Here is a 115,343-nt window from a genome sequence, read left to right on the forward strand (position 1 = left end):
AAATATTCAAGAAAATTATGATTTTATTCTCTCTACGGTGGTATTTATGTTTTTAGACCGAGAAGCCGTACCAGCGATTATTGATAATATGCAAAAACACACGAATACGGGTGGTTATAATTTAATTGTTGCGGCGATGTCCACTGAGGAAGTGCCTTGCCCAATTCCTTTCGATTTTACTTTTGGCGAAAACGAATTGAAAAATTATTATCAGGGCTGGGAGTTTGTGGAATATAACGAAAACATAGGAGAATTACACAAAACCGATGAAAACGGCAATCATTATAAAATGAAGTTTGTGACCATGTTGGCGAAAAAAGTTAAATAATCGTTTGTGTCCCCCCCTCAGTCACTACGTGACAGCTCCCCCAGCTTCGTGGGGGAGCGATATTTTGCCTATTACAATAGCGCTAATGTCATTCAGTTCATTCCCTCCCCCGCAAAGTCGGGGGAGCGATATTTTGCCTATTCCGATAGCGCTAATGTCATTCAGCCCATTCCCTCCCCTGCAAAGTCGGGGGGTGGTGCCTGAAAGGCGGAGGGGGAAAAATTCCTACCCCCTCAGTCACTGCGTGACAGCTCCCCCAGCTTCGTGGGGGAGCGAAATGAAGGTTGTTTAGTTGAATTCTCCGGTCACAGCTCCCCCCATAAAGGGGGAGCAAAATGTGGATGTAATATCAGGTTATGCCTTGTGCCCTTTTTACCATCTTTGAAAAAACTTACAATAGGATAATTTCACAAAGAAGCCAGCCCATTTTTATTGAACAACTTTTCGTTCCCCCACGAAGCTGGGGGAGCTGTCACGCAGTGACTGAGGGGGGGGGGGGGAAATATGCAGTGACTGAGGAAAAAAAAAAACAGTAACCAAAGGAAAAACAAACTCGAAAATTAAAATTCGCCCGTTAACTCATACCAAATTTTATCTAACACACTATCTAATTCCCGTTTGATTTCATAATTGGTAAATCGAATAACTCTGAAGCCTTTTGATTTTAAATAAAAAGTTCGTTTCTCATCGTAAACTAATGCTGAAGGCTGGAAATGTTGTTCACCGTCAATTTCAATAATCAATTTGGCTTTATAACAAATAAAATCAACAACATAAGGTGCAATAACTGCCTGTTTTCTAAAATGAAAGCCGGCTAGTTGTTTCTTTCGTAAATGATACCAAAGGATTGATTCTTCTTCCGTGAGATTTTTCCTTAATTTTAGGGCAAATTCTTTTAATTCCATTGTTACTCCGATTTTAAGTTTGGAGTAATCAATGTAAAAAAAGATTGAGTTTATATACAATTCCTTTTAGAAAAATGGAACTCAGATCGCAAACAGTAAATTTACATCACCGAAACCGCTTTGATTTGTGCGTAAACCGATTGGCCGATTTGGAGCTGTAATTCTTCCGCCGCCCATGTGCTGACGCTTGCCCAGATTTCATCTTTACCTAAAGCTATTTTCACATCTACTTGGTTACCTTTCGGCAAAAGTGTAATGATTTTACCGGATAAAATATTGCGGATACTTGTTTTTTCGGGGACGGTTAGCATAATTGATACATCAGTGCTGCGAATACAAATTCTCACGGTTTTACCTTCGTCCCCGTTAAGTAGTTTCACCCATAATTGTTGTTCGCCAAGCAAAAGTGCGGTCATTTTATAGGAAAAATTATGGCTTAAAATCGGTAAAGAAAGCACCGCACTTTTCTGTCCTTGTTCTTGCCAAGGTTCGAATAACGGGCTTTGCCATAAATTTTCCAAGCTATCAAATGCCGCAACCTTTCCTTCATCCAATAGAACAACAAAATCCGCTAAGCGAAATAATTCGTCGAGACTGTGCGTTACGTAAAGAATCGGGATATTAATTTCCTGCGATAGTTTTTCCAGATAAGCAAGCAGTTCTCGTTTGCGGGGCAAATCCAAAGCGGACAGCGGTTCATCCATTAAAAGCATTTCCGGGTTGCTCAATAATGCCCGCCCGATTGCCACCCGCTGTTTTTCGCCGCCGGACAACGTGAGCGGATAACGCGCCAGCAAATGCTCAATACCTAATAACCGTACTATTCGGTTAAATTCCTGTTGGTTAAACCGCTTGATTCCGTAACATAAATTGCCTTTTACGCTGTAATGCGGAAATAAACGGGCGTCTTGAAAAACATAGCCGATATTGCGCTGATTAGGCGCAAGGCAGATGTTATTTGCGGTATCAATTAAAGTGCGGTCATTTAGACGAATATTTCCTTCGTCCGGATGAATCAAGCCGCTTACCAGATTAATTAATGAAGACTTACCGGAACCCGAAATCCCGAAAATACCGGTAATGCCTTGCCCGGGAATAGTTAATCGCGCATTAAGGACAAGCTGCCCCAGGCGTTTTTTTACATTAATTTCTAACATCAATTTGCCCCAATTTTGTTTGTGTACGTTTAGCGAGCCATTCGGATAATAATAAAGAAATTAACGAAATAAATATGGCGACAATACAAAGTCTTGCCGCCGAAGATTCCGCCCCCGGCGTTTCAATAAAGGAATACATGGCAAGCGGAATGGTTTGAGTAACATTAGGGATATTCGATACAAAAGTGATGGTTGAACCGAATTCGCCCAGCGAACGGGCAAAACCGAGAATCACGCCGGCTAATACGCCGGGCAATGCCAAAGGCAAAGTAACGGTAAAGAAAACACGCCATGAAGAGGCGCCAAGAGTACGGGCGGCTTGCTCTAATTTAAAATCGACACTTTCTAACGCCAACCGAATCGAGCGCACGACCAGGGGGAAAGCCACAATCGCCGAAGCTAATGCGGCGCCGTACCAACTGAAGCCAAAACTGAAATCGAACCATTGCAATAAATAGCGTCCGATAATGCCGTTGCGCCCCATGCTTATCAGCAGCAAATAACCGATTACCACAGGCGGCAGCACTAAAGGAAGATGGATAATACCGTTGACCAGCGATTTTCCCCAGAAATTCTTCCGCGCCAGCAACCAGGCGACAAAAATAGCAAAAGGCAAACTACAACAGATCGCAACCACGGCAACTTTAATGCTTAGCCGAATGGCATTAATTTCATTCGGTGAAAATTGAAAATAATTAATTAATGAGCTCAACATAAAAGATATTTTTATAAAATAAGCGGCGTTAAATTTACGCCGCATAATAAAGCCATTATCCGGATAAATCTATTTAGCTGAAAAACCAAATTTCTCAAATACGGTTTTCGCCTTGTCGGATTTCAGATAATTAAAAAATGCTTTGCTTTCCTGATTATCTTTATTTTTGACAATTACCGCAGGATATTCCACCGGCGGGTGAGATTCTGCCGGGAAAATCGCCACCACTTTCACTTTTTGGCTGATTGCCGCATCAGTGGCATACACCACGCCTAGAGGCGATTCGCCCTGTTCCACTAAACGCAAGGCATCACGCACATTTTTAGCCCGGGCTAATTTATTTTCCAGTGCCGCCCATTGATTTAAATAGGTAAACGCAGTTTTTGCATAAATTCCCGCCGGCACGTGATCGGGATCACCAACGGATAAATAGGTTTTATCTAATGCCGTTTGCCATTTGTCGTTAGTGAGATCAACTTTTTCTATTTTGCTTGTTTTGGGAGCAATCATAACTAATTTATTGCCCACTAAATCCACACGTGAATCTTTGACAATTTCATCTTTTTCCGCCAGAAAATCCATCCATTTCTGATCTGCGGAAATAAAAATATCTGCCGGCGCACCTTCCGTAATTTGGCGAGCCAGTACGGAAGACGAGGCAAAAGAAAACACAATGTCTTCATTAGGATTTACTTTTTTATAATCCGAGGCGACTTCTTCCAGAGCGTTGGTCATGGAGGCGGCGGCAAATACCGTAACTTTAGCTTCCGCAAATAAAGAAACGGCGCAACTTAACGTTAAGCCGATAAAGATATTTTTGATTTTAGACATGATTAACTCCTATGTGTTTTCGCTATTTATCCAATTATATAATGAACAAAAAAATAAAAGCTACATTAAAATTTCACTTTCTATTAAAATACCTAAAAAGGTTCAGTCAAACGGAATAAAATACGATGGATAACACAGAAATTCTGCTTACTATAAAATTACACCAACGATTATTTGTTGACCCGAAACGTATCCGTTTATTAAAAGAAATCGCCCATTGCGGCTCCATCAATCAAGCGGCAAAAAACGCCAAAGTAAGCTACAAAAGTGCCTGGGATCATCTGGAAGCCATGAACGCCATTAGCCCGAAGCCATTGCTGGAACGCAATATCGGCGGTAAAAACGGTGGTGGTACACAACTAACCAATTACGCCCGGCGCCTTTTGCAACTCTATGATTTGCTTGAAAAAACACAAGAAAAAGCCTTTCAGATTCTGCAGGATGAAAGCATTCCGTTAAATAATCCGCTTTCCGCCACCGCCCGGTTTTCATTACAAAGCAGCGCCCGTAACCAATTTTTCGGCAAGGTCACAAAGCTTGAACTTAAAAACGGCCACTGCATGGTGTCAATTCAAATTGAAGGATTAAACCGGCCTTTAGTGGCGTCAATTACCGAAAAAAGTGCGGTACGTTTGGGCTTAGTTCCGGGCAAAGAAGTGATGTTGATGATAAAAGCGCCTTGGATCAAAACCCAACTTGAAGAACCCGTCGATAAAGAAAACCAATTTTTAGCCGAAGTTCGATCCGTTTCCGATAAAGGCAGTGAAAAAGAAATTATTTTATCTATCGGCGAAAATCCGGAATTCTGCGCCACCATTGAAAAAACCGTCGATGTCGCTGTTAACCAAAAGCGTTGGTTATATATCGACCCCGAACAAATCGTATTGGCAAGCTTATAATTTTATGAGGAAAGAATGGGAATCTGGACAAAAGACTATACCTTAAGCGAATTAAACCAAATAGGTGAACACTGCTCTGTCGCCCATTTAGCTATTCGGATTTCGGCAATAGAAGAAAATTGGATTGAAGCCACCATGCCGGTAGATCAGCGCACCAAACAGCCTTTCGGCTTATTAAACGGCGGACTTTCCGTGGCATTGGCGGAAACCTTAGGATCTATTGCCGGTAATTTATGTCTGCAAGAAGGGCAAGCCGCAGTAGGCGCCGAAATTAATGCAAGCCATCTGCGCCCCGCTACTTCCGGGCTGGTAACGGCAAGAGCAACGCCGGTAAAATTAGGCAAAACATTGCAGGTATGGCAAATAGATATTCGTAACGAACAAAATAAAGTTTGTTGTACTTCCCGACTTACTCTTTCTGTGATTAATAAAAATGAAAAGTAGCAAAACCGGTATTTTACTGGCTAATTTAGGTACGCCCGATACGCCTTCGCCTAAAGCAATCAGCCGTTATTTAAAAGAATTTCTGAGTGATCCCCGCGTGGTGGATCTGCCCCGCTGGAAATGGCTGCCGTTGCTCAATGGGATTATTTTGCCGATCCGTTCCAGACGTATTGCGAAAAATTATGGTGCGATTTGGACGGAACAAGGCTCGCCCCTATTTGCTATTACGCAAAAGCAAAAGGCATTATTAACCGAATTTTTTCAGCAACGACAGCAAAATGTGATAATCGAGATCGGCATGACTTACGGGAATCCGTCAATGCAATATGCGATAGATAATTTAATTGAGCAAAAAGTAGATAAAATTATCGTTTTGCCGCTATACCCGCAATATAGTAGCACGACAACAGCACCGGTTTTTGATGTGTTTGCTCAAGCTTTAAAACGCCACCGCCATATTGTACCTTTTGAATTTATTCATTCTTATCATTTGGATGAAAATTATATTGAGGCCTTAGTCAAAAGTATAAAAGTGCGGTTAAAAAATGACGAATTTTTGCTTTTTTCTTTCCATGGCATTCCAAAACGTTATGAACAAGAAGGTGATTTTTATCGTCCGCAATGCGAACAAACCGCTCAAGCGGTGGTGCAAAAATTAGGGCTTAAGAAAGAGCAATGGCGGCTTTGTTTTCAATCCCGTTTCGGTTCCGAGCCATGGTTGCAACCTTATACGGATAAATTTTTAGAAACCGCGGCACAGCAAGGCATAACTAAACTTGCGGTAATTTGCCCCGGTTTTTCAGCGGATTGTCTGGAAACCCTTGAGGAAATTAAAGAAGAAAACAAACGGATTTTTCTCGCCCATGGAGGCGAAAGTTATCATTATATTCCGGCACTCAATGATTCGCCGGAACATATTGCCTGTTTGGGGAATTTGCTGTTAAAGCGAATGACAATCTGATAAAAGTGCGGTTAGAATTTAAAAAGTTTTTTCATTTGCCCCCTCAGTCACTACGTGACAGCTCCCCCAGCTTCGTGGGGGAGCGAAATTTTTGCCGTATTTTGATAACGCCAACGCCATTTCAGTCCATTTCCTCCCGCAACGTCGGGGGAGGTGCCTGAAAGGCAGAAGGGGGAATTTCTACCCCTGTAGTGGTAGACTAATTCCGCAGTCCTCAATAAGTGATAAAATAACATCACAAATGAGGAAATATTATGAGAAGAACATTTAGCGCAGAATATAAAGCTGAAGCAGTAAAATTAGTGACTGAACGAGGATATTCAGTTTCTCAAGCTTGCCGAGAGTTAGGTGTGGGTGAAACAGCACTTCGTCGCTGGATAAGTCAAGTTCAAGCGGAGCAACAAGGTTACGTTTTAGCTGGTTCAAAGCCAATTAGCCCAGAACAACAACGAATTCGAGAACTTGAAAATCGTATTAAAGAACTTGAAGAAGATAAGGCCATTTTAAAAAAGGCTACAGCGATTTTAATGTCACTCGAAAACAAAAATACCAAGTCATTACGACGTTAAAATCGCGAGGAATCAACCGGTTATGTGAGCTATTTAGCGTGTCTGAAAGTGCTTACTACGCCCATTTGCGCACAGCCAAAAAGCCAGCGAAACACACAGCTTTAGCCGTTGAAATCAAGGCAATTTTTGATGCAAGCCGAAGTTCAGCAGGCAAACGAACGATTCAATCGCATTTGAAAGAGAAAGGTATTTTTGTGGGGTTGTATTTAATTCGTAAGTTAATGAATAAGCAAGGATTATTTAGTAAGCAACCGCAAAAATGGCGCAATCCTAGTAAAGGAAACAGTCAAGTTTTTGAGAATATACTAAGTCGAGAATTTACGCCTGATAGCCAAACGACCGTGCTATGTGGTGACACGACCTATATAAAAATCAATGGGATATGGTGCTATTTAGCAGTGGTAATTAATTTATTAAATCGTCAAGTCGTCGGTTGGAAGCTAAGTCGCTATCATGATAGTGAGCTGGTTAAAGATGCACTGAATCATGCGATGCTGAATATTGAACGCACGGAGCGAATGTTGTTCCATTCAGACCAAGGTAGTATTTATGGCAGTGAAATCTTTACTGATTCAGTTAAGAAACATGGGCTTACACAAAGTATGAGCCGTCGTGGTAACTGTTGGGACAATGCGCCGGTGGAGCGTTGGTTTCGAAGTTTTAAATATGAATGGATGCTGAAAGGTGGTTATAGTGATTTTGAAAGTGCTGTAAATGATGTGAGAGAATATGTGATGTATTATAATCACATTCGCCCACATAGCTATAATCAAGGTCTATCTCCGATTTTAGCAAAAACAACTTATCGGAGACTGTTAAATTAGTTGACCACTACACCCCTCAGTCACTGCGTGACAGCTCCCCCAGCTTCATGGGGGAGCGATATTTTGCCTATTCCGATAGCGCTAATGCCATTCAGTCCGTTCCCTCCCCCGCAAAGTCGGGGGAGGTGCCTGAAAGGCGGAGGGGGAATTTCTACCCCCTCAGTCACTGCGTGACAGCTCCCCCAGCTTCGTGGGGGAGCGATATTTTGCCTATTCCGATAGCACTAACAGACTTATTCCACATACAACAAAGGAAAATAGCGATGAAATTTGAAACCCAATGTCTACACGCAGGTTACAGCCCTAAAAACGGTGAGCCGCGCGTCCAACCTATTGTGCAAAGTACCACTTATACTTATGACAGCGCCGAATCTATCGGTAAATTATTTGATTTGCAGGAAGCGGGCTTTTTCTATACCCGTTTGGCAAATCCGACTACCAATGCGGCGGAAGAAAAACTTGCCGCATTGGAGGGCGGTGTGGCGGCACTTTGTACCGCATCCGGACAAGCGGCAACTTTTTATGCGCTAATGAATTTAGTTGAATCCGGTGATCACTTCATCTCAACCACAAATATTTACGGCGGAACATATAATCTGTTCGCTCATACTTTCCGTAAAATGGGCGTTGAAGTCACCTTTGTTAATCAAGACGATAACTTGGACGAATTAAGAAAAGCGATTCGTCCGAATACAAAAGCGGTATTCGGCGAAACCATTTCGAACCCGACTTTACGGGTGCTGGATATTGAAAAATTTGCCGCGCTTGCACAGGCGGCAAATGCGCCTTTAATTATTGACAATACTTTTGCCACACCTTATTTCTGTCGCCCTTTTGAATATGGCGCCAATATCGTTGTGCATAGTACGTCGAAATATTTAGACGGTCATGCCGTTGCATTAGGCGGAGCGATTATAGACGGCGGTAATTTTAATTGGGAGCAAGAAAAATTCCGCCAATTCAGCCAACCGGACATCACTTATCACGGCTTGGTTTATACCCGGACTTTCGGCAAAGCGGCGTATGCGGTGAAAGCGCGTGTACAGCTTATGCGCGATCTGGGTGCGACACCGGCTCCGCAAAACAGTTTTTTACTTAATTTAGGCATGGAAACCTTACCGCTGCGTATGAAACAGCACTACGCCAATGCACAAGCGGTAGCGGAATGGTTGGAACGACATCCGATGGTTGAGCGCGTGAATTATCCCGGTTTGGCAAGCTCCAAAGATTATGAGCTCAAACAAAAATATATGCCGAACGGGCTTTGCGGCGTGCTTTCTTTCGAATTGAAAGGCGATAAACAAACGGCGATGAAATGGCTCGACTCATTACAAATTATTTCCCGTGAAGTGCACGTTGCCGATATTCGCAGCTGCGCATTGCACCCGGCAACTTCGACCCACCGCCAATTGAGCGATGAAGAAATGCGAGCCGCCAATATCACCCCGGGATTTATCCGTTTATCAATCGGCATTGAAAATCCGGAAGATTTATTAGCCGATTTACAAAATGCATTTGATCAAATTAAATAACAGAGAGGATATTATGGCAATCAGCAAACAAGACGTACTTGAAGCGTTTAAATTTCGTTCCGCCTGCCGCTACTACGACCCTGCGAAAAAAATCAGCAAAGAAGACATGGACTATATTTTAGAATTAGCCCGCTTGTCGCCAAGTTCCGTCGGTTCCGAACCTTGGAAATTCGTGGTACTGCAAAATCCGGTTATTCGTGAAAAAATCAAACCGGTAACCTGGGGCATTAAACATCCGATGGATGAAATGAGCCATTTAGTGGTTATTCTCGCCAAGAAAAACGCCCGTTACGATTCCGATTTTTCCGTACGTCCTTGGAAAAACGCGGTTTAACGCCGGAGCAAATGGAAGCTACCCTTGCCCGCTATAAATCCTTCCAAACCGATGACATAAAGGTACTCGAAAGTGACCGCGCTTTATTTGATTGGTGCAGCAAACAAACCTATATCGCGTTAGCCAATATGATGACCGGTGCGGCGATGATCGGCATTGATTCCTGCCCGATTGAAGGCTTTAATTATGCGGAAGTAAACCGTATTTTAGCGGAAGAAGGCTTATTTGATGCCGATGAATACGGCGTGTCTTGCATGGTGACATTCGGTTACCGCGCCAAAGAAATTACGAAAAAATATCGTAAACCGGCGGAAGATGTGATTGAGTGGATTGAATAATCTATAAAGTGCGGTGAAAATTTTTAAAATTTTGACCGCACTTTTTTCCGGATCCGATTACAGCAACAATGCCGAACCCCATTTGATAATATCAAAGAAGAATTTGTTGTCTTCCGTGCCTACTTTGTTCGCATTGGATGTTCCGCCCGTAGTATTCGTATCCTCAACCATGGCTGAAATACGCTGACCTTTCACCACCGCCAGATCTTCGCGGGCTTTAATTCTTAAGGTATTGCATTGGGCTGTAGTTAGTTCGTCAAGCTTTGGTAACTCATCACTTTGTTTAAATTTTTTAAACTGATAAGTGGCGTAATCCATAGATTGTTGATCCGCCTCAATAATCTTTACCGCATCACTGCCAATTACATCTTCTAACGGATAGAAAAACACATATTGCGAATAAATATAGGAATCTTCTTTGGCAAAATGCTCTTGCTGAATACGGGTCAGATTCGGATAAATGCAACTTTCCGCCCGCTTGCCTAATGCAACCCATTGTTTTGCATCTTTATCGGATAATTGGTAATCCGCACCGGCAAATTGAGCGGGAATCGGTGCCTGTTCGGCGGCGCAGCCGGCCAACAACAATGCGACACCTGATAAAAAAACTTTATTTAACATATTATTCCTTATTAAAGGGCTGAAAAATCAATAAAGTGCGGTGAAAATTTTTAAAATTTCCACCGCACTTTTTTATAGGCTATTTTAATACGGTTTTTAATGCAGCGCCAATATCCGCAAGACTTTTCACACAAATAACGCCGGCGGACTGAAGAGCGGCGATTTTATCATCGGCAGTACCTTTGCCACCACTGATGATCGCCCCCGCGTGTCCCATGCGTTTACCTTTTGGCGCGGTAATGCCCGCAATATAGCTGACGACCGGTTTGGTCACGTGCGCTTTAATAAATTCCGCCGCTTCTTCTTCGGCTGAACCGCCGATTTCGCCAATCATGACAATCGCTTCGGTTTTCGGGTCTGCCTGATATAATTTTAAAATATCAATAAAATTAGAACCTGGAATCGGATCGCCGCCGATACCTACGCAAGCGGATTGACCAAAACCTTCATCGGTGGTTTGTTTTACCGCTTCGTAGGTCAGCGTACCGGAACGGGATACAATGCCGATACGTCCTTTTTTATGGATGTAACCGGGCATAATGCCGATTTTACATTCATCCGGCACAATAATGCCCGGACAGTTAGGCCCGATCATCACTACACCGCTTTCATCTAATTTTTGTTTCACTTGTAGCATATCCAAAGTCGGGATGCCCTCGGTGATACAAACAATGAGTTTCAAGCCTGCGGCAATAGCTTCTAAAATGGCATCTTTACAAAACGGCGCAGGCACATAAATGACGGTGGCTGTCGCCCCCGTTTGCTCTACCGCTTCTTTAACCGTATTAAATACGGGCAAACCCAAATGGATGCTGCCGCCTTTTCCCGGTGATACGCCACCGACTAATTTTGTACCGTATGCTAAGGCTTGTTCGCTGTGAAAGGTACCTTGTCCGCCGGTGAATCCCTGGCAAATTACTTTTGTTTCTTTATTAATTAAAATCGCCATTTTATTTTCCCTCTGCCGCGTTTACCACTTGTACCGCGGCATCCGTTAAACTGGTTGCGGCGATAATATTCAAACCGCTTTGCGCTAAAATTTCACGGCCTAACGGCGCATTATTTCCCTCTAAACGGACGACTACCGGCACGCTTACGCCGACTTCATTAACCGCCGCCACAATGCCTTCCGCGATAAGATCGCAACGAACAATGCCACCGAAGATATTGACTAAAATGGCTTTAACAGATTGGTCGGAAAGGATTATTTTAAAAGCTTCCGCTACCCGCTCTTTTGTGGTGCCGCCGCCCACATCAAGGAAGTTAGCCGGCTGTCCGCCGTGCAACTTCACAATATCCATGGTGCCCATGGCAAGCCCGGCGCCGTTAACCATACAGCCGATATTACCTTCAAGCGCCACGTAATTTAAATGCCATTGTTCGGCAGCCGCTTCTCTGGCGTCTTCCTGACTCGGATCACGCATTGCGTTCAGTTCCGGCTGGCGGTATAGGGCGTTGCCGTCCACCACGATTTTGGCATCTAAACAATGTAATTGATCATTGTCTAAAATAACCAACGGATTGATTTCCAACAGAGAAAGATCTTTTTCCACAAACATTTTGCCCAGTTGGCAGAAAATTTGTGCAAATTGCTGAATTTGTTTACCCTGTAAGCCAAGTTTGAAAGCAAGTTCGCGACCTTGATAAGGCATGGCGCCGACTAAAGGGTCAATGGGCATTTTATGTAACAAATGCGGTGTTTTTTCCGCCACTTCTTCTATATTCACGCCGCCTTCGGTAGAAACCATAAACACAATGCGCTGCGAACTGCGATCTAATACTGCACCCAAATAGAGTTCTTTTTTCACATTCGCGCAAGCTTCCATATAAATGGCATTAACAGGTTGCCCTTTTGCATCGGTTTGAAAGGTTACCAAGCGTTGACCTAAAAACTTCTCAAAAAACGACCGCACGTCTTCTTCGGATTTTACCAGTTTCACGCCGCCCGCTTTGCCTCGTCCGCCGGCATGAACCTGACATTTTGCCACCCATTGCCCGCCGCCTAATTTTTTAACGGCTTGAATTGCCTCCGCTAGGCTTTGACAGGCATACCCCTCACTTACCGGTAAACCATATTGCGCAAAAATCTGTTTTGCCTGGTATTCGTGTAAATTCATTTAACTTCCTTCTTAAATCATTAGGGTCTGTTTATCTTTTATAAACGGCTGCGACGAAGTTTATTTTTCGTCAAATCAAGGCGAAAAACGTGCCGTTTAGTCATTCTAAACAAACGATTTTCAACGCAGAGTTGGCGAAAAGTAAGCTCGTCCTTTCGGCCTGTACCTAAAATAGCCACATGCGTCGTTGTAAAAATTGTTAATAGGGCAAGTGCTATTCACGGCGTTTTACGCCTAGCCCGTGGCTATTTTAGGCACAACGCAACCGGTTATAAAAGATAAACAGACCCTATTTCATTTTATTCTACACATAAAATAGAAAATTAAAACGTTAGAACTGAATTATCTCGGTGAAATATTTTTATTGTTCAAAAAATAGATTATTTTTTGAAAATTGTCGGGGTTGAAAAGGTTCCAAAAGAAAAAGCTATCTATTATAGATAGCTTTTTCAGCATAAAAGTGCGGTCGATTTTTGCTAAATTTCTAACAATAATCTGGTCGGATCCTCTAAAAGCTCTTTGACCGTAACTAAAAAACCGACGGAATCTTTGCCGTCAATAAGACGGTGGTCGTAAGACAATGCTAAATACATCATCGGGCGAATCGCTACCTGTCCGTCAATAGCCACCGGGCGGTCTTTAATGGCGTGCATACCTAAAATAGCCGCTTGCGGCGGGTTAATGATCGGCGTAGACATTAATGAACCGAATACGCCGCCGTTTGTAATGGTAAAGTTACCGCCGGTTAAATCATCCACCGTTAATTTACCGTCACGGCCTTTTTCCGCCAGCGCTTTAATTTGGCGTTCGATTTCAGCCATGCTCAATTTATCGCAATTACGGATAACCGGCGTAACCAAACCGCGCGGGGTGGAAACGGCGATGCTGATATCAAAATAATTGTGATAAACAATGTCGTCACCATCAATAGATGCATTGATTACCGGATAACGCTTCAATGCTTCCACAACCGCTTTCACATAAAAGGACATAAAACCTAATCGGGTGTCATGCTGCTTTTCAAATTTTTCAGCATATTTTTTGCGTAACTGCATAATAGGTTGCATATCCACTTCGTTGAAAGTGGTTAACATTGCAGTACTGTTTTTCACTTCCAGCAAACGCTCCGCCACCCGTTTACGCAAGCGGGTCATCGGCACGCGTTTTTCCGTGCGAACGGCTGCCGGCGACGAAATTACGGTATTTTCCACCGCACTTTTCGCGGCAACCGATGCGGCTTTTTGTGCGATCACCGCTTCCACATCTTCACGGGTAATGCGACCGCTCACCCCACTGCCTTTAATTTCATTAACATTTAAATCATGCTCGGCAATTAAGCGGCGAGCGGCAGGCCCTAGGGTATCGACAGAGGACGCAACGGCTGAATCCTCAATTTGCGGCGCCACCGTCGGTGTTTCCGCCCGTACGGTTACTTCGCCTACCGGAAGCAATGCCACCTTGCCTAATAATTGTTTGCTTACAACCGTTGCCCCTTCGGGCTCTATGATAGATTCGATAATACCGTCATTTAGCGCCGGTACTTCCAGTACAACTTTATCCGTTTCAATTTCAACCAATACTTCGTCGCGCCGTACTTTATCGCCAACCGCTTTATGCCATTTTACAACGGTTGCATCCGCCACGGATTCCGGTAAATCAGGGGTGATAATATCAAAGTTACTCATTTTATATTCCTTTCATTTATGTATTCGCTAAATCGCCAAAGCTTCCGCTACCAGCGCTTTTTGTTGTTCATTATGTAATGCAAGATAGCCGACGGCAGGCGATGCCGAAGCCGGACGCCCCACATAACGGAGTTTGCCGTCAGCCGGCAGATTCGCCACAAAGTTATGCTGGCTGCAATACCAAGCGCCTTGGTTTAACGGCTCTTCTTGACACCAAACATAATCCTTCACGTGGGAATAGGCGGTTAAAATATCCCGCATTTCTTCATGAGGATAAGGATAAAGCTGTTCAATCCGAATAATCGCTATGTCGGTCTGGTTATTTTTACGGCGTTGTTCCAATAAATCGTAATATACTTTACCCGCACAGAACACGACGCGTTTTACCTGTTTCGGATCTAAATCGTCAATTTCCGGAATCACATTTTGGAATGTGCCGTTAACCAGTTCTTCCGTTGTCGAAACCGCTAACGGATGACGCAACAACGATTTCGGCGAAATCACCACAAGCGGACGGCGCACAGTACGTAGCATTTGGCGACGCAATAAATGGTAAATCTGTGCCGGAGTCGAAGGCACGCAAACCTGCATATTTTGTTGCGCACAAAGTTGCAAATAGCGTTCTAAACGCGCGGAGGAATGCTCCGGACCTTGTCCCTCATAACCGTGAGGCAATAACATAACTAAACCGCACATTCTGCCCCATTTTTGTTCGCCGGAGCTGATAAATTGATCAATTACTACCTGCGCTCCGTTGGCAAAATCACCGAACTGCGCTTCCCAGATAGTTAATGTTTTCGGTGCGGCGGTGGCATAACCGTATTCAAAGGCAAGTACGGCTTCTTCGGAAAGTACGGAATCCCACACTTCAAAATGCCCTTGCCCCTGATGCAAATTCATTAACGGAATATAGGCTTTACGTTCGTTCATATTGTGCAATACGGCTAAACGGTGGAAGAACGTGCCTCGTCCGGAATCTTCACCAGAAATACGAATATGATGTCCGTCATCCAATAAGGTAGCGTAAGCCATAGTTTCCGCCATGCCCCAATCAAAGAGTTTCTCGCCGTTTGCCATTAGTAAACGATCCGCATAGATTTTTTGCACGCGCGGGTGAATCGGATGATTTTCAGGATACTCACAAACTTTGCGTGCCAAATCTTTAAAACGCTGCGGATCAAATTTGCCGTTATACGGCGTCCATTCCTGCGTTAAGAAACTTGTCCAGTCCATTTTTTGCGTATCTAACGGGCGCCATTCGGGTACTACGCAATCGCCGCGATCTAAGCCGTCCCGATAATTATTCATCAGTTCCGTTGCTTTCGATTCGGTAATCACGCCTTCCGCTACAAGGCGATCCGCATAGACTTTGCGCGGAGTCGGATGTTGCTTGATGAGTTTATACATGACAGGTTGGGTGGCTAACGGCTCGTCGGCTTCGTTATGTCCGTGGCGACGATAAGAAACCAAGTCGATAAAAATATCCCGTTTGAATAAAGTACGGTATTCCACCGCCATTCTTGCCGCATAAGCTACGGCTTCCGGATCATCACCGTTTACATGAATCACCGGTGCTTCAATCATTTTCGCAATATCGGTACAGTATTCGGTCGAACGGGTATCGCGGGTATTTGATGTAGTAAACCCGATTTGGTTGTTAATTACGATACGAATAGTACCGCCAACGGTATAACCCCGAGTGGAAGACATATTTAAAGTTTCTTGCACCACCCCTTGACCAATAACCGCCGAATCACCATGTACGGTAATAGGTAAAACTTTTGTGAAGTGATCATCGCCGATGCGTTTTTGTCTGGCGCGAACGGAACCGGAAACGACCGGGCTGACAATTTCCAAATGGGAAGGGTTAAATGCCAACGCTAAATGCACTAAACCGGCGTCGGTCATAAAATCGGAAGAATAGCCTTGATGGTATTTTACATCCCCGGTGCCGTTACCCTGGTGCTTGCCGGCAAATTCATCAAATAATTCCGCCGGCTTTTTACCCAATACGTTCACCAACATATTTAAACGCCCGCGGTGCGCCATACCCATCACGATTTCTTTCACGCCGTTTCTCGCGCCGTGGCGAATAATTTCTTTCATCAACGGGATAAAGGCGTCACTACCTTCAAGAGAAAAACGTTTTGCACCGGGGAATTTAGCGCCGAGATAACGCTCTAAACCGTCCGCCGCCGTTAATTCTTCAAGAAATTTAACTTGTTCGTCTTTGCTGAACAGCGGTTTATTTAATAGATTTTCAACTTTACGCTGCAGCCAGGTTCGCGCTTCTAAATCGTTTACGTGCATAAACTCTAAGCCTATTGTACTGCAATAGGTATTTTTTAAAGCGTAAGCAAGGTCTCTTAAAGTAATTTTATCTCTGTTATAAACATAGTTACCGATGTCGAATACTTCATCAAGATCATTATCGGTAAACCCGAAGAATTTGTAATCTAAAGTCGGCGCGTCCAGCCGTTGCCATAAGTTCAACGGATCTAAATTCGCATGCAAATGACCGCGATTACGATGAGCGTTCACCCATTGCAGAACTTTAACCAATCGTTTGCTTACATTCGGGTCAATAACACTTGCCCCCGATTGAGAATTGGAGTCTCGGGCTAATTGTTGAAAATAACTGCGAATTTGAGAATGAGGCTGCTCGACTGCGGTCGATTTTGGCAAAGAATCGAAAGTTTTACGCCAACTTTCTTCGATACCGGCAGGGTCTCTAAGATAATCTTCATAGAGATCTTCTATATAGGATTGGTTTGCTCCGCCTAATGCGGTAGAAGCAAGCCATTCTTCTAATGGGCTATTCTTTTGCATAAAACACCTGTTTTAACTATTTTTATTCAAGGGTTATAAATATAAAACGCAAACTATTATACATAGAGATTAAACCGGAACGCAGCTTTCTTTTCGGATTCCGTATATACTTTATGAAAATAGAAATTTTCCCTGCATTTGTCTAGCTTTTTTTACAAAAAAATAACATTTATTTCTTTTATTAAAAAAATAACGGCGGATTATTTTATACATACCGTCTGACGGCATAAATTAAAGTAATTTTGCTAGTTCCGAACCAAATTCCGCACGCCAGTCACGCATAAGATCGGGTAATTTATTCGGGTCTTTATGTTTTAGCCATACCCACTTCATCAAACTTTCCAAACTCCGTTTGCCGGCAATTACTTCCGCATTTAAATCCGGCGGTGCAATAATTTTTAGCTTTTGTTGTAAATTTTTCAGACCTTGTTTATAACGCATATCATCAGCTAACCGGCTGATTTCAGGCGGGTAATATTCGGCATCGATGCGTTCGGCGCGCTCCAAAATTTGCAACATTTTTTTACCGTGAATACGAACTTCCTGCGAATTCAAACCTAACTTGAGCATTTCAGAAGTGTGTTTCGGATTATTTTGAGCTAATAACCAGAGATTCTCGCCTCGCACTACAAAATTTAACGCCAGATCCCGTTTAACCGCTTCTTCTTGCCGCCAGCTGGCAAGTAGTTTCAGCCGCATTAATTCTTCCGAATTGAGTTTCCATGCACCGGAAATGCTCAAATAAGCCTTATCTATATTTTTTACAATCCGATGTTTTTCCAATAATAAATTACAGTCAAATTCTACCGCACTTTGCCAACGGGTTTGTTCTAATGCATTCTGCATTTTGCAATACAAAGGCAATAAATACCATACATCAGCCGCTGCATAAGCGAGCTGCTTGTTTGATAACGGACGCGCCAGCCAATCCGTTCGCGACGCACCTTTGTCGATTTCCAGATTAAAATAATGTTTAATCAATGAGGCTAATCCCATAGAATTCTGAAACCCTAAGAAATTTGCCATAATTTGCGTATCTAACATCGGTGTAGGCAGTTGCTGATAATAATGCTGAAAAACCTCAAGATCTTCGTGGCAGGCATGTAATACTTTTAATACTTTAGGATCCGCAAGAAGTTGTTTGAACGGGCTGAAATCCTGAATTTCCTGCGGGTCAATCAAACTCACCTGTTCCCCGTCGTAAAGTTGAATTAATCCTAATTTAGGATAATAACTGCGGATTCGCACAAATTCGGTATCCAGTGCAATGGCCGATTTTGTAGAAGCTCTTGCACAAACGTCCGCTAATGCTTCATCATCGGTGATTAGCATAAAGTGCGGTGGATTTTGGATTTCTTTTATCTGATATGTCATTTTTAAATCTGAAAATAAATAGAAAAATAAAGCACGCCCAAAAGAACGTGCTGCTTGAAGCTTGCCACAAGCTTCCGAAGCTATAGATTATTGCGCATTACGTTTGGCTAATTCTTCATCCCGCAATACCCGGCGAAGAATTTTCCCCACATTGGTTTTCGGTAATTCGTCACGAAATTCAATTTCTTTCGGCACTTTATATCCCGTGAGTAAGTTGCGGCAATGGGCTCGTAATTCGTCACGGGTTAAACTTTCGTCTTTCTTTACTACGAAAATTTTAATCGTTTCGCCCGACACTTCATGAGGCACACCAATAGCCACCACCTCTAACACTTTTGGATTCAACATCACCACATCTTCGATTTCATTCGGATAAACATTAAAGCCGGAAACTAAAATCATATCTTTCTTACGATCCACTATGCGCATGATATAATTTTTATCCATCACCACAATATCACCCGTTGCCATCCAACCGTCTTTTAACACTTCGGCGGTAGCTTCCGGACGCTGCCAATAACCCTGCATAACCTGCTCGCCTTTTACCCAGAGTTCGCCCGGTTCGCCTAATTCCGCCTCATCGCCGTCATCACGCATAATGCGAATATCGGTATTAGGTACCGGCACGCCGATAGAGCCGTCATGTTTGTCGGTAAGAATCGTTGAAGCGGCAATAAGCGGCGAACATTCGGTCATACCATAACCTTCAATAATATTATTGCCGGTTAAGTCATGCCAACGTTGAGCAACGGATTGTTGAACCGCCATTCCGCCACCTACGGAAAGTTTTAATGAAGAAAAATCCACTTCTTTAAAATTCTCGTTATTTAACAAGGCGTTAAATAAGGTATTTACTCCGGTAATTGCCGTAAACGGATATTTTCTCAGCTCTTTTACCATGCCGTCCACATCACGAGGGTTAGTAATGAGTACCGCGGTAATCCCTAATTCCACAAACAACAACGCATTTACCGACAGAGCGAATACGTGATACAAAGGCAGTGGAATAATAGCAATACGTTCTCTTCTGCGATCACCTATAAAGCTTTCCGCAATCCATTTTGCCTGAAAAACATTCGTAATAATATTACCGTGAGAAAGCATTGCGCCTTTTGCGATGCCTGTTGTTCCCCCGGTGTATTGCAAAAAAGCCAACGCATCGCGCGCCAAATCCGGGCGTACGAATTGACGGTGTTTGCCCACACTTAATACTTCACGAAAAGTTACCGCATGGGGCAATTTATATTTTGGTACTAATTTTTTGACATATTTAACGATAAAGTTGACTAAAGTACGCTTACCGAAAGACAACTGATCGCCCATTCGAGTCAAAATAACGTGTTTTACATCGGTGTTAAACACAACTTGCTCTACAGTCGAAGCAAAATTAGATACCACTACAATGGCTTTCGCGCCGCTATCCTGCAATTGGTGTTCTAATTCGCGGGGAGTATAAAGCGGATTAACATTCACCACCACCAAACCAGCTCTCAATACACCGAATAAAGCAATGGGATATTGCAATAAATTCGGCATCATCAACGCTACCCGTTCTCCGCGCGTCAGTTTTAATTCATTTTGCAAATATGCGGCAAAGGCACGGCTGCGTTCTTCTAACTTACGAAAGGTTAATACTTTACCCATATTAATATAGGCGGGACGATCCGGATGTTCCCGAACCGCCTTATCAAACATATCTAAAATACTGTGGTATTCAGACGTATCAATTTCCCTTGGGCTCCCTTCCGGATAATTTTTAAACCATCCCTTTTCCATTTTTTCCTCTAATAATTCTTATTAATATAAACGATACCGTAGTTTTAATTCAGGGCGCCAAAACGGATCCCAGCCCCAATGTCTGAAATGACCAAAACGTCTGAATCGGTAGTCATGCCAATCATCATATTCATAGTAATATTCTTTTGCTAACCGCCATTGTTTATAAGCTGTTACTTTTATAATCGGATATAGATAGTCGGCTTCGTCAATTTTACCCCGCCACTGTTCTTTCAATATACCGGCGACGGTTATATATTGATCTTTTAACGAAGCCGGATCCGCAAAGCCGTCAAGATAAGCGATAAACCGCCCGTCGGTGGCGCTTTCAATGACGGGTTTTGCCGAATAAGTTGTTATCGGTAAGCTTAATATTTCCAGTTTAGTCTGATTTTTTAATGCTTCCGCTGAAATAATCTTGCCGCCCAGCCGCACTTTCCTGCACTGACAGACATAATCCGAATCTTCAATTTGTCGCAGACTTTGAATGGTAAATTCATCGCGTTCCAGCCCTTCCGGTGCGGAAACACAAGCGCTAAGCAACACGATTAACGGAAAAATGAGCCATTTTTTCATTTTATCCTCACTTATGATCTGATAAATCAAAGAGGTAATTACTCCCGACCGGGTAATTTTTTCCAGGTAACTTCATTACGCAGATACACGGGTTCAACATCTACCGCTTTAACATATTGCCGATTATACCAGGCAGGTACCGCAAGGGATAACATATATAAAGCGGAAGGCAATTGAATTGCCGAAATTTTACCAAACGGCGTTTTTGTCAGTGCTTCATAAGCCGCCCAACCGGTTCCCACATTCAACCAGTCACCCTGAGTTCGGTTTGCCTGCAATTGAGCAATAGCCTGTTCGGGGCTGCATACCTGTTCGGCAATCACTTCATTCCATTGCAAAAATTCACCGAATTCCGACCGCACTTTTTCACCTTTAAATTGGGCGAAATAGACTTCGTTCATTCTTGCATCAATGGCGGTAATTACTTGCTCCGCTTGATGCAGCTCATAAGCGGCTTGTGCCATAGCGGCAAGATCCGAAACGGGAATAACGGGCAAATCCGCACCGAGCGCTAATCCTTGAGTGATTCCGGTACCGACCCGCACACCGGTGAAACTGCCGGGGCCGCGCCCGAAAACCAAGGCATCCAGCTGATTTAACCTTAAGCCCGACTGCGCTAAAATTTCATCAACCATAGGCAAAATACGTTTTGTATGGGAACGTTGCGCTACTTCGTCTAAATGGGTTTTCTCCCCATGATGTAATAAAGCCACAGAACAGGCTTCCGTTGAAGTATCTAAGGCTAATAATGTTAAACTCATTGAATTCTCTTATATAATTAAGTTCTATTTTGCTGAATTGATTTCAGGAATTCTACCACTTTATTCAAATCCCTTGTACGTTTTGCATTGGGTAAACTTTTTAAAAATGTTTCACCATAAGGGCGGGTAACCAAGCGGCTGTCACAAATGATCACCGCACCGCTGTCCGTCACATCCCGAATAAGCCGTCCGACCCCTTGTTTCAGGGCAATTACGGCTTCCGGAATCTGAATATCATTAAACGGGTTTCCACCCTGTAACTGGCAATCTTCAACCCGCGCCTTTAATAAAGGCTCATCCGGTGAAGTAAACGGTAATTTATCGATTATCACCAAAGATAAGGCGTCACCGCGCACATCAATGCCCTCCCAAAAACTGGAGGTTGCCACCAATACGGAATGTTCTTCACTCACAAACTGTTCCAACAATTTCGTTTTTGAAGTTTCGCCTTGCAGTAAAATAGACAAACCGCTGTGTTCCCGAAAATATTCGGCAAACCCTTTCATCATAAAATATGAAGTACAAAGCACAAAGCAACGTCCTTTATTTGCTTCAATAACCGGCAGTAACATTTCCGCCAGTTTCGTCATAGTATGATTCTGGTTGCTGCCGGGTAGATAACGCGGCACGCATAATAGGGCCTGTTCAGGATAATTAAAAGGGCTTTGTAAAACTTTTTCATCCGTAGACTGAATACCTAAACGCTGACGAAAATGATTAAAACTTCCGCCGACTTCTAAGGTTGCCGAGGTAAAAATCCAAGCGCTCTCATGATTATTCATTTGCTCGCCGAATTTATCCGATACCGTTAACGGCGTAATATGTAAACCGAATTGACGATTAAATGTCTCGAACCAATAGCAATATCCTGTAACGGAAGTATCCGATAAGCGCACAAGTTGTGCCTTTAAGGCGGAAATTCGTTCAAAAATACTGTCTAAAGTTTGCGAACGGCCAAGCGCTAATTTCACCACTTCCGCCATAAAATCCAGCTTTTCCTGTAGCACCCTAAAGCCTTTTTGCACATCAGGCTTTACCAACCATTCGCGCCAATTACCCCGATTATTTCCTTCGCCAAGCAATAAACGAAAATCCTGTACCATTTTCAGCAAATGGTCCGAAGCAACGCCTAATTGTGGCATATCCTTAATTTCCGTCCGATAAACAATGTTAATGTCTTTGCACAAATCAAATAACTGGCGAGAAGTAATAGATTGCCCGAAATATTGGCTGGCAATGTCGGGCAATTGGTGCGCCTCGTCAAAAATAATCACTTCCGCATTGGGAATAAGCTCGCCGAATCCGTTTTCTTTTACCGCCATATCGGCACAAAAAAGATGGTGATTCACAACCACAAGATCCGCAGCCAACGCTCTTTTTCTGGCGGCAGCGACATAACAATCGCCGTAATTAGGGCAATCCGAACCCAAACAACTTTCTGTGGTGCTTGTCAGTTGCGGTAAAATAGGGCTGTCTTCCGCAAGCTCGACGCATTCCGACAAATCGCCCGTTTTGGTAGCATTGTTCCATTTTCTTACTTTTGATAAATCCACTAATACGGATTTATCGCCAAGCACACCTTGGGCTATTACCTGATCCAAACGCTCAAGGCACAGATAGTTAGCCCGCCCTTTTAACAAGGCTATTTTTCCGGAATAATTTAAGGCTTTTTGAATGGTCGGAAGATCCCGTTTGAATAATTGATCCTGTAGGTTTTTTGAGCCTGTGGAAACGATAGTTTTCTTTTTTGACAATAAAGCCGGCGTTAAATAGGCAAAGGTTTTGCCGGTTCCTGTTCCCGCTTCAACAACTAATACGCCTTTATTTTCAATCGCTTTCCCCACGGCTTCCGCCATTTCCAATTGCTCGGAACGGGGGCGGAAATCCTTAATATTCGAGCTGAGTTGCCCCCGCTCGGAAAAAGCCGCTTTAATTTGATCTATATTAGCCATTGTGTAATTCGATTATCTTTCCCTATAAAATTTGCGCTATATTGTATCAAACCCAATGAACAAAAAGGAAATTTTATGGAATCTAAATTAATTAAACAAATAACGCCGGCTATAAGCTTACATCAATATAATGAAATTCCGGTAATTAAGCTCAACCACGCCGTCGGACAAGCGGAAATCGCCTTGCAAGGCGCACATCTGTTTAGTTGGAAACCCGCCTACTGCCCACAAGATGTACTTTGGTTAAGTGAAATCGAGCCGTTCAAACTCGGTACCGCAATCAGAGGCGGCATTCCTATTTGTTATCCTTGGTTTAATAATGCCGGTACGCCTTCACACGGATTTGCCCGAATCAGTTTATGGCAACTTAGCGATTATGAAGTTTCCGCTGAAAAAGTGCAGTTGGAATTTTCATTATTTTCAGAACAACGGCTGATTATTGCCAAAATACAATTCGTCTTCACCGGAGAATGCGAAATTACCTTTACGAATTACGCGGAAGAAAACGCCCAAGCAGCCTTACATACTTACTTTCGGGTGGGCGATATTCGTCAGCTGGAATTATATAACTTGCCAACCCGCGTTTTTAACTCCTTAACTCAAACGGAAGAAAATGTTCCTTCGCCGAGAACCATCGGCGAATTAGTGGATTGCGTTTATTCCGCCGAACTTGGCGCAACCTTAATTCAGGATAATCAATTAAACCGTAAAATCAATGTAGAACATATTAATGCAAGCGATATTGTGGTTTGGAACCCATGGCATAAGCCGACGGGCGGTATGAGTGAAACGGGTTATCAGACAATGGTTTGCGTAGAAAGCGCGAGAATCAATAAGCGGTTGAATTCAGGTGAACGGTTAGGGGTGAAAATTAGCCTGAGATAAATTGTTGAAGCTTCCCCATATTCCCCTTGCTTTATTAAAGAAGAGGGGAATTTGGTGATCGCACTTTTCCCATTAAATCCAACCTGCTTGAGATAATATTAATAGCATTAATGAAGAAGTTATCATTGAACCGACAGTGGTAATGCCGATAATATTGGCAACCGTCACAGAATTACCGCCCATTGCGCGAACCATTGCATAAGCGGCAGAAGCCACCGGAGTCGTATTCATTAATGCCACCACACCTAAAAGCATACCGTCTAACCCGAAAACCTTGCCGATTAGTATCATGAAAACCGGCGTAACAACTAACCGCCCGAGGCTTCCCATTAGCACAACGTTTGAGGTTTTATTGGAAAATACCGACAAATCAATGGTTGCTCCGGTACAAATCAAGGCTAAGGGTAAAGTCATATTAGCTAAATAATTGCCGGTAGAAAGCAACGGAGCCGGTAATTCCAAAGAGATACTATTTGCAAGTAAGGCGAACAAAATAGCAATAATTAACGGATTTTTAATCACCCCTTTCATAATGCTCACGACACTGACGGAGCCTGTAGAAAGTGAACGGGTTAAGGTAATAACAGCCAATATATTATATAAAAAAATCACCGCCGCCGAATAAATGGACGCCGGCACCGCTGCGCTATCGCCGAATGCGCTGATACAAAAAGCCAAACCTAAAATCCCGCTGTTTCCGCGGTAAATCGCCTGAACAAAGGTGCCGCGCTCCCGTTTTTCGGCAATAAATCTGGCGGCAAACAGTTCGGCTAATAAAAACAAACTGATAGTCCCGATAATACCCACCGACAATACCGCCATTTGCGAAATATAATCCACGTGCTTTCCATACACACTGAAAAATAACAAGACAGGTAAAGTAATATTAAAGACGACTTTTGTTGACTGCTCACAAAAACGATCATCGATCATTTTCTTTTTACGAATCAGCATACCAAGAATAAGCAGCAAAATTGTAGGCAGGGTAACACCGACGGAAAATATCAGCGACGAAAGAAAATCGGTTTTCATATTAGCGGCTCATAAAAACAGAAAATGTATTAGAACTGGCGGATGTGCTAATTATACTACGTAAAAATGAGATTAGCGGAACCCGTATTAAAATTTGCCAAAAAATAACCGCACTTTAAAAAAGCATATAGTTTAACAATATATGCTTTTCATACTTAATCAGCCGGATTATTCCACCATAAAACAGGCAATTCGCGTACCGTCGGAATAATCTTTCAATAAAGGTTGTTCCTGTTTACAACGTTCTGTCGCTAAACGACAACGCGTATGGAAAGCACAACCTTTTGGCGGATTGAGCGGACTTGGCAATTCACCTTCTAATTTGATTCGTTCCGAACGCAATTTTGGCGATAATCTAGGTGTGGCGGAAAGAAGCGCCTGCGTATAAGGATGGCGGGGATTTTTAAAAATCGCCTCAACTCTTCCCTGTTCGACACAACGCCCTAAATACATCACCATAACCTGATCCGCAATATGTTCTACAACGGAAAGATCGTGAGAAATAAACACATAAGACAAGCCCATTTCTTTCTGTAAATCCATCATCAAATTCAGCACTTGAGCGCGCACCGAAACATCTAACGCGGAAACAGGTTCATCGGCAACCACAATATCAGGCTGCAACATTAACCCGCGGGCAATGGCGATACGCTGACGTTGCCCGCCGGAAAACATATGAGGATAACGATGATAAAATTCCGCCCGCAGCCCTACTTTTGCCATAATTTCCAGTACCCGGGCTTTGCGCTGTAGCGCCGTCAAGTCCGTATTAATCACCAGCGGTTCTTCTAAAATAGAACCGATTTTTTTTCGCGGATTCAAAGAACCATAAGGGTTTTGGAACACAATCTGAATCTTTTGACGGCGCAGTTTTTGTGTAGTTTTATCATTTTCCAAAAAGTTTTGACCGTTATAATAAAGCTCGCCGTCAGTGGGCGTTTCGATCATGGTCAACAGGCGCCCTAAGGTGGATTTACCGCAGCCGGACTCGCCTACCACCGCCAAGGTTTGCCCTTTTTCCAAACAAAAAGATACGCCATCTAAGGCTTTAACCAGTTGAGGTTTAGCAAACAGACCTTTTTTGACCGGATAATATTTTTTTAGATTTACGGCCTCAAGCAATGGTGTCGCTTGTTTTATCGATTCAGACATTGCTCGGTTCTCCTTGTGCGTTTAACGGGGTATGGCATTTTACCTTGCCTTCACCCAATTGAATCAAATCCGGTTCAACCCGACGGCAATGTTCCGTTGCGTAAGGGCAACGAGGATTTAATAAACAGCCTTGTGGCCTGTCGTATTTTCCCGGTACGACACCCTGTAAAGACTGCAATCGGGATTTACCTTCGGCAAATTCGGGCAACGAACGCAATAGTGCCTGGGTATAAGGATGTTTCGGCCGTTTGAAAATTTCTTCCGCCCGCCCTTCTTCGACTACCTGTCCGGCATACATCACAATAATACGATGGGCGGCTTCCGCTACTAACGCCAGATCATGAGTGATCAGAATCAATGCCATATTTTCTTGCTTTTGCAAAGTTAACAACAAATCGACGATTTGTGCCTGAATAGTTACGTCCAGTGCCGTTGTCGGTTCGTCGGCAATTAATAATCTAGGTTTACAGGCGATCGCCATGGCAATCATCACCCGTTGCGACATTCCACCGGAAAGTTGGTGCGGATAAACATCTAAACGGGACTCGGGAGCGGGAATACCGACCAATTTTAATAACTCGACGGTTCGTTCTCGACATTCTTTTTTGCTGCCGCCCTGATGTGCCTTCAGCGCTTCCATAATCTGATAACCCACGGTATAACAAGGATTTAGGCTGGTCATAGGATCCTGAAAAATCATCGACACATCGGCACCTACTATTTTTCGTTTTTGTTTTTCATTTAAACTTAACAAATCCACGCCGTCAAAAGATAAAGCTTCTGCGGATACCCGCCCCGGATAATCAATCAACCCCATAATTGCCAGAGAACTGACGGATTTACCGGAACCGGATTCCCCCACAATGCCCAACACTTCGCCCTTATTGACCGAATAACTAATACGATCTACCGCTTTAAAAGGGGCTTTTCCATCACCAAAATGAACGGAAAGTTGGTTTACATTTAATAATGACATTATCCGCTCCTTACTGTTTTAATTTTGGATCAAGAGCGTCGCGCAAACCGTCGCCCATTAAGTTAAACGCTAAAACCAATAATAAAATTGCAACCCCGGGAATAGTCACCAACCAGCTTGCCGCCTGCATAAAACTGCGGGCTTCTGCAAGCATTGTACCTAATTCCGGCGTAGGCGGTTGGGCGCCGATGCCTAAAAAGCCTAATGCCGCCAATTCAAGAATCGCATTGGAAATACCCATAGTCATTTGCACAATTAATGGCGCTAAACAATTTGGCAGAATAACAATAAACATAAGCCGTAAAACGCCGGCTCCCGCAACACGGGAAGCCACTACGTAATCCCGGTTTTTTTCGTTTAATACGGAAGCGCGCGTTAACCGCACATAACTCGGTACGGACACAATAGCGATAGCAATGGCGGCATTAAATAACGAGGGCCCTAAAATAGTTACTAATGCGATGGTTAACAACAAACTTGGAATCGCCATCATAATATCCATCAAACGCATGACGATAACATCTAATAATCCGCCGTAATAGCCCGCCAGCACGCCTAAAATTACACCGAAAATACAGGACAGTATAACAATCAATAAACCGATAAAAACCGATAATCGGGCACCATAAATAATGCGGGAAAGAATATCGCGCCCGATATCGTCCGTGCCTAAGAAATAAGAAAGCGATCCGTTTTCCATCCAGGCGGGCGGCAATAATAATGCATCACGGTGTTGCGCAATAGGATCATAAGGCGAAACAAAAGGCGCACAAACACAGATAAAAAAGACCGCTGCAATAAATGTCAAACCAATAACGGCGCCTTTATTTTGTCTGAAATAATACCAAAACTCTTGCAATGGTGTTTGAGGTGTAGATGAAGTGATTTCAGTAGTCATTAAAATTTCCTAATTATGGCGAATACGCGGGTTCACCACGCCATAAATAACATCAACAAGTAAATTAACGACGATAATAATCGTTGAAATAATCAATACGGAACCCTGTAATACAGGATAATCGCGGGCGTTAATAGCATCAATAATCCATTTGCCGATACCCGGCCATGAGAAAATGTTTTCCGTAAGCACCGCGCCGGACAATAACTGCCCCACAATCAGCCCTACCACCGTAATAACGGGAATCAATGCGTTACGTAACGCATGCACAATCACAATTCTTGTCGTGCTTAAACCTTTGGCTTTAGCGGTGCGGATATAATCCTCTCCTAACACTTCCAGCATGGAGGAACGCGTCATCCGGGTAACTACCGCAAGCGGGATTGTGCCTAACACAACAGCAGGCAGAATTAGGGATTTGATTGCCGCAACAAATGCGCCCGGCTCGCCGGAATTCCAGGTATCAATCAGCATAAAGCCGGTATTGAAATCGATCCAGTATTCATCGGGCAAACGTCCGCCGGCGGGCAATCCCAAGAAATTAGAAACATAGAGAATAAGGATAAGTCCCCACCAAAAAATAGGCATGGAATAACCGGTCAGCGATAACGCCGTCACCGTGTGGGAGATCCAGCTGTCTTTTTTTACCGCGGCAATAACCCCAAGAAAAATCCCGGCAATTAACGACCATAGCAAGGCAAAAAACGCCAGTTCTACAGTAGCGGGGAAAAGAGTGAAGAATTCTTTCAAAACCGGTTCATTATTACGGAATGAACGACCGAAATCTCCTTGTACAACGCCTTTTATATAATTTAGATATTGTTCGGGTAAAGGATCGTTCAACCCCATTTGCTCCATCATTTGCGCATGAACGATAGGATCAACGCCCCGCTCTCCCATACGGATTTCGACAGGATCGCCGGGAATAAAATGAACCAGTGCAAACGTAACCAACGTGATGGCTAAAAAAGTAGGAATAACCATCAAAATACGTTTGAGAATAAACTTAAACATAAAATTTCTCGTTAGGTTGTAATTATGAAAAGTGCGGTGATTTTTTCGTTTCTATGACAATACCCGCACCAAAGATAAGCATATTTTCTTATTAGGGGGTATGGAGGGGTTTGGCAGGAGTTTGCTTTACCTAAGTTTTAAAGCATAAAGACCTTAAATAATGAAAATACCCCGCGAAATTAAATTATCGGGCGCTTCAACCGACAGCGCCGTCAATGTCAATAATTAATAATAAAACAGCAATCGTCGAACAAAACATTAGCATATAAGAACTTGATTGCAAAGTCTCCCCGAGAAGAAAAGAAGCCGAGGATATAGAAAAAAGATTTAAATAATCCCTAAAGCTTTTCTAAATTTGCCAAATGCGCAATTAACCATTTGATCCCCTGCCCCTGGAACGCGATTTGCAAACGGGTGTTATTATCCGAGCCTTCAACATTAATCACCGTTCCCGTGCCGAATTTGCCGTGTTTCACTTTTTGCCCGGTTTTCCAACCGCTGTCGTTTAACGGTGAAATTTTCACAGAACCGACCGCACTTTGATTGTAAGCGCGGGTAACCGTACCCCGCAAACGAACCGCCTGAATACATTCCTGCGGTAATTCATTGATAAAACGGGACGGAATATGACGCTCTTCTTTGCCGTATAATCGGCGACTTTCCGCATAGCAAATAGTCAATTTCTGTTTTGCCCGGGTGATCCCCACATAAGCCAAACGGCGTTCTTCTTCCAAACGCCCCGGTTCTTCTAAAGACATAAAGCTAGGGAATAAGCCTTCTTCTACGCCGACCATAAACACCCGCGGAAATTCCAGACCTTTAGCCGAATGCAAAGTCATCATTTGCACACAGGATTGATGAGGAGATGCCTGCTCTTCACCGGCCTCAAGAGATGCATGCGTTAAAAAGGCGCTTAGATCCGACATATCTTCCGCATCATCAGGTTTGATGAATTCCCGCGTTGCGGAAACCAGTTCTTCCAGGTTTTCAATACGAACCTCACCTTTTTCGCCTTTTTCCTGTTTATACATTTCATATAAACCGGAATGCTTAATGACAAAATCCGTTTGCGCAAATAAAGGCATTTCTTCCGTTTCCTGCGCCAAGGAATTAATTAATTCGCAAAAGCGCAGTAATGCCGTTGCCGAACGTCCCGCCAGTTTATTTTCACCGATAGCTAACTGAGTGGCTTGCCATAAGGTAATTTCCCGCTCGCGGGTAAGATTACGCAACACATCTAAAGTGCGATCGCCAATACCGCGTGTCGGCGTATTGATAACCCGTTCAAAAGCGGCGTCATCCTGCCGATTCGCAATCAAACGCAAATACGCCAACGCATCTTTAATTTCCTGACGCTCGAAGAACCGCATACCGCCATAAATCCGATAAGGAATTTGCGCGCGAATCAAAGCCTCTTCAATCACGCGGGACTGACTGTTACTGCGATATAACACCGCACAATCATTGAGTTCGCCGCCGTCTTCCTGCCAGATTTTAATTTGAGAAGAAACAAACAAAGCTTCATCCAATTCGTTAAATGCGGCATAAATACCGACGGGTTCGCCTTTGTCGCCCTCGGTCCAAAGATCTTTTCCCAAACGGTTACTGTTATTGGAAATAAGCTGGTTTGCCGATTGCAGAATATTGCCCGTAGAACGATAATTTTGTTCTAAACGAATGGTTTTCGCTTTATGGAAATCATCTAAAAAACGCTGAATATTTTCAACTTGCGCACCGCGCCAACCATAAATGGATTGATCGTCATCACCCACAATCATAACATTGCCGGTCTCGCCCGCCAGCAATCGAATCCAGGCATATTGAATTTTGTTGGTATCCTGAAATTCGTCCACTAAAATTTGCTGGAAACGTTGCCGATAACGCTGCAGAATTACCGGTTTTTTGAGGAATAATTCGTAGGCACGCAATAGAATTTCCGCAAAATCCACTAATCCGGCTCGATCGCAGGTATCCTGATAAATGCGATAAATATTAATCCATTCACGCTCTTGTTTATCGTTATTATCATCAATTTGGTGAGGGCGTAATCCGTCATCTTTTTTATTATTGATATACCAACAAGCCTGTTTTGCGGGAAACATTTTTTCATCGTAATTATGTAGTTTAAGCAGGCGTTTCAGTAAACGTAGCTGATCTTCGCTGTCCAGAATTTGGAAATCCTGCGGTAAATTCGCATCCAGATAATGAGCACGCAATAATCGGTGGGCAATACTGTGAAAAGTGCCCACCCACATACCGAACAAACGGCGGGAAGAATGTTGTGAAAGGGTGGATTCAATACGCTGGCGCATTTCCGCCGCCGCTTTATTGGTAAAGGTTACTGCCATGATACTGCCTTCAGAAATTCCTTCAACGGCAATTAACCAAGCGATTCGGTGCGTTAGCACTCTGGTTTTACCGCTGCCGGCACCGGCCAACACAAGATAATTTCCAAGCGGCGCCGCTACAGCTTCACGTTGTTTATCGTTTAATCCGTCGAGTAATTCTGAAATATCCATCAATTTACCGTTTTATCTGTTTATTTTTACAGGGGATTATATTGTCTGTATGGCATTTGTCAATGCAATCCTCCGACCTCATTTACAAATAAAAGGAAACCTTTTATAGTTATCGCCGTTAGTCGGGGTGCTTAAATTAGCTGAGAAAATACCCGTGAACCTGATACAGTTAACACTGGCGTAGGAAACTAATCAATCTATTGAGAACTCTTTCGTTTAAGTGTTGGTTGTTTTGTTTTCACTAGTCAAGGAGCAGATCAATGACAACTTTACTATCATCACATCCTCTCAAAACTTTGATAAAATCGACCGCACTTTTATGCGGATTATCCTTATTTCTTCCCTCCGGCGCACAGGCTGAAGGCAAACTCAATATTTATTGCAGCGTACAAAACACGACCTGCGAAAAAGTCGCGCAAGCTTTTTCAAAAAAATATAATGTGAAAACCCAGTTTGTACGTAACAGTACAGGTACGGTATTAGGCAAAATTAAAACGGAAAAAGATAATCCGCAAGGAGACATTTGGTATGGCGGAACCCTCGAACCGCATTTGCAGGCGGCGGATTTAGGTTTGCTGGAAAAATACCGTTCGCCTAACCAAAAAGATATTTTGCCGATATTTAAAGATCTCACTGAAAAACGTGGCGAATACACTTCCGTTATTTATCTAATGGAACTCAGTATGGGCATAAACAGTAAGAAATTAGCCTCGCTCAATATCGAGCCGCCCAAATGTTTTGCCGATTTGCTCGATCCCCGCTTCAAGAACCAAATTCAATATGCAGATCCCCGTGTATCCGGTACCGGTTATTCTTTCTTAATTGCCTTGGTTTCCCTTTGGGGGGAAGAAAAAGCCTTTGATTTCTTAGCCAAATTAAATAAAAACATTGCGCAATATACTAAAAGCGGGCTGGCGACCAGCAATCTGGCAAGCGGCGAAGTCGCCGTGGACATCAGTTTTTTCCACACTTACGTTCGGGAAAAAGAAAAAGGCGCTCCGGTTGAAGGCGTTTATCCTTGCGAAGGAACCGCTTATACTTTAGGGGCAACCAGCATTATTAAAGGCGCCCGCAATTTAGATAACGCCAAATTATTCACCGATTGGGCATTAACGCCGGAAGCGCAGGAAGTGCATTGGCGCGAAGCGGATTCCTATCAACTGCCGGCAAATATTCATGCGCAATATTATCCGGGCATGCATGTGCCGGCTAATCCTAAGATCATTGATATTGACTTTATCCGTTTCGGTTCCAACGAACAAAGCAAACTACTGATTGAACGCTGGGTGAACGGCATTTTAAGTAACCAGCCGCAATAAACAAAAAAACGGCATTCAAAATCATCGAATGCCGTTTGCTTTTTATACAAAAATCCGGAAATTTTAACCGCACTTTTTAACCGTTTTCGACAAATTGTTCCCTTAATTTATGCAATTGGTCACGAATTGCGGCCGCTTTTTCAAATTCCAAATCCTGCGCAAATTTATACATTTGCTGTTCAAGTTTCTTAATTTGTTGCTGATATTCTTTCGCAGTCATCGGTATTGCATAAGTTGTCGCAGGCTCGGCCGCTTTTTGGCTACGCTGTTTGTTTCTTGATTTATTCGAACCACCCTGACCTATATCCAATAACTCGCCCACTTTTTTATTTAATCCTTGCGGCGTAATGCCGTGTTCCTCATTATATTTCATTTGCTTTTCACGACGGCGGTTAGTTTCGGTGATTGCCTTTTCCATGGAATTGGTAATACGATCCGCATAAAGAATGGCTTTGCCCTTTAAATTACGCGCCGCCCGACCGATAGTTTGAATTAACGAACGTTCGGAACGCAAGAAACCTTCTTTATCCGCGTCAAGAATGGCAACCAGCGACACTTCCGGAATATCCAGTCCTTCCCTTAATAAGTTGATTCCTACCAACACGTCAAATTCGCCTAAACGTAAATCGCGGATAATTTCCACCCGTTCCACGGTGTCGATATCGGAATGCAAATAACGCACTCTTATGCCGTGTTCATCCAAATAATCGGTAAGGTCCTCCGCCATGCGCTTAGTCAATGTAGTTACCAGTACTCGCTCATTGCGATCCGCACGCTGACGGGCTTCGGACAGCAAATCGTCTACCTGAATAGAAACCGGACGGATTTCAATTTCCGGATCAAGCAAGCCCGTCGGGCGTACCACCTGGTCGATAATTTCCGTACCTGATTTTTCCAATTCGTAAGGTCCGGGCGTTGCCGAAACATAAATAGTCTGCGGCGCCAAACGTTCGAATTCTTCAAAACGCAGCGGTCGGTTATCCAATGCGGAAGGCAGACGAAAGCCGTATTCTACCAGCGTTTCTTTACGCGAACGGTCACCGCGGTACATACCGCCGATTTGCGGCACCGTGACATGAGACTCATCAATAACCAGCAAAGCATCGGAAGGCATATAATCAAATAAGGTAGGCGGTGGCTCCCCCTCATTCCGACCGGATAGGTAGCGGGAATAATTTTCGATCCCGGAGCAATAACCCAATTCGTTCATCATTTCTATATCAAACTGAGTACGCTGGGTAATTCGCTGTTCTTCCAATAATTTGTTTTCTTTAATGAAATATTCCCGGCGATCCGCTAGCTCCGATTTGATTTTTTCAATGGCATCTAAAATTTGTTCTCTCGGCGTTACATAATGAGTTTTCGGGTAAACGGTAAATCTCGGCACTGTACCAAAACCGGTACCGGTTAACGGGTCAAATAAGCTTAAGCGCTCAATTTCATCGTCGAATAATTCGATTCGTACCGCCCGCTCATCGGATTCGGCCGGGAAAATATCAATAATTTCACCTCGCACCCGAAAAGTACCGCGCTGAAAAGCCTGATCGTTGCGGGTATATTGCAATTCGGCTAAACGGGCTAAAATTTGACGCTGATCGATAATCGCCCCCGTTTGCAAATGCAGCATCATTTTTAAATAGGAATCCGGATCACCTAAACCATAAATAGCGGAAACGGAAGCCACAACAATAGTGTCACGGCGTTCAAGGAATGATTTTGTAGCGGACAGGCGCATTTGTTCGATTTGATCATTAATGGAAGCGTCTTTTTCGATAAATGTATCGCTACTCGGCACATAAGCCTCAGGCTGGTAATAATCATAATAAGAAACAAAATATTCCACGGCATTTTCCGGAAAGAAAGCTTTCATCTCCGCATAAAGCTGAGCTGCCAAAGTTTTATTCGGAGCAAGTAACATCGCCGGGCGGTTAAGCTTTGCGATCACATTGGCGATGGTAAAGGTTTTTCCCGAACCGGTCACACCGAGCAGGGTTTGATGAGCAAGCCCGTCATTTAAATTTTCCGCCAATATTTCTATAGCTTGAGGCTGATCGCCCGAAGGTTTAAATTCGGAATGCAGAATAAAGGGTTTCGAATTGATTTTATGTGACATAAATAATCTGCCGAGTTAAAGAATTAAGAACCGTAATGACGGGCTTAGTTTAACATAAATTCATCACAAATTCAGGGAGTAAAAATGTAAGTTTTACACAGACTTACATTTGTCAATAAGAAAGCTTCACAAAAATGAAAAATTTTTTAAAAAAATTTGTGGAATTTTCATAACTTATTGATAAATAAGAAAATGATATTTTACAACCAATTTATTGTTAAAATAGTAAAACCCCTGTTTTCATCAGGGTTTAGCCAACTTCTTAAAGAATAACTCACAGAGTTATCCACAGATTTTGTGGATAGAAAATTTTCGCCGGAAATTTTAAAAATTTTTCTAATTGACAGTTGACAATAAGCGGACTTCCCTTTATTATTCGCCACCTACTTAATTCGATACCCCAAGGTTTGTCCATCTTTTATAAACAGACCTTAATGTTACAGAATAATTCCTCCTTAGTTCAGTCGGTAGAACGGCGGACTGTTAATCCGTATGTCGCTGGTTCAAGTCCAGCAGGAGGAGCCAAATTCTCTTTTGGTTACTTTTATTTGTCTCCTTTTATAAAAGTGTAGTGTATCAGCCAAAAGATTTTTTTGCCCGCCCTTTTTGCGGGCTTTTGTTTTTCTAACGTCCCGCTTTTATTTCTTCGCAACCCTATTCAATTTTTATCATTCTATATATAATTCCCGTTCGTTTTATTGATTTAGGATCTCTTATGTATCTTCCTTCTCTTGCCATTATCGGCGGTTTAATTCTGTTAATCTGGTCGGCGGATCGTTTTGTTGACGGAGCCACCGCCACGGCGCGCGCTTTCGGTATGCCTCAACTTTTAATCGGTATCGTTATTATCGGTTTTGGTACTTCCGCGCCGGAAATGATTGTCTCCGCGCTTTCCGCATTAAACGGCAATCCGGGCATTGCGCTGGGAAATGCTTACGGCTCAAATATTACCAATATTGCGTTAATTCTGGGGTTAACCGCCCTCATTTCACCTTTAGCGGTAAATTCACAAGCGTTAAAACAGGAATTGCCAATGCTTATTTTCATTACCGCAATTTCCGCCCTGTTAATCTATGATAACGAAGTTTCCCGATTAGATGCCTTTGTTTTATTATTTATTTTCTTTATTTATATGAGTTGGTCGATCATAAACGGGTTAAAAAACAAAAATGACAGTCTGGCTCGAGAAATTACGGAAGAATTGGCCGAACAGGAAGAGATGAGCTTAAAACAGGCGCTTATGTGGTTACTCGTAGGTCTGGTATTATTAATGACCAGTTCTCAGTTATTAGTTTGGGGAGCCGTTGAATTCGCCCATTATTTCGGTGTCAGCGACTTAGTTATCGGTTTAACTATTGTCGCGGTCGGCACATCATTGCCGGAGCTCGCCTCCTCCTTAGCAGCGGCAAAAAAGGATCAGGTAGATTTAGCCGTCGGCAATATCATCGGTTCTAATTTATTTAACACACTTGCGGTTGTAGGAATTGCCGGTGTGATTTCGCCGATGCAAATAGGGCCTGAAGTCTTTAACCGAGATATGCTGGTAATGTCCGTACTGACAGTCGCCTTATTAATCTTCGGATTAGGTTTCGGCAGAAGCAAAAAAGCGGGGAAAATCAACCGATTTGAAGGTTTATTGTTTTTTTGTCTGTTATATCGTCTACAACCTATACTTATTTCAAACTGCGGTATAAATTTGCGAATTTTTTACCGCACTTTTGATAAAAATTGAGCGACATAAATGTCGCTCAATTTTTTGGGTTATTGCGGCAGAGTATCGGGGAATTCTTCAATTTTTACCGGCAATTCTAACTGGTTACCGGCACGTTCAATCAACACCTTCACCACACTTCCCGGACGGACGTTGCTGATAACCTGCATCATTTGCGCCGGCGAATTCGCTTTTTCACCGTTGAATTCCAAAATAACGTCATTCGGCTGAATACCGGCTTTCGCCGCAGGACCGTTGCTTACCACACTTTTTACTTTAACTCCCGGCTCGGAATCGGAACCGTCGTTAAAGATAATATCGCTTTGCACACCAAAAAAACCGCGGATAACACGACCGTCACGGATAATCTTTTGCAACACGTCATTGGCGATATTCATCGGAATGGCAAAATTTAATCCTTCTGCGACATCCGAAGGATCCTTGCCGAAACTTAATGTGCTGATACCCACTAATTCACCCACTGAGTTAATTAAAGCGCCCCCCGAATTTCCCCGGTTAATCGAAGCATCGGTTTGGATAAAGTTTTGGCGTCCTACCGAATCTCCAATAGCATTGCGACCAGTGGCGCTGATAATACCCTGGGAAACACTTTGTCCCAAGTTGTAAGGATTACCGATAGCCAGCACAACATCGCCCACATGAATCGAACGATCCGGATTTTGCGGAATGGTGGTCAGGTTATCCGCACGAATTTTTAATACTGCGAGATCAGTCAATTTATCCGTACCAATCAATGTGGCTTCAAATAAAGCGCCGTTTTGTAAAGCCACTACAATTTGATCGGCATTTTGAATAACGTGCATATTAGTCAGAATATAGCCGTCTTTCGACATAATCACACCCGATCCCAGATTATTGACTTGAAATTTCTCATCAACACTGGAAGAAGATAATGATTGATTATAAACATTCACCACTGCAGGCGAGGCGGCACGTACCGCATTTTTAAAAGATAAAACCACGTCTTCGCCGGAATAAAACGGTTGTCCGGTTGAAGAAAAACGAGGTAATACCGCTAATATAAAACCCGCACAAGCTAAACCGATAACAGCGGACTGAATAATTTTCTTTAGCATTATTGATTACTTCCTCATGTAAATCATTTTAATATCATCACCCACTTTTTCCATGGATTGGAGCCGCCATAAAGGCGCATCCGCTAATTTAGTTAAATGCGGCAAATGACATAGGCCTTTTGCTTCATCACCCAATAATTTAGGCGCTATATATAACACCAATTCATCCACTAAATTCTGCTCGATTAACGCCCCCGCCAATTTAGCACCCGCTTCTACCCAAACGGAATTAATTTGGCGTTTGCCTAATTCTATCATCAAGGCTTGCAGTAAGCTTTGTTCCTTTTCAGGCGTTAAACAGATAATTTCGCAATTCGCAGGAAAATCCGTAAGATCCCGCGGTTGTATACCCGCCAACCAAACAGGCGAATCTATCTTAAACAGATTAAGCTGAGATGAAATTTGCTGTTTAGAATCAATAATCACACGTACCGGCTGGCGCACCGTTTCTTTTTTATAATCTACTTTTAACTGTTCGGGAAATTGCTCCCAGCGCACATTTAAACTTGGGTTATCAGCCAGCACCGTACCGCTAGCCGATAAAATAGCGGAAGCCTTTGCTCGCTCCTGTTGCACGTCAATGCGTGCCGATTCACCGGTAATCCACTGGCTTTCACCAGTCGATGTGGCGGTTCTGCCGTCAATTGTCATTGCCATTTTCAATTGCACATAGGGTAGCCCAGTTCGCATACGTTTTAAAAAACCGCGATTTAACCGCTCCGCTTGTTCTTGTAATAACCCTACCGCAGTTTCAATCCCCGCCTGTTGTAACATTTTCAGCCCTTGACCGGCAACAGAAGGATTCGGATCTTCCATTGCCGCAATCACTTTAACCACGCCGGCTTCAATTAACCCTTTCGCACACGGCGGCGTACGCCCGAAATGGGAACAAGGCTCAAGAGTTACATAAGCGGTGGCGCCTTTTGCGTTTTTCCCCGCCTCGCGCATAGCCATAACCTCCGCATGAGGTTCGCCCGCTTTAAAATGAAAACCTTTACCGACGATTTCACCCTGTTTCACTAAAACACAACCGACGGACGGATTAGGGGTAGTAGTAAATTGCCCCTTTTCAGCTAATTCAATGGCTAGTTGCATAAATGCGCGATCTTGTTCGGTAAATCCGCTCATGTTTAATCCTTTAACTTTTCAATTTCGTTACTGAACTCGTTAATATTTTCAAAACTTAAATAAACCGAAGCAAAACGAATATACGCCACTTTATCCAGTTTTTTCAGCTCTTCCATTACCAAAGAGCCCACTAATTTACTCGGCACTTCTCGTTCGCCGGTTGCCCGTAACTGATGAGTAATATGACCGATTGCCTTTTCTACGTCATCGGCGCTTACCGGGCGTTTTTCCAGCGCATGCTGGATGCCGCGGCGTAATTTATCTTCATTAAAAGGTTCACGCATACCGTTATTTTTGATAATTTTAGGCACCACTAATTCAGCCGTTTCAAAGGTGGTAAAACGCTCATGACATTTCGTGCATTCACGACGACGACGAACCTGATAGCCATCTGAAACCAAACGGCTGTCAATAACCTTGGTTTCTTCTGTTGAACAAAATGGGCAATGCATAAGCTTTTTCTCCTAAGAGATGAAAATGTTGGCTGATAATAACAAAGTTTAGCCCGCTTTACGATATAAAAGGCTTTGTTTTATTTTTTAATTTCCTCTTTTATTGAATAATAATCTAACAAAATCTCTGTTATGATGGAACTTATCAACAACAGGCATATTTTTGTCCTTTTTAATCCTCTTTAACTTGCCATTATGATTTAACTGTGGCAATTTAAAACATCATTTCATTTTAACGGAGGTATCTATGAAAGTAACCAGTTCCGCCATTAAAAACGGCGCTTTTGAAGATAAATACGGTAAACGGGGCTCACAGTTTACACCGAACGGTATGCCGAGTTATTCCATTCCTTTTGAAATTACAGGGGCGCCGGAAGGCACTAAATCTTTTGCCGTGGTATTAGAAGATAAAGATGCCGTTACCGCCAGCGGATTTGTTTGGATCCATTGGTTAATTGCTAATTTAGAACGCACCTCCGTTTTGGAAAACGAAAGCCAAACGGCGACGGATTTCATTCAGGGTGCCAATTCCTGGTCCAGTGTTTTAGCTAAACTTGATATTACCGAGGCTTCGGCTTACGGCGGCATGGCACCGCCAAACTGCCTGCATCGCTACGAGCTTTTTGTTTATGCTTTAGATACGAAATTAGACTTACAGCCGGGTTTTAAATTTAATGAGTTGCACTTTGCTATGCAGGGACACATTTTAGCAAAAGCGGAAATTATGGGCACTTACGATGTTTAATCAAAAGTGCGGTCAAAAAAATAGTTTTTTTGAACCTTGGCTATGCCGGCATTCCCGAAAAGAAAAACGATCCGTTATACGGATTGCGGATACTTTTCCATGATTTTTATCATAAATTAAGTCTTCTTCTGACCTTATAGGAGAAGACTTTTCATTAATACACAGAGGTACAAAATGAGTACGGATACGCAAGAAAACGAATCAAGTAAAAACCGCCGCAATATGATTATTCTTATTGCAGATATTACGTTATTTTTTATTTTATTAAATGTTCTCCCCTTTGATGAAGCGCCAAGAAAAGGACTTTCCCTGTTAGCTTTTGTTGCTGTTCTTTGGCTCACCGAAGCCTTACACGTTACCATCACCGCTCTTTTTGTTCCTATTTTAACTATCGGCTTGGGATTGTTCTCCACCAAAGAAGCGTTAGTGGCTTTCGCCGACCCTACCATCTTTCTGTTTTTCGGTGGATTTGCCTTAGCCGCTGCGTTACACATTCAAAAAATTGATCGCTTGATCGCCAATAAAATTATGACGATGGCAAAAGGCAATCTGTGTGTCGCCGTCTTATTTTTATTCTTTGCTACCGCTTTTTTATCTATGTGGATGAGCAATACCGCCACTGCCGCCATGATGATTCCGCTCGCCATGGGGATTATGAGTAATATGGACAGAGAAAAAGAGCATAACACTTATGTGTTCGTGCTATTAGGTATTGCTTACAGTGCAAGTATCGGCGGTATGGGAACCTTAGTCGGCAGTCCGCCGAATGCGATTGCCGCCTCACAAGTAAATTTAACTTTTGCAGACTGGGTAAAATACGGCGTACCGGTCATGTTATTGCTGTTCCCGATTGTGATCGGCTTGCTTTACTTTAATTTCAGACCGAAATTTAATCAAACCTTTGATTACCAATTCGAGCAAATCCAATTAACTACTCCGCGAATTATCACCCTGAGTATTTTCGTTCTTGTCGCCTTATTATGGGTTTTAGGATCGGAAATTAACCCCTACATAGCAAGCTTGCTAGGATTAGGCGGTAAAATTGCAAGCTTTGACAGTATCGTCGGCGTTTCTGCCGCATTATTACTTTGTATCTGCCGAGTTGTGAACTGGGAACAAATTCAGCATCACACCGAATGGGGCGTATTATATCTCTTCGGCGGCGGTTTGACCCTAAGCGCCGTATTAACCCATACCGGTGCGAGTAAAATTATGGCGGACGGCATTGTCGCCATTATTGAAGGCAAACATTACTACATTATCTGCTTAATTATTGCCTCCTTTATCGTGTTACTCACGGAATTCACTTCAAATACCGCCAGTGCGGCGTTATTAGTACCGATTTTTATTTCCATTGCCGAATCACTCAATATGTCGCCGCTCGGTTTTGCATTAATTATCGGTTTGGGCGCTTCCTGCGCCTTTATGATGCCGGTGGGGACGCCGCCGAATGCCATTGTGTTCAGTACCGGAATGGTCAAACAGCGCGATATGTTGCGGTCATATAAAATAAACCTAAGCTGTATCATTATCGTTTCGGCTATCGGTTATTTATTCTGGCTGTAAACTTTATTCCGACAATCAAAAGTGCGGTGAAAAATTTAAGATTTTTTTACCGCACTTTTACTTTCATCCAATCGCCGCAAAAACTGCTATAATTCACTTTCAACGATTTAACTCACTTATAACAGGAAAAAATATGGCAAACTCAGTAATTACCGTTATCGGTAAAGACCGTGTCGGTATCGTTTACGACGTATCAAAAATACTTGCGGAAAACCAAATCAATATCGTGAATATCACCCAACAATTAATGGATGATTACTTCACCATGATTATCTTGGTAGACACATCAAAATGTTCCAAATCATTCCCCGAATTAGCGGAATTCTTCACTCAAGAAAGTAAAAACCTTGCCTTAGATATTCGTTTGCAAAACGAAGAAATCTTTAAAGCAATGCACCGGATCTAACGGAGTGAATGATGACAATTCAATCTAGCGAAATTTTAGAAACCATTCGAATGGTGGCGGATCAAAACTTTGACGTGCGAACCATCACCATCGGTATTGATTTACACGACTGTATCACCAACGATATTGCTCAGTTAAATCAAAATATTTACAACAAAATTACCACTATCGGCAAAGATTTAGTGGAAACCGCCAAAATCCTTTCCGCGAAATACGGCGTACCTATTGTAAATCAACGGATTTCCGTCACCCCTATCGCACAAATTGCCGCGGCAACCAAAGCGGATTCTTACGTATCTATTGCACAAACCTTGGATCGTGCAGCGAAAGCGATCGGCGTATCCTTTATCGGCGGCTTTTCCGCGCTGGTACAAAAAGGCATGTCGCCTTCCGACGAAGTGTTAATCCGTTCAATCCCGGAAGCCATGAAAAGCACGGATATCGTATGCAGCTCCATCAATATCGGTTCAACCCGTGCGGGTATCAATATGGATGCGGTAAAACTGGCGGGCGAAACCATTAAACGTACGGCGGACATCACGCCGGAAGGCTTTGGTTGCGCCAAAATCGTGGTGTTCTGCAATGCGGTGGAAGATAATCCGTTTATGGCGGGCGCTTTCCACGGTTCGGGCGAAGCGGATGCGGTAATTAACGTGGGAGTTTCCGGTCCGGGCGTGGTGAAAGAAGCCTTGGCGAATTCCAATGCCACCAGCCTAACCGAAGTGGCGGAAGTGGTGAAAAAAACCGCCTTTAAAATTACCCGTGTGGGCGAATTAATCGGTCAGGAAGCATCAAAAATGCTGAATATTCCATTCGGTATCCTGGATTTATCCCTCGCCCCGACGCCGGCGGTGGGCGATTCGGTGGCGCGAATTCTTGAAACCATGGGCTTAACGGTTTGCGGTACCCACGGTACGACCGCCGCCCTTGCGTTGTTAAACGACGCCGTGAAAAAAGGCGGTATGATGGCATCCAGTGCGGTAGGCGGTTTAAGCGGCGCCTTTATTCCGGTATCGGAAGACGAAGGTATGATCGCCGCAGCGGAAAGCGGTATTTTAACCCTGGATAAACTGGAAGCCATGACGGCGGTTTGTTCCGTCGGTTTGGATATGATTGCGGTGCCCGGCTCGACACCGGCCCATACCATTTCAGGCATTATCGCAGACGAAGCGGCAATCGGTATGATCAACAGCAAAACCACCGCCGTGCGCATTATTCCGGTTAGCGGCAAAAACGTAGGCGAAAGCGTGGAATTCGGCGGATTGCTCGGTTATGCGCCGATTATGCCGGTGAAAGAAGGATCCTGCGAAGTGTTTGTTAACCGCGGCGGACGCATTCCGGCGCCGGTGCAGTCCATGAAAAACTAATCATATAAAAGTGCGGTGAATTTTAATGAAATTTTAAAACTCACCGTTTTTTTGATTATTTTTTAATACCTAAAGGTAATGGATACGATAGATGCTGCTATTAATCCTTCCGCAGTATAATCAAATCCATCTGCCGATCCGCTAAAAAGCTTTTTTGCGGGCTTTGAGTGACAACATCCGTTTCAAGCAAATGTCCGAGCAATAAGGGTGAATCCGGATCATGATATTGCTGCATCGCACGGGCTTTGGCGGGACTTTTATTGGCATAACAATATTTGCAACCGCTGGGACAACTGTCGTAAGCACCAATGTCACGACTTTCCACACAACCGCAATGTGTCGGTCGCCTTTATCTTTATGTTTAAGCTATTTAAAATTCACGCCGTTGGCACGCCCGGCTCAATATCCTTGCCGTAGGCGGTGATGGTGTAATGAAAATAGGTGTTAAAACGATCGGTGATTTTGTGCAAATCCGGCAAAATCGGACGGTAATTCTTTGAACAAAACACCACGCAATCCACCGTTTCAGGCGTCAGTTCATAACGGGTAACTTTATTCGGGAACAGCGGATTACGCGACAGCACATAGCCTTCTTCAAAGCGTTTTAACAGCCATTTACTGTAATAATGGACGGTATCGGTGCGCCCGCCGGTGTTGATAATCATAGAAAACCTTAATTTGTACAAAATACGGATTGCTTTTAAACATCTCTGTAACCTTATTCATTCTCCGCCATACTCAACGGCGATACCGGCAGTAAGATATTCTGTTCGGCAAATTGTTGCTGGAGTTGGGTATCCAACACCGCTTGCACCGAACCTAATTCTTTAGCGCATTGATAGAACTGGCGTTTGTATTTCAGAATTTCCAAATGGCGTTGTAGTTCGGCAATTTGTTGCTCCACTTTGGTGACTTGCGCTTGGAATAATTGCAAACGCTGTTCAATGGTGCTGTCGCCATAATTTAACCACTCCACAAACTGCTTAATTTCTTTAAGCGGCATTCCGGTATTTTTTAGACACATCAATAATTCTAACCACTCTACGTCCGCTTGGGTAAACAGACGGTTGCCATTTTGATCACGCTGAACGGATGGCAATAAACCCTCTTTCTCATAAAAGCGTAACGTATGTGTTGTAATTGCTAATTTTTCGGCTAATTGGCTAATGGTATAAAATTTTTTTTGGCTGTTCATATAAAAACCCTCAAAAAAGACTTGCCTTAGAGTTTACTCTAACTTTTATACTATGCCTACTTTTTACTGTGATAAGGAAAAATTATGAGCAATACAATTAAATCCCGTGCGGCGGTGGCATTTGCACCGAACGAACCACTTAAAATGGTAGAAATTGATGTAGAACGTCCGAAAAAAGGCGAAGTATTAGTAAAAATCACTCATACCGGCGTATGCCATACGGACGCTTTCACTTTATCGGGCGCTGATCCGGAAGGCGTATTCCCTGTGGTTCTTGGTCACGAAGGTGCCGGAGTGGTTGTGGAAGTGGGCGAAGGCGTGACCAGTGTTGCGGTGGGCGATCATGTAATTCCGCTCTATACCGCGGAATGTCGCGAATGTGAATTCTGTAAATCAGGCAAAAGTAACCTGTGTGTATCAGTGCGTGAAACACAGGGTAAAGGCTTAATGCCGGATGGCACAACCCGTTTCTCTTACAACGGCCAACCGATTTTCCACTATATGGGTTGTTCAACCTTCAGTGAATATACTGTAGTAGCGGATGTTTCATTAGCAAAAATCAATCCGCAAGCAAATCCGGAAGAAGTGTGCTTACTGGGTTGCGGTGTAACCACGGGTATCGGTGCGGTACACAATACGGCAAAAGTACAAGAAGGCGATTCTGTTGCGGTATTTGGTTTAGGCGGTATCGGCTTGGCGGTAATCCAAGGGGCGAAACAGGCAAAAGCGGGACGTATTATTGCCATAGACACCAACCCGGCAAAATTTGAGCTGGCGCGGGAATTTGGTGCAACGGAATGTTTAAACCCGAATGATTTCGACAAACCGATCCAACAGGTGATTATCGATATGACCAAATGGGGCGTCGATCATACCTTTGAATGTATCGGTAATGTGAATGTGATGCGCGCAGCCTTGGAATCGGCGCATCGCGGCTGGGGCCAATCAATCATTATCGGTGTGGCAGGTGCGGGACAAGAGATTTCAACCCGTCCGTTCCAATTGGTTACCGGCAGAACCTGGAAAGGTTCGGCATTCGGCGGTGTGAAAGGCAGAACCCAATTACCGGGCATGGTTGAAGATGCGATGAAAGGCATTATTCGTTTACGTCCGTTTGTCACTCACACCATGCCGATTGAACGCATTAACGAAGCTTTTGATTTAATGCATGAAGGTAAATCAATTCGTAGCGTGGTGCACTACTAATGAAACAGTTAGAAAACGTTCGTACTTTCGGTGGCGAGCAACAAGTGTGGCAACATCAGTCTGCCACACTGAATTGCACAATGAACTTTGCCATCTTTTTACCTGAACAGGCAAAAACAGAAAAATTGCCAGTGCTCTACTGGCTTTCCGGTTTAACCTGTACCGAGCAAAATTTTATTACCAAAGCAGGCGCACAACGCTATGCGGCGCAACATAAAGTGATTATTGTCGCACCGGACACCAGCCCGCGCGGCGATGATGTGGCGGACAATGAAAGTTACGACCTCGGCAAAGGCGCAGGTTTTTATCTCAATGCTACTCAACAGCCTTGGGCAAAACATTATCAAATGTATGATTATATTGTGAATGAATTGCCTGTGTTAATCGCGGAACATTTCCCTGTTAATGGTAAACAGGCAATTAGCGGACATTCAATGGGCGGACACGGCGCATTAACCATTGCGCTAAAAAATCCGCAACGCTATAGCAGTGTATCCGCATTTGCCCCAATTGTTGCACCGACTCAGGTACCTTGGGGGCAAAAAGCCTTTCAACACTATTTAGGCGATAATCAAACGCAGTGGACACAATATGATGCGACCGCATTAGTGAATGCGGAAACGCGTTTGCCGATCCGTATCGATCAAGGGGATAAAGACAGTTTCTTAACGGAACAACTGCGTCCGGAACTGTTTTTAGACGCTTGCCGGGCACATCATGTGGCTTGTGAATATTATTTACGCCAAGGCTACGATCACAGCTATTATTTTATTGCGACTTTTATCGGTGAGCATATCGCTTTCCACGCCAAAGCGTTGTATCAAGATCCACGCACGGCATAAGCCGTACGTGGTTACGCATAATTCAGAGGCTTTGCCTCTCTGATTATAACAAAGCCAGACGTAGAGGCGGGTCCTGTGCCCGCCCGTTAAAATCACAGGTATTTCGGGCGGGCACAAGCCCCGCCTCTACCAATATTGAAATAGATATAGTTTTATGGTTATTTCACTCCCCGGCAAACCTGATTCCCGCTCCTTTTCTCGCTTGTTCAAGCACTTCGCTGACCGCCGCCGAAATATCCAGCATTTTTTCCGCTTGGGCAAAGTCTTTACGGTCGATAATTTCCACAAACCGTTCGAATTCAGGGAGCATACGATGCGCATCGCCGAACTCAAAATGTTGCGCTTCGCCTTGATTCGGGGTGTAAGTGAAACGGTTCATCGCATTCGCCGGCATTGGTACGGTGATATTGCCTTTATCGCCTTGAATAGAGAGCATAACCGGTGCGGCGCAGTCTTTTGCGCCGATACAAACCGCTTTAAATTGCGGATAATCCAACAGCAAAATACCGCTGGTATCAATGCCGCGCTGAATATTCGCGGCGTAGGTGCAGCTTTGCGGTTTGCCGAACAGCCCTACCGCAAAATGCACGTTATAAACATTGAGATCCATCAATGCGCCGCCCGATTTTTGCGGGTCAAACACCGGTAACGTTTCGCCCGCTTTGAAACGGTCATAACGGCTGGAATACTGGCTGTAATTCAGACTGACGATTTTAATCTCGCCCAGCTCCGCCACTTTTTCCCGAATCGCAAGATAAGCAGGCAGATAATGTACCGTAACCGCTTCAATTAAAATCACGCCTTGGGTTTGAGCCAGTTGTCTTAATTGATTAAATTCATCCGTATTTGAGGTGATCGGTTTTTCCATAATCACGTTTTTGCCCGCTTCCAGCGCCGGCTTGGCAAAAGAAAAATGAAGATGATTCGGTAGAGCGATATAGATCGTATCCAAATCGGAATTTAACATTGCCTCGTAATCAGCAAAAACCTGCGAAATGCCCTGTTCAGCGGCAAACTGCGCGGTTTTTGCCTGATCCCGCCCCCAAATCGCCAACTGCTCCAGCCGAACCTTGTGCAAAGTTTGCATTAAATCCCGCACAATCATTCCCGTACCGACAATCCCAAGTTTCATCCCCATCTCCTTGCATTATTTAACAATCACTCTGATTCTACCGCTTACCCAAAGGTTTTTGCAAAAATTTTGGTGAAAGTGGGGGCTCTTAGTTATATCTATCAGGCAAAGCAAAATGCTCAAGAAGTCGATGATGATCGAGCAGGCAAACGGTCGGAAACGGAGGGATTTTTACGAAAAATGTGTGAATTGGATTAAGGGGACAGGTGGAATGCCGTCTGAAAAATTTCAGGCGGCATTTTTATAAAATATGCTAGATTCCATTTTGCATTGATTTAATTTCAAATAAGTTGATTGTATCAATTTTATCTGGGTGAATAACAATCTTTAACTGTGCTGGGTACTTAAATCTGGTTTCACTTATTCTAAATGTCCAAAGCATAATTTTTAACAACTCTTCATCAGTAATGTTTTTGTGTTCCTTAATTCTGGTTATTCCTGAACCAAATATAGGAACAGATACACTTCTTTGAGCATAAACCACATTGATTTCATCCCAAAATTTAATTAAAAACTCTAAATATTCTGGCATTGTCAAATATGCTTGATTTTTATTATTAAACTTTGAAAACGCTGTTAATAAATAATCTTCATATACGCATATTGTACCTATTTTGTATCTTCGTTCTTTACCTGCAATACGTTGGGTATTTTCTTCTAAAATATTTTCATCTCTAAAATCATAACCTTGAATATGATTATCTAGCTTTTCTAAATCAGAGCCTATTTGCGTTTCAATAAAAATACCATTTAATGATTTTTTAGAGATAAGTTTATCATCTACTTGTGTATCAAAATATTCATTAAATGCGATAACTTTTAACCCATCTTGTTCAAATAAATCTCCTGTAACTACAGAGATAGTTGTGTTGTCAATTTTTAATTCAATATCTTTTAAATTTGATGCTCTCCACCATAGAACCATATACCAAATTACTAATATAAAAAATAAGATTACCGGATAAATCCATCGTTCTTTTAAAGGTGTATCATCAATAAATAATACAATGCCTCCAAAAATTGCTAACAATATGGATAAATGCCCCCAGAAGTTCTTAACCAAATTAACATCTAAAAAAGATACTTTTCTCTTCATTACCATCACTCCAAATGATAAAAGCACTAACTTAAAAATTTAGTGCTTTTGAAAACTACTTATGGTTTATAAAATAAGATCCTGCTTTACATTTATTCTGAACCGTAAAATATTTTTCGGTTAGTGCGCTTTCAATCAAATTTTTTTTCAATGGAATATGACATGTTGGTACATTTTCCATTAAATCCCGAAATTTCGGTAAATTATCCCATAAATCTTTAATTTCTTGTTTAAGATCACTTTTATCCTTTAGTAAATCAGATGTTTCTGAATAATCGGGATAAATAACAATTACAGGCAGGCCTAGCGTTCCAACGCCATATTCAATTTCTTCCTGTAACGCCCTTGAACTTTTGGTACTTTTACTCAAAAATAAGATAATATTTTTAGATGCTCTTAGTCTTGCGTGCAATCTGGGTTTTAAAGTTTTTTCCCAGTCGCTTCCGTCGCGGACGCTGTAAGTTGCATCATGTGCATTCACAAAAGGAAATGAGGTATCTTTTTCTTTCCAAGCCTTTAATAAGTTGTAATAGCAAAAATCCTTTTTCTGATTTGCCCCTAAATTACTTTCGTTAAATGGTTCAGCAACATAAAAAGCTGAATAATTTTTGGTTCTATTGGTCATAATTAATATCCTCCAATTTAAAGTGGTAAGACCACTCTCTATATAAGGATGCTTTCTATATTATTCAAGGAGATGTAGAAAATTATTTTTGAGTATTCCAACCTCATACAACGGCACATTCACCAACCAATTCTGTTCCTTAAAACCCGCCATAGAAAATCGAATAGCCTTTTCCGGCTGAAACTGCTCCACATAGATTTTCAAACTTTTGGCTTTCAAATTTTCCTCCGCTTTCACTTCAATCGGAATCACGGCATGCTTGCGTTGCAGTACAAAATCCACTTCTGCCGTGCCTGTTTCTGTTTCCTAGTAGAAAGCAAGGGAGCTTGATAGGCAGAAAGCGGCAGGTGTTTTTTTCACGCGCGGTACGCAATACACCAAACCGCTGTCTTTCAACCATTGTATGGCAGTTTATCCAAAAGGATTTTTGCTGCCATTTTAGACAAGCATTACACTTTCCCATTGGAAAATCTATAAATAATCACATTTTTTCTAATATATTATTGGGTGTGTATAACAAGATTCCATTTGCAAAATTTCTGCCGAAACCGACCGCTTGTAAAAACACTTCATTTTTCGACCGCACTTTTATCAGGAAAGAGAATAAAGCTTATTTTATAAGCAGATTGATCCGAAAGGATTCTGCAAGGGGGCTAATTTCTGAAAAAAACACTTGTCTTAGAGTTATCTCTAACCTTTATACTATGCCTAATTTTTATTATTCGGAATAATTTATGAAACTCTCCATTCTCAACTTAGTCCCCGTTCGTGAAGGGCAAAATTATCAACAGGCAATGGCGTCAATGGTGACTCTTGCGCAATATGCGGAGCAAATCGGTATCGAACGTTACTGGATTGCCGAACATCACAACACCAGAAATCTTGCCAGTTCCGCCACCTCTTTACTGATTCAGCATACGCTGGCGCATACCAAAACCTTGCGGGTTGGTTCCGGCGGGGTGATGCTGCCAAATCACAGCCCCTATATTGTGGCGGAACAGTACGGCACGCTGGAAACTCTTTATCCGAACCGCGTAGAGCTTGGCTTAGGGCGCGCACCCGGTACGGATATGCGCACCGCTCACGCTTTACGTCGAGGACAAGGAAATCAGGATTTCCCGACGGAAATTGCCGAATTGCGCGGATACTTTGAAAATACGAATCCGGTATCCGCCTATCCTGCGGCGGGCTTGAAGGTGCCGTTTTATATTCTCGGATCCAGCACCGAAAGCGCTTATTTGGCGGCTGAACTGGGTCTGCCTTATGCGTTCGCCTCGCACTTTGCACCTAGAATGATGGAAATGGCGGTGGACATTTATCGCAAGCAATTCAAACCCTCATCACATTTAGCGGCACCTTATGTGATATTAGGGGTGAACGCGATTGTCGCACAAACCGATGAGCAAGCCCGACAATTAGCCATAACTCAAACCCAATTTTTCTTAAATGTGGTCACCAACGCCCAGCAAAACCTGCAACCGCCGTTGGCTTGTGCCGATGATGTGTGGAAACGGCACCTGAGCGCACAATTCCCGCCGCATTTCGGCCCGGTAGATTTTCAAGAAACCCCGCTGTATAACCAGGAACGCGCCGTGGTCGAACAGATGACCGCCTGTTCTCTGATTGGCAGCCCAGCAAGTGTGACACATCAACTGAATGCTTTACGCGCTCAAGTCCACTTTGATGAAATTATGGCGGTCAGCTATATTTTTGACGAACAGCTACAACAGCAGTCTTATAAGATGTTGAAAGAGATTGTGGATAAGATATAACCGTAAGGACAGGCTTTATGTCTGTCCGTTGTGTGTCCAATTGGGGACAGACATAAAGTCTGTCCTTACGAGGATGGAGAAGATAAGCAGTTGCAAGCGGTGAGTTTTAACAAAAATTTGTAACTCACCCTTTTACTACTTCACCAACCTCAACTCCTCCACCAACGCCTTAAACAACGGCGAATTCTGCCGACGGTTCGGATAGTAAAGGTGGTAGCCGTCGTATTCCATATCCCATTGCTGCAAAATACGAGTTAGTCGTCCCGAGCTAATATCCTCTTCGACCATATCAAGCGGGCACCATAAAATGCCTAAACCGCTACGGGCATAATTTTCCAACACACGCCCGCCGTTGGCGCTGATGGTGCCTTGCGGTTGTACTTTCAGAATACGCCCTTTGGATTTCGGATCGATAAATTCCCAATTCATGACACCGCCATTGGATAAACGATGTAACAGGCATTGATGTTCGGTTAAATCATACGGGGTTTTCGGTGTACCGTTTTTGGCAAGGTATTCAGGGCTTGCCACACAGCACATTTGTAATTTATCGGTTAAGCGCACCGCAATCATATCCTTTGCTACGTCGCTGCCTAAGCGGATACCGGCATCAAAACGCTCGGCGACAATATCGATAAAACGGTTTTCCGCTACCAGTTCAAGGTTCACTTCGGGATATTTCTGCGAAAAGCGGACAAATTTGTCCCCCAACGCATAATAAAAGGCGTGTTCATTGCCGTTAATCCGCAATGTGCCGGTCACTGCATTACGAAACTCGCTTAGCTCATTAAGTTCGTTATCAATATCATCAAACAACGGCGATAAGCGCTGATAGAGTTGTTCGCCCGCTTCGGTGGTGGAAATACTGCGGGTGGTACGGTGAAACAGTTTGATATTCAAGCGTTCTTCAATGCCACGAATGCTATGACTCAACGCTGATTGTGACACGCCCATCTGCGCTCCCGCCTTGGTAAAACTCCCCGTACGCGCCACAACAAGAAAGGCGCGTAGATCATTAAGGTTTTCTTTCATAATCCGGTTTCCTCAGGTTTAGCGAAAATTTAAAAAAACAGACCGCACTTTTAATGACAAGCGGTCCGTTTCATCTAGTTTTTTACAATTTCAGCCAAATCATAACTCACGCTGCGCCCGTCGCTTTCATTGCGTACCAGCACGCCCTTTTCAATCAAGTCGGTTAAATCGCGTAAAGCGGTATCCCGTGAAACTTTGGTCAATGCAGCATATTTTTTGTTCGTAAGTTTGCCTTCAAACTTATTATTCGCCTTAAAATATAAGGCAAATAATGTGCTTATTTGCCGGATTTGTCTAGAAATCATTGAAACAAACTCACAAGCGGTCAAATTTGTAGAGAAATTTGTAAATTACACACAAGGAGGAGCAAATATAAAGTTTGTTCCTATATGTTTATTAACGGAACCCGTAGGGACAGATTTTATATCTGTCCCGCCCGGTTACTGTGCTGACTATTGATTATAAAATCGATCCAATTCCCATTGTAATGGATTATTTTCTATATAATCGGCAATTCGCTCATAGTCTTTATCATCTCGAATAATATGTTCATAAAAACTACGTTGCCATAAAGGCTTATATTCCCGTTTATTTGCATATATAAAATGGCGATATTGCGTAACCGCATTACCTTTAAAGCTTTTTATCACTCGAGATAAAGCAATATCATCTTGATTAAACCAAATAAAATGTAAGTGATTCGGCATAATAACATAATCAAGAATAAGGCTATTGGGATATATATGGAGTAAATTTAATAACTCTATTTTGACAATTTTTCCAATCTCATTTAGTTGCATTTCCCCATTTACGATCTGACCAAATAAAAAAAATCTATTTTTAGCACATATAGTTACAAAATAACAACCATATTGAGAATAATCATAAAACGGTAAGCGTAAATGTGTACGACGGCGGTATTCTGATTTTTTCATTTGTATCCCCTATATGGGACAGATATAAAATCTGTCCCTACGGGAATAATAGGCAGAGAAATTTAACTAGGTCAATGTATGTATAAACAGACATTCTTATTTTACGATCAGCTTCACAAATTTAATTATCTTTATACAAGACAAACATAAAATTTGTCTCTACGCACCTGTTACCCCGTAGGGACAGATTTTATATCTGTCCCTTTTTCATTCACAATCTCAATTAATGAATAAATCTCATAACTACTAGAAACAAAACCCTATTTATCCCTTGCATTCAGCGTCCTATAATATCCGCATTGAAAGCCAATCAACAATAAAGGAACAGCTTATGACAAACATCGAACAACTTATCGAACGCCAAGCATTAAAAGATTTAGTGGATACTTTCTCAAATCTTGCCGATGAAAAAAACGTGGCTGCACAAATGCCGTTATTTACCGAAGATGCTATCGTAAATACCTATATCGGCGGCGAATTGGTATTTGAAATGGCAGGACGTGCGCAGATCGAACAAGTATTTAGCGACTACCTTGCGCCATTCCATGCGGTTTACCACCTGAACGGTCAGCATACGGTGACTTTCCAAGATGAAACCAATGCAACGGCAATCAACTATTGTCAGGTCGCCTTAGTCAGCAAACAAGACGGCAAGGAAATGTTATTAAGTCACTACGTTCGCTACAACGATACTTATACCAAACAAGGCGGTAAATGGTTAATCGCCAAACGTATTGCGAATTTTATGATTAGTGAAAATCGTGAACTTGGCGTAACGGCTTAATTTAGGAGCAATGATGAAAAAATCGTTATTTTTGACCGCACTTTCACTTGCGATACTAACCGGTTGTCAAAATGTCGGCTCGCAAGCCTTACAGATTGAAAAACAAGGCAGTTTCACTGTGGGCGGCAGCTATGTCACCCACAAAGGCACCTTCAAACAGGAAAACTTTATTGCCCCTGAAGGGCAACGGGCCTACGGTGATTTTGCTTATGTGAAATATCAAACCCCGACTAATGCGAAAAAATATCCGTTAGTCTTCCAACACGGCGGCGCACAATCTTCCCGTACTTGGGAAAGCACGGTGGACGGGCGTGAAGGCTTTGATACGCTGTTTTTGCGTAAAGGCTACAGCACCTATTTAGTCGATCAGCCTCGCAGCGGTAAATCCAATCTATCCACCAAAGCGATTACAGCGGACACACCTTGGGCAAGCAATCCAATGTATGCGGATAAAACCTTCTGGATTTTATCGCGCATGGGACATTACGACAGCCATAACCAACCTGTCGCTAATGCGCAATTTCCCGCAGGCGAAGCCGCTTATCAAGCATTCCAACAGGCTTGGACGATTGGTTCAGGCCCCTTGGATAACGATTTAAACGCCGATGTATTAACTCAGTTAGTCGATCAAACCAAAGGGGCGATCTTAGTTACTCACTCTATGGGCGGCACCATCGGCTGGCGTACCGCATTACGCACCGATAACGTGAAAGCGATTGTCGCTTGGGAACCAGGCGGCACACCGTTTATCTTCCCGGAAAACGAAATGCCAAAAATCACCAAAGCCCGTTTTGAAGCCTTAAGCGGCGCCGCAATGGGCGTACCGATGAATGAATTTCTGAAGCTGACCAAAATCCCGATTGTGCTGTATTACGGCGATTATATTCGGGTTGGATCTGACAATGTCGGCGAAGACAAATGGGGAACCGAACTTGCGATGGCAAAACAGTTTGTGGCAACCATCAACAAACACGGCGGCGACGCTACGCTAGTCCATTTACCCGAAATCGGTATTAAAGGAAACTCTCACTTCTTAATGGGCGAGAAAAACAACCAACAGTTAGCCGATTTAATGGCGGATTGGTTGAAACAGAAAGGGTTGGATAAGTAATACAAGCGGTTGGATTTTGCAAAAAATTTGCACCTTAATCAGTCGGATAGTTAGTCCAACTTTTGGGGTGCAGATTAAAATAAACAGCATTTTATCCATCTAGAATAATGAGTTTATCTTTTTAAATAATTTTTCGAAACGTTCAAGTGTCTCTTGGCTAAAATTATCTTTACATAAACCTAACTTACTTGCAGTCATTGAAGGTCTGTAATGGTTGTATCTATTTTTTTGAATAATCTTATTTATTTGCTGAATAATCGGCTTACTCATATCTATCGCTGATCTATCTATATCTGTATACTCAGTAAATGCAGTATTAAAGAAATTTAGATATTCTTCAACAGTAAAAAGATCTTCCAAATCAGCAATATCTCCTACATTTCTAGAGAATTCATTAAAAAAGAGTATGTTTTTTTCTTTTATTATTTTCTGCTCAATAAGGCTATTTAATCTTGCTTTGCCTTTTTGATCTGTAAAGGTATCTAATGCACAAACAATATTTAAATTCTGACCTTTTAATAAAGAAATAAAGGAGGTTACTTTATCTAGCCCACCGACAGGAACTATTGTTATATCATCTTTTATTCCTTGTAATCCTGATTCTTCCAAAATAGAAGACATCATTGTTAAATAAACTAGATCGGATACCCCTTCAACTAATAAATTGTTTTTATTAATGAAAAGATTCTGAGCAATGTCATACCCAAGAGCAGCCTGTAACGGAAAGAGAGTGTCAGAATCTTTTTCTTCAATAGCATTTTTTATGGTTGTTCCATCCTTTGATTCATACACTGTTCGAACTCTTTCTAAACTATTGTGCGGAACCATGAATGGTGAATGTGTTGTATAAATAATTTGATATTCTTCAGATAAATCATCTAAAAATCTCAACAAATCTGCTTGTGCAGCAGCATGAAGATTTAACCCTGGCTCATCTAACAATAAGATATATTGATTTGATTTATCTTCTTGAATTCTACTAAACCACACAATGAAAGAGAAAAACCAATTGAATCCTTTGCTTCGGTTGGATAACGGCAAACTAATATGATGTTTATCACTCCAAACTCGAATATTTAAATATTTTTCAACATTATTAGGATAATTGCGATTTTCTTTACTTTCTATATCGAATTGCACTCTAAGACCTGTATTATTTTTCCAATACTTAAAAATATGTTGAGTAATTTCACTTGATGTTGCTTCAAGTTCTGCTTTGAAATCCTCATAAGAATCAGGGTTCTGTAAATCATCTAAATCGACATCAGCTAATTCTAATAATGCTTTTGCTGTTTTAGCATCTTGAGTAGTGGATTTATTGATAGTTGATAAATCTATTTTTGATGGTAATTCATAATATTCATCAAAATACATAAATTTAGGCATGGCTGGAGAGAGGTGTATTCTCCAAAGATATGCCGCAAGCCAATTATTCCAATCTAAATTTGTAAAATAATTAGCTTTAATATCACTTAATGCTTTAAATAGCTTACCTTCCGCAGATTCTTCTTCAGCTGTTTTATATTCATCAAGTGCATTAAGTATTTCATTTTTACTTGTTAAATTTCTAATAATATTCAAATTTTCAGCATTTAGATTATGCTTATTACCAATAAATTCCAAGAATTTATAAATGTCAGTTTCTGGATGAGAAATACTTTTTAAGTTATCGTATTTGGTAGTAACAGTAAATTCCCACTTGCTAACAACATTACCTCCTATGTGTTTTTCAATTTCATGAATTTCTTTTTGATTAAGTTGGTAAGTGCAAGAAATGGCTTCTCCTATTTCACCAGATTTGTCGTATTTCTTTTTCTCTTTTCTTGGGTAGTCATGAGTTGGATTAAATTTAAAATCATTATCATCAGAAAAGTAGTTTGTTTTTGCTATTGCCTCTAAAATTGCTGTTTTTCCAGATTCATTTTTTCCAACAATAATCGTAATATCATCATCTACGGGAAATGATTGCTGTTGATCGTATGATTTATATTTATGAACAGTAACATTTGTAAGTTTCATGGTTTATCCTTAGTTTTGACAAAAATTCACTATTGAAAGATTTAAAAAATTTTTTAGCTGTCTATATTTTACATATTTTCAAATACACAAAACAATCATATATTAAATTCGAAGTTATCTTAGCCTAGAGTAGGTATACCTTAGATTATCATTGCGCCACGACTTTTATCTAACATAAATATCCTACCCACATCACTCCCCCAACAACCAATCCACCACATACACAATCGGTACGCCGTCAATTTCGGTTTGCTCGTAGTATTTACCTGTAATCAGGATTTTTTTATAGTTGTCTTTGATATGCAATAAATTATCGGTTTCGTGGGTGTTATTCGGCAATTCGTAGGCGACTTGCACATATAAAATCTCATCGGCTTTGCGGGCGATAAAGTCGATTTCTTTACTGTCTAATTTGCCCACATCAACGGTGTAGCCGCGTCTGAGTAACTCAATAAACACAATATTTTCTAAGCGATTTGAGTAGTTTGCTTCTTTTTTGCCGACGGCATGACGTCTTAAACCGTTGTCCGCAATAAAATATTTGGCATTGGTTTTAAGATAACCTTTGCCGCGAATATCGTATTGTTTGGCTTTGTAGAATAAAAAGGCATTTTCTAATAAATCCAAATACTTATTGATGGTATGGTTAGAGGTCGGCACGCGTTCTGAAGTCAAAGTATTGCTGATTTTAGACGGATTAACCAACTGCCCCACATTATCCGCAAGAAATAAAATCACGCTTTTTAAGGTATGCGTATCTTTCACACTTGCCCGATGTGCAATATCATTCAGCACGATAGAGTCAAAAATGCCCGATAAAATCGTTTCTTTGAGCACTTCATCGGCAATCACCACACTGGGGAAACCGCCGTATTTTTCATATTCCGAATAGAGTTTATCTACTAACCGGGAGTGATGTTCGACATTTTTAGACAACAGAAACTCTTTGAAAGAAAGCGGATAGATTTTAATTTCGACATAACGCCCGCTGAGCAAGGTTGCCAATTCGCCGGAAAGCAAATTGGCATTAGAGCCGGTAATCACAATATCGGCATGAAAACTCACCCGAACCGCATTAATGATTTTCTGCCAGCCGTCCACAAATTGGATTTCGTCAATCAGAAAGTAAATTTTCTCCTTGCTGTCAGGCAGAATTTCTTTGATTAACTGATGAAAATCCACCTCATTTTTGACCCATTGGTAATCAAAACTTTCAAAATTCAGGTAAATAATATTTTCGGCAGGCACACCTTGAGATTGCAGATAATCACGATATTGCATGAGCAATACCGACTTGCCCGAACGGCGAACGCCTGTAATCACTTTGATAAAATCGGTATCTTTAAACTGAATAAGTTGCTGAAGATAAGTCTCACGGGAAATCATAAAATCACCAAATTGGAAGTTGAATTCATATTTTGGGTAATTTTAACAAAACTGGAAGTGCATTTCCAATTTCTTTTATTTTTGATGATTTTGGAAGTTTGTTTCCAGTTAATACCGCTTGCAAAAGGCAGTTCTCAGACTGCTGACAAACATAAAAATTTATTTAAGATCCGTAGGGACAGGGTTTATCCCTGTCCATAACATATTGAATTATCAGTGTTATTATAAAGGGTGGGGATAAACCTCACCCCTACGAGAAACTTTGTCAATAATCTATTACGGCGACTTACACCCGCAACGCCTCTACCAACGCCTTAAACAGCGGTGAATTTTGGCGGCGGTTTGGGTAGTAGAGATGATAGCCGTCGTAGCTGATGGCGTATTTGTTTAAAACTTCCACCAACTCGCCGCGTTCAAGTTCTGCTTGTACGCTGTCAATCGGTAGCCACGCCAAGCCTTGCCCGTCTTTAACGGCGCGGGTGATTAAGTGGCTGTTGTTGAAGGTCAGCCGTCCCCGAGGTTGAAAACGGATCGGCTGTTGGGATTTCGGGTTCGGGCGAAATTCCCACTGCATAATGCTGTCGGTGGACTGCAAACGTATCAGCAAGCAGTTGTGTTGTTTTAAATCGTCCACGTTTTTCGGCGTGCCGTGGTCGGCGAGATAGTCGGGGGTGGCGACTACCGCCATTTGCATTTTGTCGGACAGGCGTACTGCAATCATATCCTGCGCCACATCCGCGCCTAAACGAATACCTGCGTCAAACCGCCCTGCCACGATGTCCACAAATTTCGTTTCGCTCACCAGTTCCAATTCTACTTCGGGATATTGGCGGCTGAACGCTATCAGCTTATCCCACAAGACAAAGGCAAAGGCGTGATCGTTGCCGTTAATCCGCAATCTGCCCTTGAGGGTGTTGCGAAATTCGCTTAGGGCATTCACATTGTGCTCTATGCTTTCAAACAGCGGCTGCAAGTGATGAAACAGCTGCTCGCCTGCGTCCGTGGTCGCTATGCTGCGGGTGGTGCGGTTGAATAGTTTGATGTCGAGTTGTTCTTCCAGTTTTCTGATGGAATGGCTGAGCGCCGAGGCGGATACGCCCAGTTGCGCCGCCGCTTTGGTGAAACTGCCTGCCTGCGCAACGGTGAGAAAGGCGCGTAATTCATAGAGATTATCAAGCATAACACAATCCTGATTATTGAATATTATTCAATAGTATATGAAATATTGTGTGTATTATCAAAGTAATTCTGCCATTCTATAATTCATCTCGTAAACAAGACATCGTGGGGTAACCCACTGGAAAAATCCAATCTGACGAGCTAAGGCTCATTCAATCAAAAAGGAAATCAACATGGAAAAATTTATCTTAAACAACGGTGTAGAAATGCCAATGGTTGGCTTTGGTGTATTTCAAGTGAGCGATGAAGAAACCGAACAAGCGGTATTGAAAGCCTTAAAAGCGGGTTATCGTTTACTCGACACCGCAGCGGTGTATGCCAATGAAGGCGGTGTCGGTCGCGCCATTAAAGCCAGTGGTATTCCGCGTGAAGAAATTTTTGTGGTCACCAAATTATGGATTCAACGCCAAAACGGCTACGAAAATACCAAACAAGCCCTTGAACAGTCACTCGAACGTTTAGGCTTGGATTATGTGGATCTCTATTTAATGCACCAACCGTTCGGCGATGTGCATGAAGAATGGCGCGCTATGGAAGATTTATACAAAGCGGGAAAAACACGGGCGATTGGGGTGTGCAACTTCCACGCCGACCGTTTAATGGATTTAATCACCTGCCACGAAATCGTACCGGCGGTAAACCAAATCGAAACGCACCCGTTCTATCAGCGTGAAGCGGAATTAGCCTTCCACCAAGAAAACGGCATTTTGCACCAATCTTGGGGGCCGTTGGCGGAAGGTAAATTCGACATTTTCACCAATCCGGTATTGGTCAAAATCGCAGAAAAACACGGCAAATCCGTGGCACAAGTGATTTTACGCTGGTTAAACCAACGCGGCATTGCGATTATTCCAAAATCGGTGCGTGAAGAAAGAATGGTGGAAAACCGCGACATCTTCGGTTTTGAATTAGACGCCCAAGATTTTGCCGACATCGCAACATTAAACCGCAATGAAATCATCTTCAACCACCGCGATCCGGCAATGATTAAATGGTTGGCGGAGTTCCGTGGGTAATACGACATCTGTAGTGGTAGACTAATTCCGCAGTCCTCAATAAGTGGTAAAATAACATCACAAATGAGGAAATATTATGAGAAGAACATTTAGCGCAGAATATAAAGCTGAAGCAGTAAAATTAGTGACTGAACGAGGATATTCAGTTTCTCAAGCTTGCCGAGAGTTAGGTGTGGGTGAAACAGCACTTCGTCGCTGGATAAGTCAAGTTCAAGCGGAGCAACAAGGTTACGTTTTAGCTGGTTCAAAGCCAATTAGTCCAGAACAACAACGAATTCGAGAACTTGAAAATCGTATTAAAGAACTTGAAGAAGATAAGGCCATTTTAAAAAAGGCTACAGCGATTTTAATGTCACTCGAAAACAAAAATACCAAGTCATTACGACGTTAAAATCGCGAGGAATCAACCGGTTATGTGAGCTATTTAGCGTGTCTGAAAGTGCTTACTACGCCCATTTGCGCACAGCCAAAAAGCCAGCGAAACACACAGCTTTAGCCGTTGAAATCAAGGCAATTTTTGATGCAAGCCGAAGTTCAGCAGGCAAACGAACGATTCAATCGCATTTGAAAGAGAAAGGTATTTTTGTGGGGTTGTATTTAATTCGTAAGTTAATGAATAAGCAAGGATTATTTAGTAAGCAACCGCAAAAATGGCGCAATCCTAGTAAAGGAAACAGTCAAGTTTTTGAGAATATACTAAGTCGAGAATTTACGCCTGATAGCCAAACGACCGTGCTATGTGGTGACACGACCTATATAAAAATCAATGGGATATGGTGCTATTTAGCAGTGGTAATTAATTTATTAAATCGTCAAGTCGTCGGTTGGAAGCTAAGTCGCTATCATGATAGTGAGCTGGTTAAAGATGCACTGAATCATGCGATGCTGAATATTGAACGCACGGAGCGAATGTTGTTCCATTCAGACCAAGGTAGTATTTATGGCAGTGAAATCTTTACTGATTCAGTTAAGAAACATGGGCTTACACAAAGTATGAGCCGTCGTGGTAACTGTTGGGACAATGCGCCGGTGGAGCGTTGGTTTCGAAGTTTTAAATATGAATGGATGCTGAAAGGTGGTTATAGTGATTTTGAAAGTGCTGTAAATGATGTGAGAGAATATGTGATGTATTATAATCACATTCGCCCACATAGCTATAATCAAGGTCTATCTCCGATTTTAGCAAAAACAACTTATCGGAGACTGTTAAATTAGTTGACCACTACAATCACAAGGTGAAACCCTATGAGAAAATTTGTAAAACTTTCCACGTTAACGAGTGTTTTGGTAAATCCGTCTTTTGCAATTGCCCCACTAAAACTTACCCCTTAATTGCTCGATACTTTTGTTTTCCACGTTTAATCAACGGTATAAGAATTTGAGTTCAGGGTAATACGCTTAACACATTCAAAACACAATACCGCCCAAAGTCAAACTTGGGCGGTATGTTTTATAAGTAATAGTATGAAAAACTGAGCTTATGATAACAATACTAACATCTAATATTTCGCAAGTATTTGCGTTATCACTTTTTCTAATCCAACAATTTGACTACTATTTTGACACTGCCAAGCAATAATGCCGTCTGGTCTTACCAATACCGCACCATTTTCTTGAACGCCGAATAATGTGGCAAAAGAATGTTGTTGTGGAAAATCAACTTCTTTAATATCGACTGTTTTAATCCCCAATAATTGTGCTTGCACCAAACATTCATCTGCTGGGCTCAACAACACAAACTCACTGCCCCATAAATCCAGTGATGATAGGGTGTTATTTTGATATGTTAAAAATATATGGGGTGCTCGTGTGCCAGCTTGTCCCGCCCAATCCGCTATTTCAGCGGCAGCAGGCAAGTTTTTTGTATCCGCAACCACCGCTGATGAACGGTTAAGTTGTCCAAACTCTAATGCCTCATTAGAAAACAGCGGTTCAGCTTGAAAATTGTTACCTACCCATTTTTGATAGTCTGGACGGGAAAAGGTTTGTTGATGACGTAACCAAGCAATAGGTTGTCTTTCTTGGCTATAAGTATCCAACAATTTAACATCAGCTTGACCTGATAAGACCCATTTTAATTTCCACGCCAAATTCCAAACATCATCAATACCCGTATTTGCACCAAATCCGCCACGAGTAGGAGGCAACTGATGTGCCGCATCACCAGCTAAAAATATTCGATCTTTACGGTATTCCGTCGCAATCCGTCCTGCCATTTCCCAAGTGCCAGTCGTAATTATTTCAAAAGTAAAATCTTGCCCTAAAGCCTGTTTGATAAACTGCTGTGCTGTCGCTGTATCCGTGGCTTGCCTGCCTGCCACATTAATACCCAGCGGCTGTCGCCGTAATGAGTTAAAAAGCCTTTAAAGTCGTTTTGACGGATTGAGAATTGCTGAAAACCTGATTTTAAAAATTCATCCGCTTGAGGGCAGAAAAATAACACACTTTGCATATAGCATAAATGTCCAACCCCCACACGATGAATGCCTAATGTTTCACGAACAGTACTATTTGCTCCGTCGGCAGCAATCACATAATCAGCTAAAATATCTTCGTGTTGCCCTGTGTTTTTATCATAGATGTGCAATAAAACCCCCTCCGCACTTTGCTCAAAAGACAATAATTCTGTCCCTAAACGCAATTGCGAGCCTAATTTTAATGCTTCTTCTCGTAAAATAGGTTCCAATTTATCTTGCGCCATTGCAGTACCAGTAAAAGGTGAGCATTCCGTTAATATACGGTGTTCATCATTAGGTGTCCAAGCCTCTTCATTAAACCATTGTCCTGTTAAACTTTCTACCGTGATACGACGCAAACGTGCATCAACAGACCATTGCGGAATACGATGAATAATACCCGCCATACTGTAATGTTCCATTGTAGTTTGGGTAAAACCCATTGCACGTGGATGGGATGCACTCCCCTTATGTTTTTCAATAACAATATTTGGCACATTCAGCCAAGATAAAAATAAAGACGCAGATAAACCAACTAAGCTACCGCCAATAATGGCTACGGGGATACGATGTTGCATAAACATTCCTTACATAATTTAAAAATAAAGAAATGTATGCCAATGCTTTGATATAGGAAAATTTTAGACACCACAAAACAATGGCAATACATACCATTGTCGCGATTTAAGATGATGAAAGAAATGTGTTATCAACTTAACAAATGATCTATTTCCGAAAAGAAATAAATTGACTGGGGCTCACCACGTCCAGTCTGCCTTTTTCAACTTGCGCATAATGCGCTTAATTTTACCTATTGTCAAATTTAATTTGGAATTTTTTTTCGATATATTTTTACTGATAATCATACAAAAAATATCAGATTGATAGCGCACAGCGAGCCGTAAACTTCGTCATAAAGGCAAAACCCAACATACCAAAAATCATCTTGATAAACTCAATCTAAAACTGCGTAAATATCTAGGTTGGAAAACCCCTTATGAAGTGTACTTCAAAAAATCGTTGCACTTGGTTTGACAATTCAAGATTAAAATTCTAAATGGAAGTTCAATAGATGAAAATAATTTTTATTTATTCTTTAACAAACCTCAGCCATTAGCTCTCTTAACCAACGATACGCAGGATCTCGGTGCGTGCGTTCGTGCCAAACGAGCGTTTTGGTAAATCCGTCTATTTGCAGTGGCGGTTCAAAATAATGAATATTTGCGAGATTTTCCACTAACCGCTTAGGCACAACCGCTAATAAATCGCTATTGGTGAGAAACTCTGGCATGACAATAAAATTTTGGACGGACACCGTAACATTCCTCGTCAGCCCCAATTTTGCTAAGGCTTTATCCGTTGCCCCACTAAAACTCCCCCCTTGATAAGAGACTAATGCTTGTTCAAGCCGGCAAAATTGCTCCAAACTGATACTGCCCTGTTGAGCCACAGGGTGATCTTTTCTTAGCGCACAGACATATTGCTCTTGATAGAGATCTTTAGAGTGAATATCAGGGGCTGAAAAATCAGGGGTAACTAAGCCAAAATCCACAATGCCTTGCTCCAATTGAGATTGCAAATTCTGCTCATTAATCGCCAAAATCGCCACTTTAATTTTGGGCGCACGCTGTTTTAATACCGCTAAAAACGGCGAAATCACCGCTCGTAACGCATAGTCCGTACAAGCAATGGTTAGGGTAAGTTCTGCGGTTTGCGGATCAAAAAGTTTAGGTTGCAATAGCTGTTCCGCACTTTGCAGCAGTTGTTTAATCGGCTGACGAAATTCTAAGGCACGATTGGTCGGAACAATACCACGCTGTACTCGCACAAACAGCGGATCATTAAAGCTATCTCGCAAGCGTTGCAAAATACCGCTCATTGCGGGTTGTGTAACGGATAAGCGTTGCGCAGCCTTGCTCACACTTTTCTCATCCATCAATACATCAAAGGCTTTCAGTAGGTTTAAATCTAAGTTTCGTAATTCTCGCATAGCTGTCTTCAGATATTAGTTTTACTGATATTAAATATTCATTTAAACAATTAGTCAATATAACTGAGTATTTCTATAATGCATTCCGTCGCGTTAAGAACGCATTTTATTTCAACTTTAAATTAAGGAATTTAACTATGACAACTTACTCACAACCCGCAATTATTTGGCCTGAAAAATATACCCCGGGGGAAACCGATAACTACGCCTCAAATGAAATGATCATCAAAGATCTTAGCGTTGCGGAAGTCTGGGAATATTTAATTGATACTAAAGCGTGGCCAACCTACTACAACAATGCGGAAAATATCGTGGTTGGCGACGGTAGCCAAACCAAACTTTCCGCAAATGCCACATTTGTGTTCGATACTTTTGGTTTCCACGTTTCATCCAAAGTAGAAGAATTTGAGTTAAGCAATGACGGCAACCTAGCTCGCTTAGCATGGTCGGGCACTTTTGGCGAAAGTGATGAATTTAGTGATGTGTATCACGCTTGGTTAATTGAAAACTTGCCGAATAATCGTGTGCGTATTCTGACAGAAGAAAGCCAAATCGGTAAATTACCGCAACAACTCGCTCAAACCTTGCCTAACCCAATGATCAACGGACATCAGGCTTGGTTAGTCGGTCTGGCAAATAGTGCGAAGAATAAAACGAGTTACTAAATTGCGAGGAATGAAGTTTTAACGCTTACAAGCGGTCTGATTTCACAAATATTTTGCAAGTTACTTTAAGAGATAAAAGTCATCTGGGGAAACTCAGATGACTTTTTTATTTTGCAAGATTTTATCTCTTATCCTTTTTTATTAATGAATAAAACTCATAACCCCTAGAAATAAAACCCCATTTATCCATAAAAATATCAGTCCTATAATAACGTCACTTTCAAAGCACAATAGGAAACTCACTATGCAAAACATCTTAATATTAGGCGCAACCGGCAGCCTTGCAGCGCAAATTATCCCGACTTTATTAGCCGAAACCGATGATAACTTAACCCTATTTGCACGCAATCCCAGCCGATTAGCACAGTTTAACAGTGAACGAGTGCAAGTTGTGCAAGGGGATATGATGAACATTGAGCAACTTAGCGAAGTGCTAAAAGGCAAAGATATTGTCTATGCAGGCTTGGCGGGAAATCTTGAGCCAATGGCGAAAAATTTGGTAACCGCAATGGAAACCGTTCAGGTCAAACGCTTAATTTGGGTAAGTTCAATGGGGATTTACGGGGAAACAGGTGAAGATCACGGGGCAATTCTTGATCCTTACCGCCGTTCGGCACAAATCATCGAACAATCGGGGCTGGATTACACCATTTTACGCCCGGGTTGGTTTACCAACGGTCAGGAAATTGACTATCAACTAACGCATAAAGGCGAAGCCTTTAAAGGTCATTCCGTTTCACGTAAAAGTATTGCGGATTTTGTATTGAAATTAATGCAAAACCCAGAGTTAGAAATTAAGCAGAGTGTAGGCATTGCAAAGGAGTAAAAAAATGAAACAAAAAGAAGTTATTGTCGCCATCGGTAGCGGTTCAATTGCACAAGCCATTGCACGCCGAGTCAGTATCGGTAAACAGGTTTTACTTGCCGATATTAAATCAGAAAACGCAGAAATGGCAGCAAAAACCTTGCGTGAGGCGGGTTTTGAGGTCAGCACCACGGTGGTTGATGTCAGTTCTCGCGCATCCGTGCAAGCATTGGTGAAAACCGCCGTTGATTTAGGCGCAGTAAAAGGTGTCATTCACACCGCAGGGCTTTCACCGTCACAAGCCCGCCCCGAAGCAATCTTAAAAGTGGATCTTTTCGGCACGGCAGTGGTGTTTGAAGAATTCGGCAAAGTCATCGCCACAGGCGGTTCTGCAGTGGTTATCGGTTCGCAATCCAGCCATCGTTTAGCCATTGATGAAATCAGCCAAGCACAAGCGGACGAACTCGCCACCCTTGAGCCGGAAAAACTACTCGAATTGCCGCTTGTCCAAGAAATTAATGACAGCCTGCGCGCTTACCAAATTTCCAAACGAGGCAATGCGTTGCGGGTTCAAGCGGAAGCGGTTAAATGGGGCAAACGCGGGGCTAGAATTAACTGTATCAGCGCAGGCATTATTTATACCCCGCTCGCCTATGATGAATTAACCAGTAGCGAGCGTGGCGAGTTCTACCGCAATATGCTGGCAAAATCCCCTGCCGGACGTGGCGGTACGCCTGATGAAATCGGCGCCTTGGCGGAATTTTTATTTAATTCAAGTTACATCAGCGGCAGCGATATTTTAATTGACGGCGGCGTTACCGCTTCATATAAATACGGCGAGTTAAAACCGGCGTAATCTAAGAGATTACAGATTGCGGATAAACCTCAGAATTTATTTAAAATTCGTATGGACAGACTTTATGTCTGTCCAAAATTGTCAGGGGACAGGTATAAAACCTGTCTCTACGAAAGACTTTGTTAACAATCTCAATAATCTTTCTCATAATTCTATTTTATATGTTGATACGAGGAAAAAACTATGCAAAAACTGACCGCACTTTTAGTTGGAATACCCCGTCAGAATCACCGTTCGGTATGTTTAAACAATAACGGATAAGGCAAATTGATGACTTCTTCAAGACCCAATCTGCCCCTTTTACTTATTCTCGGCGCGTTGATGGCATGCACTTCCCTTTCTACGGATATTTATCTGCCCGCCATGCCGACGATGGCGAAAGAGCTACAGGGCAATACAGAGCTTACCATTACTGGATTCTTAATCGGTTTCGCCATTGCGCAGTTAATCTGGGGACCAATCAGCGATCGTATCGGGCGAAAAATCCCGCTGTTTATCGGTATGGCGTTGTTTGCCGTCGGTTCCGTCGGATGTGCCTTATCGCAAAGCATGACGGAAATCGTATTCTGGCGGGTGTTTCAAGCCGTCGGCGCCTGTGTGGGTCCGATGCTTTCCCGTGCGATGATCCGCGATTTATACGATCGTTCACAAGCGGCGCAAATGCTTTCCACACTGACTATCATTATGGCTGCGGCGCCAATTATCGGTCCGTTGCTCGGTGGTCTGTTATTGAAAATCAGTTCTTGGCAGGCGATTTTCTGGCTGTTGGTGGTTATCGGCATCTTGCTTTTCCTCTCAATCATCAAACTGCCCGAAACCTTACCGCCGGCAAAACGTGCCGCGGGTTCCTTTTGGTCGGCTTTTGGTAACTATCGGATACTGTTGAAAAACCGCGCTTTTATGCGCTATACCCTGTGCGTGACATTTTTCTATGTCGCCGCTTACGCCTTTATCACCGGTTCACCCTTTGTTTATATCGATTATTTTAAAGTCGATCCGCAATACTACGGTTTTCTGTTCGGTGTGAATATCATGGGCGTCGCACTGCTCAGTGCGGTAAATCGTCGATTGGTGCGCCATTATCCGTTAGAGTCATTGCTGCGTATTTCCACCATAATTGCGTTATGCGCCACCTTAATTTTAGTAGTTCTGGTATTTATGGACCTAAACGGAATTGCAGGGATTCTGAGTGTCGCCGTGCCGATATTTATTATGTTCAGTATGAACGGGATTATCGCCGCCCGTACCAACGCCATGGCACTGGACAGCGTACAACCGGAAATTGCTGGCTCCGCCGCCGCACTCCTCGGTTCACTGCAATACGGCAGCGGTATTCTTTCCTCGCTACTACTCGCTGGCTTCTCCGACGGCACACCGCATACCATGGCTTGGATTATTGCGTTATTTGTGGGGCTCTGTGCGGTAATTGGGTGGGGGCAACGACCAAAATTCGCCTGAAAAGTGCGGTCGTTTTTTTGCAAATTTCCGACCGTTATTCCCCGGCAAATTTAATGCCGGCTCCTTTTCTCGCTTGTTCAAGCACTTCGCTGACCGCCGCCGAAATATCCAGCATTTTTTCCGCTTGGGCAAAGTCTTTACGGTCGATAATTTCCACAAACCGTTCGAATTCAGGGAGCATACGGTGTGCGTCGCCGAACTCAAAATGTTGCGCTTCGCCTTGATTCGGGGTGTAAGTGAAACGGTTCATGGCATTCGCCGGCATTGGTACGGTGATATTGCCTTTATCGCCTTGAATAGAGAGCATAACCGGTGCGGCGCAGTCTTTTGCGCCGATACAAACCGCTTTAAATTGCGGATAATCCAACAGCAAAATACCGCTGGTATCAATGCCGCGCTGAATATTGGCGGCGTAGGCACAACTTTGCGGTTTGCCGAACAGCCCCACCGCAAAATGCACGTTATAAACATTGAGATCCATCAATGCTCCGCCCGATTTTTGCGGGTCAAACGCCGGTAACGTTTCGCCCGCTTTGAAACGGTCGTAACGGCTGGAATACTGGCTGTAATTCAGACTGACGATTTTAATCTCGCCCAGCTCCGCCACTTTTTCCCGAATTGCAAGATAAGCAGGCAGATAATGCACCGTAACCGCTTCAATTAAAATCACGCCTTGGGTTTGGGCCAGTTGTCTTAGTTGATTAAATTCACCCGTATTTGAGGTGATCGGTTTTTCCATAATCACGTTTTTGCCCGCTTCCAGCGCCTGCTTGGCAAAAGAAAAATGAAGATGATTCGGTAGGGCGATATAGATCGTATCCAAATCGGAATTTAACATTGCCTCGTAATCAGCAAAAACCTGTGAAATACCATTTTCACTGGCAAATTGTGTTGTTTTTACCTGATCCCGTCCCCAAATCGCTAATTTTTCTAGCGTCACTTTATGTAGAGTTTGCATAAGATCTGCTACGATCATCCCGGTTCCAACAATTCCAAGTTTCATATCCATCTCCTTACATTATTTAACAATCATTCGAATTTTACCGCTTACACCGCCTTAATGCGACGTTTATTCTAAAGGACAATAACATTTTACCCAAAGATCCCACTTATTATCCGTCTATTCCAACGCTTTCAAAGCATTACTTTTTTCAACTTGCGCTTTCTCAGTAAAAAACTCAATCACCGCCCTTAGTCTCCCCGCTTTCTGGCTGTGCTGCATATAGTACAAATACAGTGCGCCGAATGTTTTCCAATGTTTTTCCAGCACCGGAATGAACGCTGCTTGATCGGCCTGTTTGCTCATCAGCGGTTCAAAAAAACGTCCGAGCGCAATGCCGCTTTTCATCACATCTTTCGCTACAATCAGGCTGTTCACCACAATCGGCGTCGGCATTTCAATGCTTACTTCTTCGCCTTTGTTGTTAAGCGAAAGCGGAAATATGCGGTTACTGGTCGCAAAGCGGAAGCCGACTAAGCGATGGTTTTTCAGCTCGGCAATTTTCTTCGGTAAGCCGAATTGTTGTTGATACGCGCTTGAGGCATACAGCCCTAAACGGAAAGGGGCGGTCAGTTTTTTCGCCACCATTTGCTCATCTACTTTATCGCCAAAGCGAATCCCTAAATCAAAGCCTTCTTTGAGAATATCCACCGTGCCGTCGTTAATCGAAATTTCCAGCTGAATATCGGGATAGCGCTCGCAGAATTCGGCTAAATGCGGCTCAATAATCAGCCAATAACCCACGTGCGGCACTGTCATTCGCACCACGCCTTTCGGCACGCCGCTTAAATCCTGCACGCTTTCCACCGCCACCGAAAGCTGCGCAATCGCATCTTGGGTGCTTGCCAGCAAATGATGCCCCGCTTCGGTTAATTCCATTTTACGTGTCGTCCGATTAAACAGCGGCAAGCCGATGTGCTGTTCCAGCAATTTGAGCGATTGACTGATGGACGGCGACGCCATCTGTAATTTGCGCGCCGCACCCGCAATCGAGCCTTCCGCCGCAATGGTATGGAATACGGTGAGATAACCGTAAATTGAACTATGCATACAACCTCTATTCTTCGTTTTTACCTAATAGTGAATTATAAATTTACTATCTTATCATGACCAATCATTTCGCTATAATGACCTCACTTTCAACGAACAAGCCACAAAGGAAACAATATGTACATCATCAATATTGCGGTAAACGACCATGTAAGCGCAGAACAGCACGACAAGCTTTTTGCGGAACACACGGAATGGTTTAAAAAATACTTTCAAGCCGGTAAATTTTTAATGCTCGGTCCGTTTAAAGACCAAGCCAATGCCGGTGTAATTTTTGCCGTCACCGAAAGCCGCGCGGAACTCGATCGGATTTTAGCGGAAGATTGCTACTACCCGAACTTGGCAAGCTATGAAATCCGTGAGTTTGAACCCAAATTAATTGCGGCAAATATCGCCGAATTTGCAGGCAAATAAGGAAAAAAGAATGAAAAACGTACTTATCGTATCAGGACACCCGAATTTAAAAACATCCATCACCAACCAAGTGATTTTAGACGAAACGGCCAAAGCCTTGCCGAACGCTGAAATCCGCAAATTAGACGAATTATTCCACAACGGCACATTCGACATTGCGGCGGAACAAGCGGCAGTATTAAAAGCCGATGTGCTGGTGTTTCAGTTCCCGTTCTCGTGGTTCAGCTTGCCGGGCGTGATGAAAATCTGGTTGGACGAAGTGTTTGAACACGGCTTTGCCCATGGTTCAACCGCCCGATTGGCAGGCAAAAAAATCATCTTCTCCACCACTACCGGTGCACCGGCGGAAGTGTATCAAAAAGACGGTTTCTTCAAACACACCATGGAAGAGTTCGCCGCGCAATTTGAGATTACGGCACAACTTTGTAACCTTGATTATCAAGGTCTGATCTACACCAACGGTATCGGCTACACCAGCCGTGAAAATGAAGAGAAAATCAACGCCCAAAAAGCAGAAGCTAAAAAACACGCACAACACTTGGTGGCATTGATTGAAAGCTTGTCACAGGCTTAGGAAAAGCCGACGGCGTAATGATACAAGCGGTCGGATTTCGACCATTTTTTGCAAATAAGGAGAAAAGATGAAATACACCAAACTTGGCAACAGCGATTTAAACGTTTCCCGCATTTGTTTGGGCTGCATGGGCTTTGGCGATTCAACAACGGGGCAGCATTCTTGGACGTTGCCTGAACCAGAAACCCGTGAAATTATCCAATATGCGCTGGAAAACGGCATCAATTTTTTCGACACGGCGATTGCTTACCAGCTTGGTTCAAGCGAACGTTTTGTAGGCAAAGCGTTGCGTGATACGGCAAAACGCGAAGAGGTGGTGCTTGCCACTAAATTCCTGCCGCGCACACAGGCGGAAATCGAAGCCGGCGTATCGGGCGAACAACATGTACTGAACTCGCTTGATCAAAGCCTGCAAAATCTCGGCATGGATTATGTGGATCTCTATATCTGCCATATGTGGGATTACAACACGCCAATGATCGAGATTCTGCACTCCTTAGATAAAGCCGTGAAAGCCGGCAAAGTGCGTGCCATCGGCTTATCGAATGCCTTTGCGTGGCAACTGGCAAAAGCCAATGCAATGGCTGAATATGAAGGCTTAACCAAATTCGTTTCTATGCAAAGCCACTACAACCTGATTATGCGTGAAGATGAGCGCGAACTGTTCGGCTTGTGTGCGGAAGACAATATTGCCCTTACACCTTACAGTGCCTTAGCAAGCGGTCGTTTGGCGCGTTTAGGCGATGTGCAAACGAAACGTTTGGCGGAAGACGCCTACGCCAAAGGCAAATATGATGCCACTGCCGAGCAAGACCAAATTATCATCCATCGTGTAGCAGAGCTTGCCAAGAAATATGGCGTTTCGATGACCGAAATTTCACTCGCGTGGCTTTTAACCAAAGTGGCTTCGCCAGTAGTAGGTGCAACGAAAAAACATCATATTGACGGTGCGGTAGGTGCAGTCAATCTCACCCTTTCAGCTGAAGATGTTGTTTATTTGGAAGAATGTTACCAACCGCATAATTTAGTCGGCATTATGGCGCAAAACAGCTATAAAACCAAAGATGCAAAACAGGTTTGGACAAGATAACACGGAAAATAAAAATTTGAGGGAAAACAGGGTCAAAAGTGCGGTCGGTTTTGGCAAAATTTTGCAAGAACCGATCGCAGTATTATCTTTCCTGGCTCAATCCTGAAATCGCCCGGCATTCTTCCACGCTGTGTTCTTCGTGATTCACCAGGTTTTGCAGAAAGGTTTGGATTTCCAGCAAGCGGGCAATTTTTTCTTCCACCTGTTTCAGATGAGAAAGAATCATTTCGTCGGCGACACAATGATGTTTCGGCGTATTCTTCAATTCGTTCAGTTGTTTGATTTCATCAATGGAAAAACCGAGCCAACGACAGGATTTAATAAAATTCAACTGGCTTAGACTTTGCTGATCGTAAACGCGATAGCCGTTCGCCGCACGTTTCGGCTCCGGCAACAGACCGGTTTTTTCATAATAACGGATGGTTTCCAGATTAATCCCGCTCTTTTTACTTAACTCATTGATCTTCATCATCATTCTCTAATCGAAAAAAAATTTTGTCTATTTTAGCAAATTTTCGCAAAAAACGCTTGAGTCTGTAGTAGCTACGGAGTTTATGATTCTTATTAATCGAAATTAATCAAACTTAATTTGCTAACAAGGATTATGTATGAATGCGCAAGCAAAGAAAGATAAACAAGCTCATCACGAGCATCATGATCATTCCCAAGTCCATACGGAGCATGAGCATTCTCAGGTTCCAAAAAACAAAATGATTTTGGGGATCAGCCTCGCCATTATCTCCTGCTATATGGTGGTGGAATTTATCGGCGGTTATTTGTTTAACAGTCTGACTCTGATGGCGGATGCCGGGCATATGGCCAACGATAGTTTATCGCTGTTCCTTGCTCTGGTTGCCTTATTTCTCAGCGCCAAAGCGCAAAAATGGTTCGCTCTGCTCAACGGCACCTCACTGGTATTTGTGGCGGTTATGATTTTAATCGAAGCCTTCAAACGCTGGCAGGCACCAACTGAAATGGCGGCATTACCCATGATGACGGTGGCGACAATCGGCTTGTTGGTGAATATTCTCGTGGCATGGATTATGTTAAAAAGCGATCAGGAAAACCTGAATATCAAAGCCGCTTATCTTCATGTATTGGCTGATTTATTCGGTTCCGTGGTAGCGATTATCGCAGGTCTCAGCGCTTGGCTGCTTAATTGGCACTGGGTGGATGTGGTCGCCAGCGTCATTTTAAGCGCGCTGGTATTACGCAGCGGCTTATCCGTAATCAAACAAGCGATTACCGCCCTGCGTAGTGACAGCGAAGAATTCAATATGGACACCCATTCTCACTGAGGTTGAATCCGTTACGGCAGAACGTCGATAAAACAGAAAAAGTGCGGTGGAAATTTTGAAAATTTTTACCGCACTTTATCTACTCTCAAAAATTTAAACAGATTTAATTTAAATATTAAGCTAAGCCATATAATCAATTGATGCTCATATTTATAAGAATTTTTCTAATAAAGTTAATATGATACCCACAATCAAAGGAGCTATATAAAGAGCATGAAAAGATGATAAGAAATTCTGTTCAGGTAGCTGTATACCCCGTTCAATATCTTCTCGACTATTAGCTAAATTTCCTCTTATTGATTCTTCCAATGATTGTTCTTGTATATTTTGTTCAATCTTTTTTAAAATTCTTAATTTTAACTTTCCTGAATTCATTAACATCATAAAAATAACGAATATAACGCAAATAACAAAAAATAAGATAGACCCTTTAGATAATAAATCATCCATATTAGGAATTGGAGCATATTGCCATAAAAAATCTAAAAACAAAGTTTTGTTATATACTATGTTTATAAGTTCCTTTATAGGATGAGATAGAAATCCAATAGGAGAAAAATATATCATTTTGAGATATGACATAATTAACAATATTAAACAAATTATCCCCCCCAAATAACCTACAATAATTTTCCACCAAGCTTTTTTCTTTTCTTTAAATAGCATTATAAGATACCTCTATTACGTTGACCCACAATAAACTCTTGATACATTCCATTTCATCCTTACCCCAAAGATTGAATACTCCCCAACACCCTCTTCTCCGAAACCGGATACTTGGTACCCAACTGCTGAGCAAACAAACTTACCCGTAACTCCTCAATCATATAGCGAATTTCCAGCACTTCCGTACTCAATGGTTTGGATTTAGGGAGTTTGGCGAGCAGTTGTTGGTAAGCTTGTTGGCATTGTTCCACCCGTAGCATGGCGGCGCGGTCGCGGTTGATGTCTTGTGCCAGTTTGTCCATACGTTTGTCGATGGCTTGCAGGTAACGCTGAATATCCGGTAGGCGGGCGTAGCCGGTTTTTTCCACGAAGCCCGGATAAATCAAGCCGGCCAGTTGGGATTTAATATCCGATAAAGCGAATGCCATGGTGAAATCCATTTTGCCTTTCAAGCGTTTGTTGATTTCAAAAGTAAGGGTGAGCAAGCGTTCTACTTGTTGGGCGATGTCCACGGTGATTTCATTGAGATTTTCACGTACGAAATCCCGCAGTTTTTCAAAATCCCTTTCATTCCACACAAAACCGCCGAAATCCGCAATCAGTTTATCTACAGCGCAGGCGATACAGTCATCGATCAAATCCAATACTTTGCCGAACGGGGTGAAATATAAACCCAGCTTGGATTTGTTCGGCAGTTTTTCGTGCAGATATTTAATCGGCGAAGGCACGTTGAGCAAAATCAGGCGACGCAAGCCTTGCTGCATGGCCACGGACTGTTCGTATTCCGTTTCAAATAATTTAATGCCCACCGCTTCTTTTTCATCGGTTATGGCGGGGAAAGCCTTCACGGTAAAGCCCTGTTTTTTCTGTTCGTAGCATTGCGGCAGGCTGTCGAAATTCCAGATATGAATGCCCGATTGTTCAATGCCGTCGTCCGCCACCGCGGAAATACTTTGCTGTACCTGATCTTTTAAGCCGAATTTGAGTTCATCCAGATTCATGCTTTCCGCAATTTTTTTGCCCTTTTCATCAATCACACGAAATGTCATACGTAAGTGCGGTGGAATTTGCTCAAGTTTCCATTCTTCCACTTCCACATTTACGCCGGTCATACGACGCAATTCGTAACTCAGGGTTTCCGTTAACGGTTTGTCAAAGTTAGCTACGCGGGCTAAAAAAGCTTCCGCATAATTGGGTGCCGGCACAAAATTGCGGCGCAGGGATTTCGGCAGAGCCTTAATCAAACTGACGATCAGCTCATGGCGTAAACCCGGAATTTGCCAGTCAAATCCCTGCATTTCAATCTGATTCAGCAACGGCAGAGGAATGTGCACGGTTACGCCGTCCGCATCCGTACCCGGTTCAAACTGGTAAGTGAGTTTTAATTTCAGATTACCCTGGTGCCAGAAATTCGGGAAATCCAACTGGCTGACTTTTTGCGCGTCTTCCTTCATCAGGAAAGACTTCTCAAAATTAAGCAATTCCGGATCTTGTTGAGCGGCTTTCTTCCACCAACTGTCAAAATGTTTTTGCGACACCACGTCCGCCCCGATGCGGGAATCATAAAATTCGAACAAGGTGCGATCGTCCACCAGAATATCGCGGCGGCGGGATTTGTGTTCCAAATCTTCCACTTCACGAATCAGCTTTTGATTTTCAAAAAAGAATTTATGGCGGGTATGCCAATCCCCTTCCACTAAGGCGGATTGAATAAAGATCTCGCGGCTGGTTTGCGGATCGATGGCACCGTAATTCACCGGGCGGCTTGCCACAATCGGCACACCGTACAGGCTGACTTTTTCATTGGCGATCACCTGCCCGCGGGATTTCGACCAGCGTGGCTCGGAATAGCTGCTTTTAATCAGATGTTTGGCTAACGGCTCAACCCATTCGGGATCGATCTCCGCCACCATACGCCCCCAAAGTTTAGAGGTTTCCACCAATTCCGCCGCCATCACCCATTTCGGTTGTTTTTTGAAAAGCACGGAATTAGGAAAAATGGCGAAATGAGCGTTACGGGCGCCAAGATATTGCTGTTTTTCCGCCTCTTTCATACCGATATGAGAAAGCAGCCCGCTTAACAGTGCGCTGTGAATTTGCGGATATTGTGCCGGTTCGGAATTAATCGGCAAGCCCATTTCCCGCACGGTCAAACGGATTTGATGATAAATATCCTGCCATTCCCGCACCCGCAGATAATTCAGATAATCTTTTTGACATAGGCGGCGGAACTGGTTTTTACTCAAGGCTTTTTGCTGCTCCTGAATATAGTTCCACAAATTCAGAAACGCCAGAAAATCGGATTTTTTGTCCGCAAACCGACGGTGTTTGTCATCGGCGGATTGTTGCTTCTCTTGCGGACGTTCGCGCGGATCCTGAATGGAAAGGGCGGCGACAATAATCATCACTTCCAAAACGCAGCCTAAATCGACCGCACTTAGCAGCATTTTAGCCAGACGGGGATCTACAGGTAATTGGGCTAATTGACGACCCGTTTGAGTCAAAACACGTTTTCCCCCCTCAGGGCTATGCCCAGCTCCCCCCGTAAACGGTGGGAGCGAAGAATTTGATGCTAAATTGCCCTCCCCTCGTTTACGGGGGGAAGTGCCGAAGGCGGAGGGAGGTGATTTTTGCCATTCAAAGGCACCCAACTCTTCCAATAATTTAATACCGTCCTGAATATGCCGTTTATCCGGCGCATCCACAAAAGGAAAAGCTTCAATGTCGTCCAATCCCAGTGCCGTCATCTGTAAAATAACGGAAGCCAAATTGGTGCGCAGAATTTCCGGATCGGTAAATTCCGGGCGGTTATTGAAATCCTGTTCCGAATACAGGCGGATACAAACGCCCTCGGAAACCCGCCCGCAGCGCCCTTTACGCTGATTGGCGGAGGCCTGCGAAATCGGCTCAATAGGCAGACGTTGCACTTTGGTGCGGTAGCTGTAGCGGGAAATCCGCGCGGTACCCGGGTCGATCACATATTTAATGCCCGGCACCGTGAGCGAGGTTTCCGCCACGTTGGTAGCCAGCACGATACGGTTTAGTCCGCCGGGATGGAAGATCTTATTTTGCTCCTGCGCCGACAGGCGGGCATACAGCGGCAGAATTTCCGTATGACGCAGATTCTGCTTTTCCAACGCCTCTGCGGTATCGCGAATTTCCCGCTCGCCGCTTAAGAAAATTAAAATATCGCCTCTGCCCTCCGCCTGCAGTTCGTCCACCGCATTCAAAATGCCTTGCAGCTGATCCTGTTCTTCCGTCTCCGCAACGGGACGATAACGCACTTCCACCGGATAAGTTCTGCCGGATACTTCAATAATCGGCGCATTGTTGAAATGCTTGGAAAAGCGCTCCACATCAATGGTCGCAGAGGTGATAATCACTTTTAAATCCGGACGGCGCGGCAATAACTGTTTCAGATAACCCAGAATAAAATCGTTGTTTAAGCTGCGTTCGTGGGCTTCGTCGATAATCAGACAATCATATTGGTTGAGAAAACGATCGGTTTGAATTTCCGCCAGTAAAATCCCGTCGGTCATCAACTTGATTTGAGTGTCCTCACCGATTTGATCGTTAAAGCGTACTTTATAACCGACAATTCCGCCTAATTCCGTTTGCATTTCTTCCGCAATACGCGCCGCCACCGAACGGGCGGCAATACGCCGCGGCTGGGTATGCCCGATTAAACCTTTTTGCCCGAACCCCAATTCCAGACACATTTTCGGCAACTGCGTGGTTTTACCCGAACCCGTTTCCCCCGCCACAATCACCACCTGATTTTGTGCAATCAGTTTTTGAATTTCCGTTTTACGTTGGCTGACGGGAAGATTTTCAGGAAAAACGATCGGATTTTTGACCGCACTTTTCCGCAGTTCAAGGCGCAGTTTGGCCTGTTGAATTTGTTGTTCAATGTCAAGAGCGGCGGCTTGTTGGGATTGCTCTTTTTTAATTTGCCCCAAGCCTCGGATTCGAGCCAGCAAACGGCGCTGTTCAACAATCATCACATCCTCGATCTGTTCGGCTAAGGATTTTTGTAATGCGTTAAATTCTCTTTTCGGTGTTTTCATTTTCATCATAATGCTAAGTTATTTGTGATCTATATCACAATCAGAAATTCTTTTAATCTAAACCGCACTAATTATATGCTAAATTAGCTCGCCCGTTGAAATAAAAAGGAAAATTTATGAAAAACCTTAAATTAAGTATTGCCACTATTGCCGTGGCGTCATTACTGTCAGCTTGTACTAGTCAATACGCTACGGAAAAGCATGAACAACTTAAATTGCAGAACCAAGCGGCGCTGGGGATTGTTTGGATGCAGCAATCCGGCGAATATCAGGCTCTTGCCCATCAAGCCTTTAACACGGCTAAAACGGCTTTTGATCAGGCTAAAAAAACCAAAGGTAAGAAAAAAGCGGTTGTTGTGGACTTAGACGAAACGATGATGGACAACAGCGCTTATGCCGGTTGGCAGGTTAAAAACGGTGAAGATTTCACGCAGGAAACATGGACAAAATGGGTGAATGCACGCCAAACTGCGGCAATTCCCGGTGCGGTGGAATTCGCCAATTATGTAAATAATCATGGCGGTACAATGTTCTATGTATCAAACCGGTTGGAAAACGGTGAACGCCAAGGCACCATTGACGATATGGCTCGTTTAGGTTTCCCGGGAGTATCGGAAAAAACCTTAATACTAAAAGACGGTAAATCCGCTAAATCAGCACGTTATAAAACCATTACGGATCAAGGATATGATATTGTGGTTTACGTTGGTGACAACTTAAACGACTTCGGTGACGCCACCTATCGCAAACCTAACGCGGAACGCCGTGATTTCGTCGCTCAAAACGCAAAACAATTCGGAACAAAATACATCGTTCTGCCTAATCCTAACTATGGAGACTGGGAAGGCGGCCTAGACAGCAATTACTATAAAGGCGATGTGAAAAACAAAGTGGATATTCGCTTAAATTCCATTAAAGCCTGGGACGGAAAATAATCCTCCTCTAACAAAAATACCGTTAGCTTATCATCACTAACGGTATTTTTTATTTGCCTAATATTACTGCTAAAATCCCCGCCGCAATAAGCGGACCGACCGGGATACCGCCGAGAAAAGCAACACCGAGCACGGTGCCGATAAGTAAACCCGTCACCACGACGGGTTCGCTACTCATTAAATTTACGCCGCGGCCGGCAAACCAAGCTACCGCAATCCCAATAATAATAGATAAAAACATCTGCCAGTTCAAAAATTCTTTAAAGGCAGGCAACTGAACTTTCCCCGAAACTAACGGAGCCAGCACGCCGACGGTTAAAATAATAATGCCGATTTTTAATCCGTTCTTTTCTAAAAAAGGAATATATTTACCTAAAAAAGTCTGATGCATTAGAAGCAAAATAAGTGCGGATATGGTAATTGAATTATTGTTGCTCAACACGCCAAGCAAAATAAGCACAACAAGCATAATGGCAACGGAATTGACCTGTAAAGACATATTGAATTCCTAAAACTGCGGTTTAATTTTTTGCAAAGATTATAACAAATTATGCGTTAATTATTTCTTTATTTTTAAATTAGTTCTAAAATCTTTGCTAAATGAAAAATTAGCATCAATAACAATAAGACAGATACTATGGAAATCGCATTTCTCCTCGCCGGCAAAATTATTGAACTGACCATTATCGTATTACTCGGTTATGCGTTGGTAAAAAGTAAATTGCTCAAATCTCAGGACAGCTACCCCTTATCCATTATCGGTTTATATCTTATCAGCCCGTCGGTGATGATCAATGCGTTTCAAATTGATTATAGTCCGCAAATTCTAAACGGCTTGCTGTTATCCCTAACTATGGCCGTTTTTCTGCATATTATTCTGATTATCACCGGCGTTATTCTTAAACGCCTGCTGAATCTGGATCCTATCGAACATGCGGCTTCTATTTATTCCAATTCGGGCAACTTAATTATTCCTCTGGTGGTTTCTATGTTCGGACAACAATGGGTTATTTACGCCACCTGTTTTATTGTGGTACAAACCTTTTTATTCTGGACTCACTGCCGCAGCATTATTTGCGGTAAAGGTTCTATTTCAATATTAAAAATGTTTAAAAATATCAATATATTATCTATTTTTCTGGGCGTATTTTTATTTGCTTTTCAAATTAAATTGCCGCCGCTTATTTCGGGAACCTTATCTTCCTTAGGTCAATTTATCGGCCCGAACGCCATGTTGATTGCCGGTATGCTTATCGCTTCCATACCGTTGCGCAACATCATAACCTCAAAACGCATTTATTTGGTCACCTTTTTACGGCTGATTTTAATCCCGATCTTCCTGCTTATCATTATTAAATTATGCGGCTTTGATAATTGGGTGGAAAACGGTGAAACCATTGCGATGATTAGCTTCCTGGCAACCATGAGCCCGGCGGCGGCAACGGTAACCCAAATGGCATTGATTTATGGAAAAAATGCCAATAAAGCCAGTGCCATTTATGGCGTTACCACTATGTTGTGTGTATTTTCTATGCCGTTGATTATCGCCTTGTATCAACTTATTTAGTACAAGATAAACAAAAGGCTGATTTCCGTATAACAGGAAATCAGCCTTTAATTTAAAATGAATAAAATTGACTTCTTTATAAATTCACCATTCGGCTGGGGCGAATTACATTATCCTTACCTATTTCCGCTACCCCTAAAAACACATTTTGCGGCGAAAACAAACGAACTTGCCCTTGCAGTTGCTGAAGATTATCAAACTTTACCCGCTGACCGAAACCCACGGCTTTTGTTTGCTCTTCGCTCAAACTTAAAACAGGTAATTTTGATACGGCGCTGTCCACCGGCAATAAACGGGCGTCTAATACGGCTAGATCTTCGTCTTGCGCAAATTGCTGCAATTGTTCCCAAGTCAGCATTTTATCCGCCGGATAATCGGATACGGCGGTACGTCTAAGCATGCTTACATGAGCGCCGCAACCCAGATATTCGCCTAAGTCGTCCACTAACGTACGAATATACGTACCTTTTGAACAATGCACTTCAAGTGTTAAATAAGGCGCTTCATAGCTAATAAAATTAAGCTCGAAAATGCTAATCGGGCGGGCTTCACGCTCTACAACAATCCCCGCTCTGGCATATTCGTAAAGAGGTTTACCCTTATGTTTCAAGGCGGAAAACATAGTGGGAACCTGCATAATATCGCCGCGAAAGTGCGGTAAAGAATCAAGGATTTTTTGTTCCGTTACATTCACGGAGCGGGTTTCTACAACTTGTCCTTCCGCATCGGAAGTATCCGTACGTTCGCCTAATTTCGCAATCACCTGATAACGTTTATCCGCATCCAATAAAAACTGAGAAAATTTTGTCGCCTCACCTAAACAAATCGGCAACATTCCTGTTGCCAATGGATCCAATGCGCCCGTATGCCCTGCTTTATTTGCCTGATAAATACGTTTTACCTTCTGCAAAATATCGTTAGACGACATTCCCTGTGGTTTATCAAGTAAAAATATGCCGTGAATATCACGACCGCGTTTACGGGGTCTCGACATTAATCTTCTCCGTTATCCTCATCAATATGACGTTCTTTGTCACTGCGAACGACATTTGTCACCAGATTTGACATCCGCATACCTTCAACTAAAGACCGATCATACTCAAAGCGCAATTCGGGCACAATACGCAAACGCATTGCTTTACCCACTAACGAACGAATATAAGGCGCAGCTTTTTCCAGTGCCTTCATGCCTTGTTTAATAGCTTCATCGTCGTTATTGAACAAGAAAGTCACAAATATTTTAGCATAAGCCAAATCCCGCGAAACCTCTACATCGGAAACCGTCACCATACCGATACGCGGGTCTTTCACTTCACGCTGTAAGATCACGGCAATTTCTTTTTGTAGCTCTTGTGCAACGCGATCGGAACGTTTAAATTCTCTTGACATGTTATTTTCCTAAAATCTGAATTTAAGTTTGTATTCAAGCAAACAGGTTAAAAGTGCGGTCAAAAATTTTCAAATTTTAACCGCACTTTTTAGTATCTGTTTATATAAAAGATAAACAGACACTAATCCTATACGAAGTTCACACTCGCTTATAAAGAATTAAATCGAGCGTTTAATCTCAACCACTTCGAATACCTCGATTTGGTCGCCGACTTTCACGTCATTGTAATTCTTCACGCCGATACCGCATTCCATACCGTTGCGAACTTCGTTCACGTCATCTTTGAAACGACGCAGAGATTCCAATTCGCCTTCAAAAATAACAACATTATCACGCAATACGCGAATCGGGTTGTTACGTTTGATCACACCTTCGGTTACCATACAACCGGCGATAGCACCGAATTTAGGTGAACGGAATACGTCGCGAACTTCCGCAAGACCGATAATTTCCTGTTTGAATTCAGGTTGTAACATACCGCTCATTGCCGCTTTGATCTCGTTTAATAATTCATAAATAATTGAATAATAACGTAAATCAATATTCTCAGTTTCAATAATACGACGAGCTGAGGCATCCGCGCGCACATTGAAACCAACAATAATCGCATTTGAAGCGGCGGCTAATGTCGCATCGGTTTCAGTAATACCGCCCACACCGGAACCAACCACTTTCACTTTTACTTCTTCCGTTGAAAGCTCTTGTAAAGATTGAACGATAGCTTCCACGGAACCCTGAACATCCGCTTTAACGATAACATTTAACTCGGCAACATCGCCTTCCGCCATATTGCTGAACATATTTTCAAGTTTCGCTTTTTGTTGACGGGCTAATTTAACTTCACGGAATTTACCTTGACGATATAGTGCCACTTCACGGGCCTTTTTCTCATCACGAACCACAGTGGCTTCATCACCCGCAGCAGGCACGCCGGAAAGACCCAATACCTCAACCGGAATCGACGGACCGGCAGACTCGACATCTTTGCTCAGCTCATCACGCATTGCGCGTACGCGACCGTATTCGAAACCGCAAAGTAAAATATCACCGCGATTCAGCGTACCGGATTGAACAAGAATAGTCGCAACCGGACCGCGTCCTTTATCCAGATAAGATTCGATTACAACGCCGGTCGCCATACCTTCTTTAACCGCCGTTAATTCCAGCACTTCCGATTGTAATAAGATCGCATCTAATAATTCGTCAACACCCGTCCCTTTTTTGGCGGATACATAAACAAATTGCGTATCGCCGCCGAATTTTTCAGAAACTACGTCATATTGCAATAATTCCTGTTCTACACGATCCGGATTCGCTTCAGGTTTATCGATTTTATTTACCGCAACAACCAAGGGTACGCTTGCCGCTCTGGCATGTTGAATCGCTTCGATAGTTTGCGGCATCACGCCGTCATCGGCGGCGACCACTAAGACAACGATATCCGTCGCTTTCGCACCGCGCGCACGCATTGAGGTAAACGCCGCATGTCCCGGAGTATCCAGGAAAGTGATCATTTTGCCGTTAGTTTCAACATGATAAGCACCGATATGTTGGGTAATACCGCCGGCCTCACCCGCGGCAACTTTCGCTTTGCGGATATAGTCTAATAATGAGGTTTTTCCGTGGTCAACGTGACCCATAATAGTCACAACCGGCGCACGGGTTACTTTTTCCGCATTAACGTCGCGATCTTCCAATACCGATTCTTCTAATTCGTTTTCTTTACGCAGAATCACCTTGTGGCCCATTTCTTCGGCAACCAATTGAGCGGTTTCTTGGTCGATAACCTGATTAATGGTCACCATTTCGCCCATTTTCATCATTGTCTTGATGATTTCCGTCGCTTTTACCGCCATTTTATTAGCAAGTTCCGCTACGGTAATGGTTTCACCGATAACTACGTCACGGTTTACCGCTTGTGCAGGCTTGGTAAACGCTTGTTGAATTGCACTGCTGCCTTTCTTGCCTTGTTTGCCTTTGCCTTTCACGTCTTTTTGGTTACGACGATCCGCATTACGTTCGTCTTTAGAACCGTTATCGTCACGTCCGCCTTTTTTAGCTTTGCCGACTTTATTTTTACCGCGGCCACGCCCTTCTTTACGGCGTTCTTCTTCATCTTCCGCTTCACGGGCATAAGTCGAAGTCAAATGATAATCGGAAAAATCATCGGAAACTTCCGTTGTTTCTCTATCCGTCGCTAATTCAGCCAAACGTTTTGCTTCTTCCGCCGCTTTACGCGCCTGTTCTTCCACTTTTTGGCGAGCTAACTCATCGGCTTTACGGCGTAATTCCGCTTCTTCCGCTTTAATACGGTCTTTTTCTGCGTCCACAACTTTTACCGGTTCCGGTTTTTTCGCTGCAGCCGCGACACGTGCCTTTTCAGCATTTTTTTTAGCTTTCTCGGCAGCTTCTTTTTCCGCTTTTTCCACAGCCGCTTTTTCAGCCGCTTCCTGTGCTTTTAATTTTGCTTCTTCCGCAGCTTTCTTAGCCGCTTCGGTATCAATTTTGCGGGATTTACGCACTTCAACCTGAACTTTACCGCCGGCAACCGTTGTTTTAACTCTGCGCTGTAAACTTAGTTTTTTTGGTGCGTTTTCGTTTTGTGTTTCTTTATCTGTCATAATATTTTTAATCCTTATTCATCACCAAACCAACAGATATTACGAGCCGCCATAATTAAATCCGCCGCTTTTTCTGCACTTAACTCTTCAATATCCGCTAAATCATCAACACCTTGTTCGGCTAACTCCTCAAGAGTTTTAATATTTTTCTCAGCTAATCTGAATGCAATATGACGTTCCATACCTTCGAGATTTAATAATCTGTCTTCAACCTCGGCTTGTTTTAACGCTTCTTCTTCCGCCACCGCTTTAGCGGTTAACGCATCTTTCGCACGTTTTTGCAACTCTTCAACCAAATCTTCGTCTTCAAGACCGTCAATTGCCGTTAATTCGCTTACCGGCACATAAGCTAATTCTTCAAGGCTTGAGAATCCTTCATCAATGAGAAGCTGTGCAAAGTCTTCATCAAGCTCAAGAGAAGTCATGAATAAATTTAATACCTTATTATCTTCCGCCTGATGTTTTTGCTGCAATTCTTCCGTAGTCATCACATTTAACGTCCAGCCGGTTAACTGGGTCGCTAAACGCACGTTTTGACCGTTACGACCAATAGCTTGTGCTAAATTTTCCTGTTCAACGGCAATATCCATCGAGTGATTATCTTCATCAACCACAATTGAATTTACATCCGCAGGTGCCATGGCGTTAATCACGAATTGAGCCGGATTATCATCCCAAAGTACGATATCCACACGCTCACCGCCTAATTCATTGGTGATAGCCTGAACGCGTGAACCGCGCATACCGACGCAAGCGCCAACCGGGTCAATACGTTTGTCATTACTTTTAACCGCAATTTTTGCACGCAATCCCGCATCGCGAGAAGCGCCTTTAATTTCGATTAATTCTTCACCGATTTCCGGTACTTCCAAACGGAATAACTCTTCAAGCATTACCGGTTTTGCGCGGGTTACAAACAATTGCGCACCTTTACTTTCCGGATTAACTTTATAAAGCACACCGCGTACGCGATCGCCCGGACGGAAGTTTTCACGAGGCAGCATATCTTCGCGGGTAATAACCGCTTCCGCCTTCGCCGGATCTTCTTTGTTACCGGTTAAGTCCAGAATAATTGAATCGCGGGTAACTTTTTTTACCGTACCTGTTACGATTTTTCCTTCTTCGGAACGGAATTGTTCAACTACTTTGTTGCGTTCCGCTTCACGAATTTTAGTACTGATTACCTGACGGGCGGTTTGCATGGTAATACGGTCAAAGGCTACGGAATCGATTTGATCTTCCACATAATCGCCTAATTGAATGTCAGGATCTTCGAATTGCGCCGCTTCTAAAGTAATTTCTTTTGTCGGGTTAACCACTTCATCAACCACCAACCAGCGACGGAAAGTATCAAACTCACCGGTTTTTTGGTTAATCGCAACGCGAACATCAATTTCCTGTTCGTATTTTTTCTTTGTTGAAAGGGCAATCGCACTTTCTAACGCTTCAAAAATCTTCTCACGCGGTAATAATTTTTCATTTGATACTGCTTCCGCAGCTAATAAAATCTCTTTGCTCACTTTTTATGCCTCTATTAAAATTTTGGTATTACGTTCGCTTTTTGAATATTACTTAATGCGAAAGACTGTTCTTGATCGTCCACAATCAAGGTCAGCATATCGCCTTCAATCCGCTCTAATTTGCCTTGCCATTTACGACGGTCTAACATAGGAATACGTAAATGTACTGAAATTTCCTGCCCGACATAACGTTGGAACTGCTCCAAAGTAAATAACGGACGATCCAATCCCGGCGAAGATACTTCAAGATTGTATTTATCAGCAATCGGATCTTCTACGTCTAATATAGCGCTCACCTGACGACTTACATCCGCGCAGTCGTCAACGGTAACGCCGCCTTCTTTATCAATGTATAAACGTACCGTCATAAAGCGACCGGCACGTTGACATTCAATCCCCCAAAGTTCACAGCCTAAATCTTCAACCGAACCTTGCAGCATTTGTTGTAAATTTTGTTCTAATGTTGCCATTTCACCCTCGTAAAATGAGCTGAACAGCCCACCAAGATATCGTTAATATCCGTGGGTTTTTTAACCCACCCTACAAATTTCGGACATAAAAAAAGGGCTTAAAGCCCAGTGTAAATATCCAAATTTTACGTACAAAAAAACCCAAATCTAAAAATTTGGGTTTCACTGAACCTTTATTTTTCTTCCTTATAAGGAAGTGGTTGCGGGGGCCGGATTTGAACCAACGACCTTCGGGTTATGAGCCCGACGAGCTACCAAGCTGCTCCACCCCGCGTCCGAAATATGGCAGCATTATAATGAGAATAATGCGGAAGATCAAGTTTTTAACAAAAATAATTTAAAATAAACCGCACTTTTACGGGATTAAAAACCTATTCCCGTGCTTATACCAACACCGGCGCCGTTATTTCCCACGCCGAAACCGCCGCCGACCGTACAACCGCCGAGTAAAACCAAAGTACATAATAAAATAAGCCGTTTTTTCATTTATTTTCCCTAGTTAAAGGCAGTAAATACTGAAAAAGCCGATAAATGGCGATTAAATCCATTCTGGCAACCGGCTTAAATACCAATAAAATATAATAAAGAAAACGGAATTTTGCCACTAAATTTAATACATCCTGCCATAAATCCGGTTCGCAATATTCTTCATATTTGTTTATCAAATATTGAATCTGTTCACCGGAAAGATGCTTAGAACGGCAAAGGCTATGAATAAATACCAATACATCGCGAATTTTGTGCCATTGCAAATTCAGGCTACGGGAATGAGATTCAAAATCCATAAAGGTCACCTTACCTTGCCGCCAGGCAATATCCCTGATTGCAGGGCGTCCGTGAGTCACCCCTTTTTTATGCAATGGAGTCAAGGCTTTTATGGCATCGACCAGTATCTGATTTTTTTCCGCCGGAGTTAAATTAAGCCCGGCATTTTCAATCCAATGATTTAAAGTCGGTCCCACATCTTTTAATACAAAAAAATCTTCGCCGGATAATATAACCTGAGGAACGGGCGCCCCCCGCTCATATAAATTTTTGAGAATATGCAGTTCTTCCCGAAAGGATTGTTTCGGATGCGGCTTGAGAATTTTCCACACGCCGGTTAATTTTTCCGGTTGTTTTACCCAGTAAGTCTGATTCTCAAAATCAAAACTAAATATCCGTTTACCTTGATTCTTTTGTACTAACTCATTCACTAATCTACTGAAAACGGCCTGTTTTTTCGTTGTCATTTTCCCACATCCTTAGCCGCCAATAATCGCAAAAAAATTCAAATTTTGACCGCACTTTTATTAACGACGATTCTTTAAACCTGAGAACTTATTGCGTTACGAACTGACTAATAATCGAATAAAAAGGGAAATATTTTAGCCTTTTTTCTTATCTTTTTAAACAAATTAAGAGGCGGACGTTATGTTTTTATCCAGAATTTCTTTTTATTTCACTTTAGTCTGCGGGCTTATCATCGCTATGGTTATCGCACCCTCGGCAAAAGCCAATATGTTTTCGGTCAGTGAAACGGAAATTAATCAATATCTGAGTAAAAAAGGTGAAATCGCCGATAAAATCGGTTTTCCCGGACTTTTCGCCATGGATTATAAAGTGCAGAATTTAACGGCTAAAGTCGGGCAAAATAACGACGGCAGGGTGGAACTTAGCGGTACAATCGACGGCTTATTAAACCTGCAAAAAAATGACTATGTGGGGAAAATTGATCTGACCCTCGACACTATTCCTTATTACGATGCGGAAAAAGGCGCCGTTTATCTGCGGGATTTACGCATCACCAACTGGACAGGTTCTCCGCAACAATATATGGAAAAACTGGAACCCATGATGCCGTTTTTAAGCCGCAGTCTCGCTGCGCTGATGGCGACAATGCCTATTTATACGTTAGATGAAAGCAAACCGCGTGATATGCTGATTAAGAAATTCGCCAAAGGCATTCGGGTTGAAAAAGGGCAATTAAGTCTGGATGCGGGCATTTTATAATAGCGACAAAATAAAAGTGCGGTCAATTTTGCTTAAATTTTATAAAAACTTTTGCAAAATTGACCGCACTTTTTGCCGAAAAGCGATTATTTGCCAATCACTTCTAAGCCTCCCATATACGGACGCAATACTTCCGGTACGGTTATCGAGCCGTCTTCATTTTGGTAGTTTTCCAACACCGCAACCAAGGTGCGACCGACCGCCAAACCGGAACCGTTTAGAGTATGCACCAAACGCGTTTTTTTATCGGTTTTGGAACGGCAGCGAGCCTGCATACGGCGGGCTTGGAAATCCCACATATTAGAACAGGAAGAAATCTCACGGTAAGTATCCTGCGCCGGTACCCAAACTTCTAAATCATAAGTTTTGCATGAACCGAACCCCATATCGCCGGTACATAACAACATTTTACGGTATGGCAAACCTAACAGCTGTAGTACTTTTTCCGCATGAGCGGTTAGCTCTTCCAATGCTTCCATGGATTTATCCGGGTCAACAATTTGCACCATTTCAACTTTATCGAATTGATGCATACGAATTAAACCGCGTGTATCGCGACCGTAAGAACCCGCTTCGGAACGGAAACAAGGCGTATGCGCCGTCATACGAATCGGCAAATCTTCCGTATTCAGGATTTCATCACGCACTAAATTGGTGACCGGCACTTCGGCGGTCGGGATTAATGCGTAAGGCACTTCGCCTTCTAACGGCGTAGTGTGGAATAAATCTTCACCGAATTTAGGTAACTGACCCGTGCCGTATAAAGTGGTATGGTTAACTAAATAAGGCACATAAGTTTCCGTGTAGCCATGTTGCTCGGTATGCAAGTCCAACATAAATTGGGCCAGCGCACGGTGCATTTTTGCCACTTGTCCTTTCATAACCGCAAAACGCGCACCGCTTAATTTCGCACCGGCGGCAAAATCTATACCGCCGGCAAGATTTTCACCTAAAGTCACGTGATCTTTAATTTCAAAATCAAATTGTCTCGGCGTTCCCCAGCGTGAAATTTCTTTATTTTCCGAATCGTCTTTACCTAACGGCACTTCGTCCGCCGGCAAATTAGGAATAGTTAACGCAATGGTGTTGAGTTCGGCGAGTACTTCGTCCAGTTCCGCTTTTACTGTCGCTAACTCGTGCCCCATATCGTCCATTTCCGCTAATAAAGGCTCAATATTTTCGCCGCGCGCTTTTGCCGCACCAACCGCTTTTGAACGCGCATTACGTTTGGCTTGCAGGGTTTCGGTTTCAACCTGCAGGGCTTTACGTTGTTCTTCTAATTCAGCTAATTCTTTTGTATCTAAAATGAAGTTACGTTTTAATTTTAATGTCGCTGCAACTTCCGCAAGATTATTACGCAGTAAATTCGGGTCGATCATATTGGTACCTATCTGTTTAAATTCATTAAAAACCTGATCATTTTATCTCTATTTGAATAAATAAACCAGTTGAAAATCCGCTTTTCAACCGGCTTATCTTATTTATAACGCTTAACCGAGCTTTGTTTATCCAGCTCCCGTAACCAGGCTAATTTTTCCTGAATTTTGATTTCCATTCCCCGATTCGTCGGTTCATATAGAACCGTATCTTTTAATTCTTCCGGAAAATAATTTTCCCCTGCCGCATAGGCGTTAGGTTCATGGTGAGCGTAACGATATTCCGCTCCATAGCCTAAATTCTTCATAAGCTTGGTCGGCGCATTACGTAAATGTACAGGTACGTCAAAATCCGCACTTTCTTTTGCCAGCTGTTTTGCCTGATTAAAGGCGTTATAAACCGCGTTGCTTTTAGGCGCCACCGCAAGATACACAATAGCCTGGGCAATCGCCCGTTCACCTTCGGCAGCCCCCACACGAGTAAAACAATCCCAAGCGGCAATCGCCACCTGCATGGCTCGAGGATCCGCGTTGCCGACGTCTTCCGAAGCAATTGCCAGCAAACGACGGGCAACATAAAGAGGATCGCCGCCTGCGGTAATTATTCTGGCATACCAATAAAGGGCCGCATCGGGCGCGGAACCGCGGATGGATTTATGCACGGCGGAAATTAAATCGTAAAAGCGATCTCCTTGCTTATCAAAGCGCGCTTGCCGTTCGCCGAGTACTTCCGTTAACAAAGTGCGGTCAATTTTTTTACCTTTTTCGCTTTCGTCCGCCATATCAACCATCAGTTCAAGGCAATTCAGCGCGAGGCGGGCGTCGCCGTGTACATAATCCGCCAATAATTCGAGAATACCTTCTTCAAGGTCTAAATTTTCATTGCCAAGCCCTCTTTCTTTATCCGCCAAAGCCTGTTCTAAAACATGAAGAATATCCTGATTGGTCAGCGATTTTAAAATGTAAACCCGAGCGCGGGAAAGTAAGGCGCTATTAAGTTCAAAAGACGGGTTTTCCGTAGTGGCGCCGATAAAAATAATGGTGCCGTCTTCAATATGGGGCAAAAAAGCGTCTTGCTGACTTTTGTTAAAACGATGAACTTCGTCTACAAAAAGAATAGTTCGGCGATCGGCCAGCCTATTTTGTTTGGCTCGCTCAATGGCTTCCCTGATTTCTTTAATACCGCTGGTGACCGCGGAAATCCGCTCCACTTCCGCATTAATTTTATGTGCGATAATTTCCGCTAAGGTGGTTTTGCCGGTGCCGGGCGGCCCCCAAAAGATCATTGAATGCGCATGCCCCGCTTCTATCGCCTTACGCAACGGCTTGCCGTTACCCAGCAAATGTTGCTGACCGCAATATTGTTCCAATGTTGTAGGACGCATTCTTGCCGCAAGCGGCTTAAAATCATTTTCAACAAAATCAAAACTCAAATTAGACATAGGAGATCACTCCGGAAGAGGAAAACGGTGGGCAAATGCCCACCCGAGAAAAGGTTATTTTTTGTTTTTATTGCGTTGATCGTCAAACTCGGCACCTTTCGGCACGGTAAATTTGAATAAGCTGTCGGCGAGCGGTTGATTGGTAATATTACGCAAAATATAAAGATTCGTCTGTCCGTCTTTCTCAATAGTGCTAAACCCTTTTAATACCCCTTGATTATCAATGCGGATATCGAATTGTTTGATATTGCTGTTTTTCGCTTTTGGCTTTAAAACAAACGTATCACCGTTTTGAACAACCGTATATTGGTTCCAGTTCGCCGAATCGTTGCTGGTTAAAAGCACAAAAGGCGTATTATTCACCGCATTTTCCACCCAGTTTGCCGTAACCTGTTCAACGAAAGGATCATAAAACCAAAGGGTTTTGCCGTCGGAAATAATCTGGGTTTCTTGCGGCGCTTTATTATCCATACGGAATAAATTCGGGCGCTTAATCTGCAATTTGCCGCTGCCGGTCTGTACATTTTTGCCGTTTGCCGAGCTGACATTTTGATTGAAGTCTGCGCTGAAATAATTCACCTGTGCCAAACGTTGCTGCAATTCACCTGCAGCATCCGCCCAGGCGGTCGAACTTAATGCCAATGCGAAAAGTGCGGTCATTTTTAAAGCAATTTTTTTCATCTACTTTCCTTATTAAATGGTATAAATTTTTAATAATCGGGATTTCTAGCCAGAATTTCACGCTTACCGTTACGCATTTCCGACACGATACCCTGTTCTTCCAGCTGATCCATAATGCGTGCCGCTCGGTTGAAACCGACTCGGAAACGGCGCTGAATCGACGATGCCGATGTCGTGCCGGTTCGAATAACAAACTCCATCACTTCGTCAAAAAGGTCGTCTAAATCTTCCGAGCCCTCTCCGGATAATCCGTTATCGTCGTCATCGTCTCCCGTACTTTCTAAAATCTCGGAAATATAATTCGGTTTACCTCTTGCCCGCCAATCGTCGGCTACCCGCACCACTTCGTCATCAGACATAAATGCGCCGTGTACGCGCACAAGATCAGTCGTACCGTTGCCGAGATATAGCATATCGCCTCGTCCCAGCAAGGCTTCCGCACCGTTTTGGTCTAAAATAGTGCGAGAGTCATTACGTTGGACAACAGTAAAGGCAATACGGCTCGGGATATTTGACTTAATTAAACCTGTGATCACATCTACCGATGGACGCTGGGTCGCAAGAATTACATGAATCCCCACCGCCCGTGCTTTTTGCGTTAAACGGGCGATCAATTCTTCGACTTGTTTACCGGCAACCATCATTAAATCGGCAAATTCATCAACAATAACCACAATATAGCTTAGTTTTTCTAAAATCGGCGGTACACTGTCCAGCGTATCACCCGGTTTCCAAAGAGGATCCGGAATAGCGATATTTTCCGCCCGATATTCATCAATACGCTCATTAAAGCCCTCAATATTGCGCACCCGTAATTTTGCTAATAACTGATAGCGGCGTTCCATTTCATCCACACACCAACGCAATGCATTTGCCGCTTTTTTCATGTCGGTAACCACTTCCGTGAGCAGGTGAGGAATATCGTTATATACCGATAATTCCACCACTTTCGGGTCGATCATAATGAATTTCACTTCTTCCGGTTTCACTTTATAAAGTAAACTTAAAATCATGGTGTTGATTCCCACGGATTTACCGGAACCGGTTGAGCCCGCCACCAATAAATGCGGGGTTTTAGCCAAATCAATAATAATCGGTTTACCGCTGATATCCTTGCCTAACGCCATCGGCAACAACGCTTTTGAATGACGGAATTCGTCGCTATCCAATACTTCGCGCAACGAAACAATCTGACGATAGGCATTCGGCGTTTCAATACCGATATAAGGTTTGCCGGGAATAGTTTCCGCCACCCGAATAGATTTAAACATTAATGCCCGAGCTAAGTCCGTATCAATATTCGTCACTTTTGAGGCTTTTACTCCCGGCTGTAATTCCAGTTCATAGCGGGTAACGACAGGCCCTACCAACACATCTTTTACTGTTGCTTTTACATTAAAATTACGCAGTTGTTGCTCAATGCGTTGAGAAGTTTCATGAATTTCTTCCGGCGTAATTTCCTGCACATGAGAAGTGCGTTTATCTAACAGATCCAAACTTGGCAACTCGGTTGTCGGCTTGATTAAAGGTTTATGATCGCCGAATAATTGAATAGCCTGATCAATAGAAATGGTTCTTAACCCGTTTGTTTCTTCAGTCTCGGCTTCTTCATCGCTTTCAAATAAATTTGGTTGCGTCGGCTGCAACGAAACCTGCGGTTCAGGCAAATCAGCCAATCCCATAGCCTGCGCTTTTTCTAGACGAATACGCTCGCGTTCCGCTTCCTGTCGGGCAAATTGAGCGGCTAAATCCGCCATATTATCGTCTTCAAAACTCTCGCTTTCACCCATTCCGTAAGCAGCCTGCTTAGTTACGGCGCTATTTTCGGTGAGCGGATGCTGCAATTTAGCAGGCGTAAGTTTTACTTCGGGAATATGCACCTGCGTCAACAAATCCCGGGTAATTTCTTCTTCCGACAACACTACCCCGGTATTTTCACCGTCTAAAAATTCAGGCATATTTTCAGCTAAGGATTTTTGCTTTTGCCACATCGGAGTAAAATTATTTTCATTCGGCAAATCAATATTCGCATTTTGGCTGGAAATCGTGACTTCAGGCAGATTATCAATTTCGTCAACCGCATAGCCGCCAAAATTTTCAGGATTAGGCGTCTCGTCATCCTCTGTATTTTCAGTAAACTGCGACGGAGTCGATAAGCCCATAATATTAATTCCTCGATGAGCGGGCGTTATCATATCGCGGTGGGACTGTAAGTCTTCCGCCGACTGGATCAAATCCTGTTGTCTGTCGATGTCGCCATCAATCCAGTCCTGAATATCTTCGTCCTCTTGTTGCAGGATTTCTTCATCATTTTGCGCTTGTACCAATGAGGATTCTTCATTTTTTTCCGTTAACCAATTATAAAAACGCATTAATAAGCGAATTAAAGAAGCGCCCGAACAAAAAATAAATCCGATGATAGAAAACACCACCGCCGACATTAACAAACCGAATTTACCGAAAGAAGGATAAACCAGTTTTACAATACTTCCGCCTAAAACACCGCCTGCCAAATGATAATTGGAATTGGATAAAGTTAATGCGGCAAGGGTGGTTAAGCCGCAAACAAGCAGGATAAAACCGAACATTCGTAAACTAAAACGTGTCCAGGTAAGGCTGTCCACCCGTTTTGTACGGATAAAATAGATAGGCGCGATTAACAAAAGAAAAGGCAGTAAATTACCCACATAACCAAACAGGACGAAAAATAAATCAATTACCCAAGCGCCGAATTTACCCGCTTTATTAATGATTTCCGGCTGAAAGCTGGAAACCGACCAAGTGGTATCAAGCGGACTATAACTCGACCAGGCAATAATAAGATAAAAACCTAAAAGTGCGGTCAATCCAAAAAGAATTTCTACAAGATAATGTTTCGGCGTGAAGCCTTGGGTTAATTTTCTGATCATCTTTCTATTATTTTAATTGTAAAAAATTAGTCTGTTTTACTTCTTCCATCACCACATAAGTTCGGGTGTCGTTCACACCGGGCAAACGCAATAAGGTTGTGCCGAGTAATTTACGGTATGCCGCCATATCCGCCACACGGGTTTTCAGCAAATAGTCAAAATCCCCGGAAACCAAATGGCATTCCTGAATTTCATCCAGTTCCTGTACCGCCGCATTAAATTCTTCAAACACATCGGGTTTCCCGCGGATTAAGGTAATTTCGACAATAACAAGAAGCGGCGAATTTAATAATTCCGGGTTTAATAATGCTTTATAGCCCATAATAACCCCTTGTTTCTCAAGGCGCTTTACCCGCTCCAAACAAGGTGTCGGCGACAATCCGACCTTTTTTGACAAATCAATATTTGAAATTTTACCGTTACGTTGCAATTCATTAAGAATTTTAATATCTATGCTGTCGAGTGCTTTAGGCAATTTTTTTTCCATAAAATTCACCATGTAATGTAGATTATTCGTTTGATTCTACACTATTTTCCAGTTCATTATGTGTTTTTTTGCGGTTAATTAGCCTCGGGATTGGGTAAAAATTTTATTTTTTCTCTTATTTATAGTTTTTCATGCAAATTATCACTCATTTTTTGTATGTATTTTACGCTTATCAGGCGTATAATTTATAACAACTTATTAACAAACTAAGGAAATCATCATGGAAAATCCTTTTACCGCTAAATGGTCCACCCAGGGAAATACCCTCTGTTTAGGGCATTGGGATATTAATTACCAAGGATTGCCACTTGTTCTTCCCGAAGAACGTCGTGATCAGGATATGGGCACAAAAGGGATTTACAATTTTATCGACCCGGATGATGAACTCTATCTTGAAGGACTGGATGAAGATGACTGGCTACTCGAAAATATCGACTGGTTAAGCGATGTATTTATCGAACATAATATTCCGCTGGAAGAAGAAAACATGCGTTTGTTCTATAAAGCGGTAAACAAAGCGGATTGGCGTTGCGGCAGCTGCGGCGGCTGCATTTAAAAGTGCGGTCAAAAAAACGAAAATTTTAACCGCACTTTTGCGTTATTTAGCTAAACATTCCCCATAACTATCGGCGGTAAATTGTAAAAAATCCGCATATGATCTTTTGCCTGGTTGGATTTTATCGCCCATAGGATCCAAACGCCCCACATGGACGCCAGTGCCTTTGCTTAAACTTTCAATCACTTTAGGCGTAAATTGCGGCTCGGCGAATAAACAGGAGACTTTATGTTCGGCAATTTCTTCTTTAATTGTCGCCAAGGTTTTTGCCCCCGGCGAAACCAACGGATTAATAGTGAAATAGCCCGTTTGTTTCAGCCCGTAAGCATCGTTGAAATAGCCGTAAGCATCGTGGAAAACATAGAATCCTTTGTCTTTAACGGCAGCAAGCTGCAGTTTAATTTTATCGCTTCGCTCGTTTAAAGTGCGGTTAAAATCAAGTAAGTTTTTAGCTATTAATTCTTTTTGGGCAGGAAACCGTTCGGTCAGTTTCTCCGCTAATTCCGCAGCCACCATTTTGCTGATTTCAGGCGAATACCAAATATGCCAGTTAGTACTTAGACCCGTTTTATCATGTTCGTCATGATCATGCTGATGCTCATCCTCGTGATCAGCGTGATGATGTTCATGGTCATTTTCTTCATGATGATGTGTTGCCTTACCAAGTAACGGCGCAACGCTATCAAGCTTAGCGATAGTGATAACCTTTCGATTGTCTAAAGCACCGATACTTTTCGCTAAAAAGCTATCGACATCCTCGCCGATCCAGAGTAATAAATCCGCGGATTTCAGTTTTTTTACGTCAGTGGGTTTTAAACTGTAATCATGGGGAGACGCACCGGTCGGCACCACAATATCCGTTTCCGTTACGCCATCGGCAATGGAAGATGCGATAAAACCTAAAGGTTTAATGGACGCCACTACTTTCGCATTTACCGCACAAGCCGCGGAACTGAGGATTGCAGCCAATAAAACTTGTTTTAAAATCAATTTGTTTACCATAAATATTCCCCCTTTTTTATAAAAATAAAGTTATTGTTTAGTAAGTAACTTGTCGACAACTCGAGAAACCGCAAAAAAACCGAAAGTTGCCGTAATCATGGTTGCAGCACCAAAGCCGTTCTCACAATTCATTGAAGCGGAAATCTCACAACCTTCGCTCATTTGCGGAAAAATCAACGGCTGCGTGGAAAATACGCAATCCACACCGAATTTACGCTTCGGATTTTGGCTGAAATGATAATTTTTACGTAAAATCGACCGCACTTTTGAGGCTAAAGGATCCTGTACGGTTTTACTTAAATCGGCAATTTGAATTCGGGTCGGATCCGTTTGACCGCCGGCACCGCCAACCATAATCACTTTAATTTTATTACGCTTACAATAAGCGATTAACGCCGCTTTGGTTTTTACGCTATCAATGGCATCGATCACATAATCATAATCGCTGTGTAGATATTCCGCTAAATTTTCGGGAGAAATAAAATCATCAATGATTTCAACTTTGCATTCAGGGTTGATCAACTCCACCCGCTCTTTCATCACTTCGGTTTTTAATTTACCGATATTGCCGGTGAGTGCATGAATTTGGCGATTAATATTGGTAACGCAAATATCGTCCATATCGATTAAAGTCAACTTGCCGACCCCCGAACGCGCCAACGCTTCTACACACCAAGAGCCGACACCGCCAATACCAATCACGCAAACATGCGCTTGACGTAAGCGTTCCAATCCCTGTGGGGTGTATAAACGTCCGATACCGCCGAAACGCTGTTCGTAATTATCCACTCTTTCCATTTAAATTTTCCTTATGTTCACATAAAGCCGGCACGAACAATGTCCGTGCCGGCAGTTTTCAATTGAGTAAAAAAATTAACGCAACACCCAAACTCGTCCGTAATGTTTTAATAAACCTGAAATATGACCCGCTTTATCGCCGATACCTTGGTATAAATCAAAATGATTTCCTTTTACCGCTCCGCCCACATCTAACGCCACCATCAAATGTAAACGATGTTCGCCCGTCCAGTTTCCTTCGTTGTCAATTTGCGGAATCTCCACCAACAGCACGGAGCCCGAAGGCACAATGCTGCGATCCGAAGCCACGGAAGCCAAAGGCACTAAAGGCACACCTGCCGAACCTTTTACTTTCCCCGCCGGATCATTTTTGAAGAAAACATAAGAAGGATTACGCTCTAACAAACTTTGTAGCCTTGAAGGGTTACGCTCTGCCCAATCGCGAATTGCCTGAATCGACATTTTTTCTTTCGGAATTTCGCCGTCTTCCACTAATAATCTGCCTACAGCCTGATATTTATAGCCGTTTTGTCCTGCGTAGGCGAAATAATTTAAATTACCGTTACCGAAATCCACATAACCGCTGCCCTGCACGCCAAGCAGAAAATTATCCAGCATAGAATCGCTATAAGCCAGCTCCAGCCCCTTACCTTCCAGCGCGCCGGCATAAATTTGCGAACGGGTAAAACGTTTTTGAGACGGCATTGCATAAATAGGATGTTGGTATTTTCCCTGTGCGGAATAACGGGCGTGAATTACCGGCGAATAATAGCCGGTCAATAACACGTTCTGATAACCGTCTTCACCCGACATAACTTGCGGACGAATACCGTAATTGGCAAGCTGATTAACGTCCGCGCCTGCTAAAACCCATTGGCTGATTTTATTGTAGTTATCATAATAAGTTGAGGAAATACCTGTTGAATAAGCCCGAACATTGGATAACTGGGTTAAAAAATCGCCCTGATTGACCACACCGGAATAATTATCCACATTCGCGCTGCTGAAAAGACTCGTGCTGTAACTGCGCCCTTTATATTTTGCCCCGAATTTCGCCGGATCTACGCTTGATTCCGTTGTTTTTTTAACCGCATTGGTATTGGACGAGCAAGCGGCCAAAACTGTCGCAGCAAGCACGGTCGCCGCTTTTAATACAAAATTTTTTGTAAAAAACATAATAAAGGTCCTAATAAAATTCAAAAATAAATCAGCAGCTAATCAACTAATTTAAGGGGAAGTTATGCTATCAAAATTTATACAAAGTCTCTAATCTTTTTTATCCAAATTCTAATTATCGGATGACCGAGTTGTTTAGCATTTATGCAAATCGTTTATTTTTATTGCGAACGAAGCATTTAACATAAATAGTCCTTGCAATTCAAAAAAATGCGAGTATAGTACGCCCCATCAGACGCGGGGTGGAGCAGCTTGGTAGCTCGTCGGGCTCATAACCCGAAGGTCGTTGGTTCAAATCCGGCCCCCGCAACCAAATTCAAAAGAAAGGCATTAATTTTATTAATGCCTTTTTGTTATCTGCTTTATATAGAAAAAGGCGATAAAAAAACCGCTCCTAAAAAACATTAAAACATTCTTAACAAATTCTCGGCAACGGTTCGTTTGCAGGTAAATCCAACAATCTTGTTTGCCCGAAAATGCCTACAACTCTTACCTTTTTATCATCGGTGACTTCGCCGATTATCGCCGCGTTTTTACCTAATTCATGACTGTGAAGTGCGGTCAGAATTTCCTGAGTTTTTTCCGCTTTAGTAATAATTAAAAGCTTGCCTTCATTGGCGAAATTTAATGGTTCCAAACCGAGCAGTTCGCAGATTCCGCGTACTTCGTTACGCATTGGTAAATCTTCTTCATGCACTTGCATGCCCAGATTTTGTGTTTGAGCATATTCATGTAAAACCGCATTTACGCCGCCGCGGGTTGCGTCTCTAATCGCTTTTACTCCCTGAATCGGGCGTAGCAAATCAATTAATGGACTAAGCACTGCGCAATCGCTGTGCAAATCGGTTTTAATGCCGAGATTTTCACGTAAGTTTAAAATCGTTGCACCATGATCGCCGATAGTGCCGCTGACAATAATTTTATCACCCGCTTCTATTTGATGTGCTCCCCAATCAATCTCTGCGGGAATCACGCCGATTCCACTGCTGTTGATAAACACTTTATCCACTGCGCCTTTTTGTACCACTTTAGTATCGCCGGTGACTATCTGAACGCCCGCCCGGCGGCAAGTTTCCGCCATTGCCCGAATAATTTCCTTTAATTCGCTGAGCGGTAAACCTTCTTCAAGAATAAATCCGCATGAAAGATATTTCGGAATCGCACCGCCAACGGCAATATCGTTTACCGTGCCGCAGACAGCGAGTTTGCCGATATTTCCGCCGGGGAAAAAAATCGGATCAATCACAAAACTGTCGGTAGAAAACGCTAATTTTTCACCGCACTTTATCAGTTCAGCCAAAGGAATTCGGGCTTGATCTTCCCCTTGGGCTAAAGTCGGGTTATCGAAGGCTTCAACAAAATAATCCCGAATCAGTTGTTGCATGGCGGCACCGCCATTGCCGTGAGCCATTGTGATGAAATCAGTCATAATATTCTCTTTGTTATGTTTTGCCTGCCTGTTGCAAGCCGCTAATTTTACTCTCTGCGATACTGATAATAAGCCGCACAGGCACCTTCCGAAGAAACCATCAATGCGCCGTAAGCGTTATCAGGGTTACAGTCACTGCCAAATAACGGGCAGTCGGCGGGTTTGCATTTGCCGGTTAGCACATCGCCGCAACGGGAATTCGGATCATCGGCGACTTGCTGCGCCTTACTGTTAAAGTAGATCTCCGCATCAAAGCGGCGATAATCGACGGTTAATTCCACGCCGGATTCTTCAATTTCACCAAGACCTCGCCATTCGCTGCGGGCTTTAAGTTGAAACACTTCCGCCATAGCTTTTTGCGCCAACATATTGCCCTGTTCGTGCACGATTCGCTTATATTGATTTTCAACTTCGCAACGCCCGTCCGCAAACTGCTCTACCAACATAACAATAGATTGCAGAATATCTAAAGGTTCAAACCCGGCGATTACAAAAGGTTTACGGAATTTTTTACAAAGTTCCCTATAAGGTGCGTAGCCAATCACCATACTCACATGACCCGGCGCAATAAAACCGTCAATTTTAATTTGATCCTGCGAAAGCAAACTGCGCAATGTGGGAATAATAGTAATGTTTTGCGAAACGATCCAAAAATTGGCAATATTCCGCCGTTTTGCCTGTTGCAAAGTCACGGCGGCGGCGGGCATTGTAGTCTCAAAACCAAGCGAAAAAAATACCACTTTTTTATCGGGATTGCTTAAGGCGATATTTAACGCATCCAGCGGAGAATAAACAATGCGTACGTCACAACCCTGGGCTTTTGCTTCCAGCAAGGAACCTTTACGCCCTTTTACCCGCATGGCATCGCCAAAAGTGCAAAAAATCACATTGGGATTTTGTGCAATCTCAATACACAGGTCAATCCGCCCCATAGGCAACACGCAAACCGGGCAACCCGGTCCGTGTATAAATTCGATAGACTCGGGCAATAACCGATCTAAACCGAATTTAAAAATACTATGAGTATGCCCGCCGCAGACTTCCATTAAATACAATGGATTTTTTGCCGAAAACTGCGGTAAATTTTTCATTAATTTTGTTAATCGTTCAACTAAATGTTTAGCCAATTTAGGATCGCGAAATTCATCCACGAACTGCATTATTCCCCCATGCCGACATCGCGATAAAAAGACAGGGCGTTCAATACGCCCTACATAAGAATGTTATTGTTGTAACCAGTTTAACCAATCCTGCAAGCCTTCGCCGGTAGCGGCGGAAAGTTGAATCACTTCAATTTGCGGATTTACCCGTTTTGCATTTTCAATACATTTTTCCACATCAAATTTCAGATAGGGCAATAAATCCACTTTATTTAAAATCATCAGCTTTGAAACGGCAAACATATGCGGATATTTCAAAGGCTTATCTTCACCTTCCGTGACAGAAAGAATCACCACTTTCGCTTTCTCGCCGAGATCGAATTCCGACGGACAAACCAAATTACCGACATTCTCAATAAATAACAAACCGTTTTCCTGCGGGCGCAATTTCATCATAGCGTCACTAATCATTTGCGCATCCAAATGGCAGCCTTTCCCCGTATTCACCTGAATGGCGGGCACACCTGTCGCACGAATGCGATCCGCATCATTTTCCGTTTGCTGATCACCTTCGATCACATAACAATTGCGGTCGTTTTTCAGCGAATTTAATGTAGCCGTCAACAAACTTGTTTTACCCGAACCCGGGCTTGAAACCAGGTTAAATACGGTCAGGTTCAAATAATTGAATAAATTACGATTTGAATCGGCAATTCGATTATTTTTGCCCAATACGTCCTGCTCGATTTTCAACAGCCGTTTTTGGGTATCATCCTGTTCGCCCGCATGTTCATGAATTGAAGGTTTCATGGAATGAAATACAGATTGAGAAAAATCCGGCATTTTTACCGCACTTTGATGTTCTGAATGGCTATGCGTATGTTGTAACTCACCGATACGCACTTGTTCCGGGTGGCCGCAACCACAGGTCGTACACATAAAATTCCCCGCTTATATATAAAAATTTTAACAAGAATATCACAATAATAATTCACTGTATTGATGAAGATCATAAACTCCTTAAGCTCTGTTCAAACGGATAAAATGTTTCACAATTCAATGAATATAAAACAAGCAACCCTATTCATTTTGCAAAAACTCCTTTATTATTGACCGCACTTTTCATCTAAATAAGAGACACTTTATGAATAATTTAGCGCTTGAAAAACTTATCAGTCAAAAACTTAATTCTGCGATTATTGCGGATTATGCGCCCAATGGTTTACAAGTGGAAGGCCGCCCGGAAATCAGGAAAATTGTGACTGGGGTGACAGCCAGCCAAGCCCTGATTGAGGCTGCCATAGCGCGACATGCCGATGCCGTTATAGTACATCACGGTTATTTCTGGAAAAACGAAGATCCCTGTATCCGCGGTATGAAAGGCAAACGTATAAAAACGTTATTGATTAACGATATTAATCTGTATGGTTATCATCTTCCTCTCGATGTACATGCCGAACTGGGAAATAACGCGCAGTTAGCGAAATTATTAAAGATAGAAAATTTACAACCCTTAGAATCGGATTCTGTAAGCATTCCGGTATTTGGCGAACTTGCACAACCAATTTCTTTGGAAGATTTTGCCCGACGTATCGAAAAAGCCCTTCAACGTAAACCGATAGTTTGCAACGCGGAAGAACTCTCGCAAAATCCGCCGCACTTAATCCGCAAAATCGGTATTTGCACCGGCGGCGGTCAGGGTTATATTGATTTGGCGGCGGCACGGGGCTGCGATGCCTTTATCAGCGGTGAAATTTCCGAGCAATCGACTCACAGCGCCAGAGAACTGGGCATCCATTATTTTGCCTGCGGTCATCATGCTACCGAACGTTACGGCATTCGGGCGTTAGGTGAATGGTTGGCGCAGGAATATCAATTTGAAGTGGAATTTATCGACATTGATAATCCGGCTTAAAATTCAACCGTACTTTACCGAAAAGAACAAATATAAAGTGCGGTAGTTTTTTCCACAGTTTTGTTGCAATACTTCACTCATCTGCTTTGTAATCATGAGGATTTTCCTTTATACTACGCACGATTTTTCAACAACCAAATAGGATTTCAAAATGGGTTTCTTAACAGGTAAACGAATTTTAGTAACAGGTCTTGCCAGCAACCGTTCCATCGCATACGGCATTGCAAAAGCATTGAAAGCACAGGGTGCGGAATTAGCATTTACATATTTAAACGATAAATTACAGCCTCGAGTTGAAGAATTTGCCAAAGAATTCGGTTCGGATATCGTTCTGCCGTTAGATGTAGCAACGGACGAAAGCATTCAAAAATGCTTTGCCGATTTAAACAAAGTTTGGGATAAATTCGACGGTTTCGTACATGCCATCGCATTCGCACCGGGCGATCAATTAGACGGCGACTACGTTAATGCCGCTACTCGCGAAGGTTATCGTATTGCCCACGACATCAGCGCATACAGTTTTGTCGCTATGGCGCAAGCGGCACGTCCGTTCTTAAACAAAGACGCTTCATTAGTGACCTTAACTTACTTAGGCGCCGAACGTGCAATTCCTAACTATAACGTGATGTGTCTGGCGAAAGCCTCATTAGAAGCGGCAACCCGCGTAATGGCGGCGGATTTAGGTAAAGACAGCATTCGCGTAAACGCAATTTCGGCCGGTCCAATCCGTACGCTTGCGGCTTCCGGCATTAAAAACTTCAAGAAAATGCTTTCCGCTTTCGAGAAAACCGCCGCATTACGTCGCACCGTAACCATTGACGATGTGGGCAACTCCGCCGCATTCTTATGTTCTGACTTATCCTCCGGCGTAACCGGTGAGGTATTACATGTCGATGCGGGTTTCAGCATCACCGCCATGGGTGAATTAGGCGAAGAGTAATTCGTTTTTTTATTCATCTCGCAGGGACAGGTTTTATGCCTGTCCCTTAATATTTATAATTTTGAACAGGAATATCTCCCTGTCTCTGGGCAAAATATGTTTCAGAACAATCCTTTATTATCTCAATTAAAACAACAATTACACGACAGTAAGCCGCACGTTGAAGGCGTGGTGAAAGGCACGGATAAAGCCTACGGTTTCTTAGAAACGGAAAAAGAAACTTTCTTCATTGCGCCGCCAGCCATGAAAAAAGTGATGCACGGCGATAAAATAAAAGCGGCAATCGAAACTATCGGCGATAAAAAACAGGCGGAGCCTGAAGAATTAATTGAACCGATGCTGACCCGTTTTATCGCAAAAGTGCGGTTCAATAAAGATAAAAAATTACAAGTCCTGGTTGATCACCCCAATATTAATCAGCCTATCGGCGCCGCCCAAGCCAAAACCGTCAAACAGGAACTCAAAGAGGGCGATTGGGTGGTGGCGACGTTAAAAACCCATCCGCTACGCGATGATCGTTTCTTTTATGCGCAAATTGCCGAATTTATTTGTTCGGCAGAGGACGAATTCGCCCCTTGGTGGGTAACCCTCGCGCGTCACGAACAGTCCCGTTACCCGGTTCAAGGTCAAGAAGTTTATTCCATGTTAGATACGGAAACCCGCCGGGATTTCACCGCACTTCATTTCGTCACCATCGACAGTGAAAATACGCAGGATATGGACGATGCCCTTTATATCGAGCCTGTTACCGGCCCAAACGACGAACAGACGGGCTGGAAGCTTGCGGTAGCGATTGCTGATCCTACCGCTTATATCGCCCTTGACTCACAAATTGAAAAAGATGCCCGCAAACGCTGTTTCACTAATTATTTGCCGGGATTTAACATTCCGATGCTGCCTCGGGAACTATCCGACGAACTTTGTTCATTAATGGAAAATGAAACCCGCGCGGCGCTTGTTTGCCGACTCGAAACCGATATGCAGGGCGAAATCGTCGGCGAACCCGAATTTATATTAGCTCAGGTACAATCGAAAGCTAAACTGGCTTATAACAACGTATCCGACTATTTAGAACAAGTCGAGAACGCCTGGCAACCTGAAAACGAAAGTACTCAACAACAAATTAATTGGCTGCACCAGTTTGCCTTGGTTCGCATTAACTGGCGAAAAAAACACGGGTTATTATTCAAAGAAAAACCGGATTACAGTTTCGTACTGGCGGATAACGGTCATGTGCGTGAAATTAAGGCGGAATATCGTCGCATTGCCAACCAAATCGTGGAAGAATCCATGATTATCGCCAATATTTGTTGCGCGCATTATTTGGCGAAAAATGCGCAAACCGGGATTTTCAATACTCATGTAGGATTCGATAAAAAATTCCTGCCGAACGCCCATAATTTCTTAATGGCAAATCTGAGTAACGAAGAAAACCAACAGGAATTAGCCGAGCGTTATTCCGTGGAAAATTTAGCTACCTTAGCGGGCTATTGCCGTATGCGACATGATATTGAACCAATTGAAGGCGATTATCTGGAATTCCGTTTACGTCGTTTCCTGACCTTTGCGGAATTTAAGTCGGAACTCGCACCGCATTTCGGTTTAGGTTTAACGGGTTACGCCACCTGGACCTCACCAATCCGTAAATATTCCGATATGGTGAATCACCGCTTAATTAAAGCCTGTCTAGCTAACCGGGAATGTGTAAAACCGAGCGATGAAACTCTTGCCCGCTTGCAGGAAGCCCGTAAACAAAACCGTATGGTGGAACGTGATATTGCCGATTGGCTATACTGCCGTTATCTGGCGGATAAAGTGGAAAGCAACCCGGAATTCCGGGCGGAAGTACAGGATTGCATGCGCGGCGGTTTACGGGTGCAATTATTGGAAAACGGTGCAAGCGTATTCGTGCCGGCCTCAAGTATTCATCCGAACAAAGACGAAATTCAAGTCAATACCGATGAACTGGCCCTTTATATTAATGGCGAACGCCGTTATAAAATCGGCGACATCGTTAACATTCGGTTGACGGAAGTAAAAGAAGAAACCCGTAGCCTGATCGGCAACCTGGTTTAATGGGAAAAAGTGAGGTATTTTTTACCGCACTTTTCTTTTTTCTAACGGTAAACGGTTTGTATAAAATACCGTTATAACTTTATTGAGCGATTATTATGCTAACAACACTACTTCAAACCCATATTACCTTTGCTTTTCTGAGTCTGATGCTATTAATCGTGCGCGTTTATATGCAATTACAAGGCAAGGACTGGCGCACCGTAAAACTTTTAAAAATCACACCGCACTTAGCCGATACGTTGTTGGTTTTAAGCGGGGTCGCATTGGTATTCGTATTTGGTTACGGATTACAAATGTGGTTAATAGGAAAAGTACTTCTATTGGTTCTATATGCGTTCTTTTCAGCAAAATTTTTTCAAAAAAATGCCGTCAAGTCGAATATTTTGTTTTTAATTCTCGCCCTTTCAGCGTTTTTAGCGGCAATGTACTTAGGTTATTTTCACTAAATTTCATATAAACGCCGGCGTTTGAACCTTGGCTATACCAACGGCTCCAAAGAGGTGAGCGAAGCGAGTAAAAAACACCGCACTTTAATTCGTTTCAATTTAACGGTAAAAGTGCGGTATTTTACAGACTACGGAAAATTTAGCCGCCGGCTAATTTAACCTTAAATCCTTTTTGTTCCAACAATTGTTTAAGTAAATCCCGTTTTTCACCCTGTATTTCTATATTCCCGTCCTTAATCGAACCGCCGCAACCACAACGTTTCTTCAATTCTGCGGCTAATTTTTTCAGTTCGTCATCCGGCAAATCCAATCCGACAATCAAAGAAATACCGGCGCCTTTGCGCCCGCTGGTTTGACGATGAATACGGACAATGCCGTCGCCTTTAGGACGCTCTTGCTTTGTTTTCTCCGGCTTTATTCTGCCGGTTTCAGTGGAATATACAATATCATTCATAAAAGTGCGGTCTGTTTTTTCAAATTTTTAACTAAAAAGCGGACATTACCCGCCCGCTTCGAATTTTTAACAAAACTAATATAGGCAGGCTCCGGTCCGCCTTTATAACTTCGCCTTGTTAGGCGAGGGCGGCTATTTTCTTATTAAGCGATTAAATTCGCAATAGACGCATTAATTGAACGCAACACTTCAGCCGGATTTGCCGCTTGCGTAATCGGGCGCCCAATCACTAAATAATCGGAACCGGCTTCAATTGCCGCCGGAGGAGTCATGACTCGGCGTTGATCACCGAATTCAGAACCAACAGGACGAATTCCCGGTGTAATTAATTTGAACTCTTTACCTAAATGTTGACGTAAAATTTCCACTTCCTGCGGCGAACAAACCACACCGTCTAAACCCGCACGTTGACTTAGATGAGCAAGGCGGATAACTTGCTCCATCGGTGAAGCGTTAATACCGATTTGTAACAAATCCAAATCTTCCATACTGGTTAAAACGGTAACGCTAATCAGAATCGGCGCATCTTTACCGTAAGGCTCAAGAATCTTCTTCGCTTCTTCCATCATTCGTAAACCGCCGCTGGCATGTAGATCCACCATCCATACTCCAAGATCGGCGGCTGAACGTACCGCTCTTGCAACCGTATTCGGAATATCGTGGAATTTTAAATCCAAAAACACATCAAAGTCACGGTCTTGCAGCAGTTTTACAAAATTTGTACCTAAGGTAGTAAACATTTCTTTACCCACTTTTAAGCGGCATAAACTCGGATCGATTTGATCCACTAATTGGAGCGCTTCTTTTTCCGTTTCGTAATCTAATGCTACGATAATTTTATTACTCATATTAACTTCCTCTTTGCTAAATTTGGCTTTCAATACCGCGAATCGGTTTCACTTTTTCCCATTGACGGCAAGACGGGCAACACCATAATAATTTATGACTTTGGTAACCGCAGTTTGTACAACGATAACCAAAACTTTGTTTAATTCGTTCGCCAACAATACGGTGTAATAAAACCAGGCTGTCTTTGCCCCGTCCCTCTTCGGCATCATCTACCTGATATTGAACGAAACGGTGAAATAAAAACAGGCTCGGATTTTGCGTTAATTGCTGATAAACCTTATTCTGTGCCGCTGTACGGCCGTCTTGTTCGGCAATTAAATCCGCCAGTGCTAGGGCAACCGAGCTATTATGTTTATATTCTTGATTGGCTCTAATTAAAAATAATTCGAAATTATCCAATTGATTTAAATGCTGATAGCATTCTTTAAGTTGAGGGAGAACCTCACCCACATAACTTGCATTTTGCGTCAGTACATTCTCAAGCACAGGGACTGCTTTCGCATACTGCTCTTCTTGTATCAAAAAATCCCCCAATAACATAGAAGCTCTGACGCAACTAGGTGAAACAGTCAATGCCTGCTGAAGAATTTCTTTAGGCTGCTCTTTGCTCTCCTCCCCCAATGTACGGGCATATTCACAATAATATTGCGCCAATTCGATATTATCTTCCTGAGGAGAAATTTTGGCTAATTTTTCCGCCACATTAATCGCTTTTTTCCAATCTTTTGTTTTTTGATAAATAACGGCTAATTGTTGTAATGCGCCTTCGGCAAATTCGGGCTCGTCCACTAACATAATATAAAGCGTTTCGGCTCGGTCAAAAAATCCTACGGACATAAAATCCTTAGCCAATTGCTGCTTGGCTAACAATTTTTGTTCGAAAGTGTAATAAGAACTGCGGTCTAAATTTTGATGAATTCGTAAGGCTCTGTCCACTTCACCACGGGAACGAAACAGATTACCTAAAGTGAGCTCCGCTTCAAATTGTGAATTGCTATCGATCTCATTTTCTTCTTCCTGCTTTTGCAACATATGTAAAAATAAATCGACCGCTTTTTCCGTTTGGTTGGATAAAAGAAAATTTACTCCCGTCACATAGTCACGGGATAATTTATTACTGACGTCTTCCTGATCTTTCTTCGCGCTTCGGTGTCCCATATACCAGCCGTAAGCAGCGGCAATGGGTAAAAGCAGAAAGAGTAATTCAAGCATTATTGTGCAGCCTTATCTAGACTGGTAGTAAGTTCGTTAATTTGCTGAGTTTGGCGTTTTACTTGGCGTGTTAACGTAATATTTTTAAGTTTCAGTTTTAAATAGAAGAAAGCGGTAATGAGCCATCCCAAAATTAAACCGAAACCAAATAAAATCGCTACTAAAGAAGATAATTGCAACTCACTTTGCGCAATAATATAGTTGAAAGTAATAACTTGATCATTATTCGCACCCACCGTAATTGCCACTAAAATAATCGCAATAATAATTACAAACGCAAAAATATATTTAATCATAATGCATTTTCCTCAAATAAATTTTTTTCATTATGCCAAAAATCAATACAAAAAACGACACTTTACGTGTCGTTATTTTGACGATATCCGAGTATTTTAAACTTATGCGTTAAAATCCACTCGTTCCCTTAATTCTTTGCCCGCTTTAAAATGAGGAACACATTTCGCATCTAATTTCACTTGTGCACCGGTTTTAGGATTACGACCCACTCGAGGTTGACGGAAGTGTAAGGAAAAACTACCGAATCCCCGGATTTCAATTCGATCACCGCTTTCTAAAGCCTGAGACATATGTTCAAGAATCTCTTTTACCGCATTCTCAACACTTTTCACTGAAATAGAATGATTTTTTTCAACCAAACTTTCAATAAGTTCTGATTTAGTCATAATGGGATCCTTTTATTTCAACAATACAACATAATAATTCTTTTACTAAACCATTATGTTGTACTTCTCTTTGTGAGATAACCGGCGCACTAATGCACGCCGGTTAATTTACTTTACTTGGTAAATAAGTAATTATTCGCCTTTAGCAGCTTTGAATGCTTCAGCCATTGCGTTCGGAATAGCAACGTCTTCTTGTTTGTTATTCACGCTTGCAACTGCAGCAGCTTCTTCAGCTTGATCTTTCGCACGTACGGATAAATGAACGATGCGAGCTTTACGATCAACACCAGTGTATTTTGCTTCCACAACATCACCGGCATTTACTTCGTCTGTTAAATCCGCTGCACGGATATAACCTTCAACGCCACCGTTTAATTCAACTTTAGCGCCTTTGCTATCGGCTTCGACAACAGTTGCAGAAACTACCGCACCTTTTTTGTTTACCGCTACGAAGTTATTGAACGGGTCTTCTTCAAGTTGTTTGATACCTAAAGAAATACGTTCTTTAGCCGAATCGACTTGTAAAACAACAGCTGCGACTTCGTCACCTTTTTTGTAGTTACGAACCGCTTCTTCACCTGCCACATTCCAAGAAATGTCAGATAAGTGAACTAAACCGTCGATGCCGCCTTCAAGACCGATGAAGATACCGAAATCAGTGATTGATTTGATTTTACCTTCAACTTTATCGCCTTTGTTGTGAGTTTCAGCAAATTGTAACCACGGATTTGCTTTGCATTGTTTTAAGCCTAAAGAAATACGACGACGTTCTTCATCGATTTCTAATACCATAACTTCAACGGTATCGCCTAAGCTTACAACTTTAGATGGGTGGATATTTTTGTTTGTCCAGTCCATCTCAGAAACGTGAACTAAACCTTCAACGCCGTCTAAAATTTCAACGAAACAACCGTAGTCGGTTAAATTGGTTACTTTACCGGTTAATTTGCTGCCGACCGGATGGTTTTGAGCGATTGCAGCCCATGGATCTTGACCTAATTGTTTTAAGCCTAAAGATACACGTGTGCGATCCTTATCAAATTTTAATACTTTAACGGTAATTTCGTCGCCCACATTTACGATTTCACTTGGGTGTTTAACACGTTTCCAAGCCATATCGGTGATATGTAATAAACCGTCAACACCGCCTAAATCAACAAACGCACCGTAATCGGTTAAGTTTTTAACCGTACCTTTAACTTCTGCGCCTTCAGCTAAGTTCGCTAAAATTTCTTCGCGATCTTGGCTGTTTTCTGATTCGATTACCGCACGACGAGAAACAACTACGTTGTTACGTTTTTGATCTAATTTGATAACTTTGAATTCTAACTCTTTACCTTCAAGATGTAGAGTATCACGTACCGGACGAGTATCTACCAATGAACCAGGTAAGAATGCACGAACACCGTTTAACTCAACTGTGAAACCACCTTTAACTTTACCGTTGATTAAACCGGTAACAGTAGCTTGTTCTTCGTATGCTTTTTCTAACTCAATCCAAGATTCGTGACGAACCGCTTTTTCGCGAGAAAGTTTAGTTTCACCGAAACCGTCTTCCACTGCGTCTAAAGCAACATTTACAACATCACCGACTTGAACTTCTAATTCACCTTGTGCATTTTGGAATTCTTCCACAGGAATTGCAGATTCTGATTTTAAACCAGCGTCAACAAGCACAAAGCCTTTTTGGATAGCAACAACAGTACCGCTAACGATTGAACCTTGACGGGTTTCAAGTTCTTTTAATGATTCTTCAAATAGTTGAGCAAAAGATTCTGACATAAATTAATCTTCTAAAATAGTTAATAACGTCCACTTCTTATCCTTATAAAGTGGGGCTGATAATAAAAGTTTATCCGTCCGTGAACAAACCCTGAATTCCAGCTAGATTTTCACCTTTTGATGAATATAACTTAGCGCCTGTGCAATCACTTCTTCAATACTAAGTGTCGTACTGTCTAATAATAAAGCGTCATCAGCGGGTTTCAACGGCGCGACGGGACGATTTCTGTCTCTGAAGTCACGATCCTTAATCTCGGCTAAAATCTGGTCAAAGTTACCACTAATTCCCTTATTTTGCAACTGTTTAAAACGTCTTTTTGCGCGTTCTTCGGCACTGGCGTCTAAAAATAATTTGACTTGCGCCGTCGGGAAAACCACCGTACCCATATCGCGACCGTCCGCAATTAACCCTTTCGGTGTGGCAAAATCTTTCTGTAATTGTAAAAGTGCACTGCGCACCTGAGGAAAAACCGCCACTTTCGAAGCCGCATCAGCCACTTCCTGAGTACGGATTAAACCGCTGACATCCTCCCCGCCCAACATTACTTTAACTTCACCCGCTTCAGGCAAAAATTCAATATCAAGATGAGCCGCCAATTCGGCAAGTTCCGCTTCATTGGTTAAATCCGCTTTACATTGTAATGCCGCTAGCGCGGTAACCCGATAAATTGCACCGCTATCTAATAAGGCAAAACCTAATCTATTCGCCAAAGCGTAGCATAATGTTCCTTTACCCGCACCGCTTGGACCGTCAACCGTAATTACAATATTTTTAGTCATAGATACTCTTTAATAATGTTATCCGATTTCAACTAATCGGAATTTATAGATAACGTAATTTTACCTGAATATGATTTGGATGATAAACAATAATTTATTGCCGTAAGTCAAATATTTTAGTCTAAAAATACCGTTTCACTTGCTTACTTATATTTATGCTACAAAAAATAATAAAAAACCTCTTAAACAACACTTGATTTTTAGCTGTTAAGTATATATTTTGTATTACCGGATAAAATATGTAGCAAATAATATACATTTATTAAAAGTCAACTTAATTATTGATAGGAATAATTTGCCATGAAAAACCGACTGAAAAACTTTCTTATTCGTCAAAACATCAAGTTCAGTTTACGTCGTTATGCCATTGATGCAATGAATTTTATGGCGCTAGGTCTATTCGGTTCATTGATTATAGGTTTAATTCTGAAGAATACAGGGGATTGGCTTGATATTCTCTGGCTTAATGAATTGGGTGCGTTAGCGCAATCTTCAATGGGGGCAGCTATCGGTGTTGGTGTAGCTTATGCACTAAAGGCGCCGCCCCTCGTACTGCTCTCCAGCACCACAACAGGTATAGCCGGCGCTACATTAGGCGGCCCAATAGGTTGTTTTATTGCTGCCGCAATAGGTGCCGAATTTGGCAAACTTGTCAATAAGACCACACCAATTGATATTTTAATTACACCGGCGGTGACATTATTATCAGGTATTGCCACCGCACAATTTATGGGTCCGTTTCTTGCCTCATTAATGCGGGAAACCGGCGCAATGATTATGTGGGCGGTAGAATTACATCCGATTCCAATGAGTATTCTCGTTTCCGTATTAATGGGTATGATCTTAACATTACCGATCTCCAGTGCGGCTATCGCAGTAACATTATCATTAAGCGGCTTAGCGGCGGGCGCTGCAACTATCGGTTGTTGTGCGCAAATGATAGGATTTGCCGTGATAGGATTTAAAGAAAACCGGTGGGGAGGGTTGCTCAGTTTAGGGTTAGGAACCAGTATGCTGCAAATACCGAATATTGTTAAAAATCCCAAAATATGGGTTCCGCCGACTTTATCCGGTGCAATCATCGCGCCTTTTGCTACGGTTATTTTTCAAATGCAAAATATCCCATCC

Annotated in this window: 107 protein-coding genes, 3 tRNA genes, 4 pseudogenes and 1 riboswitch (2 of these 115 cut by a window edge); of the genes and pseudogenes, 42 read left to right on the top strand and 72 right to left on the bottom strand. The window is 42.8% G+C overall.

Annotated features, from left to right (window positions below):
• Window positions 1–328: the final stretch of an SAM-dependent methyltransferase TehB gene (gene tehB / locus A4G13_RS04320; RefSeq protein WP_090653939.1), read on the top strand. The gene continues 536 nt to the left of window position 1, outside the view; only the last 328 of its 864 coding nucleotides appear in the window; its start codon lies beyond the left edge, outside the window; its stop codon occupies window positions 326–328.
• Between the two features lie 560 nt (window positions 329–888).
• Here the strand turns inward: tehB and A4G13_RS04325 are convergent.
• The 4 genes from A4G13_RS04325 to modA all read right to left on the bottom strand — a co-directional run bounded on the left by A4G13_RS04325 (window position 889) and on the right by modA (window position 3,936).
• A complete protein-coding gene (locus A4G13_RS04325) occupies window positions 889–1,233 on the bottom strand; it encodes an endonuclease domain-containing protein (RefSeq protein WP_243739744.1) in 345 nt (114 codons plus the stop codon).
• A gap of 101 nt (window positions 1,234–1,334) precedes the next feature.
• On the bottom strand, window positions 1,335–2,390 hold the full coding sequence (gene modC / locus A4G13_RS04330) for a molybdenum ABC transporter ATP-binding protein ModC (RefSeq protein WP_090653943.1): 1,056 nt from the start codon (window positions 2,388–2,390) through the stop codon (window positions 1,335–1,337).
• Entirely contained in the window at window positions 2,377–3,105 is a 729-nt protein-coding gene (gene modB, locus A4G13_RS04335; protein WP_090653978.1) for a molybdate ABC transporter permease subunit, read from the bottom strand. The genes modC and modB overlap by 14 nt, the downstream gene beginning before the upstream one ends.
• Window positions 3,106–3,174: 69 nt before the next feature.
• A complete protein-coding gene (gene modA, locus A4G13_RS04340) occupies window positions 3,175–3,936 on the bottom strand; it encodes a molybdate ABC transporter substrate-binding protein (RefSeq protein WP_090653946.1) in 762 nt (253 codons plus the stop codon).
• A gap of 125 nt (window positions 3,937–4,061) precedes the next feature.
• Here modA and A4G13_RS04345 point away from each other — a divergent pair, with 125 nt between their 5' ends.
• The 7 genes and pseudogenes from A4G13_RS04345 (at window position 4,062) to A4G13_RS04375 (ending at window position 9,837) form a co-directional block, all read left to right on the top strand.
• Window positions 4,062–4,835 carry a TOBE domain-containing protein gene (locus A4G13_RS04345; protein ID WP_090653948.1) on the top strand — a complete coding sequence of 258 codons (774 nt, stop codon included), beginning with the start codon at window positions 4,062–4,064 and terminating at the stop codon, window positions 4,833–4,835.
• Window positions 4,836–4,850: 15 nt separating this feature from the next.
• Window positions 4,851–5,279 carry a hotdog fold thioesterase gene (locus A4G13_RS04350; protein ID WP_011200519.1) on the top strand — a complete coding sequence of 143 codons (429 nt, stop codon included), beginning with the start codon at window positions 4,851–4,853 and terminating at the stop codon, window positions 5,277–5,279.
• Entirely contained in the window at window positions 5,269–6,240 is a 972-nt protein-coding gene (hemH, locus tag A4G13_RS04355) for a ferrochelatase (protein WP_090653950.1), read from the top strand. Before A4G13_RS04350 ends, hemH begins: the two co-directional genes overlap by 11 nt.
• 254 nt (window positions 6,241–6,494) lie before the next feature.
• Entirely contained in the window at window positions 6,495–6,809 is a 315-nt protein-coding gene (locus A4G13_RS04360) for a transposase (RefSeq protein WP_165898014.1), read from the top strand.
• Between the two features lie 11 nt (window positions 6,810–6,820).
• A complete protein-coding gene (locus A4G13_RS04365) occupies window positions 6,821–7,633 on the top strand; it encodes an IS3 family transposase (protein WP_243739756.1) in 813 nt (270 codons plus the stop codon).
• Between the two features lie 263 nt (window positions 7,634–7,896).
• On the top strand, window positions 7,897–9,165 hold the full coding sequence (locus A4G13_RS04370) for an O-acetylhomoserine aminocarboxypropyltransferase/cysteine synthase family protein (RefSeq protein WP_090656434.1): 1,269 nt from the start codon (window positions 7,897–7,899) through the stop codon (window positions 9,163–9,165).
• A gap of 10 nt (window positions 9,166–9,175) precedes the next feature.
• Window positions 9,176–9,837: pseudogene (locus A4G13_RS04375) on the top strand (NAD(P)H-dependent oxidoreductase).
• A gap of 57 nt (window positions 9,838–9,894) precedes the next feature.
• Here A4G13_RS04375 and A4G13_RS04380 read toward each other — a convergent pair.
• The 10 genes from A4G13_RS04380 to yoaA form a co-directional block, all read right to left on the bottom strand.
• Window positions 9,895–10,458 (bottom strand): DUF5358 domain-containing protein, encoded by a 564-nt coding sequence (locus A4G13_RS04380; RefSeq protein ID WP_011200524.1) that lies wholly within the window; start codon window positions 10,456–10,458, stop codon window positions 9,895–9,897.
• 79 nt (window positions 10,459–10,537) lie between these two features.
• On the bottom strand, window positions 10,538–11,407 hold the full coding sequence (sucD, locus tag A4G13_RS04385) for a succinate--CoA ligase subunit alpha (protein WP_090656431.1): 870 nt from the start codon (window positions 11,405–11,407) through the stop codon (window positions 10,538–10,540).
• Between the two features lies 1 nt (window position 11,408).
• Window positions 11,409–12,575: an ADP-forming succinate--CoA ligase subunit beta gene (sucC, locus tag A4G13_RS04390; RefSeq protein WP_090656429.1), complete on the bottom strand. Its 1,167-nt coding sequence runs from the start codon at window positions 12,573–12,575 to the stop codon at window positions 11,409–11,411.
• 476 nt (window positions 12,576–13,051) lie between these two features.
• A complete protein-coding gene (odhB, locus tag A4G13_RS04395; protein WP_090656426.1) occupies window positions 13,052–14,260 on the bottom strand; it encodes a 2-oxoglutarate dehydrogenase complex dihydrolipoyllysine-residue succinyltransferase in 1,209 nt (402 codons plus the stop codon).
• 27 nt (window positions 14,261–14,287) lie between these two features.
• On the bottom strand, window positions 14,288–17,089 hold the full coding sequence (sucA, locus tag A4G13_RS04400) for a 2-oxoglutarate dehydrogenase E1 component (RefSeq protein WP_090656423.1): 2,802 nt from the start codon (window positions 17,087–17,089) through the stop codon (window positions 14,288–14,290).
• 231 nt (window positions 17,090–17,320) lie between these two features.
• A complete protein-coding gene (gene rnd / locus A4G13_RS04405; protein ID WP_090656420.1) occupies window positions 17,321–18,463 on the bottom strand; it encodes a ribonuclease D in 1,143 nt (380 codons plus the stop codon).
• Window positions 18,464–18,550: 87 nt separating this feature from the next.
• Complete coding sequence (gene fadD / locus A4G13_RS04410) at window positions 18,551–20,239, bottom strand: long-chain-fatty-acid--CoA ligase FadD (protein WP_011200532.1); 1,689 nt, start codon at window positions 20,237–20,239, stop codon at window positions 18,551–18,553.
• 21 nt (window positions 20,240–20,260) lie between these two features.
• Complete coding sequence (locus tag A4G13_RS04415) at window positions 20,261–20,815, bottom strand: Slp family lipoprotein (RefSeq protein WP_090656417.1); 555 nt, start codon at window positions 20,813–20,815, stop codon at window positions 20,261–20,263.
• Window positions 20,816–20,853: 38 nt separating this feature from the next.
• A complete protein-coding gene (tsaB, locus tag A4G13_RS04420) occupies window positions 20,854–21,576 on the bottom strand; it encodes a tRNA (adenosine(37)-N6)-threonylcarbamoyltransferase complex dimerization subunit type 1 TsaB (protein ID WP_090656414.1) in 723 nt (240 codons plus the stop codon).
• A gap of 17 nt (window positions 21,577–21,593) precedes the next feature.
• On the bottom strand, window positions 21,594–23,528 hold the full coding sequence (gene yoaA, locus A4G13_RS04425; RefSeq protein WP_090656411.1) for a DNA repair helicase YoaA: 1,935 nt from the start codon (window positions 23,526–23,528) through the stop codon (window positions 21,594–21,596).
• 75 nt (window positions 23,529–23,603) lie between these two features.
• Between yoaA and A4G13_RS04430 the strand changes: the two genes are divergently transcribed.
• Window positions 23,604–24,413, top strand: a complete 810-nt coding sequence (locus tag A4G13_RS04430; RefSeq protein ID WP_090656408.1) for a D-hexose-6-phosphate mutarotase — start codon at window positions 23,604–23,606, stop codon at window positions 24,411–24,413.
• Between the two features lie 72 nt (window positions 24,414–24,485).
• Here A4G13_RS04430 and A4G13_RS04435 read toward each other — a convergent pair whose 3' ends face one another.
• The 6 genes from A4G13_RS04435 to uvrD all read right to left on the bottom strand — a co-directional run bounded on the left by A4G13_RS04435 (window position 24,486) and on the right by uvrD (window position 32,004).
• Window positions 24,486–25,445, bottom strand: coding sequence for an AEC family transporter (locus A4G13_RS04435; RefSeq protein ID WP_090656406.1), 960 nt, complete (start codon window positions 25,443–25,445; stop codon window positions 24,486–24,488).
• Between the two features lie 168 nt (window positions 25,446–25,613).
• Window positions 25,614–26,597 (bottom strand): peptide ABC transporter ATP-binding protein, encoded by a 984-nt coding sequence (locus A4G13_RS04440; protein ID WP_090656404.1) that lies wholly within the window; start codon window positions 26,595–26,597, stop codon window positions 25,614–25,616.
• Window positions 26,590–27,573, bottom strand: a complete 984-nt coding sequence (gene dppD, locus A4G13_RS04445) for a dipeptide ABC transporter ATP-binding protein (protein ID WP_090656401.1) — start codon at window positions 27,571–27,573, stop codon at window positions 26,590–26,592. The genes A4G13_RS04440 and dppD overlap by 8 nt, the downstream gene beginning before the upstream one ends.
• A gap of 10 nt (window positions 27,574–27,583) precedes the next feature.
• Complete coding sequence (locus tag A4G13_RS04450) at window positions 27,584–28,471, bottom strand: ABC transporter permease subunit (RefSeq protein ID WP_090656398.1); 888 nt, start codon at window positions 28,469–28,471, stop codon at window positions 27,584–27,586.
• 9 nt (window positions 28,472–28,480) lie between these two features.
• On the bottom strand, window positions 28,481–29,485 hold the full coding sequence (locus tag A4G13_RS04455; RefSeq protein ID WP_090656395.1) for an ABC transporter permease subunit: 1,005 nt from the start codon (window positions 29,483–29,485) through the stop codon (window positions 28,481–28,483).
• Window positions 29,486–29,823: 338 nt separating this feature from the next.
• Window positions 29,824–32,004, bottom strand: a complete 2,181-nt coding sequence (gene uvrD / locus A4G13_RS04460) for a DNA helicase II (RefSeq protein ID WP_090656392.1) — start codon at window positions 32,002–32,004, stop codon at window positions 29,824–29,826.
• Window positions 32,005–32,117: 113 nt separating this feature from the next.
• Window positions 32,118–32,208: riboswitch (TPP riboswitch) on the top strand.
• A gap of 56 nt (window positions 32,209–32,264) precedes the next feature.
• Here uvrD and A4G13_RS04465 point away from each other — a divergent pair.
• Window positions 32,265–33,323: an ABC transporter substrate-binding protein gene (locus tag A4G13_RS04465; RefSeq protein WP_090656389.1), complete on the top strand. Its 1,059-nt coding sequence runs from the start codon at window positions 32,265–32,267 to the stop codon at window positions 33,321–33,323.
• A gap of 76 nt (window positions 33,324–33,399) precedes the next feature.
• Here the strand turns inward: A4G13_RS04465 and uvrB are convergent, their stop codons facing one another.
• Entirely contained in the window at window positions 33,400–35,436 is a 2,037-nt protein-coding gene (gene uvrB, locus A4G13_RS04470) for an excinuclease ABC subunit UvrB (RefSeq protein WP_090656386.1), read from the bottom strand.
• 449 nt (window positions 35,437–35,885) lie between these two features.
• On the opposite strand from uvrB, the gene A4G13_RS04475 reads away from it, so the two are divergent.
• Both A4G13_RS04475 and A4G13_RS04480 read left to right on the top strand, forming a co-directional pair.
• Window positions 35,886–35,961 (top strand) — tRNA-Asn (locus A4G13_RS04475).
• 190 nt (window positions 35,962–36,151) lie between these two features.
• Window positions 36,152–37,130: pseudogene (locus A4G13_RS04480) on the top strand (calcium/sodium antiporter).
• A gap of 67 nt (window positions 37,131–37,197) precedes the next feature.
• Here the strand turns inward: A4G13_RS04480 and degS are convergent.
• The 3 genes from degS to nrdR are packed head-to-tail and all read right to left on the bottom strand — an operon-like array spanning window position 37,198 to window position 39,824.
• Window positions 37,198–38,244 carry an outer membrane-stress sensor serine endopeptidase DegS gene (gene degS, locus A4G13_RS04485; protein WP_011200547.1) on the bottom strand — a complete coding sequence of 349 codons (1,047 nt, stop codon included), beginning with the start codon at window positions 38,242–38,244 and terminating at the stop codon, window positions 37,198–37,200.
• Window positions 38,245–38,250: 6 nt separating this feature from the next.
• Window positions 38,251–39,372 (bottom strand): bifunctional diaminohydroxyphosphoribosylaminopyrimidine deaminase/5-amino-6-(5-phosphoribosylamino)uracil reductase RibD, encoded by a 1,122-nt coding sequence (gene ribD, locus A4G13_RS04490; RefSeq protein WP_090656383.1) that lies wholly within the window; start codon window positions 39,370–39,372, stop codon window positions 38,251–38,253.
• 2 nt (window positions 39,373–39,374) lie between these two features.
• Window positions 39,375–39,824 (bottom strand): transcriptional regulator NrdR, encoded by a 450-nt coding sequence (gene nrdR / locus A4G13_RS04495; RefSeq protein ID WP_090656382.1) that lies wholly within the window; start codon window positions 39,822–39,824, stop codon window positions 39,375–39,377.
• A gap of 247 nt (window positions 39,825–40,071) precedes the next feature.
• Here nrdR and A4G13_RS04500 point away from each other — a divergent pair, with 247 nt between their 5' ends.
• The 4 genes from A4G13_RS04500 to A4G13_RS04515 all read left to right on the top strand — a co-directional run bounded on the left by A4G13_RS04500 (window position 40,072) and on the right by A4G13_RS04515 (window position 43,908).
• The gene (locus tag A4G13_RS04500) at window positions 40,072–40,569 is read left to right on the top strand and encodes a YbhB/YbcL family Raf kinase inhibitor-like protein (protein WP_011200550.1); all 498 of its coding nucleotides are present in this window, start codon (window positions 40,072–40,074) and stop codon (window positions 40,567–40,569) included.
• 174 nt (window positions 40,570–40,743) lie between these two features.
• On the top strand, window positions 40,744–42,135 hold the full coding sequence (locus tag A4G13_RS04505) for a DASS family sodium-coupled anion symporter (protein ID WP_090656379.1): 1,392 nt from the start codon (window positions 40,744–40,746) through the stop codon (window positions 42,133–42,135).
• A 133-nt stretch (window positions 42,136–42,268) separates the two neighbouring features.
• Window positions 42,269–42,541: an ACT domain-containing protein gene (locus A4G13_RS04510; protein ID WP_011200553.1), complete on the top strand. Its 273-nt coding sequence runs from the start codon at window positions 42,269–42,271 to the stop codon at window positions 42,539–42,541.
• Between the two features lie 11 nt (window positions 42,542–42,552).
• Entirely contained in the window at window positions 42,553–43,908 is a 1,356-nt protein-coding gene (locus A4G13_RS04515) for a PFL family protein (RefSeq protein ID WP_090656376.1), read from the top strand.
• A gap of 100 nt (window positions 43,909–44,008) precedes the next feature.
• Here A4G13_RS04515 and A4G13_RS10500 read toward each other — a convergent pair whose 3' ends face one another.
• The 3 genes from A4G13_RS10500 to A4G13_RS04525 are packed head-to-tail and all read right to left on the bottom strand — an operon-like array spanning window position 44,009 to window position 45,103.
• A complete protein-coding gene (locus tag A4G13_RS10500; RefSeq protein WP_207945325.1) occupies window positions 44,009–44,233 on the bottom strand; it encodes a hypothetical protein in 225 nt (74 codons plus the stop codon).
• A gap of 52 nt (window positions 44,234–44,285) precedes the next feature.
• Window positions 44,286–44,573: a DUF1848 family protein gene (locus A4G13_RS10505; protein ID WP_207945326.1), complete on the bottom strand. Its 288-nt coding sequence runs from the start codon at window positions 44,571–44,573 to the stop codon at window positions 44,286–44,288.
• A gap of 53 nt (window positions 44,574–44,626) precedes the next feature.
• Entirely contained in the window at window positions 44,627–45,103 is a 477-nt protein-coding gene (locus A4G13_RS04525; protein ID WP_090656373.1) for a MerR family transcriptional regulator, read from the bottom strand.
• Window positions 45,104–45,199: 96 nt separating this feature from the next.
• On the opposite strand from A4G13_RS04525, the gene A4G13_RS04530 reads away from it, so the two are divergent.
• On the top strand, window positions 45,200–46,309 hold the full coding sequence (locus A4G13_RS04530) for an S-(hydroxymethyl)glutathione dehydrogenase/class III alcohol dehydrogenase (protein ID WP_090656440.1): 1,110 nt from the start codon (window positions 45,200–45,202) through the stop codon (window positions 46,307–46,309).
• Window positions 46,309–47,151, top strand: a complete 843-nt coding sequence (fghA, locus tag A4G13_RS04535) for an S-formylglutathione hydrolase (RefSeq protein ID WP_090656370.1) — start codon at window positions 46,309–46,311, stop codon at window positions 47,149–47,151. The genes A4G13_RS04530 and fghA overlap by 1 nt, the downstream gene beginning before the upstream one ends.
• Window positions 47,152–47,314: 163 nt before the next feature.
• Here the strand turns inward: fghA and A4G13_RS04540 are convergent, their stop codons facing one another.
• The 4 genes and pseudogenes from A4G13_RS04540 to A4G13_RS04555 all read right to left on the bottom strand — a co-directional run.
• Window positions 47,315–48,283 carry a Gfo/Idh/MocA family protein gene (locus A4G13_RS04540; protein ID WP_165898019.1) on the bottom strand — a complete coding sequence of 323 codons (969 nt, stop codon included), beginning with the start codon at window positions 48,281–48,283 and terminating at the stop codon, window positions 47,315–47,317.
• A 253-nt stretch (window positions 48,284–48,536) separates the two neighbouring features.
• Window positions 48,537–49,379 (bottom strand): macro domain-containing protein, encoded by an 843-nt coding sequence (locus A4G13_RS04545; RefSeq protein ID WP_176752355.1) that lies wholly within the window; start codon window positions 49,377–49,379, stop codon window positions 48,537–48,539.
• 55 nt (window positions 49,380–49,434) lie between these two features.
• Window positions 49,435–50,004 carry a TIR domain-containing protein gene (locus A4G13_RS04550; RefSeq protein WP_090656366.1) on the bottom strand — a complete coding sequence of 190 codons (570 nt, stop codon included), beginning with the start codon at window positions 50,002–50,004 and terminating at the stop codon, window positions 49,435–49,437.
• A gap of 60 nt (window positions 50,005–50,064) precedes the next feature.
• Window positions 50,065–50,412: pseudogene (locus A4G13_RS04555) on the bottom strand (ATP-binding protein); the annotation flags it as partial.
• Window positions 50,413–50,738: 326 nt separating this feature from the next.
• On the opposite strand from A4G13_RS04555, the gene A4G13_RS04560 reads away from it, so the two are divergent.
• Window positions 50,739–51,776 (top strand): LLM class flavin-dependent oxidoreductase, encoded by a 1,038-nt coding sequence (locus tag A4G13_RS04560; RefSeq protein WP_090656364.1) that lies wholly within the window; start codon window positions 50,739–50,741, stop codon window positions 51,774–51,776.
• 135 nt (window positions 51,777–51,911) lie between these two features.
• On the opposite strand, the gene A4G13_RS04565 is transcribed toward A4G13_RS04560, so the two are convergent.
• The 3 genes from A4G13_RS04565 to A4G13_RS04575 all read right to left on the bottom strand — a co-directional run bounded on the left by A4G13_RS04565 (window position 51,912) and on the right by A4G13_RS04575 (window position 53,743).
• Complete coding sequence (locus A4G13_RS04565; RefSeq protein ID WP_090656361.1) at window positions 51,912–52,808, bottom strand: LysR family transcriptional regulator; 897 nt, start codon at window positions 52,806–52,808, stop codon at window positions 51,912–51,914.
• Window positions 52,809–52,882: 74 nt separating this feature from the next.
• Window positions 52,883–53,113: a hypothetical protein gene (locus tag A4G13_RS04570; RefSeq protein WP_243739745.1), complete on the bottom strand. Its 231-nt coding sequence runs from the start codon at window positions 53,111–53,113 to the stop codon at window positions 52,883–52,885.
• A gap of 147 nt (window positions 53,114–53,260) precedes the next feature.
• Window positions 53,261–53,743, bottom strand: a complete 483-nt coding sequence (locus A4G13_RS04575) for a transposase (protein WP_090656358.1) — start codon at window positions 53,741–53,743, stop codon at window positions 53,261–53,263.
• 331 nt (window positions 53,744–54,074) lie between these two features.
• Here A4G13_RS04575 and A4G13_RS04580 point away from each other — a divergent pair, with 331 nt between their 5' ends.
• Window positions 54,075–54,527, top strand: coding sequence for a nuclear transport factor 2 family protein (locus A4G13_RS04580; RefSeq protein ID WP_090656356.1), 453 nt, complete (start codon window positions 54,075–54,077; stop codon window positions 54,525–54,527).
• A gap of 10 nt (window positions 54,528–54,537) precedes the next feature.
• The gene (locus A4G13_RS04585) at window positions 54,538–55,638 is read left to right on the top strand and encodes an alpha/beta hydrolase (protein ID WP_090656353.1); all 1,101 of its coding nucleotides are present in this window, start codon (window positions 54,538–54,540) and stop codon (window positions 55,636–55,638) included.
• Between the two features lie 99 nt (window positions 55,639–55,737).
• Here A4G13_RS04585 and A4G13_RS04590 read toward each other — a convergent pair whose 3' ends face one another.
• The 3 genes from A4G13_RS04590 to A4G13_RS04600 form a co-directional block, all read right to left on the bottom strand.
• Window positions 55,738–57,657, bottom strand: a complete 1,920-nt coding sequence (locus A4G13_RS04590; RefSeq protein ID WP_090656350.1) for an AAA family ATPase — start codon at window positions 57,655–57,657, stop codon at window positions 55,738–55,740.
• Between the two features lie 192 nt (window positions 57,658–57,849).
• Window positions 57,850–59,043 (bottom strand): ATP-binding protein, encoded by a 1,194-nt coding sequence (locus A4G13_RS04595; protein WP_090656347.1) that lies wholly within the window; start codon window positions 59,041–59,043, stop codon window positions 57,850–57,852.
• Between the two features lie 286 nt (window positions 59,044–59,329).
• Window positions 59,330–60,223: a LysR family transcriptional regulator gene (locus tag A4G13_RS04600; protein ID WP_090656345.1), complete on the bottom strand. Its 894-nt coding sequence runs from the start codon at window positions 60,221–60,223 to the stop codon at window positions 59,330–59,332.
• 172 nt (window positions 60,224–60,395) lie between these two features.
• On the opposite strand from A4G13_RS04600, the gene A4G13_RS04605 reads away from it, so the two are divergent.
• The 3 genes from A4G13_RS04605 (at window position 60,396) to A4G13_RS04615 (ending at window position 62,453) form a co-directional block, all read left to right on the top strand.
• Window positions 60,396–61,238 carry an aldo/keto reductase gene (locus A4G13_RS04605; protein WP_090656342.1) on the top strand — a complete coding sequence of 281 codons (843 nt, stop codon included), beginning with the start codon at window positions 60,396–60,398 and terminating at the stop codon, window positions 61,236–61,238.
• Between the two features lie 76 nt (window positions 61,239–61,314).
• On the top strand, window positions 61,315–61,629 hold the full coding sequence (locus A4G13_RS04610; RefSeq protein WP_165898014.1) for a transposase: 315 nt from the start codon (window positions 61,315–61,317) through the stop codon (window positions 61,627–61,629).
• Between the two features lie 11 nt (window positions 61,630–61,640).
• Complete coding sequence (locus A4G13_RS04615; protein WP_243739756.1) at window positions 61,641–62,453, top strand: IS3 family transposase; 813 nt, start codon at window positions 61,641–61,643, stop codon at window positions 62,451–62,453.
• Window positions 62,454–62,737: 284 nt separating this feature from the next.
• Here A4G13_RS04615 and A4G13_RS10590 read toward each other — a convergent pair whose 3' ends face one another.
• The 3 genes and pseudogenes from A4G13_RS10590 to A4G13_RS04630 all read right to left on the bottom strand — a co-directional run bounded on the left by A4G13_RS10590 (window position 62,738) and on the right by A4G13_RS04630 (window position 65,684).
• A complete protein-coding gene (locus A4G13_RS10590) occupies window positions 62,738–63,115 on the bottom strand; it encodes an aromatic-ring hydroxylase C-terminal domain-containing protein (protein WP_369596143.1) in 378 nt (125 codons plus the stop codon).
• 177 nt (window positions 63,116–63,292) lie between these two features.
• A pseudogene (locus A4G13_RS04625) lies at window positions 63,293–64,278 on the bottom strand (FAD-dependent monooxygenase); the annotation flags it as partial.
• 512 nt (window positions 64,279–64,790) lie between these two features.
• On the bottom strand, window positions 64,791–65,684 hold the full coding sequence (locus tag A4G13_RS04630) for a LysR family transcriptional regulator (RefSeq protein WP_090655030.1): 894 nt from the start codon (window positions 65,682–65,684) through the stop codon (window positions 64,791–64,793).
• Window positions 65,685–65,821: 137 nt separating this feature from the next.
• On the opposite strand from A4G13_RS04630, the gene A4G13_RS04635 reads away from it, so the two are divergent.
• From A4G13_RS04635 to A4G13_RS04650, 4 genes are all read left to right on the top strand, one after another.
• Window positions 65,822–66,349, top strand: coding sequence for an SRPBCC family protein (locus A4G13_RS04635; protein ID WP_090655027.1), 528 nt, complete (start codon window positions 65,822–65,824; stop codon window positions 66,347–66,349).
• 244 nt (window positions 66,350–66,593) lie between these two features.
• Window positions 66,594–67,175 carry an NAD(P)H-binding protein gene (locus A4G13_RS04640; RefSeq protein WP_090655024.1) on the top strand — a complete coding sequence of 194 codons (582 nt, stop codon included), beginning with the start codon at window positions 66,594–66,596 and terminating at the stop codon, window positions 67,173–67,175.
• Window positions 67,176–67,179: 4 nt separating this feature from the next.
• Complete coding sequence (locus A4G13_RS04645; protein WP_090655021.1) at window positions 67,180–68,010, top strand: SDR family oxidoreductase; 831 nt, start codon at window positions 67,180–67,182, stop codon at window positions 68,008–68,010.
• Window positions 68,011–68,280: 270 nt separating this feature from the next.
• Window positions 68,281–69,468 (top strand): multidrug effflux MFS transporter, encoded by a 1,188-nt coding sequence (locus A4G13_RS04650; RefSeq protein WP_142999799.1) that lies wholly within the window; start codon window positions 68,281–68,283, stop codon window positions 69,466–69,468.
• A 34-nt stretch (window positions 69,469–69,502) separates the two neighbouring features.
• On the opposite strand, the gene A4G13_RS04655 is transcribed toward A4G13_RS04650, so the two are convergent.
• Complete coding sequence (locus tag A4G13_RS04655) at window positions 69,503–70,471, bottom strand: Gfo/Idh/MocA family protein (protein WP_041639825.1); 969 nt, start codon at window positions 70,469–70,471, stop codon at window positions 69,503–69,505.
• 117 nt (window positions 70,472–70,588) lie between these two features.
• Complete coding sequence (locus tag A4G13_RS04660; RefSeq protein WP_090655014.1) at window positions 70,589–71,518, bottom strand: LysR family transcriptional regulator; 930 nt, start codon at window positions 71,516–71,518, stop codon at window positions 70,589–70,591.
• A 117-nt stretch (window positions 71,519–71,635) separates the two neighbouring features.
• Between A4G13_RS04660 and A4G13_RS04665 the strand changes: the two genes are divergently transcribed.
• The 3 genes from A4G13_RS04665 to A4G13_RS04675 all read left to right on the top strand — a co-directional run bounded on the left by A4G13_RS04665 (window position 71,636) and on the right by A4G13_RS04675 (window position 73,596).
• On the top strand, window positions 71,636–71,932 hold the full coding sequence (locus tag A4G13_RS04665) for a YciI family protein (RefSeq protein ID WP_090655010.1): 297 nt from the start codon (window positions 71,636–71,638) through the stop codon (window positions 71,930–71,932).
• Between the two features lie 10 nt (window positions 71,933–71,942).
• On the top strand, window positions 71,943–72,506 hold the full coding sequence (locus A4G13_RS04670) for an NAD(P)H-dependent oxidoreductase (RefSeq protein ID WP_090655007.1): 564 nt from the start codon (window positions 71,943–71,945) through the stop codon (window positions 72,504–72,506).
• Between the two features lie 67 nt (window positions 72,507–72,573).
• Window positions 72,574–73,596 (top strand): aldo/keto reductase, encoded by a 1,023-nt coding sequence (locus A4G13_RS04675; RefSeq protein ID WP_090655003.1) that lies wholly within the window; start codon window positions 72,574–72,576, stop codon window positions 73,594–73,596.
• An 82-nt stretch (window positions 73,597–73,678) separates the two neighbouring features.
• Here the strand turns inward: A4G13_RS04675 and A4G13_RS04680 are convergent, their stop codons facing one another.
• A complete protein-coding gene (locus tag A4G13_RS04680; RefSeq protein WP_041639829.1) occupies window positions 73,679–74,065 on the bottom strand; it encodes a Cd(II)/Pb(II)-responsive transcriptional regulator in 387 nt (128 codons plus the stop codon).
• Window positions 74,066–74,204: 139 nt separating this feature from the next.
• On the opposite strand from A4G13_RS04680, the gene A4G13_RS04685 reads away from it, so the two are divergent.
• Window positions 74,205–74,894, top strand: coding sequence for a cation diffusion facilitator family transporter (locus tag A4G13_RS04685; protein ID WP_090655000.1), 690 nt, complete (start codon window positions 74,205–74,207; stop codon window positions 74,892–74,894).
• Between the two features lie 150 nt (window positions 74,895–75,044).
• Here A4G13_RS04685 and A4G13_RS04690 read toward each other — a convergent pair whose 3' ends face one another.
• Window positions 75,045–75,560 carry a YniB family protein gene (locus A4G13_RS04690; RefSeq protein WP_243739746.1) on the bottom strand — a complete coding sequence of 172 codons (516 nt, stop codon included), beginning with the start codon at window positions 75,558–75,560 and terminating at the stop codon, window positions 75,045–75,047.
• A 59-nt stretch (window positions 75,561–75,619) separates the two neighbouring features.
• Window positions 75,620–79,633: an ATP-dependent RNA helicase HrpA gene (gene hrpA / locus A4G13_RS04695; RefSeq protein ID WP_090654993.1), complete on the bottom strand. Its 4,014-nt coding sequence runs from the start codon at window positions 79,631–79,633 to the stop codon at window positions 75,620–75,622.
• Between the two features lie 110 nt (window positions 79,634–79,743).
• Between hrpA and A4G13_RS04700 the strand changes: the two genes are divergently transcribed.
• The gene (locus A4G13_RS04700) at window positions 79,744–80,562 is read left to right on the top strand and encodes a 5'-nucleotidase, lipoprotein e(P4) family (RefSeq protein WP_011200612.1); all 819 of its coding nucleotides are present in this window, start codon (window positions 79,744–79,746) and stop codon (window positions 80,560–80,562) included.
• A 49-nt stretch (window positions 80,563–80,611) separates the two neighbouring features.
• On the opposite strand, the gene A4G13_RS04705 is transcribed toward A4G13_RS04700, so the two are convergent.
• Window positions 80,612–81,061: a DUF441 domain-containing protein gene (locus A4G13_RS04705; RefSeq protein ID WP_090654990.1), complete on the bottom strand. Its 450-nt coding sequence runs from the start codon at window positions 81,059–81,061 to the stop codon at window positions 80,612–80,614.
• A gap of 138 nt (window positions 81,062–81,199) precedes the next feature.
• Here A4G13_RS04705 and A4G13_RS04710 point away from each other — a divergent pair, with 138 nt between their 5' ends.
• On the top strand, window positions 81,200–82,129 hold the full coding sequence (locus A4G13_RS04710) for an AEC family transporter (RefSeq protein WP_011200614.1): 930 nt from the start codon (window positions 81,200–81,202) through the stop codon (window positions 82,127–82,129).
• 76 nt (window positions 82,130–82,205) lie between these two features.
• Here A4G13_RS04710 and truB read toward each other — a convergent pair whose 3' ends face one another.
• The 8 genes from truB to A4G13_RS04745 all read right to left on the bottom strand — a co-directional run bounded on the left by truB (window position 82,206) and on the right by A4G13_RS04745 (window position 89,362).
• The gene (gene truB, locus A4G13_RS04715; RefSeq protein ID WP_090654987.1) at window positions 82,206–83,123 is read right to left on the bottom strand and encodes a tRNA pseudouridine(55) synthase TruB; all 918 of its coding nucleotides are present in this window, start codon (window positions 83,121–83,123) and stop codon (window positions 82,206–82,208) included.
• Window positions 83,123–83,518, bottom strand: a complete 396-nt coding sequence (gene rbfA / locus A4G13_RS04720; RefSeq protein WP_090654983.1) for a 30S ribosome-binding factor RbfA — start codon at window positions 83,516–83,518, stop codon at window positions 83,123–83,125. The genes truB and rbfA overlap by 1 nt, the downstream gene beginning before the upstream one ends.
• 159 nt (window positions 83,519–83,677) lie before the next feature.
• Window positions 83,678–86,140, bottom strand: coding sequence for a translation initiation factor IF-2 (gene infB / locus A4G13_RS04725; protein WP_090654980.1), 2,463 nt, complete (start codon window positions 86,138–86,140; stop codon window positions 83,678–83,680).
• 14 nt (window positions 86,141–86,154) lie between these two features.
• Window positions 86,155–87,660, bottom strand: coding sequence for a transcription termination factor NusA (gene nusA, locus A4G13_RS04730; RefSeq protein WP_090654977.1), 1,506 nt, complete (start codon window positions 87,658–87,660; stop codon window positions 86,155–86,157).
• Window positions 87,661–87,674: 14 nt separating this feature from the next.
• Complete coding sequence (gene rimP, locus A4G13_RS04735; protein ID WP_011200620.1) at window positions 87,675–88,130, bottom strand: ribosome maturation factor RimP; 456 nt, start codon at window positions 88,128–88,130, stop codon at window positions 87,675–87,677.
• 197 nt (window positions 88,131–88,327) lie between these two features.
• Window positions 88,328–88,404, bottom strand: a tRNA-Met gene (locus tag A4G13_RS04740).
• A gap of 89 nt (window positions 88,405–88,493) precedes the next feature.
• Window positions 88,494–88,616, bottom strand: a complete 123-nt coding sequence (locus A4G13_RS10580) for a hypothetical protein (protein ID WP_011200621.1) — start codon at window positions 88,614–88,616, stop codon at window positions 88,494–88,496.
• Window positions 88,613–89,362 (bottom strand): phosphotransferase, encoded by a 750-nt coding sequence (locus A4G13_RS04745; protein WP_090654974.1) that lies wholly within the window; start codon window positions 89,360–89,362, stop codon window positions 88,613–88,615. The genes A4G13_RS10580 and A4G13_RS04745 overlap by 4 nt, the downstream gene beginning before the upstream one ends.
• A 181-nt stretch (window positions 89,363–89,543) precedes the next feature.
• On the opposite strand from A4G13_RS04745, the gene A4G13_RS04750 reads away from it, so the two are divergent.
• Entirely contained in the window at window positions 89,544–90,122 is a 579-nt protein-coding gene (locus tag A4G13_RS04750; RefSeq protein WP_090654971.1) for a YceB family lipoprotein, read from the top strand.
• 86 nt (window positions 90,123–90,208) lie between these two features.
• Here A4G13_RS04750 and serS read toward each other — a convergent pair whose 3' ends face one another.
• From serS to lrp, 5 genes are all read right to left on the bottom strand, one after another.
• Window positions 90,209–91,501, bottom strand: a complete 1,293-nt coding sequence (gene serS / locus A4G13_RS04755) for a serine--tRNA ligase (RefSeq protein ID WP_090654967.1) — start codon at window positions 91,499–91,501, stop codon at window positions 90,209–90,211.
• Between the two features lie 98 nt (window positions 91,502–91,599).
• The gene (locus tag A4G13_RS04760) at window positions 91,600–92,940 is read right to left on the bottom strand and encodes a replication-associated recombination protein A (RefSeq protein WP_011200625.1); all 1,341 of its coding nucleotides are present in this window, start codon (window positions 92,938–92,940) and stop codon (window positions 91,600–91,602) included.
• Between the two features lie 54 nt (window positions 92,941–92,994).
• A complete protein-coding gene (gene lolA, locus A4G13_RS04765; RefSeq protein WP_011200626.1) occupies window positions 92,995–93,621 on the bottom strand; it encodes an outer membrane lipoprotein periplasmic chaperone LolA in 627 nt (208 codons plus the stop codon).
• Window positions 93,622–93,650: 29 nt separating this feature from the next.
• Window positions 93,651–96,530 carry a DNA translocase FtsK gene (locus A4G13_RS04770; protein WP_011200628.1) on the bottom strand — a complete coding sequence of 960 codons (2,880 nt, stop codon included), beginning with the start codon at window positions 96,528–96,530 and terminating at the stop codon, window positions 93,651–93,653.
• A gap of 7 nt (window positions 96,531–96,537) precedes the next feature.
• The gene (gene lrp / locus A4G13_RS04775) at window positions 96,538–97,017 is read right to left on the bottom strand and encodes a leucine-responsive transcriptional regulator Lrp (protein ID WP_011200629.1); all 480 of its coding nucleotides are present in this window, start codon (window positions 97,015–97,017) and stop codon (window positions 96,538–96,540) included.
• A gap of 220 nt (window positions 97,018–97,237) precedes the next feature.
• On the opposite strand from lrp, the gene A4G13_RS04780 reads away from it, so the two are divergent.
• Entirely contained in the window at window positions 97,238–97,573 is a 336-nt protein-coding gene (locus tag A4G13_RS04780; RefSeq protein ID WP_011200630.1) for a hypothetical protein, read from the top strand.
• 42 nt (window positions 97,574–97,615) lie between these two features.
• Here the strand turns inward: A4G13_RS04780 and znuA are convergent, their stop codons facing one another.
• The 3 genes from znuA to mltA all read right to left on the bottom strand — a co-directional run bounded on the left by znuA (window position 97,616) and on the right by mltA (window position 100,549).
• Entirely contained in the window at window positions 97,616–98,575 is a 960-nt protein-coding gene (gene znuA / locus A4G13_RS04785) for a zinc ABC transporter substrate-binding protein ZnuA (protein ID WP_090654964.1), read from the bottom strand.
• A gap of 30 nt (window positions 98,576–98,605) precedes the next feature.
• A complete protein-coding gene (tcdA, locus tag A4G13_RS04790; protein WP_090654961.1) occupies window positions 98,606–99,373 on the bottom strand; it encodes a tRNA cyclic N6-threonylcarbamoyladenosine(37) synthase TcdA in 768 nt (255 codons plus the stop codon).
• Between the two features lie 75 nt (window positions 99,374–99,448).
• A complete protein-coding gene (gene mltA / locus A4G13_RS04795) occupies window positions 99,449–100,549 on the bottom strand; it encodes a murein transglycosylase A (protein WP_090654957.1) in 1,101 nt (366 codons plus the stop codon).
• Window positions 100,550–100,785: 236 nt separating this feature from the next.
• Between mltA and A4G13_RS04800 the strand changes: the two genes are divergently transcribed.
• Window positions 100,786–100,862: transfer RNA gene (locus tag A4G13_RS04800), tRNA-Met, on the top strand.
• Between the two features lie 102 nt (window positions 100,863–100,964).
• On the opposite strand, the gene hypE is transcribed toward A4G13_RS04800, so the two are convergent.
• The 3 genes from hypE to hypB form a co-directional block, all read right to left on the bottom strand.
• Entirely contained in the window at window positions 100,965–101,978 is a 1,014-nt protein-coding gene (hypE, locus tag A4G13_RS04805; RefSeq protein ID WP_090654953.1) for a hydrogenase expression/formation protein HypE, read from the bottom strand.
• 47 nt (window positions 101,979–102,025) lie between these two features.
• The gene (gene hypD, locus A4G13_RS04810; protein ID WP_090654949.1) at window positions 102,026–103,138 is read right to left on the bottom strand and encodes a hydrogenase formation protein HypD; all 1,113 of its coding nucleotides are present in this window, start codon (window positions 103,136–103,138) and stop codon (window positions 102,026–102,028) included.
• Window positions 103,139–103,201: 63 nt separating this feature from the next.
• A complete protein-coding gene (gene hypB / locus A4G13_RS04815; RefSeq protein ID WP_090654946.1) occupies window positions 103,202–104,017 on the bottom strand; it encodes a hydrogenase nickel incorporation protein HypB in 816 nt (271 codons plus the stop codon).
• 205 nt (window positions 104,018–104,222) lie between these two features.
• Here hypB and A4G13_RS04820 point away from each other — a divergent pair, with 205 nt between their 5' ends.
• The 4 genes from A4G13_RS04820 (at window position 104,223) to A4G13_RS04835 (ending at window position 108,455) form a co-directional block, all read left to right on the top strand.
• Window positions 104,223–104,993 carry a Nif3-like dinuclear metal center hexameric protein gene (locus tag A4G13_RS04820; protein WP_090654943.1) on the top strand — a complete coding sequence of 257 codons (771 nt, stop codon included), beginning with the start codon at window positions 104,223–104,225 and terminating at the stop codon, window positions 104,991–104,993.
• A gap of 151 nt (window positions 104,994–105,144) precedes the next feature.
• Window positions 105,145–105,933, top strand: a complete 789-nt coding sequence (locus A4G13_RS04825; protein ID WP_090654940.1) for an enoyl-ACP reductase FabI — start codon at window positions 105,145–105,147, stop codon at window positions 105,931–105,933.
• Between the two features lie 96 nt (window positions 105,934–106,029).
• A complete protein-coding gene (rnb, locus tag A4G13_RS04830) occupies window positions 106,030–108,009 on the top strand; it encodes an exoribonuclease II (protein ID WP_090654936.1) in 1,980 nt (659 codons plus the stop codon).
• Window positions 108,010–108,104: 95 nt separating this feature from the next.
• Entirely contained in the window at window positions 108,105–108,455 is a 351-nt protein-coding gene (locus A4G13_RS04835) for a SirB2 family protein (protein WP_090654933.1), read from the top strand.
• A 139-nt stretch (window positions 108,456–108,594) separates the two neighbouring features.
• Here the strand turns inward: A4G13_RS04835 and yciH are convergent, their stop codons facing one another.
• The 7 genes from yciH to cmk form a co-directional block, all read right to left on the bottom strand.
• Window positions 108,595–108,909: a stress response translation initiation inhibitor YciH gene (gene yciH / locus A4G13_RS04840; RefSeq protein WP_011200644.1), complete on the bottom strand. Its 315-nt coding sequence runs from the start codon at window positions 108,907–108,909 to the stop codon at window positions 108,595–108,597.
• Window positions 108,910–109,052: 143 nt separating this feature from the next.
• The gene (pyrF, locus tag A4G13_RS04845) at window positions 109,053–109,757 is read right to left on the bottom strand and encodes an orotidine-5'-phosphate decarboxylase (RefSeq protein ID WP_041639844.1); all 705 of its coding nucleotides are present in this window, start codon (window positions 109,755–109,757) and stop codon (window positions 109,053–109,055) included.
• 16 nt (window positions 109,758–109,773) lie between these two features.
• Window positions 109,774–110,970: a lipopolysaccharide assembly protein LapB gene (gene lapB, locus A4G13_RS04850; RefSeq protein ID WP_090654930.1), complete on the bottom strand. Its 1,197-nt coding sequence runs from the start codon at window positions 110,968–110,970 to the stop codon at window positions 109,774–109,776.
• Window positions 110,970–111,266: a LapA family protein gene (locus A4G13_RS04855; protein ID WP_090654927.1), complete on the bottom strand. Its 297-nt coding sequence runs from the start codon at window positions 111,264–111,266 to the stop codon at window positions 110,970–110,972. The genes lapB and A4G13_RS04855 overlap by 1 nt, the downstream gene beginning before the upstream one ends.
• A 102-nt stretch (window positions 111,267–111,368) precedes the next feature.
• Entirely contained in the window at window positions 111,369–111,653 is a 285-nt protein-coding gene (locus tag A4G13_RS04860; RefSeq protein ID WP_011200648.1) for an integration host factor subunit beta, read from the bottom strand.
• 132 nt (window positions 111,654–111,785) lie between these two features.
• On the bottom strand, window positions 111,786–113,435 hold the full coding sequence (rpsA, locus tag A4G13_RS04865) for a 30S ribosomal protein S1 (protein ID WP_011200649.1): 1,650 nt from the start codon (window positions 113,433–113,435) through the stop codon (window positions 111,786–111,788).
• 102 nt (window positions 113,436–113,537) lie between these two features.
• On the bottom strand, window positions 113,538–114,215 hold the full coding sequence (gene cmk / locus A4G13_RS04870) for a (d)CMP kinase (protein WP_011200650.1): 678 nt from the start codon (window positions 114,213–114,215) through the stop codon (window positions 113,538–113,540).
• A gap of 300 nt (window positions 114,216–114,515) precedes the next feature.
• Between cmk and A4G13_RS04875 the strand changes: the two genes are divergently transcribed.
• A protein-coding gene (locus tag A4G13_RS04875) for a PTS sugar transporter subunit IIC (protein WP_090654923.1) crosses the window boundary here: on the top strand, window positions 114,516–115,343 show its 5' portion. Its footprint extends 192 nt past the window's final position; 828 of the gene's 1,020 nt are visible here — the first part of the coding sequence; it begins with the start codon at window positions 114,516–114,518; the stop codon falls past the right edge of the window.

It is taken from the genome of Basfia succiniciproducens, assembly GCF_011455875.1.
Lineage (GTDB): Bacteria > Pseudomonadota > Gammaproteobacteria > Enterobacterales > Pasteurellaceae > Basfia > Basfia succiniciproducens.

Bases quoted from the DNA above. Each gene is read 5' to 3' on its own strand.
- A4G13_RS04325 (WP_243739744.1), bottom strand. From the start codon at position 1,233: ATGGAATTAAAAGAATTTGCCCTAAAATTAAGGAAAAATCTCACGGAA.
- modC (WP_090653943.1), bottom strand. From the start codon at position 2,390: ATGTTAGAAATTAATGTAAAAAAACGCCTGGGGCAGCTTGTCCTTAAT.
- modB (WP_090653978.1), bottom strand. From the start codon at position 3,105: ATGTTGAGCTCATTAATTAATTATTTTCAATTTTCACCGAATGAAATT.
- modA (WP_090653946.1), bottom strand. From the start codon at position 3,936: ATGTCTAAAATCAAAAATATCTTTATCGGCTTAACGTTAAGTTGCGCC.
- A4G13_RS04345 (WP_090653948.1), top strand. From the start codon at position 4,062: ATGGATAACACAGAAATTCTGCTTACTATAAAATTACACCAACGATTA.
- A4G13_RS04350 (WP_011200519.1), top strand. From the start codon at position 4,851: ATGGGAATCTGGACAAAAGACTATACCTTAAGCGAATTAAACCAAATA.
- hemH (WP_090653950.1), top strand. From the start codon at position 5,269: ATGAAAAGTAGCAAAACCGGTATTTTACTGGCTAATTTAGGTACGCCC.
- A4G13_RS04360 (WP_165898014.1), top strand. From the start codon at position 6,495: ATGAGAAGAACATTTAGCGCAGAATATAAAGCTGAAGCAGTAAAATTA.
- A4G13_RS04370 (WP_090656434.1), top strand. From the start codon at position 7,897: ATGAAATTTGAAACCCAATGTCTACACGCAGGTTACAGCCCTAAAAAC.
- A4G13_RS04380 (WP_011200524.1), bottom strand. From the start codon at position 10,458: ATGTTAAATAAAGTTTTTTTATCAGGTGTCGCATTGTTGTTGGCCGGC.
- sucD (WP_090656431.1), bottom strand. From the start codon at position 11,407: ATGGCGATTTTAATTAATAAAGAAACAAAAGTAATTTGCCAGGGATTC.
- sucC (WP_090656429.1), bottom strand. From the start codon at position 12,575: ATGAATTTACACGAATACCAGGCAAAACAGATTTTTGCGCAATATGGT.
- odhB (WP_090656426.1), bottom strand. From the start codon at position 14,260: ATGAGTAACTTTGATATTATCACCCCTGATTTACCGGAATCCGTGGCG.
- sucA (WP_090656423.1), bottom strand. From the start codon at position 17,089: ATGCAAAAGAATAGCCCATTAGAAGAATGGCTTGCTTCTACCGCATTA.
- rnd (WP_090656420.1), bottom strand. From the start codon at position 18,463: ATGACATATCAGATAAAAGAAATCCAAAATCCACCGCACTTTATGCTA.
- fadD (WP_011200532.1), bottom strand. From the start codon at position 20,239: ATGGAAAAGGGATGGTTTAAAAATTATCCGGAAGGGAGCCCAAGGGAA.
- A4G13_RS04415 (WP_090656417.1), bottom strand. From the start codon at position 20,815: ATGAAAAAATGGCTCATTTTTCCGTTAATCGTGTTGCTTAGCGCTTGT.
- tsaB (WP_090656414.1), bottom strand. From the start codon at position 21,576: ATGAGTTTAACATTATTAGCCTTAGATACTTCAACGGAAGCCTGTTCT.
- yoaA (WP_090656411.1), bottom strand. From the start codon at position 23,528: ATGGCTAATATAGATCAAATTAAAGCGGCTTTTTCCGAGCGGGGGCAA.
- A4G13_RS04430 (WP_090656408.1), top strand. From the start codon at position 23,604: ATGGAATCTAAATTAATTAAACAAATAACGCCGGCTATAAGCTTACAT.
- A4G13_RS04435 (WP_090656406.1), bottom strand. From the start codon at position 25,445: ATGAAAACCGATTTTCTTTCGTCGCTGATATTTTCCGTCGGTGTTACC.
- A4G13_RS04440 (WP_090656404.1), bottom strand. From the start codon at position 26,597: ATGTCTGAATCGATAAAACAAGCGACACCATTGCTTGAGGCCGTAAAT.
- dppD (WP_090656401.1), bottom strand. From the start codon at position 27,573: ATGTCATTATTAAATGTAAACCAACTTTCCGTTCATTTTGGTGATGGA.
- A4G13_RS04450 (WP_090656398.1), bottom strand. From the start codon at position 28,471: ATGACTACTGAAATCACTTCATCTACACCTCAAACACCATTGCAAGAG.
- A4G13_RS04455 (WP_090656395.1), bottom strand. From the start codon at position 29,485: ATGTTTAAGTTTATTCTCAAACGTATTTTGATGGTTATTCCTACTTTT.
- uvrD (WP_090656392.1), bottom strand. From the start codon at position 32,004: ATGGATATTTCAGAATTACTCGACGGATTAAACGATAAACAACGTGAA.
- A4G13_RS04465 (WP_090656389.1), top strand. From the start codon at position 32,265: ATGACAACTTTACTATCATCACATCCTCTCAAAACTTTGATAAAATCG.
- uvrB (WP_090656386.1), bottom strand. From the start codon at position 35,436: ATGTCACATAAAATCAATTCGAAACCCTTTATTCTGCATTCCGAATTT.
- degS (WP_011200547.1), bottom strand. From the start codon at position 38,244: ATGCTAAAGAAAATTATTCAGTCCGCTGTTATCGGTTTAGCTTGTGCG.
- ribD (WP_090656383.1), bottom strand. From the start codon at position 39,372: ATGAGCGGATTTACCGAACAAGATCGCGCATTTATGCAACTAGCCATT.
- nrdR (WP_090656382.1), bottom strand. From the start codon at position 39,824: ATGCATTGCCCATTTTGTTCAACAGAAGAAACCAAGGTTATTGACAGC.
- A4G13_RS04500 (WP_011200550.1), top strand. From the start codon at position 40,072: ATGAAAGTAACCAGTTCCGCCATTAAAAACGGCGCTTTTGAAGATAAA.
- A4G13_RS04505 (WP_090656379.1), top strand. From the start codon at position 40,744: ATGAGTACGGATACGCAAGAAAACGAATCAAGTAAAAACCGCCGCAAT.
- A4G13_RS04510 (WP_011200553.1), top strand. From the start codon at position 42,269: ATGGCAAACTCAGTAATTACCGTTATCGGTAAAGACCGTGTCGGTATC.
- A4G13_RS04515 (WP_090656376.1), top strand. From the start codon at position 42,553: ATGACAATTCAATCTAGCGAAATTTTAGAAACCATTCGAATGGTGGCG.
- A4G13_RS10505 (WP_207945326.1), bottom strand. From the start codon at position 44,573: ATGATTATCAACACCGGCGGGCGCACCGATACCGTCCATTATTACAGT.
- A4G13_RS04525 (WP_090656373.1), bottom strand. From the start codon at position 45,103: ATGAACAGCCAAAAAAAATTTTATACCATTAGCCAATTAGCCGAAAAA.
- fghA (WP_090656370.1), top strand. From the start codon at position 46,309: ATGAAACAGTTAGAAAACGTTCGTACTTTCGGTGGCGAGCAACAAGTG.
- A4G13_RS04540 (WP_165898019.1), bottom strand. From the start codon at position 48,283: ATGAAACTTGGGATTGTCGGTACGGGAATGATTGTGCGGGATTTAATG.
- A4G13_RS04545 (WP_176752355.1), bottom strand. From the start codon at position 49,379: ATGAAGAGAAAAGTATCTTTTTTAGATGTTAATTTGGTTAAGAACTTC.
- A4G13_RS04550 (WP_090656366.1), bottom strand. From the start codon at position 50,004: ATGACCAATAGAACCAAAAATTATTCAGCTTTTTATGTTGCTGAACCA.
- A4G13_RS04560 (WP_090656364.1), top strand. From the start codon at position 50,739: ATGAAACTCTCCATTCTCAACTTAGTCCCCGTTCGTGAAGGGCAAAAT.
- A4G13_RS04565 (WP_090656361.1), bottom strand. From the start codon at position 52,808: ATGAAAGAAAACCTTAATGATCTACGCGCCTTTCTTGTTGTGGCGCGT.
- A4G13_RS04570 (WP_243739745.1), bottom strand. From the start codon at position 53,113: ATGATTTCTAGACAAATCCGGCAAATAAGCACATTATTTGCCTTATAT.
- A4G13_RS04575 (WP_090656358.1), bottom strand. From the start codon at position 53,743: ATGAAAAAATCAGAATACCGCCGTCGTACACATTTACGCTTACCGTTT.
- A4G13_RS04580 (WP_090656356.1), top strand. From the start codon at position 54,075: ATGACAAACATCGAACAACTTATCGAACGCCAAGCATTAAAAGATTTA.
- A4G13_RS04585 (WP_090656353.1), top strand. From the start codon at position 54,538: ATGATGAAAAAATCGTTATTTTTGACCGCACTTTCACTTGCGATACTA.
- A4G13_RS04590 (WP_090656350.1), bottom strand. From the start codon at position 57,657: ATGAAACTTACAAATGTTACTGTTCATAAATATAAATCATACGATCAA.
- A4G13_RS04595 (WP_090656347.1), bottom strand. From the start codon at position 59,043: ATGATTTCCCGTGAGACTTATCTTCAGCAACTTATTCAGTTTAAAGAT.
- A4G13_RS04600 (WP_090656345.1), bottom strand. From the start codon at position 60,223: ATGCTTGATAATCTCTATGAATTACGCGCCTTTCTCACCGTTGCGCAG.
- A4G13_RS04605 (WP_090656342.1), top strand. From the start codon at position 60,396: ATGGAAAAATTTATCTTAAACAACGGTGTAGAAATGCCAATGGTTGGC.
- A4G13_RS04610 (WP_165898014.1), top strand. From the start codon at position 61,315: ATGAGAAGAACATTTAGCGCAGAATATAAAGCTGAAGCAGTAAAATTA.
- A4G13_RS04630 (WP_090655030.1), bottom strand. From the start codon at position 65,684: ATGCGAGAATTACGAAACTTAGATTTAAACCTACTGAAAGCCTTTGAT.
- A4G13_RS04635 (WP_090655027.1), top strand. From the start codon at position 65,822: ATGACAACTTACTCACAACCCGCAATTATTTGGCCTGAAAAATATACC.
- A4G13_RS04640 (WP_090655024.1), top strand. From the start codon at position 66,594: ATGCAAAACATCTTAATATTAGGCGCAACCGGCAGCCTTGCAGCGCAA.
- A4G13_RS04645 (WP_090655021.1), top strand. From the start codon at position 67,180: ATGAAACAAAAAGAAGTTATTGTCGCCATCGGTAGCGGTTCAATTGCA.
- A4G13_RS04650 (WP_142999799.1), top strand. From the start codon at position 68,281: ATGACTTCTTCAAGACCCAATCTGCCCCTTTTACTTATTCTCGGCGCG.
- A4G13_RS04655 (WP_041639825.1), bottom strand. From the start codon at position 70,471: ATGAAACTTGGAATTGTTGGAACCGGGATGATCGTAGCAGATCTTATG.
- A4G13_RS04660 (WP_090655014.1), bottom strand. From the start codon at position 71,518: ATGCATAGTTCAATTTACGGTTATCTCACCGTATTCCATACCATTGCG.
- A4G13_RS04665 (WP_090655010.1), top strand. From the start codon at position 71,636: ATGTACATCATCAATATTGCGGTAAACGACCATGTAAGCGCAGAACAG.
- A4G13_RS04670 (WP_090655007.1), top strand. From the start codon at position 71,943: ATGAAAAACGTACTTATCGTATCAGGACACCCGAATTTAAAAACATCC.
- A4G13_RS04675 (WP_090655003.1), top strand. From the start codon at position 72,574: ATGAAATACACCAAACTTGGCAACAGCGATTTAAACGTTTCCCGCATT.
- A4G13_RS04680 (WP_041639829.1), bottom strand. From the start codon at position 74,065: ATGAAGATCAATGAGTTAAGTAAAAAGAGCGGGATTAATCTGGAAACC.
- A4G13_RS04685 (WP_090655000.1), top strand. From the start codon at position 74,205: ATGAATGCGCAAGCAAAGAAAGATAAACAAGCTCATCACGAGCATCAT.
- A4G13_RS04690 (WP_243739746.1), bottom strand. From the start codon at position 75,560: ATGCTATTTAAAGAAAAGAAAAAAGCTTGGTGGAAAATTATTGTAGGT.
- hrpA (WP_090654993.1), bottom strand. From the start codon at position 79,633: ATGAAAATGAAAACACCGAAAAGAGAATTTAACGCATTACAAAAATCC.
- A4G13_RS04700 (WP_011200612.1), top strand. From the start codon at position 79,744: ATGAAAAACCTTAAATTAAGTATTGCCACTATTGCCGTGGCGTCATTA.
- A4G13_RS04705 (WP_090654990.1), bottom strand. From the start codon at position 81,061: ATGTCTTTACAGGTCAATTCCGTTGCCATTATGCTTGTTGTGCTTATT.
- A4G13_RS04710 (WP_011200614.1), top strand. From the start codon at position 81,200: ATGGAAATCGCATTTCTCCTCGCCGGCAAAATTATTGAACTGACCATT.
- truB (WP_090654987.1), bottom strand. From the start codon at position 83,123: ATGTCGAGACCCCGTAAACGCGGTCGTGATATTCACGGCATATTTTTA.
- rbfA (WP_090654983.1), bottom strand. From the start codon at position 83,518: ATGTCAAGAGAATTTAAACGTTCCGATCGCGTTGCACAAGAGCTACAA.
- infB (WP_090654980.1), bottom strand. From the start codon at position 86,140: ATGACAGATAAAGAAACACAAAACGAAAACGCACCAAAAAAACTAAGT.
- rimP (WP_011200620.1), bottom strand. From the start codon at position 88,130: ATGGCAACATTAGAACAAAATTTACAACAAATGCTGCAAGGTTCGGTT.
- A4G13_RS10580 (WP_011200621.1), bottom strand. From the start codon at position 88,616: ATGAAAAAACGGCTTATTTTATTATGTACTTTGGTTTTACTCGGCGGT.
- A4G13_RS04745 (WP_090654974.1), bottom strand. From the start codon at position 89,362: ATGACAACGAAAAAACAGGCCGTTTTCAGTAGATTAGTGAATGAGTTA.
- A4G13_RS04750 (WP_090654971.1), top strand. From the start codon at position 89,544: ATGTTTTTATCCAGAATTTCTTTTTATTTCACTTTAGTCTGCGGGCTT.
- serS (WP_090654967.1), bottom strand. From the start codon at position 91,501: ATGATCGACCCGAATTTACTGCGTAATAATCTTGCGGAAGTTGCAGCG.
- A4G13_RS04760 (WP_011200625.1), bottom strand. From the start codon at position 92,940: ATGTCTAATTTGAGTTTTGATTTTGTTGAAAATGATTTTAAGCCGCTT.
- lolA (WP_011200626.1), bottom strand. From the start codon at position 93,621: ATGAAAAAAATTGCTTTAAAAATGACCGCACTTTTCGCATTGGCATTA.
- A4G13_RS04770 (WP_011200628.1), bottom strand. From the start codon at position 96,530: ATGATCAGAAAATTAACCCAAGGCTTCACGCCGAAACATTATCTTGTA.
- lrp (WP_011200629.1), bottom strand. From the start codon at position 97,017: ATGGAAAAAAAATTGCCTAAAGCACTCGACAGCATAGATATTAAAATT.
- A4G13_RS04780 (WP_011200630.1), top strand. From the start codon at position 97,238: ATGGAAAATCCTTTTACCGCTAAATGGTCCACCCAGGGAAATACCCTC.
- znuA (WP_090654964.1), bottom strand. From the start codon at position 98,575: ATGGTAAACAAATTGATTTTAAAACAAGTTTTATTGGCTGCAATCCTC.
- tcdA (WP_090654961.1), bottom strand. From the start codon at position 99,373: ATGGAAAGAGTGGATAATTACGAACAGCGTTTCGGCGGTATCGGACGT.
- mltA (WP_090654957.1), bottom strand. From the start codon at position 100,549: ATGTTTTTTACAAAAAATTTTGTATTAAAAGCGGCGACCGTGCTTGCT.
- hypE (WP_090654953.1), bottom strand. From the start codon at position 101,978: ATGACTGATTTCATCACAATGGCTCACGGCAATGGCGGTGCCGCCATG.
- hypD (WP_090654949.1), bottom strand. From the start codon at position 103,138: ATGCAGTTCGTGGATGAATTTCGCGATCCTAAATTGGCTAAACATTTA.
- hypB (WP_090654946.1), bottom strand. From the start codon at position 104,017: ATGTGTACGACCTGTGGTTGCGGCCACCCGGAACAAGTGCGTATCGGT.
- A4G13_RS04820 (WP_090654943.1), top strand. From the start codon at position 104,223: ATGAATAATTTAGCGCTTGAAAAACTTATCAGTCAAAAACTTAATTCT.
- A4G13_RS04825 (WP_090654940.1), top strand. From the start codon at position 105,145: ATGGGTTTCTTAACAGGTAAACGAATTTTAGTAACAGGTCTTGCCAGC.
- rnb (WP_090654936.1), top strand. From the start codon at position 106,030: ATGTTTCAGAACAATCCTTTATTATCTCAATTAAAACAACAATTACAC.
- A4G13_RS04835 (WP_090654933.1), top strand. From the start codon at position 108,105: ATGCTAACAACACTACTTCAAACCCATATTACCTTTGCTTTTCTGAGT.
- yciH (WP_011200644.1), bottom strand. From the start codon at position 108,909: ATGAATGATATTGTATATTCCACTGAAACCGGCAGAATAAAGCCGGAG.
- pyrF (WP_041639844.1), bottom strand. From the start codon at position 109,757: ATGAGTAATAAAATTATCGTAGCATTAGATTACGAAACGGAAAAAGAA.
- lapB (WP_090654930.1), bottom strand. From the start codon at position 110,970: ATGCTTGAATTACTCTTTCTGCTTTTACCCATTGCCGCTGCTTACGGC.
- A4G13_RS04855 (WP_090654927.1), bottom strand. From the start codon at position 111,266: ATGATTAAATATATTTTTGCGTTTGTAATTATTATTGCGATTATTTTA.
- A4G13_RS04860 (WP_011200648.1), bottom strand. From the start codon at position 111,653: ATGACTAAATCAGAACTTATTGAAAGTTTGGTTGAAAAAAATCATTCT.
- rpsA (WP_011200649.1), bottom strand. From the start codon at position 113,435: ATGTCAGAATCTTTTGCTCAACTATTTGAAGAATCATTAAAAGAACTT.
- cmk (WP_011200650.1), bottom strand. From the start codon at position 114,215: ATGACTAAAAATATTGTAATTACGGTTGACGGTCCAAGCGGTGCGGGT.